Below are 105,035 nucleotides of genomic sequence, written 5' to 3'. Positions count from 1 at the left end.
TTTATAATCCAAATTGAATAAAATTTGATTGTACATGTTTATGAAATAATAATTAAGACAATAAAACTATATAAATAGTTTATATAATTTATTTAAAAAATTAATATTTTATATTTTTTAACTTATATAAATGATTTAAAATATCTATATATAATTTTTTCATTCCAATATTATTTTTAGATGATATTAAATAAAATTTTTTTATATATTGATATTTTATTAAAATTTTTTTGATACAAGATATTAAATAATTTGAATTATGTAATAAATCAATTTTATTAAAAATAATCCATTGTTCTTTTAATAAAAAATTTTTATTGTACTTGATGATTTCATTACTTATTATATCTAAAGTATTAGATATATTATATTTTATGTTAATAATTGATATATCTATAATATAAAAAATTAAATTACAATATTTAAAATATTTAATAAAATCTAAACCTAATCCCTTTCCTAAAAAAGAATTTTTGATAATTCCTGGTACATCTAATATAGAAATATTAGAATTATCTAATTTATTTTTAATAATTCCTAAAATAGGTTTTGTAGTAGTAAATATATAATTACCAATTTTAGTTTTAGCTGAAGATATATTTTTAATAAATGTTGATTTTCCAGAATTAGGCAATCCTAAAACACCTATATCTACTTTTAAAATTAATTCTAATTTAATTTTTTTTTTTTCTCCTAAGCTACCCATAGTTTTTTTATATGGAGTTCTATTTATAGAAGATTTAAAATTAATATTACCTAATCCATTTTTTCCACCTTTTGCAATTAAAAACATTTGATTTTCGTTTTTTAAAAATATCAAAACTATATTTTTTTCTACATCAATAATTTTTGTACCTAATGGTACTTGAATAATTAAATTTTTACCATTTTTTCCAGTACGTTGTCGATTTTGTCCATTTACACCATTACTAGCTATATAATTATTTTTGTAATGAAAATTTTTTAAATTATTAATATTATGATTAGCTACAATATATACATTACCTCCCTTACCTCCATTACCTCCATCTGGCCCTCCTTTAGGAAGGAATCTTGCACGATAAAAACTAATACATCCATCTCCTCCTTTGCCTGCTTTAACATATATAATTACTTTATCAAAAAATTTCATTATAACTCCATTTTATAAAAATATATCTATAGAGATAGATATCTAATTTATTTTAATAAATTAACATAGTTATTAATAAAGAATAATAAATAATTAAAATTATATATTATATAATATTAATATATAATTTTTTTCTTACTCCTTTATAAGTAAATTTTACAATACCATTTATTTTAGCAAATAAAGTATGATCTTTACCACATCCGACATTATGTCCTGCATGAAATTTAGTACCTCTTTGTCTTATTAGAATATAACCTGATTTTACTATTTCTCCTCCATAACATTTTATTCCTAATCTTTTTGCATGTGAATCTCTACCATTTCTAGATGATCCACCTGCTTTTTTATGTGCCATAAAATTTTTTTTCCTTTTATATCAGAGATATTATTTCAATAATTTTTATATTAGTAAATAATTGACGATGACCTTGTATTTTACGATAATGTTTCCTTCTACGAAATTTAATTATTCTAATTTTTTTGTTTTTTCCATGTGATATTATTTCTGCTATAATTTTCCCTCCAGGAACTAAAGGATTACCTATATTTAATTTATTTTTATTAAAAATTAATAAAACATTATTAAATTCAATTTGCTTTCCAATATTACCTTGTATTTTTTCTAATTTAATAATTTGTCCTTGTATAACTTTATATTGTTTTCCATAATTATCGAAAATAGCATACATTAACTATGATCCTTATAAAAAATTTATTAATATAAAATTACTATCAATTTAATATGTTTTATATTAATAATCTTAATTTTTTAATCTTATAATTTTAGCACCTAAATTAATTAATTTATTTTCTATATTTTCATAACCACGATCAATATAATTAATATTATTAATAATAGTTATACCTGTAGCAATACAGCCTGCTAAAACTAGACTTATTGAAGCTCTTAAATCAGTTGCTTTAATTTCAGAACCATAAAGTAAATTTACACCTTGACAAAATACTTTATTATTTTTAATAAAGATTTTAGCTCCCATTTTTATTAATTCGTATATATATAAAAAACGATTTTCAAATATAGTTTCTGTTATTACACTTTTACCTAATGCAATACAATTTAACAAAGTAAATTGAGGTTGTATATCAGTAGGAAAATTAGGATAAGGACCTGTTGTAATATTAATAGCTTTAGGTTTTTTATTATTCATATTAAGACTACACCAATTTTTACCTATTTTAATTTTTGCACCTATATTTTTTAATTTTTTTAATAAAATATCTAAATATTTAGGATTAGTATTTTTACATAAAATTTTACCTTGAGATATAGCAGCGGCTATTAAAAAAGTTCCAGTTTCAATTCTATCTGGCATTATAGTATAAATACCCCCTGTTAATTTTTTAACACCTTTAATTATAATTTTTTTAGTTCCTCCTCCTTTAATATTTGCACCTATCATATTTAAAAAATTAATTAAATCTTCTATTTCAGGTTCTTTAGCCGCATTTTCAATTATAGTTATATTACTAGCATAGATTGCAGCCAAAATACTATTAATAGTAGCTCCTACACTTATTTTTTTCATAAAAATATAAGCACCTTGAAATCTATTATTTATAGATGCTATAATAAATTCATTTTTAATATAAATATTAGCACCTAATTTTTTTAAATTTTTAATATGCAAATCAATTGGTCTTTGACCTATAGAACATCCACCAGGTAAATATATTTTTATTTTTTTAAAACGCATTAATAATGGACTTATTAGCCAAATAGAAGCTCTAATAGATTGAATTAATTTTTTAGGAAGAATATAATTTTTATATAAATTATTTGCATTTATTATTAATGATTTACCTTTTTTTATTTTTACCCCTAATGTTAAAAGCAATTTAATAGTTATATCTATATCTTTTAATTTAGGAATATTTTTAATTTCTATTAATTCATTTGTTAAAAGTGATGCAAATAAAATAGGTAAAGCAGAATTTTTTGATCCAGAAATATTAACTTTTCCTTTTAACTGTACTGGCCCTTGTATTAAAAATTTATCCATATCAAACTCTATAAATATTAATAAAATAATTAAAGTGATTAATTTTGTTTTAATATTAAATGTTTTAAAATAAGTAAAATTTTAACGTTTAGAAAATTGTGGACTACGTCTTGCTTTTTTAAAACCAAATTTTTTACGTTCTACTTTACGATCATCTCTAGTAACAAAACCGGCTTTTTTTAAATCTTTTCTAAAAAAATTATCATATTTTATTAAAGCTCTTGTAATACCATGTCTAATTGCCCCCGCTTGGCCTGAAATACCTCCTCCTTTAACTGTAATATATAAATCAAACTTATCACGCATTTCAATTAATTGTAAAGGTTTTAATATCATAATACGATGTGTATTTCTAGTAAAAAAAATATTTATTTTTTTTTTATTAATTAAAATACTACCGGTTCCTTTTTTCATAAAAACTCTAGAAGAAGAATTTTTTCTTCGTCCTGTTGTGTAATAATCATAATTCATTTTATTCATAAACTTATATTCCTAATAAAATTAAATATTTAAAATATTGTTTTTTTGTGCTATATGTTTATGTATTGATCCTATATAGATTTTTAATCTATTTAGCATTAATGTTCCTAATTTATTTTTAGGCAACATTCCTTTAACAGAATGTTGAATAACTTTACAAGGATTTTTTATCATTAATTTTTCTAATGATATTTTTTTTAATCCTCCTGAATAACCACTATGACTAAAATAAAATTTATTTTTTAATTTATTTCCTGTTATTTTAATTTTATTAGCATTTATAATTATAATATAATCACCTATATCAATATAGGGCGAATATAAGATTTTATGTTTTCCCATTAAATAATGAGCAATTGTACTAGATAATCTTCCTAAAATTTTATTTTTTGCATTTATCAGAAACCATTGACGATTAAGTTTTTTATTTAACAAAATATTCATTTTATATATCCAAAATATAAAAAATCTTATTTACATTATTTATTTTTAATTTTTTAATAAAAAAATATATATTCATATTAAAATATGATAATATATATATTTAGTAAATGCAATTAGTCTTTTTATTTTTGAATTTATTCTATTTAAATAGAATAAGTAATATAATCTATATTTAGATAAAAAATAATATAATAAATTTATTTTATAAATAAAATATTTTTTTTTATTTTTTTTGGTGAACTTTATGAATATAATTTCTGCAAAAAAAAAAGAAGCTAATTTAATTAAAATTTTTAAAAATTTAGTAAAACAAGAAAAATTTAGTACTCAAATTGAAATTGTTCGTGCTTTACAAGAAGAAGGATTTCATAGTATTAATCAATCTAAAGTCTCTAGACTGTTAACTAAATTTGGTGCAGTAAGGATTAGAAATACAAAAATGGAAATGGTATATTGTTTTCCTTTAGAATTAGGAATTCCTAATACAACAAGTCCATTGAAAAATTTAGTATTAGATATTGATTATAATGATATTTTAATTATTATTCATACAAGTCCAGGAGCTGCACAATTAATAGCAAGATTATTAGATTCTTTAGGTAAACCAGAAGGTATATTAGGTACTATTGCAGGTGATGATACTATTTTTGTAGTTCCTACTCGTATTTTTAAAACTATTAACTTATATAATTCTATTCAAAATTTGTTTAAACAAAAATTATAATTTTATTATTTAATTTTTATATATTTCATACCATTCATATATTGTTGAAGTACATTAGGTATTTTAATAGTTCCATTTTTAAGTTGATAATTTTCCATAATTGCAGCTAATGTTCTACCTATAGCTAAACCAGATCCATTTAAAGTATGTATAAATTTAATTTTTTTATCTTTTATCCTTCTATATCTAGCTTTTATTCTTCTAGATTGAAAATCACCCATATTAGAACAAGAAGATATTTCATAATATTTATTTTTTGAAGGGAACCATACTTCTAAATCATAAGTTTTATTTGATGCAAAACTCATATCTCCTGTACATAATAATACTTTTCTATATGGTAGATTTAATAATTGTAAAATTTTTTCTGCATGTATAGTGATTTGTTCTAAAGTTTTTATTGAATTTTTTGGTTTTACTAATTGTACTAATTCTACTTTATCAAATTGATGTGTACGTATTAATCCTTTATTATATTGACCATATGAACCTACTTCAGATCTAAAACAAGGAGTATGAGCAACATATTTTATAGGTAATTGGTTTTCTTCAATAATTTTATTATATACTAAATTAGTTAATGGTACTTCTGCTGTAGGAATTAAAAAATATTTATATGTATTATTTTTTTTAAAATTTTTTATATGAAAAAGATCTTTACTAAATTTAGGTAATTGTCCAGTACCATATAAAGTTTCTTGTTTAACTATATAAGGAACATAAACTTCTTGATAATTATGTTGATTTGTGTGGATATTTAACATAAATTGAATGAGTATTCTATATAAATAGGCTATTTCCCCTTTTAACACAAAAAATTTTGATCCACTTAAATTAATACCAGATTCAATATCAATTCCTTTGTGTAATAAACCTAATTCTAAATGATCTTTTATTGTAAAATCATAATTAGTTATTTTACCCCATTTTTTAATTTCTTTATTTTTTGTATTATTAATTCCTATAGGAACATCTTCATGAGGTAAATTAGGAATAGAAGAATAAATATATTCTATATTTTTTTTAATATTATCTAATATAGATTTATATTTTAATATATTATTATTAGTAATAATAGATTTTTGTTTTAAATCAAAAGTATTACTAATATTTTTTTTAGATAAAATATAGGATATTTTATTTTTTTCTATTTGTAATTTTTCTATTTTAATTTGAAAAAATTTTCTTTTTTTTTCTAATTTATTTATTAGATTAATATCTAAATGAAAATTTCTTTTTTTTAAAATTGTATATATATAATTAATATTATTACGTAATAATTTTACATCTAACATAATTTTTTCTTATAAAGAATAATGTAATATTTTATTATAAAATTAAAATTTATATAAATTTATTTTTTTAAAATAATTTTTTTAAATTATTAATTTAAATATTTAATATATTATATATAATATGAAAAATATTTTAAGTAATCAAATAATATGAAAAATATAAAAAAAACAAAACTACTTATTATAGGTTCTGGACCTGCTGGTTATACAGCTGCTATATATGCAGTAAGGGCAAATTTAAATCCTATTTTAGTAACAGGAAATAATATTGGAGGTCAATTAACAAAAACATTTAATATAGAAAATTGGCCAGGAAATTTTCCTAAAATAACAGGACAAAAATTAATGGATAATTTATATAATCATACAGTATTTTTAAATACTAATATTATTAATGATACAATTGTTAAAATTATTAATTTGGAAAAAACACCTTTTATTTTAGAAGGTAATTTAAATACATACATATGTAAAAGTATTATTATAGCTACTGGATCAAATCCAAAATCTTTAGGTTTATATTCAGAAAAAAAATTTATAGGCAAAGGAGTATCTTCATGTACTATTTGTGATGGATTTTTTTTTCGCAATAAAATAGTTTCAGTTATAGGAGGAGGTAATACTGCTATAGAAGAAACAATATACTTATCTAGTATTGCATCTAAAGTACATTTAATACATAGAAAAAATACTTTAAATGCTGAAAAAATATTACTTAATAAATTAAAAATTTTAATAAAAAAGAAAAAAGTAATTTTACATACTCCTTATGTACTAAAAGAAATTTTAGGAAATGAAACAGGAGTTAATAGTATTAAAATTAATTCTATATATGATAATAATATTTTAAACATTTTAACATTTGGTGTATTTATATTAATAGGTACTATTCCTAATAGTAACTTATTTAAAAATCGAATAAAATTAGATAAAGATGGTTATATTATTACAAATAATTATAAATTAAATAATTTAAATTTTACACAAACAAATATACCTGGTATTTTTGCAGCTGGTGATGTTACAGATAAAAATTATAGACAAGCAATTACATCAGCAGCTACAGGCTGTATGGCAGCATTAGATGCGCAAAAATTTTTAAATAAAATTAATAAAAAATAATTAATTTTATTTTATATATAAAATATAAATTTTAACGACTACGAAAAATTATTCTACCTTTTTTTAAATCATATGGAGTTAATTCTACGGTAACTTTATCTCCTGTAAGAATGCGAATATAATTTTTTCTCATTTTACCTGAAATATGTGCTGTTATAATATGTCCATTTTCTAATTTTACATGGAAAATAGTATTAGGTAATGTATTTAATACTATACCTTGCATTTCTATATTATCTTTTTTAGACATTATTATTCCTTATTAATATAATTATATAATCATAATATTATATTATTTTTGATATAATTCCAGTAATATTCTTTTTTATCTATTAAATTAGTATGTTTTCCTTTTTCAATTATAAATCCATTATTTATTAAATAAATAAAATCCATTTTTTTTAAAATATGAATATCATGTGTTATAATTATGACAGTTTTTTTTTGAAAAAATGATAAAATTAACTTTATTATTTTAATAGATGAATGTTTATCTAATCCTTCTGTAGGTTCATCTAATAATATTAGATTTCCATTATGGATAATAATTCTTGCAATACCTAATTTCTTTAATTCTCCTCCAGAAAGTAATCTGCCTCCATCACCCATCCATGTATTTAAACCTTCATTTTTTAGTAATTTTTCTAAACCTACTAATTTTAAAATTTTTATTAAATAAGTATCATCAATATTTTTGTTATTTTGATTATTTAATAAAATATTATTTTTTAATGTATCACTAAAAAGATATATTTTTTGAGTCATTACACTTATATTATTTCTTAATGAAGATAAATCCCAATTTTTTAAATTATATTCGTTTAAAAAAATTTTACCTTTTATAGGATCCCATGCTCTAGTTAATAACATAAATAATGTTGACTTTCCACTACCATTATGTCCAGTAATTGCTATCTTTTGATATTTATGTATACATAATGATATATTTTTTAATATATATAAATTTTTCTTATTAAAATAAAATGATAAGTTATCTATTTTTAATAAAATTGAATAATTATTATTTTTTAAATTATTTTTTGTAAATATTATGGTAGGTTTTTTTTCTATTAAATAAAAAATTTTTTTAATTGATAAAAATATTTCATGAATATTTTGAAAAACATTATTTAAAGGAAATAAAATTTTATAAAACGTAATAAAAAATAATAAAAATAATATGATCTGATATTTAAATTTATTGTTATAATAATACACTAATATTAGTAATAAATTAATATTAATTATTATATTTATTAATAATTTTGATTGAATATCATAATTATTTTTTATTAATTGTATTTTCTCTAATTTTGATTCTAAATTATTTATTTTATAGGATATATATTTTATTCCTTCAAATATTTTATATTCTGTATGTTGTAATATAAAATTATTTATGTAAAAAAAATATTTTTCTTTTAAAAAAATATATTTTTTTCCTATTATTTTTCCTTTTTTGTAAAAATAAAAAAAATAAAATAATATTAAAAATAATATAGTAATACATAATATTATAAAAAAAATAAAATTAATAATACTCAAATAAATTAAAACTATAATGGTTATTATACTAATAACTATTATAGGAATAAAAATTTTTATATATAAAAAATCTAAAATTTCAATATCTGAAATTAAAATATTTAATATTTCAGTATTAAACATCGATATCAAATCAGATGGATATAAAGGAAATATTTTCTTAAAAATTAATATTCTGAAATTATTTAATAAATATAAAGTATTATTATGTTGGATTATTTTTTCAAAATATTGTGTAATAGTTTTTATTATAGAAAATATTCTGATAATAATTGTTGGTATTATATAATTATAATACATATTATTATTTTTTATTCCAATTAAAAAAGTAGAAGTTAATAAAGATCCAGATATTACAGATAATAATAGATTTATTAAATTGTTAATTATTGATAGTAATATATCTAAAATAATTTTTTTAAAAAATTTATTATGATATTTAAAATAATATAATAAGTAAAACATATTAAAAAACTCTTTTAAAAAAAAATTTTTTTTTATATAAATTTTTATTAAATGATTTTGTTATAATTTGCCCATCTTCCATATACCAAATTTCATTATAGTAATTAATTTGATTAATTTTATGTGTAATAGTTATGCTTATTTTTGAAGTTGATAAATTTTTTTTTATTATTTGTATAATATCATATTGACTATTAATATCTATATTAGCTATAGGTTCATCTAATAATAATAATATATAATTTTTAATTAATGCTCTAGCAATTACTATTTTTTGAATTTGTCCTACTGATAAACATATATTTTCTTTATTAAGAATAGTATTTAATTTATTAGGTAATTTTAGTAAAAAATTTATTATATTAATTTTTTTTAAAATATTATTTATTTTAAATAAATCTGGTTTTTTAGAAAAAAATAAATTTTTTTTAATTGTTGTAGCAAATAATTGAGAATTTTGTTGAACACATGATATTTGTTCATACCAACTATATAAATTAATTTTATTAAATTCAATATCATTTATTTTTAAAGATCCTTCATATGGAATAATTCCAAGAAAAACATTAAATAATGTTGTTTTACCAGCTCCGTTAGGTCCAGTAATAACTATATTCTGTCCTGAAAATATTGTAAATGATATAGGACCTATTAATATATATCCTTTATTATTTCTAATTACTAAATTAGTAGCTTTAATTGTTAATTTTTTAATTTGTTTTAAAAAATAATTTCTTTTTATATCTAAAATAATAGATTTTTTATTTAATAATTTTACAATATTGTTTGCAGCTCCAATAGCTTTAGATTTTATATGATATAATTTACCTAAATTATTAAAATTTTGAAAATATTCAGAAACAATAATAATTATAAAAAAACTATGTAATATTTTAATATTTTTATTATAAAAACCAATATTTATTATATGTAAATATGAAAAACTAAAATACATAATCACAAAAGCTAAAGAAATAGAAGCAAAAAAATCTAGAATAGTAAAAGTTAAAAAAACAATTTTTAATATTTCAAAATTTTTTTTTCTAAATTCTTCAATAAATAATATCATTTTATTTATTTCAATTTTTTGAAGATTAAATATTCTAACAGTTTCTATTCCTTTTAATCTATCAAAAAATATTCCACTTAAAATAGATAAAATTTTAAAATTTTTTTTATTTTTTTTTATAGTTTTATCTCCAATTAATATTATAAAAAATATTATTAAAATACTTGTAATAATAATTACAATTCCAAATATCCAACTAACCAAAAATATAGTAATTAAAGTTACTAATGATGATATTTTGACTGTAAAATATTGAGGTATATATTGATGATAATAATCATGTAAATTTTCTATATTATTTATTATTAAAGATAATGCAGATCCTAAAGATTTATTTTTAAAATAATTAAAATATTGAGATGTTAATTTATGTAAAATTTTTTTTCTAATAAGAACTTTTATTTTTTGACTATATAAAAAATTATATTTATCTATTAAAAAAGATAGTAATAAATTTACTGTAAAACATACACATATTATTTTATAATAATAAAAAATATATTCCTTATTTTTTTCTAAAAAAAAAAATTCAACTTGTTTTGCTAACATCCAATTTTTTATTATTAATATAAGGATATTAATAATATTTAAAAAATAAGATATTATTAATGTATTTTTAGCTAACAAACTATTTTTTTTTAACCAAAAAATTATTTTTTTTTCTTTATATATATTCATTTTTAATAAATAATCTTATAAGTAATAAAACTATACTATGTTGATTTTATCAACATAGTCTATAACAATAATTTATAATTGTTCTTCAATTCTAATTAATTGATTATATTTAGCATTTCTATCAGAACGGCTCATAGAACCAGTTTTAATTTGATCTGCATTTGTACCAACAGCTAAATCTGCAATAAATGTATCCTCTGTTTCTCCAGATCTATGTGATATGATTACTTTATATCCTGATTTTTTAGCTGTTTTTATGGTTGATAATGTTTCTGTAAGAGATCCAATTTGATTTAATTTTATTAAAATAGAGTTAGCAATATTATTCTTAATACCTTTTTTTAAAAATTTAGTATTTGTAACGAATAAATCATCTCCTACTAATTGAATTTTATTACCTAATATTTTAGTTTGATATATAAAACCTTTCCAATCATTTTCATCTAAACCATCTTCTATAGAAGTAATAGGATATTTTTGAGTTAAATTATATAAAAAATGTGTAAATTCTTTAGAAGAAAGATTAAGATTTTCACTTGTTAAGTGATATTTATCATTAAAAAATAATTCAGATGCAGCACAATCAATAGCAAAAGTAATATCTTTACCAAGTACATAACCAGCATTTTTAACTGATTGTGATATTATATCAAATGCTTCAGTATTATTTTTTAAATTAGGAGCATATCCACCTTCATCTCCAACTGATGTAATTAATTTATTTTTTTTAAGTACAAATGATAAATGGTGAAAAATTTCTGAACCATAACGAATTGCTTCTTTAATATTTTTTGAACTAATAGGTTGAATCATAAATTCTTGTATATCTAAATTATTATTAGCATGTTTTCCTCCATTAATAACATTAATCATAGGCATAGGCATAAAAAAATTTTTTATACCATAAATATTACCAATATATTTGTATAATGGTATTTGATGAAATAAAGAAGATGCTCTTGCATTAGCTAATGAAACTGCTAAAATAGTGTTAGCTCCTAAATTAGATTTATTTTCAGTGTTGTCTAAATTAATCATAATTTCATCAATATATGATTGATGAGATGAATTTTGATTAACTAAATATTTATTTAACATAGTATTAATTATTTTTACTGATTTTAGAACTCCTTGTCCTAAAAATCTTTTTTTATTATTATCACGTAATTCTATTGCTTCTTTTGATCCTGTGGAAGCTCCAGAAGGAACAGAAGCAATCCCAATTATATTATTATTTAAATGAACTTCTGCTTCAATAGTAGGATTGCCTCTAGAATCAATAATTTCTCGACCTATTATTTTTTTTATTTTAGACATTTTATTTCCTTAATATACTTAATAAGTATTAATAATAAATTATTTGAAATATATATACTAAAAAAGCATTAGAATAAATATAAATTTTTAATTTTTTTATATAAATTTTATAATTAATTCATTTATTAAATAATGTTATTAATTAATCTTTTTTTGTTGAAATCTTTTGATAGAAGATAAAATTTCTGTTTGTGCTTGAGATAAATCTCCCCAGTTTTCTATTTTACACCATTTTTTATTTTCCAAATCTTTGTAATGTTGAAAAAAATATATAATTTGTTGTTGTAATAGTTTTGGTAAATCTTTAATATTTTTAATTAATAGATATTCTTGTGAAATTGTGTTATGTGGTACCGCAATAATTTTTTTATCATTTCCCGATTCATCTATCATATTTAATATTCCTATAGGACGACATCTTATTACAGTTCCTGGAATAATAGAATATTTAGTTATGACAATTACATCTAATGGATCATCATCTAATGATAATGTATTATTTATATATCCATAATTACAAGGATAAAACATAGGTGTAGTAATAAAACGATCTACAAATAATATTCCATATTTTTTATTTACCTCATATTTTATTGGATTTGAATGAGAAGAAATTTCGATAATTACATTAATATCATTAGGAATATTTTCTCCAGAAGAAATATTATTATAATTCATGTTATTTTATCCTTTAATTATATTAAAAATTTTTTATATATATATTTCTTATAAATTTAATAATTTATACATTTTAAATATATATGATATGATAACAAATATTATTAATAATATTTATTAAAGTTAGTTAATTTTTTGTAAGGAAGATAATATATTATGGCTAGAGTTACAGTAGAAAAAGCTGTTAAAAAAATAGGTAACAGGTTTGATTTAGTTATTTTAGCTGCTAAAAGAGCAAGACAAATACAAATAAGAGGTAAAATTCCATTATTATCAGAAAAAAATGATAAAACAACTATTTTAGCATTACGCGAAATTGAACAAGGTTTAATTAATAAAGAAATTATAAATAATTATGAAAAAAATAATATAGAAGAAAAATTTAAATCTATAGATTTAAATGATTACTGATTTTTATATATTTAAGTATTATTTATTAATTTATACTTCATACATTCAATTTAATTTTATATTTAAAAATCGATATTTAATGCTTTTAAAGCATTTTCTTTTATAAATAATTTTCTGGGTTCAACCTCATCACCCATTAAAGTTGAAAATAATTGATCAGCTGAAATTGCATCTTGAATTGTTACTTTTAACATATTACGAGTTAAAGGATTCATAGTAGTTTCCCATAATTGACTTGGATTCATTTCACCTAATCCCTTATATCTTTGTATAGAAAGACTTTTTTTAGATTCTTTTAACAACCATTCCATTCCTTCTTCAAAAGAATTAATATTTTTATTTTTTTCTCCTTTTTTTACATAAAAAATACCTTTTTTTTGTAAAGAACATAATTTATTTCCTAATAAACATATTTTATTGTATTCATTACTTATAAAAAAATCATTATTTAATAAATATTTATTTATATTTTCATATTTATTTTCATAAATTACTAATTCAAAAATATTTTTATCAATATTTTTGTTTATCTTACCTGAAAATTTCATATTTATATAATTTTTATTTAAAAACAAAAGTAAATTATTTAACCATATATCTACATTATAATTATTTGATTGATTTAATTTTGTATTATACAATAGTGCATGTAATATTTTACTATCAATATTATATTGAGAATTTTTTATAATTTTTTTTATAGAATAATATTCATTAATTAATATCATTAATTTTTTATCAATTAATTTTTCTTCAGATTTTTTAAAATAAAAAACAGCTTTTTCTATAGCTGAATTTAGTATAAATGTTTCCATTTCTTCATTGTTTCTAATATAAAATTTTTTATTACCTTTTTTAATTCTATAAAGTGGAGGTTGTGCTATATATATATAACCTTTTTCAATAATATTAGGTATTTGACGATAAAAAAATGTTAATAATAAAGTACGAATATGTGCCCCATCTACATCTGCATCTGTCATTATAATGATATTATGATATCTTAAATTATCTAAATGATATTTTTCTAAATTAACACCTAATGCTGTAACTAAAGTTATTATTTCTTGCGAAGTAATAATTTTACTAAATTTAGCTTTTTCTACATTAAGAATTTTACCTTTTAAAGGTAAAATTGCTTGTGTTTTTCTATTTCTACCTTGTTTAGCTGATCCTCCTGCTGAATCTCCCTCTACTAAATAAATTTCAGATAATTCAGGATTATTTTCTTGACAATCAGATAATTTTCCTGGTAATCTTGATATGTTATTTATGTTTTGATTTTTTATTATATTTTTGGTTTTTCTAGCAATATCTCTTATTTTAGCTATGCTAATAATTTTTTCTACAATATTTTTAGCATCACTTGGATTTTCTAATAAAAAAAACATTAATTGTTTATTTACATAACATTCTACTAATGATTTTACTTCTGATGATATTAATTTTTCTTTAGTTTGAGAAGAAAATTTTGGATTTAAAATTTTTATTGATATAATTGCAATTAAACCTTCTCTAGTATCTTCTCCTTTTAAATTAATATTCTTTTTTTTATTATATCCTTCTTTGTCTATATAAAGTTTTATTGTTTTTGTTATAGCTGATTTTAATCCGGATAAATGAGTACCTCCATTTTTTTGAGGTATATTATTAGTAAAACAATATATTTCTTCATTGAATGAATTATTCCACTGCATAGCAATTTCTATATTAATATTATTATTTTTGGTATAACAATAAAAAATTTTTTGATTAATCAAATTAATATCTTTATTTAAATATTTTATATATTCTTTTATACCTCCCTTATATTGAAAAATATCTTTTTTATTTCTTTTATCATCAATAATTGAAATAATTAATCCTGAATTTAAAAAAGATAATTCTTTTAGTCTATTAGATAGAATTTGATAATTAAATTTTTGAACTGTAGTAAAAATATTATAATCAGGCCAAAATCTAATATGTGTTCCGGTAGTATTACTAATACCAATAATTTTTAATTTTTCTTGAGGTATTCCATAATAATATAATTGTTTATATAATTTTCCATTTTTTTTAATAATTAATTCTAATTTTTTTGATAAAGCATTTACCACAGAAATTCCTACTCCATGTAAACCTCCTGATAATTTATAAAATTTATTATTAAATTTACTACCTGAATGTAATATAGTCATAATAACTTCAGCAGCTGATATTTGAGCTTCTTTATGTATATCTGTAGGTATACCTCTCCCATCATCAATAATAGAAACAGAATTATCCTTATGTATAATTACTTGTATATTTTTACAAAAACCAGACAAAGATTCATCTATTGAATTATCTATAACTTCAAATACCATATGATGTAATCCTGTACCATCATCAGTATTGCCAATATACATTCCTGGTCTTTTTTTAACAGCATCTAATCCTTTTAAGATTTGAATACTTGAAGAATCATAATATTTATTTATCAAATTTAACTCTCATTTTTTTTAAAATTAAATAAAATTTATATTTTCATTGGCATAATTAAGTAAATTTTATTTTTATCATAATTATCTTCTATTTTAATACTAGAAATACTATCAATAAAAGATAATTTAATAAAATTACTTTCTAATATATTAATAACATCAATTAAATAATTAATATTAAATGATATTTGAATATCATTTGTTTTTTTATTTTGAAATTTTTCTATTTTTAATACTTCTTCAGCTTTTTCATTATTAATATTATTAGTAAAAATTTTTAAGTTTTTATTATTTAATAATAAATTTACTCCTTTTGTTCTTTCATTTACTAAAATAGAAATTCTATTTAAAGCATTTTTAAATAAAACACGATCAATTTTAATTATTTGATAGAATGATTTAGGTATAATTTCTTTATAGTCAGGAAAATTACTTGTAATTAATTTAGATATAAATTTTAAATTTTTAAAAGTAAAACAAATATTATTATTATTAATTTTAATATTAACTAATTCATTAGTATTATTAATTAATTTAGATAATTCAAAAATACTTTTACGAGGAATTATAACACTATAATTTATAATATTTTTATCTAAAATATATTTATAAAAAGATAATCTATGTCCATCAGTTGATACAATATTTAAAACATTATTTTTAATTTGCAAAAATAATCCATTTAAATATTTTCTTACATCGTTATCTGCTATTGAAAAATAAGTAGCATATATAAAATTTTTTAATATTTTATTTGTTAAATTAAATTCTATATCATGTTTTAAAAAACTTATATTTGGAAAATTATTTGCAGGTAAAGTAGTTATTGTAAAATGACAATTTTTTGTAGAAATAATCATTTTATTTATATTAAATACTATTTTTATATCATTTTTTTTAGGAAAAGAACGACATATATTATAAAATTTTTTTCCTTGAATAATAACAGAATATTTTTTATTTAAATATTTATTTTTAATAAAAGATGTAATTTCTATTTCTAGATTAGTACTTTTAAATAATACAATTCCATTATCTAAAATTTTTATTAAAATATTACTAAGATTAGGATGTAAAGATTTATTACTAACAATATTAGTAACATATTGTAATGGTTTAATTATTAATTCTCTATTAATAATAATATTATTTTCCATAATTCTTATTTTAAAAAAAATACACAATATAAAATTATAATTTATATACAATAATATACTATATATTTTACGGTCAAACTTAAAATAAATATATAATTTTTTAATTTGAAATAATAAAAAAATATGTATAAAAAAATTATTTTATGTATATAATAATTATATATTATATAAGTATAGGTGTAAACTAAATGAAACGTACTTTTCAACCATCTATATTAAAAAGAAATAGATCCCATGGTTTTAGATGTAGAATGAAAACAAAAAATGGTAGAAAAATTATAAATCGTCGTCGTACTAAAAAACGTATTTATTTAAGTGTTTCAGATAAAAAATTTAAATAAAAATGTTTAATTTTAATTTTACAAAAAATAAACGTTTAACTTCATTAAATTTTAATTCAATTTTTAAAAAAAATAATAGATTAAATAATTTATATTTTATTATATTAAATAAAAAAAATAATATTCAATATTCTAGAATAGGTATAATTATTCCTAAAAAAATAGTTCGTAAAACATATATTAGAAATAAATTTAAAAGAATAATTCGTGAATATTTTCGTTTAAATCAATATTATTTTTTTAATAGAGATTATATTATTATTTTATATAATAAAAACATATTAAAAATTGATATTTTTTATTTTAAAAAATATTTAAAAAATATATGGTTAAATTTTAGAAAAATAATTTAATATAAAAATAGGCTAAACTTGTTGTTTTACGTTATAATTAAATTTATATTTTTAACAAAAAAAATGAGAATATGAATAATGAATTCAAAAAATAATATTTTTTTAATTATTTTTTGTTTGTTTTTTTTTATTATTTTAAATAATTGGAAAATAATATATAATTATACAAAAAATAATACAATAAAAAATACTATTAATATTGATAATGACACTCATCTAGATAAGCAATCTAAGATTTTCTTTAAAGACATAAAAAAAGATAATGTTTTGATTAAAACAGATAAATTTTTTATATCTATTAACCCTTATGGGGGTAATATTGAAAAAGTACAATTATTAGACTATTTTGAAAAATTACATTCTAAAAAATTTTTTACTTTATTAAGAAAAAATACTGATTTTGTTTATCAAGTAACAAGTGGTGTTATAAAAAATAATAAATTAGGAAAAGATATTAATTTTTATAAAAATTCTAAATTTTTTACAAGTTCAAACTTTTTTACATTTAAAAAAAATAAAAATATATTAAAAATACCTTTTTTTTTCATAAAAAATAATATTTTATATATAAAAACTTTTATTTTTACAAAAGGAAGTTATTTAATTAAAATTAATCATCAAATTTTTAATTTAAATAATAAACAACCTATTAGTATAGGTATTTTTGGCCAAATAGATAAATCAAGCGTTACTCCTCAAAAATATTTAGATAAAAAACATAATAATGTTACTATAAAAACATTTGATGGGGTAGCTTTTTCAACAAAAGAAACAAAATTTAAGAAATATAAATTTCCTTATATTTTAAAAAAAAAAAACATACAATTTAAAACTTATACTGGATGGATAGCTATGTTACAACAGTATTTTACTTCAGTTTGGATTTTACCTAATTTTTCTAAAGAAAATACTGTTTATATAAAAAAAATATTTAATAATATTATTAGTATTGGTTTTAAATCTCCATTTTATTTAATTTTACCAGGACAAAAACATAATTTTACATCTCAATTATGGATAGGACCTAAAATTCAAGCAACAATGTCTCAGATAGTACCTTTTTTAGATTTAACCATAGATTATGGTTTTTTAGGATTTTTATCAAAATTATTATTTCAATTATTAAATTTTATTTTTAGTATAGTAAAAAATTGGGGAATTTCAATTATTATAATTACTATTATAATAAGGGTATTAACATATCCTTTATCTAAAAAACAGTATATAACTATTACTAAAATAAATGATTTACAACCAGAAATACAAAAAATAAAAGAAAAATTTGCTAATAATAAGGAACGTCTTAGTAAAGAAATAATTTTATTATATAAAAGGGAAAATTTAAATCCTTTTGCTGGATTTTTTCCATTTATTATACAAATGCCTATTTTTTTAGCTTTATATTATATGTTAATTAGTTCAATTGAATTAAGACATGCTAAATTTCTTTTTTGGATACAAGATTTGTCATCAGAAGATCCATATTATATTTTACCAATAATAATGAGTATTACTATGTTAGTTATACAATATTTTTCTCAAACTAAATTTGATAAAAATAATTTTATACAAAATAAATTTACATATATAATGCCTATTATTTTTAGTTTCTTTTTTTTATGGCTTCCTTCTGGATTAGTTTTATATTATATAATAAATAATTTAATTACTATTTTGCAACAAAAATGGATTATGTATCAAATAAATAATAAAAATTATAAAATTTCATAATTAAATTTAAAAATTTATGGAAAAACAATATTATACAATAATCGCAAGAGCTACTCCTTTAGGACAAGGTAGTATAGGGGTTATTAGAATATCTGGTAATAAAGTTATTAATGTAATTAAACATACATTAAAATTGAAATATATAAAACCAAGATATGCATATTATTTACCATTTTTTTATAAAAATAAAATTATAGATAAAGGTATTGTATTATGGTTTCCTAAACCTGATTCTTTTACTGGAGAAGATATTTTAGAATTACAATGTCATGGTAATGCAATATTAATTGATTTATTAATCAATGATATAATAACACATATTAATGGTGTGAGGATTGCATATCCAGGAGAATTTTCTAAAAGAGCTTTTTTAAATAAAAAAATAGATTTGACTCAAGCTGAAGCAATTGCTGATATTATTTCTGCTAATTCTAAACAAGCTATTTTTTCTGCAATGAATTTAATGAATGGTAAATTTTCATTATTATTAAAAAATTTTAAAGATTTAATTATTGATATGAGAATAAAAATAGAATCTTTTTTAGAATTTAATCATGAAAATAATTTTTCTATTTTTTGTAAAAAAATTTTAATAAAAATAAAAAAATCATTAAAATTTTTAATAAAAATTATACAATATGTAAAAAATGGAATAAAAATTAAAGAAGGAATTAAAATAGTGTTAATTGGACCTCCTAATTCTGGAAAATCTAGTTTAATGAATTTGATTACTAATAAAAATGTTTCTATAGTAACTGATATTCCTGGTACTACTAGAGATATTTTACATGAAAAAATTTATGTTAATTCAGTACCAATAGAGATTATTGATACAGCAGGCATTAGAAATACTACAAATAAAATTGAAGTTATAGGTATAGAAAAAACATTTCAAGAGATAAAAAATGCAAATTATATATTTTTAGTAGTAGAAGATCAAATATCAGAAAATATTTTATCTCAAATAATTAAAAAATATTTAAAAAATTTTTTAAAAAAAATTCCTATTATTATTATACGTAATAAAATTGATATTACAAATAGTAATTCAGAAATCATTCATCAAAATTATTATGTAATTATAAAATTATCTGTAAAAAATAAAAAAGGAATATCTATTTTAGCAAATTTTATAAATAAAAATATTGTGAATACTAATAGTAATGAAGATCAATTTACCGCTAGAGCAAGATATATAGATTCTTTAAATTCTATTAATAAATTATTAATTAAAGGACAAAAAAACTTTTTAAAAACTTATTCATTAGAATTAATAGCTGAAGATTTAAGATTAATACAAAAAGATTTAGATTTAATTACCGGAGAATTTACTTCTAAAGATTTATTAGATAATATTTTTTCACAATTTTGTGTTGGTAAATAATTATTATGCCTGAATTACCTGAAGTAGAAGTTATTAAAAATATGATACAACCTTTGTTAAAAGGTAAAATAATTAATTATTCTATTATTAGAGTTAAAAAATTAAAATATATTATTCCTAATGAAATTATTGAAATAAATAATCAAAAAATTTTAAATATTAAAAGAAGAGGAAGATATATTTTATTAATTTTAATAAATAATACAATTATTATTCATTTAGGTATGACAGGAAAGTTATTTTTACTAAATAATATAAAAAATTCTTTTCAATATCATAAACATGATCATATTGATTTAATTATTGATAATAATTTAATTTTAAGATATACAGATATAAGAAAATTTGGATTTTGGTTGTGGGAAAAAAAAAATTATAAAACAAATATTTTTTTAAAAAAATTAGGTTTTGAACCATTAACTAATGAATTTAATAATTTATATTTATATAATATTAGTAAAAAAAAAAATCTTCCTATTAAAATATTAATAATGGATAATAAAATTGTAACAGGAATAGGTAATATATATGCAAATGAATCATTATTTATATCAAATATATTACCTACACGCAACTCTAGTACTTTAAGTTTTAAAGAAATTACATTTTTAGTAAAAAATATTAAATATATTTTAAGTCAATCTATAAAATATGGGGGTTCTACCATTATTGATTATAGATTACCTGATAATAATATTGGTACTTATTCTAAGTATTTATATGTTTATGGAAAAAAAAATAAATTATGTAAGATATGTTATACAAAAATTATTAAAATAAATCAAAGAAATAGAAGTACTTTTTTTTGTTATAAATGCCAAAAATAATGTACATATTAAATAATTAATCTAATAAAGAATTTATTTCATTAAATATTTTATATTTACCTAAAATAATTTTACTTATAATTACTAAGAATAAAGATACTACTATTAGTATAGTAGCTAAAACATTAATTTCAGGAGTAATACCTATTTTTGCCATTGAATAGATTTTTAATGGTAAAATTTCATATTCTGGTCCAGTTACAAATGTTGATATTGTTATATCATCCATAGATAAAACAAAACTTATTAACCAACTAGAGATAATAACAGGAAAAATTATAGGTAATATTATTTTTGTTAAAATAATAATTTCATTAGCACCTAAATCTTTTGCAGCTTCTATTATACGATTATCAAAATTTTGTAATCTAGAATAGATATTAATAACTACATATGGAAAACAAAAAGTAATATGAGCAAATAATAAAGACCAAAATCCTAAAGGAAAATCTAATAAAATAAATAATAATAACAAAGAAATTCCCATCACAATATCAGGAGAAATAATTACTATAAATAATAAAGTATTTATTAATGATTTGATATATACATTATAATAATGTAAAGATAGAGCTGTTAATAAACCAATTAAAGTTGTAAAAGTTGCTGTAATAATACTAATACATAAAGAATGATATGTAACTTCTAATAAAGAATTATTATTTATAGTTAATAAATACCATTTAGTACTAAATCCTTCCCATATAATTCCAAAGCGTGATGAATTAAAAGAATTTATAATTAGTAATATAATAGGTATATAAAACCATAAATAAATTACATTTATAAAAATTATTCTACATATATATTTAAACATTTTTTTTAAATTCCTTTTTACTTAAAAAATTTATAATTTTAAAATATAATATTAAAAAAATACCAGTAAATAATGTTATTATATTACTTGTTGCTGCTCCTAAAGGCCAATCTCTAATATATAAAAATTGATTTTTAATTATATTTCCAATTAATAAATTTTTAGAACCACCCATTAAATCAGAAATATAAAACATCCCCATGCTAGGTAAAAAAACTAATAAACAACCTGCAATAATTCCTGAAGTAGTTAAAGGAATAACTATATAAAAAAAAATTTTCCATGATTTAGCACCTAAATCTTTTGCTGCTTCTATATAAAATTTATCTAATTTTTCAAAACTAGAATATATTGGCACTATCATAAACGGTAATAAAATATATACTAATCCTAAAATAATAGCACTAGGAGTATAAATAATATGAATAGGATAATGAATAATTTTTAAATATAGTAAAATATTATTTAACCATCCATTAATTCCTAAAAAAATTTTTAAACAATATATTCTAATTAAAGAATTTACCCAAAAAGGTAAGAATAGAAAAAATAACATTAAAGATTTTTTTTTTGCAGATATTTTAGTTAAACACCATGCAAATGGATAACCTATTAAAAAACATATTACTGTTGTAATTAATGAAATAAATAAAGTATTTATAAATACTTTAATATATAAATCATTAAATAACTTTAAATAATTATTTAATGAAAAGTAAAGTATTATTGAATCATAATTATCTTTTTTTAAAAAACTAATAATAATTAGTATTATACTAGGTAAAAAAATAAATAATAATAACCAACTAATAATTAAAAAAATTATAATTTTTTTAATATGTTTTATAATTTTGATCATAAGGCAATACAATCTCCCATGTTTCAATCCAATTAATTAACATTTTTTGATTGAGTGGATGATCAACATAAGGATCATTTTCATTAAAAAATTCACTTACAGTAATAATTTTACCATTATTAAGTTTTAATATAGATTCTAAAGTCATACCTTTATAATTTTTTTCTTGTATATAACCTATTAAACCTGTATTTACATTAGTATTTTGGTTAATTTTTTTTATTTTTAAGTCTTCTGGTCTTAATAAGACATGTATTTTTTCTCCTGGAAAAATATTAAACGGTACTTTTATAGTACAAATAAAATTTTCTAAATTAGCTTTAAATTTATTATTATTAATTTTTTCTAAAATAGAAGCATTAAATATATTAATATCTCCTATAAATTTTGCAACAAATAAATTTTTAGGTTCTTCATATATTTCTCTAGGAGTACCATCTTGTTCTATTTTACCATTACGTAATAAAATAATTCTATCTGATATACTTAAAGCTTCTTCCTGATTATGTGTTACTAAAATAAAAGTAATACCTAATCTTCTTTGTAATGCTTTTAATTCATTTTGCATTTTTTTTCGTAATCTATAATCTAAAGCTGATAATGATTCATCAAGCAATAATAATTTTGGTTGATTTATTACTGCTCTTGCTATAGCTACTCTTTGTTGTTGTCCTCCAGACAATTCATGTGGTTTGCTATTCATAAAATTTTTTAATTGTACTATATCTAAAATTTTTTTTACTTTAGTAATTATTTCTTGATAGTTTTTTTTTTGCATTCTTAATCCAAAAGCTATATTATCAAATACAGACATATGAGGAAATAATGCATAACTTTGAAAAACAGTATTAATTTGTCTTTTTTCAGCTGGATATTTTGTTATTTCTGTATTATTTAAAATAATTGTACCACTATCTACTTTCTCTAAACCAGCTATTAAACGAATAATAGTTGTTTTACCACAACCTGAAGGACCTAATAAAGTAATAAATTCTCCATCATTTATACTTAAATTTAAATTAGAAATAATTTTTTTACCATAAAAAGATTTATTAACATTTATAAGATTAATTAATATTTTTTTAAAAATTTTTTTTTTCATAATAATACTCTAAAAAATATTATTTTTTATTTAACTTTAAAAAAGTTAAAATAATAACTTTAAATATTAAATTTTATTTTTCAATAAAAATTATTTTAAATATTTTTTTATAATTTTAAATTAATGGTATTCCTTTTTCAATAATTCCACCTCCTAAACAAATTTTATGATAGTAAAATACAGCTGATTGTCCTTGTGTAATACTAGAAATAGGAGTATAAAAATATACTTTAATTTTATTTTTATTTAAAGAAATAATTTTACAATTAATATCTTTTTGACGATATCTAGTTTTAATCATATATGTTTTTTCTATTATTTTAGAAACATTAGTAATCCAAGTAATTTTTTTTATTATTAATCCAATAAAATACAAATGTAAATTTTCTTTATTTTGTATAACAATTAAAATATTATTTTTAATATCTTTTTTATATACATACCATGGTTCATTTCCATAAAATATTGATCCACCTAATCCGATTCGTTTTCTTTGTCCTATGGTATAATGAATTAAACCTTTATGTTTTCCTATGATTTTGCCATTTATATCTGTTATATTACCTTCTTTAGAAGTTAAATATTTATTTAAAAAATTAGGAAAATTTTTTTTACCTATAAAACAAATTCCCATCGAATCTTTTTTAAATGCATTAACAAATTTAAATTTTTTTGCAAAATATCTTACTTCTTTTTTTTTTAAACCGCCTATAGGAAATAAAATTTTTTTTAATTGTTTTTCTTTTATTGTATATAAAAAATAACTTTGATCTTTATCATCATCTAAACCTTTTAGTAAAAAAATATGATTTTTAATTTTTTTACAACGGACATAATGTCCTGTACTGATAAAATCAGCTTTTAAATTTTTTATAGCAAAATTCATAAAATATTTAAATTTAATAATTTTATTACATAAAATATCTGGATTTGGTGTATTACCTTTTTGATATTCATCAAGAAAATTTTTAAAAACATAATTCCAATATTCAAATGAAAAATTAATTTTATGTAAAGGAATATTTAATTTTTTACATATAATTTCTGCATGATATAGATCTGTTTTACTATTACAAGTATTATTTATATCATCTTCTTCCCAATTTTTCATAAATAATCCTTCTACTTGATAATTTTGTTTTTTTAATAACCAAGCAGAAAAAGAAGAATCTATTCCTCCAGACATAGCAATTATAACTTTTTTTTTTAACATATTTTATGTAAAATAATACTTTTATATAAAATATATAATAATATTTTTTGTAAAAAAAAAATATATTTATTAATAATATTTTTATATTTTTTTTATAACATCTATACCTAGAAGGTATAATCCTTGTTTTAAAAACAAGGATGTTAAAAAAACAATTTTTAATCTACTAATTTTTAGTTTAATATCTTTTATATTTAAAATATTACAATTTTCATAAAAAGAAGAAAATAACACTGTAATTTTATATAACCAATTACATAATAAGTGAGGAATTCCCTTATTAACAATTTTAAAAATAATTTCTTCAAAATCTAAAAATGATATAGCAAGATCAAATTCATAACTAGATATAAAACTAATTTCTAAATTCAAAAAATTATTTAAATTAATATTAGCTTTTTTTAATAAAGATATAGCTCTTACATAAGCATATTGAATATATAAAGAAGTATTCCCATTCAATGATAACATTTTTTCCCAACTAAAAATATAATTATTAATTCTATTTTTAGATAGATCAGCATATTTAATAGCACCTATTCCAATTTTTTTAGATAAATCTTCTAATATTTTTGTTTTAATTAAAGGATTTTTTTTTAAAATTATATTTTTAGCTCTAATGATAGATTCATCAATTAAATAATTTAATTTAATATTTGTTCCTTCTCTTGTTTTAAAAGGCTTATTATTTTTATTTAAAATCATACCAAACATATGATGTTCTAATTGTAAATTATTAGGTACATATTTCGCATTTCTAACTATTTGGAAAATTTGATTAAGATATTGATTTTGACGTGAATCTACATAATAGATAATTCTATCTGCTTTAAAAATATCATAACGATATTTAATACATGCAATATCTATTGTAGCATAAAGATAGGCACCATCTTGTTTTTGAATAATTATTGCCATTAATTTTCCTTTTTTATTTTGTATTCCTTTAATAGGAATCATAATTGTTCCATTATTATTAACAGCAATTCCTTTTTTTTTTAAATCTTTAATAATATTAGGAATCATATCATGATATTTACTTTCACCCATAGTATCACGATGAGTAAGTTTAATATTTAATTTATTATATAATTGATAATTATAATTCATAGTAATATTAACTATTTTTTTCCATATTTTTAAACAAGAACTATCTTTTTGTTGTAATTTTACTACATAATATTTAGCTAATTTGGTAAAATTAATATCTTTAACATATTTTTTTTGTGCTTGTTTATATAATTTTTCTATATCAGAAAGTAAAAAATCAATTTTTTTATTTTTTAATTTTAAAAAAGCAATAAGCATTCCAAATTGAGTACCCCAATCACCAATATGATTTGATTTAATCACATTATGTCCAACAAAAGATAAAATACGTACCATTGAATCTCCTATAATTGTAGATCTTAGATGTCCTACATGCATTTCTTTTGCTATATTAGGACTAGAATAATCAACAACTATATTTTTAAATATAATATTTTCTGTTAATCCTAATTTTTTAGAAATCATTAATAAATTAATTTGATTAGATAACCATTTTTTTTTAAGAAAAAAATTAATATATCCTGTTTGCGATATTGTAATTTTAGATAAAATATTATTTAATTTTAAATTTTTTACTACTTTTTTAGCAAGATCATTAGGATTCATTTTTAAATGAATAGCAGCAGAAATAATACCATTTATTTGGTAATTCCCAAATATTTTTTTTTTACATGGACGTAAAATAACATTATATTTAGATGGTATGCCTGATTGAATCATTGATTTATGAATTTTTATTGAAAGAAATTTTTTTATGTTCATTTATTTTCTTTTTTTTTATATGAATAATTATAAATTTTAAATAAAAAATGTTTTAATATATTTATGTATATATAAAATATATAATAATATTACAATTTAATATATTTAAAAAATTAATTGGTAATTAAGATTAGTTTATTTTTTATATATAAATTTTTTAAAAAATATTGTTATATATAATATATAAATTATTATTAATATTTTAAAATTAAAAAAATATCAAATATATTAATAATATAAAATATCATAATATTTAATAAAATTATTTTTATTCTAATAAAAAAACAATATTATATATTTTAAATATATAAAATTTTTATTTATATAAATTATTATTTTAAATGAAATAAATTTCATATTAAAATAATTAATTATTTAATGAAATTTTTTATAAAAGGTTTTATAGATGATAAAAAAAATTTTTTGTGGTGAAATTAATAAAAATTTTCTTAATAAAGAAATAATTCTTTATGGATGGGTCCAAAATTATAGAAATTTAGGAAAATTAATTTTTATTAATTTAAAAGATAGAGAAGGTATAATTCAAGCAGTTTTTAAACCTGAATATAAAATAGCTTATAATATAGCAAATACATTACGTAATAATTTTTGTGTAAAAATTAAAGGAAAAATAGTAAAAAGAGCAAAAAATAATAACAATATAAAATTATCAACAGGAGAAATTGAGATTATTGTATTTGATATTTTTATTTTAAATAAATCTAAATCCTTACCTATAGATATTAATATGCATAATACAGAAGAAATTAGATTAAAATATAGGTATTTAGATCTAAGACAATTTAAAATGATTAAAAATTTAAAATTAAGATCAAATATAATGTTTTATATTAGAAATTTTTTAGAAAAAAATAAATTTTTAAATATTGAAACTCCTATATTAACAAATTCTACATTAGAAGGATCAAGAGATTATTTAGTACCTAGTAGAATTACTAAACATCATTTTTATGCTTTACCACAATCTCCTCAAATTTTTAAACAATTATTAATGATTTCTGGATTAGATCGTTATTATCAAATTGCTAAATGTTTTCGTGATGAAGATTTACGTTCAGATCGACAACCAGAATTTACACAAATTGATATAGAAATGTCTTTTATAAAATCAAATATATTTAGATTATTTATAGAAAAAATGATATTTTATATATGGAAAAAAATAAAAAATGTATCTTTAAATAAATTTAAAGTTTTTACTTTTCAAGAATCAATGGAAATTTTTGGAACAGATAAACCTGATTTAAGAAATAAATTAAAACTTGTAAATCTAAGTAATTTTTTTATTAAAACAAATAAAAAAAGAATTGTTTCTATTAATATTAAAAATAAATATATATCTAATATAAAATTAAAAGATTTAAATAAATATATATTATATATTAATAAGTATGGTACAAATGACTTAAATGTTTTTAAAGTATATAAAAATAAATTAATTAATTTATTTAATAAAAAAAATACATATTTTTTAAATTTAAACCAGTATGAAACACAAAATATTATTATTAAAAATAATGCCTATGATAATGATATTATTTTTATTGGAACAGAATATTTATATGATAATATATCTTCAATGGGATATTTAAGAGAAAAATTAGGAAAAGATTTAAATTTAATTAAAGATAAAATCTATTATCCATTATGGATAATTGATTATCCATTATTTAAAAAAGATAAAATAGGTAACTTAGTTTCAATGAATCATCCTTTTACATCTCCAAAAGATTATTCTGTAAATAATTTATATAATCTCTTGGAACAAAATCCTCAACAGATAATATCTAATTCATATGATTTAGTTATTAATGGCTATGAAATCGGTAGTGGTTCTATGAGAATAAATAATTATAAAATACAAAAAAAAATATTTAATATTCTTAAAATAAGTCAAATTAATCAACAAAAAAATTTTGGTTTTTTTTTAGAAGCTTTAAAATTTGGTACTCCCCCTCATATAGGAATTGCTTTAGGATTAGATAGATTAGTAATGTTACTAGCTAATACGAATAATATCCGTGATGTTATAGCATTTCCTAAAACAACATCTGCAAATTGTTTATTAACTCATGCTCCTAACAAAATTGATAATTATTTACTTAAAGATTATGGATTATCATATATATTTTAATATATAAAGGAATATTTTATGTCTGGACATAGTAAATGGTCTAATACACGTTATCGTAAAAAATTTCAAGATAATAAAAAAGATAAAATTTTTTCTAAAATTATTAAAGAATTAAACTCAGCTATTCAAACAGGAAAAGGAATAAATCCACAATATAATTCAAAATTACGTTTAGTTATAGGAAAAGCATTAACTTATAATATGAGTCGTATTACAATTAATAATATTTTGAAAAAAAATATAAATAAAGAAAATAAAAACCAATTAAAAGAAATTTATTATGAAGGTTATGGCCCTGAAAATATTGCATTATTAATAAAATGTTTAACAAATAATAATAATAGAACCGTATCTTTTATACGTAAAATTTTAAAGAAAATTGGAGGTAATTTAAAACAAAAAGGTGCAGTAGATTATATGTTTAATAAGCAAATCTTTATTACATATTTATATAAAAATAATGCAGATTATGTTATGGATATAGCAGAAAAGTTAAAAGCAAATGATATTATTTTAAATAAAAAAAATATTCAAATAATTTTTACAAAAAAAAAATATAAATTTCTTACAAAAGAAATAAAAAAATTTAAAATAAAACCAACTAAAATTGAATTAAAAATAGAACCATTTATAAAAAAAAAAATTAATATTTTCACAAAAGACAAATTAATTTATTTAGAATCTGTATGTAAAAAAAATAAAGATATTAAAAATTTTTATCATAATGCAGAATTTTAATATATTATTAATTATAATAATTTTATTTTTATTACAAAATAATAAATAATATTATATAAATATAATAAAATTATATTTGTATAATAAATATTAAAAATTTTTTTAATAATTTTAAATTTTTAAAAATAAATTATTTAAAATAATTAGATTAATATCATATAATAAATTATATATTAATATATAAATATTTTTTATATATAAATATTATAAAGTAGTGTTATTAGACATTTTTTAATAATTATTTTTTATTATTAAAAAATGTTTTCTATAAAAAATTTTTATTTATATATTTCTAATATAGGATCTATACCAGCAATAACATTTCCTGTATATTTTTTAATTTTATTAATTTTTTCAATATTAGAAATTACAATTGGTGTATATATAGATTTAGCCATTTTTTTTAAGAATTCTAAGTCTAGTTCGATAATTATTTCACCTTTTTTTACAATATTAGTTTTATTTAAATCAAATTTTCTTATGAATCCTTGACCTTTTAAATTTATCGTATCAATTCCAAAATGAATAAACAATTCAATGTTATTATTAGTTTTTATTGAAAAAGCATGATTAGTATCAAAAATTTTACCTATTATTCCATCAACAGGAGATACTATAATATTTCCGATTGGATCAATAGCAATACCATCTCCTACTATTTTATCTGAAAAAACCATGTCAGGAACTTTTTCTATATTAATAATTTTTCCTGAAATAGGAGCAAAAATTTTAGTAATCTCAATCTTTTTAGATTTTTTATTGAAAAAATTAGAAAAAATGTTCATATTTTACCTTTTTAAAAAATAATTTTTTTTATTAAATTCTAGTAATAAAGTTTGAATCTTTCTAATTGTAGGTTGTAATAAAATGTTATTGGCTAATTCTTTAGCTTTAGTTATTTTAATATTACGAATAATATTTTTAATTTTTGGAATAGAAATAGCATTCATACTTAATTCATCTAATCCCATACCTAATAATACAGGAATAAAAAATTCATCACTTGCTAATTCACCACACATTCCTGTCCATTTGCCTTCTGTATGAGAAGCATCTATTACTTGTTTAATAAGACATAAGATTGCTGGATGAATAGGATTATATAAATGTGAAATTAAATCATTTCCTCGATCTACAGCTAATGTATATTGTGTTAAATCATTTGTACCTATACTAAAAAAATCAATTTCTTTTATTAAAAAATGAGCTATTATAGCTGATGCTGGAGTTTCTATCATTATACCTATAGAAATATTTTTATTAAAATCATATTTTTGTTCTTGCAATTGTTTTTTTAAAAATTTTAATTCATCTTTTAAAAGAAGAACTTCATCTATTGAAATAATCATAGGAAACATTATACATAATTTACCAAAAGAAGAAGCTCTTAAAATAGCTCTTAATTGTGTATGTAAAATATCTTTTCTATCAATACTTATTCTAATTGCTCTATAACCTAAAAATGGATTTTCTTCTTGAGGTAAATTCATATATGATATTTTTTTATCGCCACCTATATCCATAGTCCTGATAATAACAGATTTTTTATTCATATTTATTGCTAATGTTTTATAAACAAAAAATTGTTCTTCTTCTGAAGGGAAAGAGTCACGATTCATAAATAAAAATTCTGTTCTATATAATCCGATACCATCAGCACCATTATTTTTAATATTTTGTAATTCTTTTAATGATCCTATATTACCACAAATTTTAATTTGATAATTATCTTTAGTTTTAGCAGGTAAATTACTAATTTTTTTTAATTTTTCTTTTTCTATCATATATTTATTAAATAATAGTTTTTTTTCTTTTATTATTTTTTGAGAAGGATTAATAAAAATATTATTATTAATACTATCTAAAATAATATAATCATTTGTTTTAACTTTTTTTGTAATATTACCAGTACCAACAATTGCTGGTATTTCTAATGAACGTGCTATTATAGCTGTATGAGATGTTTTACTTCCTAAATCAGTAATAAATCCTAAAATTTTTTTTAAATTTAATTGTGCTGTTTCTGATGGTGTAAGATCTTTTGCAATTAAAATTACTTTTTCATTTATATTATTTAAATTAATAGTATTTAAATTTAAAATATTTTTTATTAAACGATCACCTATATCTTTAATATCACTAGCTCTTTCCTTTAGATATTGATCATGTAAATTTTGTAATATTTTAATTTGAGATTTTACAACGGAATCTACTGCTGCATCTGCTGATATAAAATGATTTTTTATTAATAAAATAACTTCTTTTGTCATTTCTTCATCTTGAAGCAAGAGAATGTGTCCATCAAGAATTGATTTTTTTTCAGAATTATTATTTTTAAGTAATTTTATTTTTATATATTCTAATTGTTCTATAGATTTTTTTTGACTATTTAAAAATTTATTAATTTCTATATCTATTTGATTATCAGTAATTTTTTTACGATTAATAATAATATTATCTATTTTTAATAAAAATGCTTTACCAAATGAAATGCCAGGAGAAGCTAAAATTCCTGAAATCATATTTTTTACCTCTAATGTATTAAAATTACATATTGAATATCATTCAAATAATTTTATAAAATTAATGTAATATTTAAAATTAAATTATTTTATAAAATTTAATAATTTATTTATAAATTTTGAATAATATTAGATAAATGTTCAATAGCTTTTTTTTCATCTTTTCCAGAAGTTTTTAAAATAATTAAAGTTCCCTTAGTTAATCCTAAAGTTTGTATTTTAAATAAGCTTTTAGCATTTACTGTTCTACCATTAGATGTAATAGTAATGTCAGAGACAAAATTTTTGGCTTCTTTTACAAAAAGTGCTGCAGGACGAGTATGAAAACCATGAATATTATTAATAATAATTTCTTTTTGTAACATTATTTTTCCCTAAATTTTAATATATTTAAATAAATTTATATAATTTAAATAATACAATTTATTTTATTTATAATAAATTATAATAAATTATAATTATAAATTATATAAATAATTATGATATATTTTAAATATTTTATTTAATAAATAACATAGATCAACTATATTGGCTAGTAAATTAATTAATTAACATTTTAATAAAAATTTATTAAATAAATTTTATTCTATATAAAATATATATCATGTTTAAATATATTTATAAGGTCAATAAAATGAACATAAAAATTTTTGATAAAAAATTTAATAAAAATAATATTTCTATTCAAACTATTTTATTTCTGATAAAAAAATATAATACCCCATTTTGGTTATATTGTGCAGAAAATATAAAAAATAAAATTTTACAATTAAAAAAATTTGATATAATAAGATTTTCACAAAAATCTTGTTCTAATATAAATATTTTAAAATTAATGAGACATGAAGGAGTTAAAATAGATGCTATTTCATTAGGAGAAATAGAAAGAGCTTTAGTTGCTGGATATAATCCAAAAAATATAAATGATATTGTTTTTACATCAGATGTTTTTGAAAAATATACATTAAAACGTATTATTTCTTTGAATATCACTGTTAATATTGGATCAATAGATATGTTACATCAATTAGGTAAATTATCTAAAAATCATAATATATGGTTAAGAATTAACCCAGGTTTTGGACATGGTCATAATAAAAAAACAAATACAGGAGGAGAAAATAGTAAACATGGCATTTGGTATCAAGATTTAAAAAAATCTATTTTTTTAATAAAAAAATATAATTTAAATTTAATAGGTTTACATATGCATATAGGTTCAGGAGTAAATTATGAACATTTACAAAAAGTATGTGATTCAATGTTATATAATGTACTACGATCATATATGCCAACAATTAATATTATTTCTGCAGGGGGAGGTTTGCCAATACCTTATAAAAAAACTGATATTATAGTTGATACTAATCATTATTTTAATTTATGGGATAAAACAAGAAATATTCTTAATAATTTTTTTAAAAAAAATATAAAAATAGAAATTGAGCCAGGAAGGTTTTTAGTAGCTGAATCAGGTATATTAATTTGTCAAGTATGTGCTATAAAAATTATTAAAAATAAAAGATTTGTTTTAGTTAATGTTGGTTTTAATGATTTAATTAGACCTGTAATGTATGGTAGTTATCATTATATATCTGCAATTTCATTTAAAGGAAGAGATATGTCTGATGATCATAAAATTGCAACTATTGTTGCAGGTCCTTTATGTGAATCAGGAGATATATTTACTCAATTAGAAAGTGGAGAAATTAATTTTTTTATGTTACCACAAGTAAATATTAATGATTATTTAATTTTTCATGATACTGGAGCATATGGTGCATCAATGTCTTCTAATTATAATAGCAGACCTTTAATTCCAGAAATTTTAATTGAAAATAATATTCCTAAATTAATAAGAAGACGCCAAAAAATAGAAGAATTAATTAATTTAGAATTATGTTAAAATAATTTTATTTAAATTTTAAGTAAAGAACTTAAATATTTTTTTTTAAAATAAAAAGCTTTAGGAGAAATATATAAAAATTTTCCATTTTGATCAATTGTTTTAGTTAATTGTTTTTTATTACTTTTATTTTTAACTATTAACATATAACCATTATAATAATTAATGTTTTTTAATTGTCCCATAATTAATAATTTTATTAAATTATTCCAATCATTATTTAATTTTATTTTATCTTTAATAGAAGGTTCCCAAAAAAATGGATTACCTATTTTTTTTTTCAACATAGGAGTATTTATATTTTTAGTTATAATAGGTATCCATAAAATTTTAGATATTTTTTTATATAATTGATTTTTATAAAAAGATAAACTTTTTTTAATTAATAAAGGGAATGAACAAATAAAACAATCATTTAAGATTTTATTTTTTAAATTTACAGTAATTGTTTTAATTTCTATTCCAAGATATGGAATATCCTGATTTAATTTATTATTTTGTTTTTCCCCTGTTAAATAATATTCAATTAATTTTCCTATTATCCCCTTGTCTTTTATAGAGTTATAATTTATTGGATAATTTAACCATTTTATAATATCAATAATGTAATAACCAGTTATTAATTTTGCTCTTAAAAACAAAATATTTTCATTTGGTATAATTGTAGAAAAAATTTTTTTCATATATATAAAAATTTATTTATTAATTATAATATTATTTAATAATTTTAAAATTTAATTTTGATAACATAATTTATAAAAATTATAAAATTTTAAAAAATTTAAATATTAAATTATTAATTTACATATTTATTTATAGTTAAAATATAATAACTACTATACTAGTAATTAATATTTAAATATGTAATTATATTATATTTTAATATAAAATTTTAATTTTTTTATAAAAACATAAATATGTTTGCAATTTATTATTCAAATAATATTGATATTTTATTAAATTTAATAAAAATTCAAGTTAAAAAATATCCTTTAAAAAAGGTATTAGAACCGGAACTAATATTATACGAAAATTATGAAAATTTTTCTGAATTAATAAAAATTAAATTTTCAAATATATTAGGAATATATGGAAATATAAATTTTATTAATTTTGAAAAATTTATTTGGAATATATTTAAAACAATAATTCCTAACTTGGATAAAGGTGATTTTTTATATAAAGGAAATATTGTTTGGTTAATATTTTTATTAATTCCAGAATTAATATCTACGATAGAATTTAAAAATTTTAGAAAAAATTTTAAATTTAAAATTCAAGATACTAAATATTTATTTCAATTATCGGAACAAATATCTCATTTATATGATCATTATCAAAAATATAAACCAGAATTATTATTAATGTGGACAAAAAACAAAATTGAACCTTTATTGAAAAATAAACATCAAATATGGCAAGCAAAATTATGGAAAACATTATTAATTTATTATAAAAATATTTTACATAAAGAATTATGGCATTATGGTAAATTATATGATTTTTATCAAAAAAATAAAAAATCTAAACAATTTAGATATGATTTACTCCCACAAAGAATATTTATTTTAGATATACAAAGCATACCTTTAATATATTTAAAATTATTAAAAAAATTAGAAAAATATATGGAAATACATATTTTATTATGTACTCCTTCTAAACATTATTGGGATAATTTTATTTATAATCAAAATAATAAAAAAATTAATTTTAATAAATTATTATTTTTATGGGGAAATTATACTTTAAATAATATTAATAAATTAGTAGATTTACCATCTAGGTGTATTAAAACATTTATAAAATATAATAATATAAGTTTATTAAATCATATTAAAAATGATTTTTTATATATAAAAGAAAATAATATAAATTTAAAAAAGAAAATAAATTATTTGGATAAATCTATACAAATAAACATTTGTGAAGATTTTTATACAGAGATAACACTATTATACAATAATATAATATATACTTTAAAAAAAAATCAAAATTATTTTTTACATGATATAATTGTTATTTCCCCTAAATTAAAATTATATATTCCATTTATTAATTCTATTTTTAGAAATATTAATCTTCCTATTAATATATATTCTAATTTAGATAATATGAAAAATTTAGATATTTTAAATAAATTTTTATTTTTATTAGATTTATCTTATAAAGATTTAACTCCTCATGAAATTTTCTTTTTATTAGATAATAAATTTATATCTAAAAAATTTTCTTTAAGTAAAAAAGATATAAAATATTTATATTATTGGATAAAACATGTAGGTATTAAATATAATTTGAATATTAAAAATTTTAATAAAATTTCTTTACCCAAAGATCAATATACATGGAAATTAGGTTTATATCGTATATTTTTAGGTTTTACTTTAAATACAAATTTTGGTCAATGGAAAAATCTTATTCCATATAATATATCAATGGGATTATCTAAAGAATTATTAGGAAAATTTATTTATTTTTTATTAAAATTAGAAAAATGGAAAAAAAAATTAAAAAAAAATTTTTCTTTAGAAAAATGGAAAAAAAATTTATTAAATCTTTATTATGATTTTTTCCCAGAATCTAATTTAGTATCAAAAAATATATATTTTTTTTTAAAAAAAATTTTATTTTTCCTTAATCAAGGATTAAGTTTTAAATACAAAAAAAAAATTTCTATTAATATAATAAAAAAAAAAATTGATTATTTAATTAAAAAAAAATATAAAAATTTTTATTTTTGTATAAATAAAATAAATTTTTGTCCTTTTCATGTATTTCAAAATATGACTTTTAAAAAAGTTTTTATGATAGGTATGAATGATAAATATTTACCAAAAAAAATAAATCCTATAATTTTTGATTTAACTAATAAATTTTCTAATAAAAATGAAAAAAATTATTTAGACAAAGAAAAAAATATTTTATTAAAATTAATAATTTCTACAGAAAATAAATTATTTATTAGTTATACAAATAATAATTTAAATAATGATGATAATAATCTATCTACATTAATTAATGAATTAATATTATATATTTCAAAAAATTATTATTTAAAAAATAATTTTATTAAATATTTTTATAGAAATTATCAAAATAATTTTTTAATAAAAAAACAAAATATTTCATATTCTAACAATTCTCAAAAATTGAAAATAGTAAATATTACTAAATTATCAATTAATAATTTAATTAATTTTTGGAAACATCCTGTTAAAGGTTTTTTTAATCAAAGATTTAAAATATATTTAAAATATTTACATGATATAACAACACCTGATATAGAACTATTTAAAATCAATCCATTACAAGAATTTTTAATAAAAAAACAAATACTACATACACTTTTATCAAATAAAAATATTAATGATCTATATATTTATTATTTAAATAAAGGTATTTTACCTTATGGATATTATGGGAAAATATGGTGGGAAGAAAAAATTCATAAAATAAACCAAATATTAAATAAGCAATTTAAAAAATATCAATATGTAGAACAAATTAATAAAATTAATTTAAATATTTCTAATCTTATATTAGAAGGTAATATTAATTATTTTAGTTATCGAAATAATTATATTATATTAGAACCTAAAATAATAGATATTAAATCCATTATTAGTTTGTGGATCAATCATTTAATTTTATGTATTTATAATAATAAAAAATTTTTGTTATCTATTTATGGTATAGAAAATACAAAATTCAGTTTTCAATTTTTCGAAAAAAATCAAGCTTATTTTTTATTAGAAAAATATATTAATGGTTATTTACAAGGTATAAATAATCCTATTTTATTACCTATAAAAAGTTCTTGGATATGGATAAAAGATTGTTATGATAAAATTACAAAACATATTATTATGGATTCTTATGTGCAAAATAAATCAAAAAAAAAATTTTTTTACTATTGGAATAATAATAATATTATGAATGAATGTAATGATCCATATTTTCAAAAATTAAATTTTTATTTAAATAATAAAACTTGGTTAGATACTAAAAAATTAATAAAAAAATGGATGTTTGATTTACTTTACTATAGTATTTAATAAACAATATGACAAATAAACTAACAAATTTTAAAGAATTTAATCCTTTTAAAGAAAATCTTAAGGGTCAATTTTTGATTGAAGCATCAGCAGGTACTGGTAAAACATTTAATATTATTATTATATATTTAAGAATGCTTTTAGGATTACATCAAAAAAATACAAATATAAAACCACTAAATGTAGAACAAATTCTAGTGGTAACTTTTACTGATATTGCAATACAAAATTTATATAAAAAAATTAAAAATAGTATTTATCTTTTAAGAATTGGATGCATACAAAAAAAAAGTAAATATGATATTATAAATAATATTATTAGAGAAATAAAAGATTATAAAAATGCTAATATTTTATTATTAAAAGCTGAAAAAAATATAAATAATGCATCTATTTATACAATACATTCTTTTTGTCAAAAAATTTTAAATTTAAAAAATTATGAAATTCATAATTTTTTATTTAATAAAAAAATTATTAATGATGAATTATTTTTACAAAGAAAGGCTTCTATAATATTTTGGAAAACATATTTATATGATTTACCTAAAGAAATAATAAAAATAATTTTATTATATTGGAAAACTCCAGATGATTTATTAAAAACATTATTACCATTGTTATCACAACAAAAATTACCAATTATAAAATATCCTTTTAAAAATCGGAATCTTTGTGTACAATTTTATAAAAACAAAAAATATATTAAAAACATAAAAAAATATTGGATAAAATATAAAAATAATATAATTAATATTATTAATAATTCTAATGTTAATAAACATATTTATAATAAAAAATTTATAAAAAATTGGATAAGTATTATTAATAAATGGAGTTTAATAGAAACTAAAAATTATTTCTTTCCTAAAGAATTATCTAGATTTTCTCAAAAAATATTAATTAATAATACTATTAATAATATTAATCCACCTATATATATATTATTTCAATATATTGACATTTTTATAAATAAAATTATTAATTTAAAATATCTAATAATTACTAAAGCAATCAAATATATAAAAAAATATGTGTTACAAAAAAAAAGGAATAATAACGAAATAAGTTTTAATGATTTATTAAATATTTTAAATAAAAGTTTAAATACTAGATTTGGTATTCAAATTATAGAAGATATAAGAAAATTATTTCCTGTAATATTAATAGATGAATTTCAAGATACAGATATACAACAATATAATATTTTAAAAAAAATTTATTTCAATCAAAATAATGATTTAATGATCCTAATAGGAGACCCTAAACAAGCAATTTATTCTTTTAGAGGTGCTGATATTTTTACTTATTTAAAAGCTTCATTAGAAATTAAACAATGTTATACATTAACATATAATTGGCGTTCTTCAAGCACCATGATTAATGGTATTAATAAATTATTTTCTAATAGAACTTATCCTTTTGTATTTAAAAATATAATATTCAATCCTATTAAATATTCATCAAAAAAATTAAATGATCATTTTATTATTAATAATAAAATAAAATCTGGAATAACTTTTTGGTTTATTGATAAAATAATGGATATAAATTTATATAGACAAAAAATATCATATATTTGTGCATATGAAATATGTCAGTTAATAATTTTAGGAGAAAAAGGACAAGCTTTTTTACAAAAAAATAATGAAAAAAAAAATATTAATATTTCAGATATAACTGTTATAGTTCGCAATAGATTTGAAGCCATAATTTTACAAAAAGAATTTGTAAAATTTAATTTACCTTTTATTTATTTATCTAATTCTAATAATATTTTTGAAAAACAAGAAGCTAAAGAATTATTTTTTTTATTAAAAACCATTTTAAAACCAAATAAAAAACAAAAAATTATAAATGTTTTATCAAGTACATTATTTAATATTAATTTATCTTTTTTTGATGAAAATAATCAAAAAAATTATATAGAAAAAATAATGAATAAATTTAATAAATATAAATTAATTTGGGAAAAATATGGAATTTTAAGTATGTTAGAAGAAATTTTTATACAAGATAAATTTATTTCTCAAATAAATATTTCAAATCAGTTTATGAGAAAAAAAATAAAAAATATTTTATATTTAGGTGAAATAATACAAACATCATGTTTTGATATAACAGATCTTAAAAAGACAATAGTATGGTTATTACAACAGATTAAATATACAAATAAAAATTTATTAAATCAACAAATAAAATTAAATAATAAAATTAATAAAATTAAAATTATGACTATACATAAATCTAAAGGATTACAATTTCCTATTGTTTGGTTACCATTTATTTCTTCAAATATTATTGAATTTATAAATAAAGATGGAATTATTTATCATAATAGAAAAAATTTTAAAATAACTTTAGATTTTATAAAAGATGAAGAAAGTAAAAAATTATTTTTAGAAGAAACTCTTTCTGAAAATTTAAGATTATTATATGTTTCTTTAACTAGATCAATTTTTCATTGTAGTATTGGTATTACTAATTTAAAATTTTATAATTTTAAAAAAAAAAATTTATATTTATCTTATATAAATGCTTTAAATTTTCTATTAAAAAAAAAAAATAATATTTCAAATACTGATTTGAAAAAAATTTTATATAATTTAAAAGATAAAAATATTTCTATTAAAATTTTTAATAAAAAAAAAAAAATAAAATTAGATCATGATATTTATACAAGACTAGAAAATAAAAAATTATTTACATTACCAGTAAAAAACTTTTATTTTAAAAATAAAATAATATCTAGTTTTTCTAAAATAAAAAAACAACAAAATTTTAATTTAAATTATTTTAGTATTAATTATCAATATAATTTTTTAAATTTAACTAAAAATAGTGGGAAAAAAACACAATATAATTTTCCTATAGGGAAAAATATAGGAATTATTATTCATAAAATTTTAGAAAAATTAGATTTTACAAAAAATATTTCTAGAAGTTTTATTAAAAAAGAATTAATGGAAACAAATATTAATGTGACTTGGCATATTATGATAACTAATTGGTTTAATAATATTTTAAATATACCAATAGGTAAAAATAAAATTATTTTACATCAGATAAATAATCATGAAAAAAAAACAGAATTTAAATTTTATTTATCTATAAAAAAAGATTTTTCTTCTATAGAATATAATAATATTATAAATAAATATGACATTATTTCTAATAAATTAAATAAATTAAATTTTCAAACAATTAATGGATTTTTATCAGGAATTATAGATTTAATATTTTTATGGAAAAACAAATTTTACATTATAGATTATAAATCAAGTTGGTTAGGTAATAATAACAAAGATTATAAAACAAAAAATCTTGAAAAAGATATATATTTAAATCGTTATGATATACAATATCAATTTTATACATTAGCTTTACATAAATATTTAAAATATCGTATTAAAAATTATAATTATAATAAATGTTTTGGAGGTGTTATTTATTTCTATATTAGAGGTTTTGATCATAAAATAAAAAAATATAATGGTGTTTGGGAAACAAAACCATCAATCAAATTAATTGATAAATTAAATAAATTATTTTTATAAAATGATATTTAATAGATATTGAATAAAATAACATGTATTTATTTTTAAAAAAATTATGTAAAATTAAAATTATTCGTTTAATTGATTTATATTTAGCATCTATACTAACAAATAAAAAAAAAGATTTATTAATGTTTGCTATTGCTTTACTTAGCAATTATATTGGCAAAGGTAATATTTGTTTGCCCATATCTAAATTATATTTAGATATAAATATTAAAAATAATAAAAATAGTTTTTTATTAAAAAAAATAAAAGAAATTAATAAAATTAAAAATTGGAAAGAAATTTTATCTTCTTATAAAGATATTGTTAGTAATGGAGAAAAAAATACTCCTATTATTTTAATAAATAATTATTTGTATTTACATAAAATGTGGTATGAAGAAAATATAATAGTAAAAAATTTTCTTAATAATAATTTTTCTTTTATAGAACCAAAAAAAATAAAAAAAATTTTGAAATTATTATGTAATAAAACAGATGTTATACAACAAGAAGCTATTTGTTCAGCATTAACTCATAAAATTAGTATAATTACTGGATCTCCTGGTACAGGAAAAACTAGTATAATATCAAAAATAATTTTTGCATTTATAAAAATTTTTAATACAAATTTAAAAATAAAAATTGTAGCTACTACTGGTAAAGCTGCAGTTAGATTAACACAATCTATTAATCATTTTTTTAAAAATTTTTCTGATAAAATAATAGATAAAAAAAAAAGAGCAAATATTCCTAAAAAAGCAACTACTATACATCATTTATTAAAAATGGAAATTTATACTAAAGAAATTAAATTTAATGATTTAAATCAACTTAATATAGATTTGTTAATTATCGATGAATCATCGATGATTGATTTTAATTTAATGTCTATTATTTTAAATATTTTACCTAAAAAAACTAAATTAATTTTATTAGGAGATGAATATCAATTGCCTTCTATAGAATATGGAAATTTATTTAAAGATTTATGTTATTTTAAAAAATTTTGTTTTACAAAAAAGTATTTTTTATGGTTAAATTCTATAATTAAATATCAATATGAAAATAAAAATATACAAAAATTTTTTTTTCGTAATTTTATTACTGTTTTAAAATATAATTATAGATATGCAATAAATTCTGGTATTAATAAATTAGCTTTAAATATTAAGAATGGTAATCAAAAAAAAATTGAAAGAATTTTTTTATTAAAAAAATATAATGATATCGAATATTTTAATATGTTAAATATAAATAAATATAAATTAATGATATCTTTTTTTATTGAAGAATATAAGAAATATTTTATTTATTTACAAAAATATAAAAAATATGATATAAATATTTTGTATAAATTTAATAATTATCAAATTATATGTGCTATAAAATATGGATTGTTTGGTACAAAAAAAATTAATTCTATCATTGAAAAAGAATTATTAAGTAATAATATAATAAACATTAGTTCTCAGAAACACAATTGGTATGTAGGAAAACCTATAATTATTACCAAAAATGATAGCTATTTAAATTTATTTAATGGAGATATTGGCATTACTTTTTTAGATAAAAAAGATCAAAAATTAAAAATTAAGTTTTTTTTATTTAATGGGGAACAAAAAATTATATGCATTGAAAACTTACCGTCATATGAAATAGCATATGCAATAACAGCTCATAAATCACAAGGATCAGAATTTCAAAATATTGCATTAGTATTACCAAATAAATTTTATTCTGTATTAACTAGAGAATTAATTTATACTGCTATTACAAGAGCTAAAAAAAAAATTACTATCTACAGTAATAAAATTATTTTTTATAAAGCAATAAAATCTCAAATTAAAAGATTTTCTAATATTAAAAACAAAATCATTAATCACATATAAATATTTTATTTGTTTAAATAAATCCTCATATATTTTTATATAAAAATATTTAATTACATTAAACGTTCTTTAATACGTGCAGCTTTGCCTACTAATTTACGTAAATAATATAATTTTGCTTTTTTTACATAACCTTTTTTTTTTATTTTAATATCATTAATTATTTTAGAATATAAAGAAAAAACGCGTTCTATTCCAATACCATTTGATAATTTTCTAATGGTAAAAGAACAATTAAAACTATTTTTTTTAGAAATTGCAATTACAATACCTTCAAAAATTTGAACTCTTTTTTTTGAACCTTCTACAACCCAAATATGTATTTCTAATGTATCTCCTGATCTAAATAATGGAAATTTTTTATAATTTTTAATTTGTTCTTGTTCAATATAACTAATAATATTATTCATTATAATAACTCCAAAGTATTATCTTTTTTTTAAATAGGAATTTTTAAATTTATTAAATAAAAATTTTTCTTTTTTTGTTAATATTTTTTTTTTAAATAAATCTGGTCTTTTTAACCAGGTCATTCCTAATGATTGTTTTAATCTCCATTCTTTTATTTTTTTATGATTACCTGATATTAAAACTTTAGGAACATTATTATTTTTTAAAAATTTTAATATTTTAGGTTTAGTATAATTAGGAGATCCTAATAATCCATTATTAAAAAAAGAATCTGTAGTACATGACGAAATTGTATTTAACACACCAGGAATATTTCTTACTAAAACGTCTATTAAAACCATAGCTGGTAACTCTCCCCCACTAAGAATATAATCTCCTATTGAAATTTCTTCATCTACAAAATTATTAATTATACGTTCATCTATACCTTTATATCTACCACAAATAAATATCATTTTTTTATAAGATAATAATTTTTTAATACAAGATACATTTATTTTTTTACCTTGAGGAGATAAAAAAATAATTTTTACATGATGCTGCATTTGTAACTTTGCTTGATAAATAGTTCTTATTAAAGGTTTTGCTTTTAATATAACACCACCACCTCCTCCATAAATTAATGAATCTACTTTTTTATTTTTAGTAAAATCTCGAGGATTAAAAAAATTAATATTTAATAATTTTTTTTTTATACTTTTATTAATTAATCCATATTTTATAATTTCTTTAAACATTTCAGGAAATAAACTAATAACACTAATCCACATAAATATTTTATTATTTTATTTATTAAATAAATCATATATCCCAGTTTACTTTAATAAATTTATTAATTAAATCTATTTTAGTAATAATATTAGGTTCTATGAAAGGAATTAATATTTTTTTTTTATTAATTTTTAATAAATTAGATTTAATAATAAGAACATCATGTGTTTTCAAACTTATTAAATTAATAATTTTACCTAAAAAAAAATATTTATTAAATACATAACATCCAATTATTTCATACCAATAATATTCTTTTATATTTTTGTATTTTCTTAACTCATTTTTGAAAATAAAAATTTTTTTATTTTTTAAATTAGAAACATCATTAATATTATTTAAATTTTTAAATTTAACAATATAATTTTTTTTATAAACTTTATATTTATAAAATTTTATAAAACAAATATCTTTTATATTGTTTATTATAAATATTTTCTTATACAAAAAAATATTTTTTTTATTTTGAGTATAAGAATATAACTTAATCCATCCTTTTATTCCATACGTTTGACTAAATTGTCCTAAAATTATTTTTTTTTTTAAAATAGTCATAAATAAGTATATAAAATTATCTTATTAAACTATATACTCTTTTCGAAAGAATAGCTCCTTTAGATATCCAAAAATCTATTCTATTTTTATTAAAATGCAATCTTTTATTTAAATTTAAAGGATCAAAATAACCTAATTTTTCTATAAAACGTCCATCTCTAGAATTTCTACTATTTGTAACAATTATTTGATAAAAAGGTTTTTTCCTAATACCTTTTCTAGATAATCTAATTTTAACCATATATTATTCCTTAATTTTTAGAATTAAATATATTTTTTATATAACTAATTATTTTACTAAAATTATTATTTTTTTTCATTTTTTTAGTAACTAATTTCATTTGATTATATTGTTTTAGTATAACATTTATTCTAAAAATAGAAACTCCAGATCCTAATGATATTCTTTTTTTCCTAGAAAGATTTAATATACTAACATCATTTCTTTCAATTTTAGTCATAGAATTTATAATTGCTTTTGTATTTTTTATAATATTATCATCTATATTTAAAATATTCATAATTGGATTAGAAAAATTTTGAATATTATTCATTTTTATTTTACTTAAAAGATTGATAATATTTTTACTACCTACTGTTTTTATTTGTTTTATTTGTTCTAAAAAATCTTGTAAATTTAATTTATGTTTATTTTTTAATTTTTCTATTAATTTTTTATTTTTTTTTAAATTAATCTTTTTTTTTATATTATCAATAATAGATAATTCAGAAGACATACCTAATATTTTAGAAGCAATTATTTCTGGAGAAAATATTGACATATTATTTATTTTTTCTCCAGTACCAATAAATTTAATAGGTTTTTTTATTATATATTTAACAGACAAAATAGCTCCTCCTCTAGTATCACTATCAGTTTTAGTTAAAAAAATTCCAGTAATAGGTAAAGTAGTATTAAATTTTTTAGCACTATTAATAGAATCTTGACCTGTCATTGCATCAATAGTAAAAATAGTTTCTATAGGAGATAATATCTTATAAATATCTTTAATTTCATTCATCATAAAATGGTCTATATGAAGTCTACCTGCTGTATCAACTATTAATATATCATAAAAATTTTTTTTAGCATAATTAAGTGCCTTTTTAGAAATATCTATTGGATACAAATTTTTATTTACATTAAAATAATCAATTTTTATTTTTTCTGCTAAAATTTTTAATTGTTCCATAGCAGCAGGTCTATATACATCTGTTGATGTAACAATAATTTTTTTTTTGTATTTTTTCTTTAAAAAATACGCTAATTTTATTACACTCGTTGTTTTTCCAACTCCTTGTAATCCTGTAAATAAAATTACAGCAGGAGGTTGAATTGCCATATTAATATTTTTGTCAGGAGAATCCATAATTTTAATTAAATTTTTATATACTAATTTTATAAATTCTTGTCCTGGAGTAAAATTATTATTAATTTTTTTACCAATAGAATCTTTTTTAATATTTTTAATAAAATTTTTTATAACTTCTAAAGCAACATCTGCTTCTAATAAATTAATATAAATTTTATCTAAAATTTCTTGTATATTTTTTTCTGTTAAACGTCCATAATTTTTAATTTTTAATAATGTTTCAGATAATTTTTTACTTAGATTTTTAAACATAAAGTTTCCTTATATTTTATTTTATAAATATAAAATTAAATTTTATTTATTTATAATATATAATTTTTTTAAAATTAAAATAAATATATCTATTTTAAAAAAAATATTTAATTATATAAAATATAAAAAATTATATATATTAATTATATTAATAAAAAAAAATTAATTAATATGATAAAAAATATAATATTAGAAAAAATAATTAATAATAAGTTAAAAACTAATTTAAATATACAAGATTACATTCCTAATGGTCTACAAATAGAAGGGAAAAAACATATAAAAAATATTATACTTGGAGTAAGTGCTTGTCAACAATTATTAAATATTGCAATTAAACTTAAAGCTGATGCTATTATTGTTCATCATGGATATTTTTGGAATAATGAATCTCCAGTTATTAAAGGATTTAAAAAAAAAAGAATATATACCTTATTAAGGAAAAATATTAATTTATATAGTTGGCATCTACCTTTAGATATTAATGAAAAAATAGGAAATAATATTTATTTAGCTCAAATTTTAGATATAAAAATACAAGGTAAAATTAATCCTTTTATTTTTTACGGTTATTTAAAAAATAAAATTAGTATTAAAAAATTTCTTTTAAAAATAAAAAATAAATTAAATCGTATTCCATTACATTTCGGTAAAAATGCACCTAAAAAAATTTATAAAATTGCTTGGTGTAGTGGAGCAGGACAAAAATTTTTGGAAAAAGTTTTATATTTTAATGTAGACGTATTTTTAACAGGAGAAATATCAGAAATGAATTTACATATTGCAAATGAAAATAAAATTCATTTTATTAGTGCAGGACATCATGCAACAGAAAAAGGTGGTGTTATTATGTTAGGTAAATGGTTGAAAAAAAAATTAAAATTAAAAACTCATTTTATAGATATATATAATCCAATATAAAATTTTTAAAATTATATTTTTAATAAAATCTTATTTAAATAAATTAAAAAATTATTTATTAATATAATTAAAGGAATTATTTTGAATAAAAAATTAAATTTAATAGCACTTACATCATTAGTTCTTAATTCTATGTTAGGGGCTGGAGTATTTAGTTTACCCCAAAATATGGCTATGATTGCAAGTCCTTTAGCCTTAATAATAGGTTGGAGTATAACTGGTATAGGTATTATTTTTTTAGCTTTATCGTTATTATTACTTAATAAATTAGAACCTAATTTACAAGGAGGAATTTTTTCTTATGCTAAAAATGGATTTGGTAATTTAATTGGGTTTTATTCTACATGGGGATATTGGTTATGTGCTGTTATTGCTAATATTTCTTATTTAGTAATTGTATTTTCTGCAATAGGAATTCTAATTGACACTCCAAATCATATTATCTTTGGTTGTGGTAATACATGGATATCTATCTTAGGAGCTTCTATATTATTATGGATAATTCATTTTTTATTATTAAAAGGAACACAAACAGCTTCTAATATTAATATAATTACTACATTATGTAAATTAATTCCTTTAACTATTTTTATAGTTTTAACTTGTATAGTTTTTAATTTTAAATTATTTAGTATAGATTTATTAGGGTTACAAACCAAAATTTCTATTTTTAAACAAGTTAAAGATACTATGTTAATTACTTTATGGGTATTTATTGGTTTAGAAGGTGCTGTTATTCTTTCAAATAAAGCAAAAAATTCTAAAGATGTAGGTAAAGCAACATTATTAGCAGTTCTGATTGCTTTATTTATATATTTACTTATATCTTTATTACCCTTCGGTATTATGTCTAGATTAGATTTATCTAAGATAAAAAATCCTTCAATGGCTAGTATTATGACTGTTTTAATTGGGAAATGGGGAGATATTTTTATTTCTTTAGGATTAATTATATCAGTATGTGGTTCATACCTTAGTTGGACTATAATGGCTGCAGAAGTGCCTTGGATAGCTGCTAAAAATAAAATTTTTCCTAAAATATTATCTAAACAAAATGATTATCAAGCTCCATCATATGCTTTGTGGTTTACTAATATTAGTATGCAAATATGTTTAATATTAATTTGGATAACTAAAATAAATTATAATAAATTATTAACTATTGCATCTGAAATGATATTGGTACCATATTTTTTAGTTGGTGCTTATTTAGTAAATATATCTTGTAGAAAAAAAATTAACAAGTTTAATTTATTTATTGGCATAGGTTCATGTATTTACTCTATTTGGTTATTATATGCAGCTGGGTTTATAAATCTATTATTATCTTTAATATTATATACACCTGGATTAATATTTTTATTATTAATTAAAACTATAAATCCAAAAATTCTTTTTTTGAATAAAATAGAAAAATTATTATGTTTTATTTTATTTATTACGTTTTTTTATGCTTTATATTTTTTATTTAATTAAAATTTTAAAATAAAAAATATATCATGACTGTTATATATAATAGTCATGATATTACTAGAATTAAAGTTTAAAATTTTTAAATTCTTGAATATTTACAGAAGAATCTATTTGTCCTATTAAATAGGAACTTATTTCTACTTCTTGAGGAGCCATTTGTACATTATCAGATATTAACCAAGAATTAATCCATGGAAGAGGATTTTTTTTAATTTTAAAAGGTGATTTCAAACCTACTTTTTCCATACTAACATTAGTAATATATTTTATATATTGACATAATATATTTTTATTTAAACCTATCATTGATCCATTAGAAAATAAATATTCTGCCCATTGTTGTTCTTGTATAGAAGCATCAAGAAATAATTTATAACATTGTTTTTCACACTCAAGCGCAATTTTTGCTGTTTCTTTATCTTCTTCTCCTTTTCTCATACTATTAATTATATATTGTGTTCCAACTAAATGTAAATATTCATCACGTGCTATAAATCTAATAATTTTAGCATTACCTTCCATTAATTCTCTTTCAGCAAAAGCAAAAGAACAAGCAAAACTTACATAAAATCTTATTGCTTCTAAAATATTAACACTCATTAAACATAAATATAATTTTTTTTTTAAGTCATATAAATTAATTTTAATTTTTTTTTTTTTCAATAAAAAAGTACCTTCTCCAAATAAATGCCAGTAATTAGACATTTCAATAAGTTCGTCATAATATTTAATAATATCTTTTGTTCTAAGAAGAATATTATTATTAGTAATAATATCATCAAAAATTATTGATGGATCATTTACAATATTTCTAATAATATGAGTATAAGATCTTGAATGTATTGTTTCAAAAAATGACCAAGTTTCCACCCATGTTTCTAATTCTGGGATAGAAATTAAAGGAAGAAAAGCTATATTAGGACTGCGACCTTGAATTGAATCTAATAAAGTTTGATATTTTAAATTACTAATAAATATATGTTTTTCGTTTTTTGGTAAATTTTGATAATGGATACGGTCATATGATATATCTATTTCTTCAGGTCTCCAAAAAAAGCTTAATTGTTTTTCAATTAACTTTTCAAAAATTTGATGTTTTTGTTGATCATAACGTGCAATATTTACAGATTGTCCAAAAAACATAGGTTCTTTTAATTGATTATTTTTTTTTTTTGAAAAAGTAGTATAACTCATTTTATTATCCAAAGAAAAATTTAAAATTATTTAAAAACTAAATTATACAAGAACCATTTAAACATATATTATTTTTTTCTAAAATATTATTATTATAAATTTTCTGAGCTCCATCTCTAGTATTTTGATAATATAATGTTTTTATACCTAATTTATAAGAAATTAATAAATCATATAATAATTGTTTCATTGGTATTTTATTCTTTTTAAAACGAGTAGGATCATAATTAATATTTGAAGAAATAGATTGATCTATAAATTTTTGTATTATACCTATTAAATTTAAATATCCATTATTATTTGGAATATTCCATAATAATTCATATTTTTTTTTTAATTTTAAAAATTCAGGAACTACTTGTTTTAAAGTACCATTTTTAGATGCTTTTATACTAATAAATCCTCTAGGTGGTTCTATACCATTAGTAGCATTTGATATTTGAGAAGAAGTTTCAGAAGGCATTATAGCAGATAAAGTAGAATTACGTAATCCATATTTTTTTATATTTTTTCTTAATTTTTCCCAATTATGATGTAATTTTTCTGTATGGATATTATCCACATATTTTTTATATGTATCTATAGGTAAAATACCCATTGAATAATTTGTTTCTTTAAACAAAGGACAATAACCTTCAATTTTTGCTAAATTATTAGATGCTTGTAATAAATAATATTGTATTGTTTCAAATGTTCTATGTGTTAAATTATTTGCACTATTATCAGAATAACGTACATTATTTTTTGCTAAATAATAAGCAAAATTAATAACTCCTATACCTAAAGGTCTACGACCTAAAGCTGAATTTTTTGCTGCAGGAATTAAATATTTTTGATAATCTAATAAACAATTTAATGCTCTTACAATTAAATCTGATAAATTTTTAATTTCATTTAAATTCTTAATTTTTCCTAAATTAAATGCAGCTAAAGTACATAATCCTATTTCACCTTTAAAATCATTAATATTATCTAATATTTTAGTAGGTAAAGTAATTTCTAAACAAAGATTTGATTGTCTTATTGGAGCAATTTTAGGATTAAAAGCAGAATGTGTATTACAATGATCAACATTCTGAATATATATTCTTCCTGTTGAAGTACGTTCTTGCATCATTAATGTAAATAAATTAACAGCACTAATAGTTTTTTTTCTAATTTTGTTATTTTTTTCATATTTCTTATAAAGATTATTGAATTTTTTTTGATTTGAAAAAAAATATTCATATAAATCAGGAACATCTGAAGGACTAAATAAAGTAATTTTTTTTCCATTAATTAAACGTTGATATAATATTTTATTAATTTGTACACAATAATCTAGATGTCTTACTCTATTATCTTCTACACCTCTATTATTTTTTAATACTAATAAATTACTTATTTCTAAATGCCATAAAGGATAAAATAATGTACCTGCTCCTCCTCTTACACCTCCTTGTGAACATGATTTAATAGCAGTTTGAAAATGTTTATAAAAAGGAATACAACCAGTATGAAATGCTTCCCCATTTCTAATAGGACTACCTAAAGCACGTATACGTCCTCCATTAATACCAATTCCTGCTTTTTGAGATACATATTTTACTATGCTACTAGTTGTAGCATTAATAGAATCAATATTATCACCACATTCAATTAAAATACATGAACTAAATTGTTTAGTTAAAGTACGCACTCCAGACATTATAGGTGTAGGTAAAGAAATTTTAAAAGTAGAAATAGCATTATAAAAATTTTTAATATAATAAATTCTTTCATTTACAGGATATTGAGAAAATAAACAGGCTGCAATTAATATATATAAAAATTGAGCACTTTCATAAATTTTACCTGTTATTCTATCTTTTATTAAGTATTTACCTTCTAATTGTTTTACTGCTGCATATGAAAAATTCATATCACGATTATGATTAAGAAATTTTTCCATAATTAAAAAATCTTTTTCAGTATATTTTTTTAAAAGTAATGAATCATATTTTTTTAAAAAAATCATATTTTTTACATGATTATATAATTTTGGAGGAGTAAATGTTCCATATGCTTCTTTTCTAAAATATGATATAGCTAATCTAGCTGCCATATACTGATAATCAGGATTTTCTTCTGAAATAAGATCTGCTGTAATTTTAATTATAATATTATGAATTTTAACTGTACTAATTTTATTATATAATTGTAAACATAATTGTTTTTTTATTTGTAAAAAAGATATATTTTTTAAATTTTGAGCAGTACGAGATAATAAAACATTTATTTTTTTCATATCTATTAATTCTTTACATTTATTTCTTTTAATAACAAATAAATTTTTTTTCATATAAATACCTTTTAAAATAAAAAATATTCATAATATTTATTAAATAAATTTAAAATATAACTAATTAAAATTAAAAAAAATAATTTTATATAAAAATTTATTTTTGTTTAAAAATATAAATTACAAAAATAATTAATATTATACTTTATTTTAGTATCTTATCTTAATAAGAATATTATATGTAAAATAGGAGACAATATATCATTATAAATATAAAATATTTTTTTAAATAAAATTTTAATTAAATATATTTAACATTATATTCTATTTTAATTATTTTAATTTATATATTTATTTTTAAATATTACTGAAAATTTTTTATTAAAAATATATACGATATATAATTTTAATCATATTATTTAAATTTTTTAATAATATTCTAATAATATATTTATTTAATTAAATACTCTACTAAATATTATCTATTTTAGATAATTTTAAATTTATAGTTTTTTTTTAATTATTATCAAAAATAATAATATTAATAAATTTTATATTTTTAATTAAAAAATTATTTTTTACATATAAATAATAAAATTTTAAAAAATATATATTAGATTATCAATATAAATTTATTAAATAATAAATTTATGTTAATTACTTATTCTTTAACAAATAAATCATAAGTATTGAAATATCTGCTGGTGTTATTCCAGGTATTCTTGAAGCTTGTCCAAGAGTATAAGGTTTATAATGATTAAATTTATCTATTGCTTCATGAGATAAACTTTTAATATTATTAAATTTAATATTTATAGGTATAAATATATTTTCATTTTTTTTTTGTTTTTTTATATGTTCTTCTTGTCTTTTAATATATCCTTGATATTTTAATTGTGTTTCAATATATTCAAAAATTTCTGTTTTATTTTTATCAAAAGATAATATATTTAATTTTATTAAATCTTTATAAGATATTTCAGAACGTTTTAATAAATTAATACCATTAATATTTTTTATATTAGATGTTTTTAATAAATATTTAAATTTTTTCAATTTTTGTTTATCATTAAAATTAATAGAAAAATTTTTAATTTTTTGATATTCTTGTTCAATATTTTCTAATTTTTCATTAAATTTCTTCCAACGAAAATCATCTACTAAACCTAATTTACGTCCTATTTCTGTTAATCTTATATCAGCATTATTTTCTCTTAATAATAATCTATATTCTGCTCTTGATGTAAACATACGATATGGTTCTTTTGTACCTAATGTACATAAATCATCTAATAAAACTCCTATATATGCCTGATTTCTTAATGGATACCATTGTTTTTTATCATCTATTAAAAGAGAAGCATTTAATCCAGCTATTAATCCTTGTGCTGCAGCTTCTTCATAACCAGTAGTTCCATTAATTTGTCCTGCAAAAAATAATCTTTTTATAAATTTACTTTCCATTGTAAGTTTCAACCCTCTAGGATCATAAAAATCATATTCTACAGCATATCCTGGTCTAGTAATATATGCATTTTCTAAACCTTTAATTGATTTTATAATTAAAAATTGTATTTTAAATGGCAAACTAGTAGAAATTCCATTAGGATATATTTCATGATTAATAATACCTTCTGGTTCTAAAAAAATTTGATGTTTTTCTTTATTTGAAAATCTAATAATTTTATCTTCAATAGATGGACAATATCTAGGTCCTTTAGCTTTTATTAAGCCACTATATATAGGACTTTTAATTATATTATCTAATATAATTTGATGTGTATTTTTATTAGTATATGTAATATAACAAGGTAATTGTTTAGGATGTTGTTTTGCATTTCCAATATAAGAAAAAAATGGCAAAGGATTATCACTATTTTGTATTTCTAATTCAGAGAAATTAATACTTCTTTTATCAAGACGAGGAGGTGTTCCTGTTTTTAATCTTCCTTTATTAATTGGTAATTCATTTAAAAAACTAGCTAAATGAATAGATGAAATATCATTAATTCTTCCTCCTATATATTGATTATTTAATCCAATATAAATTTTTCCATTTAAAAAAGTACCAGTAGTTAAAATTACAACTCTTGCATTAATAATATCATTATTCATAGTTATAATGCCGGTTATTTTATAATTTTTAATTATAATTTTTTTTACTTCTTGTTGAAAAATAAACAAATTTTTTTCTTTTTGTAATAAATATTTTATTTGATTTTTATATAATTCTCTGTCTATTTGTACTCTTGTAGATCTAACAGCTGGACCTTTACTATAATTAAGTATTTTAAAATTAATACCGGAATAATCAATTGCAGTAGCCATAATACCATTTAATGCATCTATTTCTTTTACTAAATGACTTTTACCAACACCTCCTATTGCTGGATTACAAGACATTTGTCCAATTGTATCTATATTATTTGTAATTAAAAGAGTTTTTTTTTTCATTTTAGCACTAGCTAAAGCAGCTTCAGTACCTGCATGTCCACCACCTATTACTATTACATCAAATTTATTAAAATCACACATATATTATATACCAAAGTTTAAAATATCTAATTATTCTATATTAAAATTAATAATTAAATCGGATCAACATTAATAATAAATTTAATTTTATTAAAAAATACAATTTTTTTTATAATAGAAAAAATATATTTTATAATTAACTGTAATTGTTTTTTTGAAAAATGTTGTAAAATTAATTGTTTTCTAAAAAAACCTTTTCTTTTACATTGTTTTAATGATAAAGGTCCAATAATAATAAAATTTTTTTCATTTATATATTTTTTTTGTACTTTTTTTTTAAAAATATTTAAAAAATTTAATAAAATTTTTTTATTTTTAGATTCAAAAACTATAGAAATATGCTTAGTAAAAGGAGGTAATAACATTAATTTTCTTTCTTTTAAAAGAAAATTAGTTATATCATAATAATTTTTATATTCTTTAAAAATTTTTAAAAATATTTTATTTTGTGGATAATATGTTTGAATAATAACCGTTTTTTTTTTTTTATCTAAATGATTATTTAATATATTAAAAATATACTGTATAAAATATTCTGTAGCTTTAAAATTTTTAGAAAATAAAATATCATCTATATTAAAAAATATAATTAAACTATTTTTTAAAATAGAAAAATATTCTTTATATAAAATTTGAGATGAAATAATTATTAATGGTTTTTTATTATCAATAAGTAAAATTTTTTTAAAAAAATTATTATTATTAATATTTAAAATTAATATATTTGGAAAAACATTATTTAATAATTCAATTAATTGTTCTGTACCGATACCTATCGGTATAAAAAAATTTTTTTTACAAAATGGACACATAGTAAACATATTAATAGTTTTTTTACAACAATAACAATATAATTTCCAAAGTTTTTTATAAAAAATTAAATTACTATTACAATCTATACATTTTAAAATTTTTTGACAAAAATTACATAAAATATTAATTGAATATCCAATATATTTATTATAAATAATAATTTGTTCATTATTTTTAATACATTTTAATATCATTTGTATTAAAATATTAGAAAATAATTGAGATCTAAATGTTTTTTTATTTTTATCTATTATCAAAAATTTAAAAAAATTTTTATATAAAATTGTTGTATTATTTTTAAATAAAAATTTATATTTACCAATATTTATATTGTATATTGTTTCTATATTTAATGTATTAGAACTTAATATTATAGGAATATTTTCTGTTTTAGCTCTTAAAATAGCTATATTTCGTGTATTATATTTATATATATTTGTTTTTCTATATATAAAGTTATGTTCTTCTGTTAGGATTATTAATCCTAATTGTAAAAACTGTGTAAAAATAGAAAATTTAGTACCTATAATAATAGATATTATCCCGTTTTTAATATTTTCCCATATTGGCAATGTTTTTTTATTGGTAAAATTTGAATATAATAAACAGATATGTATATCTAATTTAGATAAAAAATATTCATATAATTGAAAAAAAAAATAATATTGAGGAACTATTATTAGTATTTGTTTTTTTTGTAATAAAACTTTTTTAATAATATTTAAATATATATTAATTTTTTCTAAAAAAATAATATTATTTTGTGTAATCCAAACAAAAAATTTATTTTTGTGATATTTTTCTTCAAAATTTTTTAGTATGTTTTGTATATTTTCTTTATAAAAACTATTATTTTTTTTTTTTTGAATAGAATTAAATTGATTTTTATATAAACAAGTACATTTTTTGTTATGAAATGTAAAATTAATTTTTTTAAAATTATAATAATTTATAACTTTAATATTATTTAGAAAATTATTTTTTTTTACTTTTAAAGTATCTGATAATTCTTCTAAAGAATTATTTTTTTTTCTAAAAAAAATAGGTAATATTTGAAATAAGATGCTTCCAATAGGATATTGATAATATTGAGAAATTTTTTTTGCAAAATCTAATATTAAAGAATTAAAAAGTGATTTTTTATCTAAAACTTTAGATATAAATTTTAATTTATCTATAGGTTTTTTAGAAGAAGAAGTAATTTTTATTACTATACCTATATAATTTTTTTTTTTAATCGATATTAAAACTCTACATCCAATTGAAATAATAGTATTTTTTGGTAATAAATAATCAAATTTATTATTTATAATAGAATTATTAATTACAACTTTAATAATTTTCATGATTTAAAATTTTTATTTTTTATAAAATTTACTTGTAATAAAATTTTTTATTTATAAAATATATAAATTACTTCTAATAAAAAATAATTATATATGAAAAAAAATATTCATCCTCAATGTAATAATATTACAGCTAAATGTTCATGTGGTAATTTAATTAATATTAAATCAACTTTAAAAAATAATAAAGAATTAAATTTAGATGTTTGTTATTTATGTCATCCTTTTTATACAGGTAAACAAAAGATTACAGACAACAAAGGACGTGTTGAAAAATTTAGAAAAAAATTTAAAAATTTTCAAATATTTAAATAAATATTTAATTTTAAATAATTATATTAAAATTAATCAATAATGATTAATAAAAAAAATCATTATTGATTAATAATTAATAAAAAAATTATTTTATTTTATTTTTTTTTCTTTATATAAAATATGTTTTCTTAATAAAGGATCAAATTTTTTTAAAAATAATTTTTTTGTATTTTTTTTATTTTTAGTAGTAGTATAAAAATGTCCAGTTTTAGCAGATGAAACTAATTTAATTATTACACGTTTTTTTTTTGCCATAAAATTATTATCCTTATTTTTTATTAAATTTTATATTTTCTATCCCTTTTTTATCAATTAATCTTATTCCTTTTGCAGACACTTTTAAAGTAATAAATTTTTTTTCTTTAATTAACCAAAATTTATGATAATGAATATTTGGTAAAAATTTTCTTTTAGTTGCATTCATCGCATGAGAACGATTATTACCTTTTATTGTTTTTTTATTAGTTATTTGACAAATTTTAGTCATTTATTAATTCCTTAATAATGTTTAATTATTAAAATAATAATATGTTCATTACTATATAATAGTAAATAAACATATTATTAATATTTATATTAATTATTTATATTTTCTTTTATTTTAGATACAATAACCATTGCAGGTCTTAATAATCTTTTATGAAGAAAATATCCTTTTTGTAAAATTTTTATTATATAATTTTCTTTTATTTTATCTGATTCAACTATTGACATTGCTTGATGTTTAGATGGATTAAAAGGTACATTAATTTCATTTATAATTGTTACACCAAATTTTTTAATTAATATTATTAATAATTGCAAAGTTAATTTAATACCTTCTATTATAGAAACTTTTAAAGAATTTTCTTCTTTATGTATTTTTAAATCTAAAGATCTTTCTAAATTATCTATAACAGGTAATAATTCATAAATAAATTTTTCTAAAGAAAATTTATAAGCATTTTCTATATCTAAAATTGATCTACGTCTCATATTTTCTATTTCAGATTGGGAATATAATTTTAAATCCAATATTTTTTGTCTTATCTTTTTAATTTTATTTTGTAATTCAAGAATTTTTATTTTTAATATGTCATTTTTTTCTTTAAAATATTCAATTGTATATTTTTTTTTATGTTTATTAATAGATAAACTATTATTTATATCATTTTTATCTAATTCTGTATTATTAACAGTGTTATCATTTTTATCTAATTCTGTATTATTAACAGTGTTGTCATTTTTATCTAATTCTGTATTATTAACAGTGTTGTCATTTTTATCTAATTCTGTATTATTAACAGTGTTGTCATTTTTTTTTTTTTCTATATTATTTTTCATATCTTATCCTTATAGGATTAATTTTTAATTATTTAAAACTATCTATTATAGATAGATAATAAATTTTATTTTGTATAAAAATAAAATTTTTGCAAGGTATTTAATTTTTATTAAATTAATTTTTTTATATAAAATAATTATTTTTTTTATACATTGTTTTTTATAAAAAAAAAAGTTATAATTTAAACATTCAAATAATAAAATTTCTTTATAATGGAAAAAAAATTTTTTATTTTTAATAAAAAAGTATATAATAATTTCTTTCTTAAAGAAAGAATTGATGCTGGTCTTATTTTAAAAGGTTGGGAAGTAAAATCTTTAAGATTAAATAAAGTGACTATTATAAATAGTTATGTAACTATTTATAATAAGAAAATTTATGTATATAATTTAAATATTAGTCCATTAAAAACAGTATGTAATCATATTAAATTTAATTCTAAAAGAATTAAAGAATTATTATTAAAAAAAAAAGAAATAGAATTTTTACAAAACTATATAAATAATAAAGGTTTTACAATTGTAGTAATTGGCTTATTTTGGAAAAAATCATGGTGCAAAATAAATCTTGCAGTTGTTAAAGGTAAAAAAAAATATGATAAAAGAAATATTTTAAAAAAAAAAATATGGAATATTAAAAAAGTACGTTTATTAAAAAAAAGTATTTAAATATGGGGCTGATTAGGATTTGACAAAGTTATAAAACTTAAAGAGCATGTCAAGGTACGGTAGGCCTTGTAAAAAAACCGTGTAAAGATAATTGCAGAAAATCAAAACTACGCTTTAGCAGCATAAAAAACTGTATAGGCTCTGTTTCTTATTATTTTCTTTTTAATAAAAAGTAAACAGTCATAAACAAAAAGATCGTATATAATTTGTCTGAAATTATATATTAAATTATTAAGACTAGATAATATTAAACTTTGTTTTATCAGTTTATATCATCGAATTTAAGATAAAACTAAACATGTAGTGCTGAGAGTGTAATAATTTTGGACGGGGGTTCGAATCCCCCCAGCTCCAGTAATATTTCATTGGATACTGTTTAATATTTAAATAATAAATTTAGTTAAATGTTTTTTTCTAATACGAATTGATTTAGGTGTAATTTCTATTAATTCATCATATTGAATAAAATCTATTGCTTCTTCTAAAGATATTTTTTTTATAGGTATTAAATTTATAGGATTATCACTACCTGATGCTCTCATATTTGAGAGTTTTTTATTAATTAGACAATTTACAAGAAGATTATTTGATTTATTATGTATTCCTATTATTTGTCCTCTATAAATTTTATCTCCAGGATTAATTAATAATTTACCTTTTGATTGTAAATTATATAGAGAAAATGCAACAGCATAACCTTCTTTATTTGAAATTAAAACACCATTATTTCTTTTATGTATTATATCATATTTATTTATATCATAATGACTAAAAAAAGAATTTATTATACCATTTCCTGATGTTATATTTATAAATTCATTACGAAAACCAATTAAACCTTTACTTGAAATAATTGCTTCAATTTTAACTCTATTATTAGAATTATTTAAAATAATATTATTTATTATAGCTTTTTTTTTATTTAATACTTGGATTATATTACCTTTTTTATTTTGCATAAAATCTAAAATTAATACTTCAAATGGTTCTTTTTTTTTACCATTAATAATTTTAGATATAATTTGTGGTTTTGATACTGATAATTCAAATCCTTCTTTTCTCATGTTTTCTATAAGCATAGCAAGATGTAATTCTCCTCTTCCAGAAACCATAAAAATATTATTATTTTTAGTTTTTTCTATATGTAAAGCTACATCATATAAACAAACTTTATTAATTTTATGAAATATTTTATTAGATGTTAAATGTTTTCCTTCCATTCCTGAAAATGGAGAATCATTTACCTGAAATAACATACTAATTTTTGGTTTTTCTATTTTTAATCTTGGAAGAGATTTATAATTATTTATATCACAAATTGTATCAGAAATATTAATATTTTCAAATCCTGTTCCTGCTATACCTACAATATCACCAGCTTGAGCATTATTTGCATATACATTTTTTAATCCTATATTAAATATTATATATAAAACTTTAATTTTTTTAATTTTATTATTTTTATTTATAAAAATTAGTTGTTGATTTATTGTAATTTTACCTCTTTTTATTAAACCGATACAAATATTACCAATATAATTGTTATATTCTATTTGGGATATTTGCATTTGAAATGGTTTGTTAATATTACATTTGGGATAAGGGACATAATCAATAATAGTTTTATATATAATATCCATATTATTATACATTTTATTTATATCATTTCCTGACATTCCTTTAAGGGCAGATGTATATATTATAGGAAAATTAAGTTGATCATCAGAAGCATTTAGATCTATAAATAAATCAAATATTTGGTCAATAACCCAATTTGTTCTAATAAATTTTCTATCTACTTTATTTATTATTACAATAGGTTTAAATTTATATAAAAATGCTTTTGATGTAACAAATCGTGTTTGAGGCATAGGACCTTCAATAGCATCTACTAATAATAAAACAGAATCTACCATTGACAAAATACGTTCTACTTCTGCACTAAAATCTGCATGTCCTGGAGTGTCAATAATATTGATTTTATAATCTTTCCAAAAAATAGATGTATTTTTTGAAAAAATAGTTATACCTTTTTCTTTTTCTAATTCACTAGAGTCCATTAATCTGTTGTTATTATTTTTATTATGTAATAAATTTTTAACGTTTTTAAAACTATCAGATTCTTGTAATAATTTATCTATTAATGTTGTTTTTCCATGATCTATATGTGCTACTATGGCTATATTACGTATTTTTTTCATAAAATCTCTGATAGAATAATAGTATTTTAAACTAATTAAAATTTTTTAATTTATAAAAAATAATTTTTATTATTATTTTAATTACTAAATTAAATAACCTTAATTATATTTATTATTAGAATAAAGATAACATATATTTTTGTAAAAAAATATGTATTGATATTTATCAATATTATATATTTAAAATATTTAAACAAATGTTAATTTTTAAATTTTATAAAATTTATTATAATAATATTAACTAAAATTATTATTTATTAATTAATTTATTAAATTCATACAATTTAAATAAATATTTTAAATAATTTTTTTTTGGTTTAATTTTAGTTTTAAAATTTAAATATTCTTGATCAAGAATAATGTTAGTTTTAATCGTTGTTAATTTATGATATAAAAATACTAATTTTTTATATTTTATTAATTTTTTTTTTATATTTTCTCCTCCTCTAAAACTAATATTATTAATTTTTTTTATATTATGATAAATATTTTTTAAATTTCCTAGTTTATTAATTAATTTTTGACTTGTTTTAGCCCCTATTCCTGGGACCCCAGGAATATTATCTATAGAATCTCCACTTAATGCTAAGAAATCACTAATAAATTTTGGGTATACTCCATATTTATTATATATTTCTTGTGGTCCAGAAATAGAGTAATTAATTGGATTTATTATTTTAATATTTTTTGTAACTAATTGAGATATATCTTTATCTAAACTAAAAATAAAAATTAAATAATTTTTTTTTTCTGCATATATTGATAAAGTACCAATAATATCATCAGCTTCTGTATTTTTTATAGATATAATATTATATCCCATAGCCTGTATAATTTTATACAAAGGTTTAATTTGTATAACTAAATTATTCGGCATATTAACTCTAGTTAATTTATATTTACTAAAAATCTTTTTTCTAAAAGATTCTCCTTTAGTATCAAATATAATTAAAAAATAACTATTAATATTCATGTTTACAATTTTATTAAAAATATTAATAAAACCATATACTGCACCAGTAGGATATCCTTTACTATTAATTAAATTAGGTAAAGCATAATATGCACGGTATAAACAAAATGTTCCATCTATTAAAATTATTTTTTTTTTCATATATTTATATTACTAAATTAAATCTTTTTTTAAAAAAAAATTTATTTTTTTAAAAGTTTTAATACTAAATCTATATAGTGTGAATAAAGATTATTTTCATAAGTATCATATAATGATGATAAATTAATTACATATTTATTATTAATATAAATATCTGGAACTAAATGTATATCAAGTTTTTCAACTAAATCGTATTCTTTTTCAAATAATGTTTTTGCTATATTACTATTCCATGCCGCATCAAATACATTACTAGTTATACCTGTAATTTTTATAAAAAGTTTTTTTATAGATTTATAATCATGAATGGTTTCAGTATTATGGATACCATCAAAAATAGGACCCATAACTTTATTTTCTACATTTAATATTTTAGCAACAACCCATGTATAACCTAATAAAGTAGCAAATCCATTTTCTTGCCCCATTTTACTATAATGAATTCTTATAATTTTAATATTTTTAGGAATTTTATTTATAAAAATTTTTTTATTAATATTTTTATAAAATTCATAACAATGAGGACATAAAAATGAAAAAAATTCAATTATAACTGGTTTATTACCAAATTCTTTTTTATATAATAATTGATTTTCTTTTGTTAATTTTTCGTAAAAAGGTTCTTTTGGTGGATTTCTATATGCAAAACAATTATTAGATGTAACTAATACTAAAAATAATATACTAAAAAATAATACACATTTTTTTTTTATATTTATCATAGTTTTATAACTCTTAATTAAAATATAAGATTAATATGATTTAATATCTATTTTACTAGATATTTAAAGTCAAACTATTTTTTAAAAAAATTTGTTAATTTTATATCAAAACTTTTAATATAAAAAATTAAAAGTTTTAAATTATATATTAACATTTTTTAAAAAATTAATCAAATTATTTATATCATTTGGTAAAATTGTATTTAATTTTATTAATATATTATAGAATGGGTGTATAAATTTAATACAACGTGCATGTAAAGCTTGTCTTTTAATTATTTTACTAATTTTTTTTTCATAAAATTTAATATTGTTAATATAATTTTTATAAATCTGATCACCAACAATACTATGTTTAATATATGATAAATGAACTCTAATTTGATGAGTTCTACCTGTTTTTAATTGAACTTTTAAATGAGTATGATTTTGAAAAATATTTTTTATAAAAATTTTTGTTATTGCTGATTTACCTAATGGATGTACATTCATGCAAATATTATTTTTTTTATATATACGTTTTATTGGGTAATCTATAATATTATTATTTTTAATAATCCCATTAACAATAGCTTCATAATTTCTAATTATATTATGTTTTTTTAATTCTTGTTTTAAAAAAAAATAAGAATAAATATTTTTTGCTATTATCATCAATCCAGTAGTATTTTTATCTAATCTATGTACAATACCTGCTCTAGGTATATCTCTTGCATGTGGATAATAATATATTATTGAATTAAATATAGTATTATCTATATTTTTATTACCAGGATGTACTACAATATTAGATTTTTTATTAATAACTAAAATATATCGATCTTCATAAATTATATCTAATGGTATATTTTGTGCTTTCCATATTATTTTTTTATTTAAAATAAAAGTATTAATTTTAATTATGTCTCCTAAAAAAATTTTTTTTTAGGTATATTAATAATTTTATAATTAATTTGAACTTTATTACAAAGTATTAATTTTTTTATTTGTGTTCTAGAACATTGTAATATTTTTTCTTTAAGGAAAAAATCTAATCTTTTTTTATTATATAAAAGATTAACTTTAAAAGTTAAATTAATATTTTTCATTTATTTAAGATTTATAAATTATAGATTATATTTAATATATAATATTATAATAAATTTAAAAAAATGAAAAATTTTATAAATAAAAAAATAGTTTTAATTAATATATTAATATTAATATTATTAATTACAGTTAATTGTAAATATGATAAATATACATATGAGCAAAGATATTTTGATATTCCTTTAAAAGAAGAATATATAAATGCTATAAAATTATTATCTGAAAAAAAATATGATCAAGCTTTATTAAAATTTAATAATTTATATATTAATTATCCAAATAATATATATACTGAAAAAATTTTAATTTCTTTAATTTATTTAAATTATTTAGAACATAATTTTTTGATTGTTTTAGAATTAATAGATGAATTTATACAATTATATGATCATTCTGCATTTATGAGTTATATTTTTTATATTAAAATAATAACAGAGATATCTTTAGATACAAATAGTAAAATACAAAATTTATTTAAAATTAATCGAAAAAATTGTAATCCATTTTATACTCAGTTGGCTATTAATGATACAAAAATATTTTTTAAAAAATATCCAAATAGTATTTATATTCCTTTTTTAAAAAAAAAATTAATTCACATGAACCAACGTATTAAAAATTTTGATTTAAATATTATTAAATTTCTTTATCAAAAAAAAAAATATATATCAACAATTAATAGATGTTTAATTTTTTTAAAAAATAGTCCGTATAATGATATTAATACTAATATAATAAAAAAAATTTTAAATAATTCTTTAAATAAATTAAAACTTAACAATTTTTAATACTATAATAAAAAAACTTAATATTTTTTAATATTAAGTTTTTAATATTTTTATCATTAATTTAAAATCTAATTTTTAATATTATTTTTTAATAAATTTTGTATTTTCTTAAAAATATTTTCTATTTTATTTATTTTATTATTTTTAATTAAAAAAAATAAGTTATTTATACAAATTAAATATTTTTTAATCTTTTCTTTATTATTTTTAAATTTTAAAATAAGATTTATATATAATTGTATATCATAAATAAAAAAATTTTTTAAAATAAATAAATTTAAATCATGTATAGGTTGTGATAAAATAGATATTTTACTTAATGAGATTTTATTTTCAGATAATAAAGTTATATATGTAAATACAAAAAAATATTTTAATGATTCTATAAAAAATAGATATTGATCATGTTTTATAACATCAATATTATAAATAGTTATTCCCCAAACTTTTATTTGCTTTAAAAACCAAAAATAAAGTTTTTTATTATGTCCATGACAATACATTATTGATTCTTTTAAAAAAAAATTCTTTTTTATATTAAATAATGGATATAAACCAAGAACAGGTCCTTTATATATTTTAAGTATTAGTTTAAAAGAAATTTGTTTAGTAGAAGATAAATCAACTAAAATACAATTTTTAGGTAAAATTAATAATTTTTTAATAATTTTTTTTAAAAAAGAAATAGATACATCAATAATAATCATACCTATATCCATAAATATGGAATCTATATTATTTATATTTAAATTTTTTTCTTCCATATAATTAATATTATATCCCGTTAATATTAACATTTTTTGAAAAAAAGAACCTATTTTATTATTACTAATAATAAGTATTGTAGGAAAATTAGGTTGTAAATTTTTAAATATTTTATTTTTTTCATGAAGGTATGATTCACTAATTATACGATATAATATATCTTCTATAAAATCAGGAGATATTCCTTTTTGTTTTGCTTCTTGTCTTCTTAATTTAATAATATTTTTTTCTCTTTCTGGGAAACAAATAGGTAATCCATTTTTATATTTTATTAATCCAATTTGTTTTACTAAATTTAATCTTTTTTTTAAAATATTTAATAATTGTATGTCTAAAGCATCAATTTGATTACGTAATAAATTTATTTTATTTAGCATATTATTTTAAATTTATATTTAATGATTATTTTTTTTTTTAAAAAAACGTGTTTTAAGTATTAAATCTAATTCATTATTTATTTGTAATAAAATCTTTTCTGTAGATTTAAAATCTAAACATCCATCTGTGATTGAAATTCCATATTTTAATTTTTTATTATTTTTAAGATTTAAAATTTGATTTCCTTGATTAATATAACTTTCTATCATTATTCCTATAATAGATATATTTCCTTCTTTAATTTGAGAAATTATTGATTTAATAACTAAAATTTGTTTTTTATAATCTTTATTAGAATTTCCATGATTACAATCTATCATTATTTTAGATTTTAATCCGATATTTAATAAAATTTTTTCACATTTTATTATATTATGTTTGTAATAATTAGGTTTTTTACCTCCTCTTAAGATAATATGACAATTTTTATTTCCTATAGTATTAACTATATATGATTTTCCATTTTGATTTAAACTAATAAAATGATGTTCTATAGCTGATGCTTGGATAGCATTAATAGCTGCATTAATATCACCATTTGTATTGTTTTTAAATCCTACAGGAATATTAATTAAAGAAGCTATTTCTCTATGAATTTGAGATTCTACTGTACGAGCTCCAATAGCCACCCAACTTAATAAATCATCTATATATTGAAATGTATTAGGATTTAATATTTCAGTTGCTAATAATATATTTTTTGTAGCTAATCTTATTAATAATTTACGGGCTAAATATAATCCTTTATTTATATTAAAAGTTTGATTCATGTATGGATCATTAATTAACCCTTTCCATCCTAAAATTGTTCTAGGTTTTTCAAAATATACTCGCATAACAAAATATATATTTTTTTTTAATTTTAAAGATAAATTTTTTAATAAATTTCCATATTCTATAGTTTCTTCAATATTATGTATAGAACATGGTCCACAAACAATTAAAAGTCTACAATCTTTGCCATTAATAATGTTTGATATAATTTTACGTGATATTAATATATTATTTTTAATATCTTGAGATATTGGTAATTTATTTTTTAATTCTTTTGGAGTAATTAAATTATTTTTATTATCAAAATTATTTTTTTGCATAATAAAATATCCATATATATAAAAATTTTATTGCATAAAAATAACATATTTATTCTATCAAATTCAATAAAATTCATATTTAAATTTTTTAAAATATAAATTAAAAATAAAAATAATTTTTTTATAATTAAAATATTATAAATATTATTTATAATTAAAATATTTTTTATATAAACATTTTTATTAGGAAATATCAAATGAATAAATTATTAAAAAAAAATATAATAGAATCTATACAATTAGATAAATTCGCAGAAAATGCATATTTAAATTATTCTATTTATGTAATATCTGATAGAGCATTACCACATATTGGAGATGGATTAAAACCAGTTCAAAGAAGAATTATATATTCTATGTCTGAATTAGGATTAAAATCTTCATCTAAATATAAAAAATCTGCTAGAACTATTGGTGATGTAATAGGTAAATATCATCCTCATGGAGATATAGCATGTTATGAAGCGATGGTTTTAATGGCACAAACTTTTTCTTATAGATATCCATTAATAGAAGGTCAAGGTAATTGGGGAGCTCAAGATGATCCAAAATCATTTGCAGCAATGAGGTATACAGAATCTCGTTTATCTAAATATTCTAATATTTTATTAAATGAAATAGAAAAAGGTACTGTTGATCTTATTCCTAATTTTGATGGTACATTATTAGAACCTAAAATATTACCTGCATGTTTACCTAATATTATTTTAAATGGATCAACAGGAATAGCAGTAGGTATGGCAACAGATATACCTCCACATAATATTAAAGAAATATCTAGTGCAATAATTCAACTTATTGATAATCCTCAAATTTCATTAAATGAACTTTTAAATACAATACAAGGTCCAGATTTTCCTACAGGAAGTGAAATTATAACATCTAAAGATGAAATATATAAAATATATGAAAAAGGTAAAGGTTCAATTAAATTGAGAGCAATATGGAAAATTAAAAATAATTCAATAATTATTACATCATTACCTTATCAAATTTCAGGAATACGTATTATTGAACAAATTACTACACAAATGAGAAATAAAAAATTACCAATGATTGAGGATATTAGAGATGAATCTGATTATGAAAATCCTACACGAATAGTTATTTTTATTCGTAATAATTTTAATTATTTAAAAATTGAACAAATTATGTTGCATTTATTTTTTATTACTGATTTAGAAAAAAGTTATCGTATTAATTTAAATATGATTGGTTTAAATAATAAACCAGCTGTAAAAAACTTGATAGAAATATTATCAGAATGGATTTTATTTAGAAAAATAATAGTAAAAAAACGTTTACATTTTTATTTAGAAAAAATAATTCAAAAATTACATATTATAGAAGGATTACTAATTGTATATTCAAATTTAGAAAAATTTATTAGAATTATTCGTCTAAATATAGATCCTAAACCTATTTTTCAAAAACAATTTAATTTAACTAATTTACAAATAGAAACTTTACTTAATTTTAAATTACGTTCTATTTCATTTATAGAAGAAAAAAATTTAAAAAATAAAAAAAGAAAATTAGAAATAGAATATAAAAATATTATACAAATATTATCTTCAGAAAAAAAAATTAATATTTTATTAAAAAAAGAAATATCATTATTATCTAATTATTATAATGATGATCGTCGTTCAATTTTAAAAAAAAGAAAAGAAGCAAAATTATTAAATGAATCAGAATTAATTTTAAGTGAACCTATAACAATTATTTTGTCTAAAATGGGATGGATTAGATGTGCAAAAGGACATACTATAGATCCATTAAACCTTAATTATAAATCTGGAGATTCATTTTTACTTTCTGTAAAAGGAAAAAAAAATCAAACTATAGTAGTTTTAGATTCTACTGGACGTAGTTATAGTATTGATACACATTCATTACCTGCAGCAAGAAGTCAAGGAGAACCTTTAAATGCTAAATTAAACATTTCTAAAGGATCTATAATTAAAAGTTTATTAATGGAATCTTCTAATAAAGAAATTATTTTATCTTCTAGTTCAGGTTACGGTTTTATATGTAAATTTCATGATTTAATTGCATGTAATAGAAATGGAAAATTATCTATGATTTTATCTAAAAATGCAGAAATATTATCACCTTTAGTCATTAAAAATAAAAATACTAAAATTTTAACTATATCTCTATTAAATAGATTTTTATTATTTTCAATTAATGAAATTCCTAAATTATCTAAAGGAAAAGGAAGTAGATTAATTTTTATTAATAAAAAAGATTTTATCCAAAATAAAGATAAATTAAAATGGATATTTTGTATTAATAAAAATTCTATGATTTATATAAAAACTAATAAAGAACAGTTTATATTAAATTATGAAGAAATAAAAAAATTTTATTCATTAAAAGGTAAAAAAGGTTTTTTTTATAAAAATATAAAAAATATTAAAGATATTTTTATCAAAAATAATTATTAAAATAATTTATTAATATTTAATTTCATGTAAATTTATTTTTTTTAAAAAATTATTTATTTTAAAAACAAATAATTAATATAATTAATCTATACATTAAAATATAAATTAGTTTTAACTAATAATTTATATAAAATAAATTTAATATTTTAATATTAATAATAATTGTATTAATGTATATTTATTTTATAAAAACCATAAATATTTAATTATTTATATTTTTATATTTTATGAATTGATATAGGTTTAATAATATGAAAGTATTAAAATTTGGTGGAACTTCATTAAAAAATGCAGAAAAATTTTTATTAGTGACAAATATAATTAATAATTATTTGAAAAAAGAAAAAATAGCTGTTGTTTTATCTGCTCCAGCAACTATTACTAATAGTCTAGAATTAATAATAAAAAAAAATTTAGAAAAAAAAAATTGTAAAAAATCTTTTATATATATAAAAGATTTTTTTATTAATTTAATTAATGATTTAAAAAAAAAAGTTAATAATATAGATATTATTATTTTACATAATAAAATAAATAAGATATTATCTAGAATAGAAGATCTATTACAAGGTATTCAATTAATAAATTATTGTCCGGATATAATTAAAGCAAAAATTTTATCGCAAGGTGAAAAATTTTCTATACTTTTATTAGAATCTTTATTAAATATAAAAAAATACAAAATATATATTATTTCTCCTAAAAAATACTTATTAGCTTATGGTAATTATTTAGAATCAACAGTAGATATTTCTATAACTTCTAAAAATCTTAAGAAAATTGATTTGTCAAATATTGATTTAATATTAATGCCTGGATTTTCTGCTGTTAATAAAAATAAGGAGACTGTTTTATTAGGTAGAAATGGTTCAGATTATTCTGCTACAGTATTGGCTGTTTGTTTTAAAGCTAGTTGTTGTGAAATTTGGACTGATGTTAATGGTATTTATACTGCAGATCCTAATATTATATCTAATGCACAATTATTAAAATTTATTAATTATCAAGAAGCAATTAATTTATCATATTTTGGTGCTAAGGTAATCCATTATAAAACATTATTACCTATGTTAAAAACAAACATACCTTGTGTTATAAAAAATATAATGAATTCTAAATTTAATGGAACTTTAATTAAAAATTTTGATATGACTAAATATTTATTACCTGAAATAAGAAGTATTACTAAATTAAAAAATATATCAATGTTAAATATTTTTGGTAATAAAAATAAATACATAAATAATATTATATCAAAAATATTATTTTTTATATTACAATCTAAAATATCTATTTATTTTATAACTCAATCTTCTGAAGATTGTAATATTAATGTATTTTTATTAGATAAAGATTTAAATAATTTAAAAAATTTGTTAGAAGAAGAATTTCATTTAGAATTTAAATATAATTTAATTAAATCTATAAAAATTATTCAAAAATTATCATTAGTTACTTTAATTATTAATCAAGTTAATTATTCTAAAAATATAATTTCCAATTTTTTAAAAATATTTAAAATAACAAAAACCAATATTTTTGGTATATCACAAAATATTTTCCAAAATTATATTACTGTTGCTATAAAAGAATGCTATGCAAAAAATATTATAAAAATAACACATGAAATTTTATTTCATAAAAATAAAATATTAGAAATTTTTATTATAGGTACTGGAGGTATTGGAAGTACTTTATTACAACAAATTCATCAAAATATAAATTATTTTAAAAAAAAAAATATTATTTTAAAAATTTGTAGTATTTTAAATACAAAATATTCATTAATAGATTTTAATGGAATTAATATTAAAAATTGGCAAAAAAAAATTAAATATCATCCTTTTAATAAAAATCAGATTAAATATTTATTACAACATATTGATAAATATAAATTAATTAATCCAGTTATTATTGATTGTACTTCCTCACAAAGAATTGCTGATCAATATATCAATTTTTTTAACTATGGTTTTAATATAATAGCTGTTAATAAAAAAGCAAATTCCTCTAGTATGGAATACTATAATCAAATACGTTTAACAGCAAGTAAATTAAATTTAAAATTTTATTATGAAACAAATGTTGGTGCTGGATTACCAGTTATTAGTACTTTAAAAAATTTATTACAAACAGGTAATAAAATTAATAAATTTATTGGAATTTTATCTGGTTCGCTATCATTTATTTTTGGCAAACTAGAAGAAGGAATTATTTTATCTGAATCTATAATAATGGCTCAAAAAATGGGTTTTACAGAACCAGATCCACGTATAGATCTTACAGGTATAGATGTAGCAAGAAAATTACTTATATTAGCTAGAGAAATTGGTTTTAATATAGAATTAAAAGATATTATCATTGAATCTGTTATACCTAATAAATTAAACAATAATCTTTCTATGAAAGATTTTTTTAATTCTCTATCAGATATAAATCAAATTTACATAAAAAAAATTGAATATGCAAAACAAAATAATAAAGTTCTACGTTATGTAGGAAGTATTGATGAAAAAGGTATATGTAAAGTAAAAATTATTCAAATTGATAATAATCATCCATTTTTTAATATCAAAAATGGAGAAAATTCTTTTGCTTTTTATACTAATTATTATCAACCTTATCCATTAGTATTAAGAGGATACGGAGCTGGTAATAATGTTACTGCAGCAGGAGCATTAACTGATTTATTGCATATAATTTTATAAAATAAATAAGGAATTATTATTTATGATAAAAATTTATTCTCCTGCTTCTATTGGTAATATTAATGTAGGTTTTGATTCATTAGGAATAGCATTATCTAGAATAGATGGAGGAATTTTAGGAGATTTTATAACAATTTCTACTTCTAAAAAATTTGAATTAATAAATAAAGGTTTATTTTTTAATGATTTACCAAAAAATAATTATGAAAATATTATTTTTAATTGTTGGATAAAATTTTGTGATAAAATTAGAAAAAAAATTCCTTTAAAAATAGTTTTAGAAAAAAATATTCCTGTTGCATCAGGATTAGGTTCAAGTGCATGTTCTATAGTTGCTTGTTTAAAAGCAATAAATTTATTTTGTAATAATCCATTAAATAATTTAACTCTATTAAAATTAATGGGAAAACTAGAAGGATTTTTATCTGGCAAAATACATTATGATAATATTGCACCATGTTTATTAGGTGGTATGAAATTAATATTAATTATAAACAAAAATGACTTAATTATTCAAAATTTACCAATTTTTCAAAATTGGTTTTGGGTAATAGCATATCCTGGAATAAAATTATCTACATTTTCTTCTAGAAAAATTTTACCAAAATTATATAAAAAAGAAATTTTTATTAAACAAAATCAATATTTAGCTGGATTTATTAATGCTATATATACAAAAAATGAACTACTAGCTGCAAAATTAATGAAGGATTTTATAGCCGAACCATATCGAAAATCACTTATACCTAATTTTGATAAAATTTCTTGTACAGCAAAAAAATTAGGAGCTTTAAGTTATGGTATTTCAGGGTCAGGACCTACTATATTTAGTATTTTTAATAATTTAAATATTGCATATAATATGGTTAATTGGTTACAAAAAAATTATTTAAAAAACAAAACAGGTTTTGTTCATATATGTAAAATAAATAATATAGGAACTAAAATTATGGAGAGTAAATGAAATTTTATAATATTAATTATCACAAAGAAAAAAAAACTTTTAGTCAAGCTTTACAACAAGGATTAGGTATAAATCAAGGTTTATTTTTTCCTGAATACATACCTAAATTAAATAATAAAACTATTGAAAATATATTAAATCTTAATTTTATAGATAAAAGTAGTTATATACTTTCACTTTTTTTAGAAAAAGAAATGGAATTAAATATTTTAAATAAAAAAATAAAAAAAGGATTTAATTTTCCCTTAATCTTTAATATTTTTGATAAAAATCTTGCTTGTTTAGAATTATTTCACGGTCCTACTTTAGCTTTTAAAGATTTTGGTGTTCGTTTTATGGCACAAATGCTAAAATTTTTTAATAAAGGAAAAAAAAATAAAATTATTATTTTAACTGCTACTTCTGGAGATACTGGAGCGGCTGTTGCTCATGCATTTTATAATATTAAAAATATTGAAATAGTAATATTATATCCTTATAAAAAAATTTCTATTTTACAAGAAAAATTATTTTGTACATTAGGAAATAATATAAAAACTATTGCTATTAAAGGTAATTTTGATGATTGTCAAAAACTTATTAAAAAATCTTTTAATGATCAAGAATTAAAACAAACTTTAAATTTAAATTCTGCTAATTCAATAAATATTAGTAGATTACTTGCACAAATATGTTATTATTTTGAAGCATTTAGTCAAATACCTTTAGATCAAAGAAAAAAAAAAATAATTATATCAGTTCCAAGTGGAAATTTTGGAAATTTAACTGCTGGATTAATAGCTAAAGTTATGGGTTTGCCTATACATAAATTTATAGCTGCAACTAATATAAATGATACAATTCCTAGATATTTAAATTTAAAACATTGGGAACCTAAGAAAACTATATCTACATTATCTAATGCTATGGATGTAAGTATACCTAATAACTGGCCTAGAATTAAAAAAATTTTTCAAACTAATAATTGGAATTTAAATTTATTAGAATCTAAATCTATAACAGATTTAGAAACAACACAAACAACAATAAATGTATTTAATAAATATAAATATATTTTAGAACCACATACAGCTGTAAGTTTTTGTGCATTAAAAAAATATATTTTAGAAAAAAATACTTTTAATATATTTCTTGGTACTGCTCATCCAGCAAAATTTAAAGAATATATCTATAATACTTTACATAAAAAAATAATGTTACCTAAAATTTTAACTAATTGTATAAAAAAAGAAAATTTATCTTATAAATTACCTAATAATTTTTTAGTTTTAAAAAATTTTTTAATAAAAAATTATATAATCTAAACTACATATATTTTTATATAAAGAATATTAATTATGTTAATACATAAATTGACTTATAATCATGAATATTTCATCTTATTTCAAATATTTGCCATTTTTACTAGTTGTATAATGATATTAATATCATTTTTTTTAGGGGGACGTTCATCTAATTTAGATAAACAAATACCATTTGAATCAGGTGTTATGTCTTATGGAAATTCACAAATAAAAATACATATTAAATTTTATTTAATAGCAATATTTTTTATTATTTTTGATGTCGAATCCTTATATTTATATTTATGGTCTCTTTCTATAAAAAAAATAGGATTAGAAGGTTTTATTGAAGGAATTTTATTTATTTTAACTATTTTAATTACTTTATTTTATTTATTTAAAACAAATATATTAAACTCGAAATATAGAAATATTTAATAATATTAAAATAATAAATATATAATACAATATGAAATATATTCTTAATAAATATAAAAATAAAAAAAAAAAATATCCTTTAGAAGAAAAAAAATATATTAGTACAGATCCATTAGATGAACAAGTTAATAAAAATATTTTTTTAGGTAGTTTAAAAAAAATTACTCATCAAATTATTAACTGGGGCAGAAAAAATTCTTTATGGCCTTATAATTTTGGATTATCATGTTGTTATGTTGAAATGACAACATCATTTACATCCATTAATGATATTTCTCGTTTTGGTTCTGAAGTTTTAAGAGCTTCTCCAAGACAAGCTGATTTTATCGTAATAGCAGGAACATGTTTTTTAAAAATGGCTCCTATAATACAAAGATTATACGATCAAATGTTAGAACCAAAATGGGTTATTTCGATGGGATCATGTGCTAATTCTGGAGGAATGTATGATATATATTCTGTAATACAAGGAGTAGATAAATTTTTACCTGTAGATATTTATATTCCAGGATGTCCTCCCCGACCAGAAGCATATATACAAGCATTATTATTATTACAAAAATCCATTAATTATGAAAGACGTCCTTTATCTTGGATAATAGGAGATCAAGGTATTTATAAAGCTAAAATAAAATCACCTAATAAAAAATTTTATAATAAAAATATTAAATTTAAATCACCAAAAAACATATAATATCTATAGGTATTTATTTATGAATAATATTTTTAATAAAATAGTTACTAAAATAGGAGATAAACATAATAAATCGTTTTCTAAAAAGAAAATAGAACCTATAATAGATGAATTAAATAAAAAATTTTCTTTTAAAGATTTTATTATACAAAATGGTTATAATAAAAAAATGCCATTAGTTATTTGGATTAAATCTGATGATCTGATAAAATTTATGAAATTTTTTTCACAAATTATTCATAATCCATATAATATGTTATATGATATGCATGGCATAGATGAAAGATTGCATTTAAATAAATTTTATCTAATGAAAAAAATAGATTTTTCTTTATTTTATCATTTAATTTCTATTAATAGAAATTCTGATATTATTATAAAAATTCCTTTTAAAAAAAAATCATTATCTATTGATAGTATCACAGGAATTTTTAAAAATTCAAATTGGTATGAAAGAGAAATTTGGGAAATGTTTGGAATTAATTTTATTAATCATCCTTGTTTATCACATATTCTATTACCAAAAAATTGGGATAATGGTTATCCATTACGTAAAGATTTCCCTTCTAGAGCTACTGATTTAACACCCTATATCTTAACAAAAGAAAAATATAAAACAGATATTGAAGCAACAAAATTTTTTCCACATGATTTTAATACATCAGAAAAAAACAAATATAATGATTATATGTATCTTAATTTAGGACCTAATCATCCTTCTGTACATGGTGTATTTAGAATTATTTTACAACTATCTGGAGAAGAAATTATACAATGTATACCAGAAATTGGTTACCATCATAGAGGCGCTGAAAAAATTGCTGAAAGACAAACATGGCATACTTATATCCCATATACAGATAGAATTGAATATTTAGGTGGATGTATAAATGAAATGCCTTATATTCTAGCAATAGAAAAATTAGCTAATATTGTTGTTACTGATAGAATTAAAGTAATTAGAATAATGTTATCTGAACTATTTCGTATTAATAGTCATTTATTATATTTTTCAACTTTTATACAAGATGTAGGAGCGATGACTCCTGTTTTTTTAGCTTTTACAGATAGACAAAAAATATATGATATCATTGAAGCAATTACTGGTGCTAGAATGCATCCTGCTTGGTTTAGAATAGGAGGATTAGCACAAGATTTACCTAAAAAATGGAATATTCTAATACAAAAATTATTAACATGGTTGCCTAAAAGATTAATTCTATATAAAAAAACAGCCTTACAAAATAGTATTTTAATATCTAGAACTAAAAATATAGCAGTTTATAATCAAAAAGAAGCAATATCTTGGGGCGTAACCGGTGCTGGTTTACGAGCTACCGGATTAGATTTTGATGTAAGAAAATGGCGTCCTTATTCAGGATATGAAAATTTTGATTTTGATATCCCTATTGGGAATAATATTAGTGATTGTTATTCTAGAGTATTATTAAAATTTGAAGAAATTTGGCAAAGTTTACATATTATAAAACAATGCTTAAGTTATATGCCTGAAGGAGAATATAAAGTTGATCATCCCTTAACAACTCCACCACTTAGAAAAAAAATGTTAAATAACATAGAAAATTTAATTAATCATTTTATACAAGTTTCATGGGGGCCTTTAATACCTGCTAATGAATCATTTCAAATGATTGAAGCTACTAAAGGTGTTAATAGTTATTATTTAATAAGTGATGGTAATACAACTAGTTATCGTACTAGAATAAGAACACCTAGTTTTCCTCATTTGCAACAAATACCATCTGTTATCTGTGGTAGTTTAGTATCTGATTTAGTTGCTTATTTAGGAAGTATTGATTTTGTTATGTCTGATGTAGATCGTTAAAATAATATTATGAAAAAAAAAAATAAAAATATTAGTTTATATTTAGATAAAAAAGATTTTAAAATTATAAATAAAATTTTAAATAATTATGAATGTAATAACGCAATGATTATTGAAACATTAATATTTTTTCAAAAAAAATATGGATGGATATCAGATAAAATTATTATTGATATTTCTAATATTTTAAATATAAATCCTTCTAAAATTGATAGTATAGCAACATTTTATAGTCAAATTTTTCGATCTCCAGTAGGTAAATATGTTATTAAATATTGTGATAGTATTGTTTGTTATATAACAAAATATAAAAAAATTTTAAAACATATTAAAAAAAAATTAAAAATTAAATCTGGAGAAACAACTTCTGATAAATTATTTACTTTAATACCTATATGTTGTTTAGGACATTGTGAAAATAGTCCTGTTATAATGATTAATGAAAAAATTTATACTTCATTATCTATTAATTATATAGATCAAATATTGGATAATTATATTAATGAAAATTATAAAACCAAATCCAGAAACACATCCTCTAACATGGCGTATTAATAAAAATAAAACATTATTTCTAAATAAATATATAAAAAAAGATGGTTATAAAATTTTAAGAAATAGTTTAATTAAAAATACACCACAAGATATAATTAATATTGTAAAAAAATCAAAATTAAAGGGTAGAGGTGGTGCTGGATTTTATACTGGATTAAAATGGAGTTTAATTCCTCCAAAAAAAAATGATGATGAAATTAGATATTTTTTATGTAATGCTGATGAAATGGAACCTGGAACATATAAAGATCGTTTTTTAATAGAACATATTCCACATCAATTAATAGAAGGAATAATTATAAGTGCTTTTGCTATACAAGCTAATAAAGGATATATTTTTTTAAGAGGAGAATATATAAAATGTATAAAAATTTTAAATATAGCGATAAAAGAAGCATATAATGCTAAATTTTTAGGAAAAAATATATTAGATAGTAATTTTGATTTTGATTTATACCTCCATACAGGAGCTGGAAGATATATATGTGGAGAAGAAACAGCTTTAATTAATTCTTTAGAAGGAAAACGTCCTAATCCTCGTTTTAAACCTCCATATCCAGCTACGATTGGTTTATGGGGTAAACCTACATGTATTAATAATGTTGAAACTATTTTTAATATACCTGGTATAATAAAATATGGACCTAAATGGTATCATAATATATCTAATAGTATATATGATACTGGTACAAAAATGTTAGGTTTTTCAGGAAATGTTAATACTCCAGGAGTATGGGAATTACCTTTTGGAACACCTGCTCGTTTAGTTTTAGAAAAATATGCAGGAGGAATGAAAAAAGGATTTTTTTTAAAAGCTTGGCAACCAGGTGGTGCAGGAACTGGTTTTTTAACAAAAAATCATTTAGATTTACCAATGGATTTTATAAATATTAGTAAAGCTGGTAGTAGATTAGGAACTGGTATATCTCTTGCGATAGACACAAGTATAAGTATTATATCTATATTAAAAAATTTAGAAATATTTTTTGCTAGAGAATCTTGTGGTTTTTGTACTCCTTGTAGGGAAGGTTTGCCTTGGATTGTTAAAATATTAAATAAACTAGAAAAAAAAAAAGGATTTAAAAAAGATATTTACCTTCTTAAGGATATAAGTAATCAATTAATTAATGGGGGAGCTTTTTGTGCTCATGCTCCGAGTGCGATGGAACCTTTAAATAGTGCATTGAAATATTTTTTAAATGAATTTAAATATGGAGTAATGAATTAAAAAATTTTTATATAAAAATTTTAACTTATATATTATAAATAATAAATTAAAATATTTTTTATACTACTAAATAGTAGTAAGGAATATATATTATGATTGATATTAATATAGAAGGTCAATTATATAAAGTTAGTGAAAAAGATAACTTATTAAAAATATGTTTATCTTTAGGTTTTGATATACCATATTTTTGTTGGCATCCTGTTTTAGGAAGTATAGGATCATGTCGCCAATGTGCAATAAAACAATCTGATGATCCAAAAAAAAAAAATGAATATATAATTATGTCTTGCATGTCTGCGCCTATCAATAATTCACATATTATTATTAATGATAGTGATTTAATTAATTTTCGTAAAAAAAATATTGAATTATTAATGTTAAATCATCCACATGATTGTCCTATTTGTGATGAAGGTGGTAGTTGTCATTTACAAGATATGACTGTCATGGCAGGACATAATAATCGTAGATATAATTTTCTTAAAAGAGAATATAAAAATCAATATTTAGGTCCTTTTATTTCTCATACAATGAATCGTTGTATTACATGTTATCGTTGTGTAAGATTTTATAAAGATTATGCAGATGGACAAGATTTTAATGTTTTTGGATCTAAAAATAATATTTATTTTGGTAGATATATACATGGTAGATTAAAAAATATATTTTCTGGTAATTTAATTGAATTATGTCCTACTGGAGTTTTTACAGATAAAGTTTATAATATAAATTATTCAAGAAAATGGGATTTACAATATGCTCCAAGTATTTGTCAAAATTGTTCATTAGGATGTAATATTTTTATTGGAGAACGTTACGGAAAACTGTCTAGCATACAAAATAGATTTCATGAAAAAATAAATCATTATTTTTTATGTGATAAAGGTTATTTTGGTTATGATTATACTTATTTAAAAAATAATCCTATTAAAATTATATATTATCAAGATAATAAAAAACTTATTTTTAATTATGATAAAATTTTAAAAAAAATTATCCATTTAATTTTAAATTCTAAAAATATAATTGGTATTGGCTCACCAAGAGCAAGTATAGAAAGTAATGTTATTTTAAAAAAATTAGTCGGAAAAAATAATTTTTATTTAGGTATTTTAAAAAATGAAAAAAAACAAATTAATTATATTATTGATATAATACAAAATACAGATATATATTTTCCTACATTATCTGAAATTGAAAATTATGATACGATTTTAATAATAGGAGAAGATCTAAGTAATACTAATCCTAGAGCTGCTTTAGCAGTTAGACAAGCTATAAAAAAATATTTTAATATTAAAAATAATAATTTAGATATTCCTTATTGGAAGGCTGATGCAATTTCAAATATGAGAAATAAAAAATTAAATCCGTTATTAATAACAAGTAATGATGAAACGTTATTAGATGATATTTCTTTATTGAATTATTATGCATCTACTTTAGATCAATCTATATTAATTTTTACATTAGCAGATTATATTAAAAATAATAATATCATTATAAATGATCCAATATTTAAAAAAAAAATTATAAAAATAAAAAAAATATTATTAAATTCTAAAAAACCTTTAATTATTTCTGGAACAAGTTCTAATTCTCTATCATTAATTTCAGCATCATATTCAATAGCCAAAGAATTATATAAAAAAAATAAAAATGTAGGATTATTTTATGTATTAAATGAAGTAAATAGTATGGGAACTGGTTTAATTAAAGGAAAATCTTTAAATAGTTTATTTCTAAAAAAAAAATCTATTACGCATATTAATTCTAATATAGATACTATTTTTATAATGGAAAATGATTTATATATTTATGAAGATAAAAATATACTTAATAATTTTTTTAAAAATATTCCTAATATAATTGTATTGGATCATATTGTTACTAGAACTATGAAAAAAGCTAATATAATATTACCAGTAACAAATTTTATGGAAAATAGTGGTACCGTTATTAATAACGAATGTAGAGCACAAAGATATTTTCAAGTTTATAATCCTTCTTTTTATAATAAAAATAATGATAGAAAATCTAGTTGGAAATGGATATATGAAATATATGCAAAATTAAATGGTTTCAATAAAAATATTACTTTAGATGAAATTATAAAAAAATGTGAAAAATATATCCCAATACTTAATGGTATTAATTTAGCAGCACCACCTGCTACTTATAAAGTATATAATAGAAAATTTGCAAGATCTTCTATTAGATATAGTGGGAGAACATCAATGTTTTCTAATATAAATATACATGAACCTCAACAACCTAAAGATAAAGATACTATTTTTAATTTTTCTATGGAAGGAAATTATGGTTCAGATATTAATTATACACATATACCATTTTTATGGGCTCCTGGATGGAATTCTTCCCAAGCATTACATAAATTTCAAAAAGAAATTGGCATTTCATCTAAATATGGTATTACAGGATTTAAAATTTGTAAAAAAAATAAATGTAAAATACATATTAAAAGAATATATCATAAAAATAATAATGTTAATCACAATAACCAATTAATAATTATTGCACATCAAAATTTATTTCAAAATAACAGTTTAATGCAAAAATCTAATTTAATAAAAAAATATTTTAAGAATTATTATGTAATTTTTAATAAAAATGATGCTAAACAATTAGGAATTTTAAATAATTATTTAGTTAAATTATATTGTTTAAATAATATTTTTATACTAAAAACACATATTTCAAAATTTTTAAATCAAGGCTTAATAAGCCTTCCATTAGGAGTTAAAAATATTCCATTATCTTTTTTAGGTAAAATTATTGAAAAAATAAAGGTATTAAAATGATATTTTTTTCTTTATTTAATTCTATAAAATTATTTTATGTATTACAAATATTATTTATATTATTATTATTATTAATAAGTAGTGCTTTTTTAAGTTTTATAGAAAGACGTATACTTGCTTTATTTCAAAACCGTTATGGTCCTAATAGAGTAGGATTATTTGGTTGTCTCCAAGTATTGGCTGATATGATAAAAATTATTTTTAAAGAAGATTGGAATCCAAATTTTTCAAATAAATTATTATTTAATTTAGCTCCTATTTTAGCATTTAATACATTATTATCTGTTTTTGCTATATTACCTATTACTCCATATATAATAATATCTAATTTAAATATTGGAATACTTTTTTTTTTTATGATGGCTAGTATTTCAGTATATTCGATATTATTTGCAGGATTAGCAAGTAATAATAAATATGCTTTATTGGGAGCAATAAGAGGAGTAGCACAAATTATTAGTTATGAAATTTTTTTAGGATTATCATTAATGGGTATTGTTTGTCAAACAGAATCTTTTAATTTGTTAGATATAATTTATTATCAGTATAAACATTATTGGAATATTATTCCTCAATTTTTTGGTTTTATACCATTTTTAATTGCTTCTATAGCATTATGTCATAGACATCCTTTTGATCAACCAGAAACAGAACAAGAACTTATTGATGGTTATCATATTGAATATTCTGGAATGAAATTTGGACTTTTTTTTATAGGAGAATATATTAATATAATAGTATTATCTTCTTTAATTGTTATTTTATTTTTTGGGGGATGGTTAGGACCATTTTTTACACCAATAATATGGTTTTTAATTAAAACTATTATATTTATAATATTATTTTTCTTAATAAGAGCATCATTGCCTAGACCTCGTTATGATAAAGTAATATATTTTGGATGGTTCATATGTTTACCATTAACATTAATTAATCTTATACTTACTGCATGTTTAACAAAATTTAAATAACTTTTTAAAATTAAATAATGAACATTAAAAAATTTTTTATTAATATAATAAGTCAAATAAGAAGTATTTTTTTTATTTTATTAAATCTCTTTAGTAAAAGAGAAACAATAATGTATCCAGAAGAAAAAATTTATTTACCACCAAGATATAGAGGTAGAATAGTATTAACATCTGATTTAGATAATAATGAACGTTGTGTTGCTTGTAATCTTTGTGCAGTTGTTTGTCCAGTTAGTTGTATAACTTTAAAAAAATCTATAAATAAAGATAAACGATCATATGCTAAATTTTTTAGAATAAATCTTTCTAGATGTATTTTCTGTGGATTTTGTGAAGAAGCTTGTCCTACATCAGCTATACAATTAATTCCAGATTTTGAATTATGTGAATTTAATAGAAAAAATTTAATATATGAAAAAGAAAATTTATTAATTAACAATCCCGGAAAAGATTTAAAATATAATTTTTATAATATTTCAGGAGTTAAAATTAAAAATAATAAAAAAAATAATATAGAAAATTCAAGTATAGAAGTAGATATAAAAAATATTTTACCATAATTTTAATTATAGAGGTATTTTATATGGAAATAATATTATATTTATTAGGATTTGTATCAATAATTTTTACATTTTTAATTATTATTAGTGTTAATCCTATTTATACATTGTTATATTTTTTAATTTCATTAATTTCAATATCATGTATATTTTTTTTATTAGGTAATTATTTTGCTGGAGCACTAGAAATTATTATATATACTGGATCTATTATTATATTATATATATTTGTTTTAATGTTTTTAAATTATAAAAATATTGAGTTAGAAGAAAAGTTTTTTTTTTACAAAAAAAAATTATTTTTAATTAATATTTTAATTATAAATTTCTTTTTTTTAATATTAATATTTTATATTTTAAAACATTTGTATACAAAAAAATTAATTATTCATAATTTTATTAATATACAAAATATTGGTATAAATTTATTTACACAATATAAAATTATTGTAGAATTAATATCTATACTTTTATTATCAGGTATAATTATTGTTTTACATATAGGAAATAAAAGAAAAAATTAAAATTTTATTTATTTCTATACAATAAAGAAGAATATAAAATGATACCTTTATATCATATTTTAATATTTATTATTATAATATTTATTATTGGATTAACAGGAATATTAATTAGAAATAATATGTTGTATATTTTAATTTGTACTGAATTAATGGTTAATGCTTCTGCTTTGTCATGTATAATTTCTGGTAATTATTGGAAACAAACAGAAGGAGAAATTATGTACATTATATCTATTAGTATATCAGCTATAGAAACTTGTATAGGTTTAATTTTATTAATAAAATTATATTTTTATAAAAATAATATTAATATTGATTCAATTAGTGAGATGAATGGATGAAATTACTTTTTTTAATTATTTTAATGCCATTAACTAGTTTCTTAATACTATCATTATTTTCTAATTATTTAAATAAAACTCAAATTTCAATAATAGGAGTTATTTGTATAGGTATAAGTGCAATATTAACATTAATAATAGGATATATTTTTTTAAAAAGTAAATTATTGTTTTATAAACAATTTTTATGGGAAATATTAAGTATTAATTCTCTACATATTAATTTCAATTTATATTTAGATATGTTATCTCTAACTATGTTATTTATTACTACATGGGTAGGATTTTTTATCCATATATTTTCTATTTGGTATATGAAAAATAAAGAAGGATATTCTAGATTTTTTGCATATACTAATTTATTTATTGCTAATATGACATTACTTATTTTAGCTGATAATTTTATTTTAATGTTTTTTGGATGGGAAGGAGTAGGAGTGTGTTCCTATTTATTAATAGGATTCTTTTATAAGAAATCATTAAATGGATTATCTGCTATAAAAGCATTTTTAATAACTCGTTTTAGTGATATTTTTTTAATTATTGGAATATTTTTTATATTTAAAATATTTAATACTTTTAATTTTTCAGAAATATTTAATATTTCAACATCATCCTTTATTTATTATAAAGCATATTATTTAAAAATAATATCTATAATGATTATTATAGGATCTTTAAGTAAATCAGCTCAATTTCCATTAAATACTTGGTTAATAGATGCGATGGTTGGACCTACTCCTGTATCTGCACTTATTCATGCATCTACTATGGTTACTGCTGGTATTTATTTAATTTTGCGTAATAATATTTTATTTTTAATGAATACCCGCATCTTGTTTTTATGTAGTATTATTGGTGCTATAACAATATTATTATCTGGTTATTCTGCGTTAATACAAAATAATATTAAACGTATTTTGGCATACTCTACAATGAGCCAAATTGGTTATATGTTTGTAGCATTAGGTATTAATTCATGGAAAGCTTCTTTATTTCATGTAATATCACATGCTTTTTTTAAAGCATTACTTTTTTTATGTGTTGCTTCTATTATTTCTTTATGTAGGAATGAACAAAATATATTAAAAATGGGAGGAATAAAAAAATATTTCCCATTTATATACTATATTTTTTTATTTGGTTCAATATCTTTAATTTCATTACCTTTTATTACTATGAGTGGTTTTACAAAAGAAAAGATACTATATGAAATTTTTGTAAATAAATATAATTTTCTACTTATTATTAGCTTTATAGGTAGTATTTTTACTGCTTTATATACTATTCGTATGATTTATAAAATTTTTTATGGTAAAAGTAATATTTATTTTAATAAAATTAAAAATAATACATTTATACATAATATTCCATTAATAATATTAACAATATTATCTAGTTATGTTGGTGTAACATTATTACCAATAAAACAAAAATTTTTATTTCCTAATAAATTATTAATTCTAAATCATAGAAATTATTTTGTTTTAGAAATAATATCTGTATTAATTTTAATTAATAGTTGTTTATTATATATTTTTTATATAAAAAATAATTTTTTAGTAAAAAAAATTATTAAAAATTATTATTATTATTTTTATTTTATAAATGATTTTTTTTTAAATGGTTATTATATAGATAATATTTATAAAAATTTATTTACAAATATTTTTAAACGATTTTTATCGTTAATAAAAAATGATCCTATTTCAAAAATAATAGATTATTTATTTATAAATTTATTAAATAAAATAGGATATTTATTATTAATAAGTGAAAATGGATATATTCGTTGGTATATATTATCTATATATATAGGAACAATACTAATTTTAGTATATTTAACAATATTTATTAATAATCAATATTATTTTATATAATAAATTTAATTTTTATATATTAAATAATAACAAATATAATTAGGAAATTTTATGTTATTACCTTGGTTTATATTAATCCCTTTTTTTAGTGGTTTAATTTGTTGGCAAAGTGAAAAAATAAATTCTAAATTTCCTCGTTGGATATCTTTAATTTCTATTAGTTTTATTTTTATAATATCAATTATTAAATTAATTTTATATACGTATTTTTTTAAAAATGATATATTTTTTATATATCCTACATGGATATCAGAATTCCAATTAAATTGGATTTCAAGATTTGGAATAAATTTTCATTTAGCTATAGATGGATTATCATTAATAATGATAAATCTAACTGGATTATTAGGTATCATGGCTGTAATATGTTCTTGGAATGAAATAAAAAAACTTCATGGTTTTTTTCATTTAAATTTATTATGGATTTTAAGTGGAGTTATTGGTGTATTTTTATCTGTAGATATGTTTTTATTTTTTTTATTTTGGGAAATAATGTTATTACCTATGTATTTTTTAATATCTTTGTGGGGACATAAAAATATTCAAGGAAATAGTCGTATTAAAGCAGCAACTAAATTTTTTATTTATACTCAATCTAGTGGTTTATTAATGTTATGCGGAATTTTAACTTTAGTTTTTTCTTATTATAAATCTACTGGCATATTAACTTTTGAATATGATGCTTTATTAAATAATCATTTAAATTTAAAAACAGAATTTTTTTTAATGTTATCTTTTTTTATTGCATTTGCGGTTAAAATGCCTATTATTCCATTTCATGGATGGTTGCCTGATGCACATAGTCAAGCTCCAACCGCAGGATCTGTTGATTTAGCTGGTATTTTATTAAAAACAGCTGCTTATGGTTTATTGAGATTTACATTACCATTATTTCCTATATCATCTTTAAAATTTTCATTTATTGCAATATTATTAGGAATATGTGGTATTTTTTACGGTTTATGGATGGCGTATATACAAAAAGATATAAAAAAAATTATAGCATATACGTCCATATCTCATATGGGATATATTTTAATAGGAATCTATAGTTTTAACAAATTAGCCTATCAAGGTGTAATTATACAAATGATATCACATGGTATTTCCGCTTCTGCACAATTTATTCTTTGTGGACAAATATATGAAAAATTAAAAACACGTAATATTCAATTAATGGGAGGGATATGGAATCATATAAATACATTACCGGGTTTATTTATTTTTTTTACTTTAGCTAGTATTGGCATTCCTGGAACAGGAAATTTTATAGGAGAATTTTTAATTCTATTAGGTGTTTTTTATAAAAATCCTATTTGTGCATGTATTTCTACTTTTAGTTTATTATTTTCTAGTATTTATGCATTAAATATGATACAAAAAATTTTTTATGGTTCTAAAACTAGAATAAATATTTTAGAAAAAAATATGTTTTTAAGAGAAAAAATTATTTTATTTATATTATTAATTTTATTAATAATTTTAGGTTTTTATCCACAATTTATTTTGAATATATCAAATAATACTATTAATAGTATATATAATAGAATTATAATGATTAATTATTAATTAAATTTATATATTATTTTTGATAAATTTTTAGATAAAATAGAAAATTTTATGACTAAATCATTAATACCATTAATACCTTTAACTATTATTATTATATCATTAATATTTTTATTAATTAAGATAATAATAAAACGTGATAATATTATAAGCTTAAGTATTACAATTATTGGATTTATATTTACAATAATATCTCTTTTTTATATACAAAATGATAATTTTTTTATAAATAATTTATTTTTACAAGATAAATATTCTATTTTTTATAAAATTATATTATTATTTCATAATATGCTAATATGTTTATTAGCTTATAAATGGTTATCTGTTATTAAATATAATAAAGATGAATTTTATTTATTGATTATAATTTCAACTATAGGAAGTTTAGTATTATTAGATTCAAACAATTTAATTTCAATGTTAATCGGTATTGAACTAATATCTATACCTATTTTTGGTCTTATATTTTATAACTTAAAATTAAAATATGCATTAGAAGCTAGTATTAAATATACAATAATTTCTACGTTAGTTTCATCATTCCTAATATTAGGAATATCTTTTATTTATTTAGATAATGGTAGTTTACATTTTATTAATTTATTAAATAATGATATAATTCATAGTTTTTTTTCTATAAATTATTTAACAATTATTGGTTTATTATTAATAATCATAAGTTTAGGATTTAAACTATCAATAGTTCCATTTCATTTATGGACTCCAGATGTTTATCAAGGATCACCAACTATTATTACATTATTTTTATCTACATTTAGTAAATTATCAATTTTTATATTTTTATTTAAATTTTTAATTAATTTTAGATATATTCATTATATGCAATCTTTTATATTGCAAATAATAATTTTATTATCAATATTATCAATATTATTTGGTAATATTATGGGCATTACAACTAAAAATAATATTAAACGTGTATTAGCATATTCATCTATAGCTCATATGGGATATATGTTTATAATATTAATTTATAATCAAAAATACGAAACGTATATTTTTTCATTAGAAATTATGGTAATATATGTTATTGGATATTTGATAAATAATTTAGGTATTTTAGGAGTAATGAGTATTTTTGCTAGTTTCAATGTTAATGAAATTAATATAGATAAATTATATTATTATCGTGGTTTATTTTGGTATGATCCTATTTTAACTTTTATTTTAACTATAATGTTATTATCTCTAGCTGGTATTCCTCTTACTATAGGATTTATCTCAAAATTTTATTTAATAGCTTTAAGTATAAAAATGAAAATGTGGTATTTAACATATATAATTATATTTGGAAGTTCTATAGGAATATATTATTATTTAAATATAATTATTAGTTTATATTTAAAACCATCTAAAATAAATAAAAAATTTTATCTTACTAAAACAAAAAATAATAATTATTATTTTTTTATAAAAAATTTATTATTATTATTTGCAATAATAACAATTATATTAGGACTATATCCTGAATTTTTAATAAAGTTTATTTTAAATTAAATTTTATAAAAAATAATTATTTAAAATATTTAAACTTTTTTTTTATAATTTTAAATAAAAAAAGACTTATTATTAATAATAAAAAAATAAATAAAAAGTATTGAATAATTTTAGTAGTATCCTTTATCCACTTAGATATAATTTCACCAAAAAAATATCCAGAAATAGTAAAAAAAATAGTCCAAATAAAAGCTCCAATAATATTTAAGAAAAAAAATTTTATACTAGAAATTTTAGTAATACCCATTGTTATAGGACTTATTAATCTAAATCCATAAATAAATCTTGTAATAATAATAAAAAAATAAGGATATTTTTTAAATAAAACACGATATTTTTGAATTTTTAAATTATAATTTTTAAAAAAAGATAAAAAATTTTTACTATATTTTTTACCTATAAAAAATAGTATTTGATTACTTAAGATAGAACCTACTATAGTAATAATTATAATATTATTTAAATTTAAAATTTTTTTATGAGCTAACATGCCAGCAATAATAATAAATGTTTCCCATTCAATTAAAGAACTTAATAATATTATAAAATAACCATATTTATACATTATTTTTGTTAAATTTATATCAAACATATTTGATATCATATTTTAAAATAGTTAATATATATAGTTTATTTCGGTGAGAAGGGGATTCGAACCCCTGATATGTTCCCATATACATACTTTCCAGGCATGCGCCTTCAACCACTCGGCCATCTCACCATAATTAATTAATAATTATTGTAAAAATATCAACAATATATTAGTATTACATACTATGTTAAAGAAAAAAAGATTAAAATTTAATTTTTTATTTTATGATTATGAAACCTTTGGTTTAAATCCTAAAAAAGATAGAATTGCCCAGTTTGCTTGTATACGTACTGATATTAATTTTAATATTATTAATAAACCTATAGTTCTTTATTGTAAATTATCTAGTGATTATTTACCTGATCCTCAATCAATTATTGTACATAATATAAACCCATATATGGTAAATTTGAAAGGATTACAAGAAAATAAATTTGCAAATTATATTAATAATATATTTCTATATCCAAATACTTGTATTGTTGGATATAATAACCTTTATTTCGATGATGAATTTAGTAAATTTTTATTTTATCGAAATTTTTATGATCCATATAGTTGGTTTTGGAAAAATAATAATAGTAGATGGGATATACTTAGTTTAGTTATAGCATGTTATATATTAAGACCTAATGGAATTTTTTGGCCTAAAATTAATAATATACCCATTTTTAATCTTGAAAAAATAGCAAAATTAAATAATCTGATACCATATAAGATTCATGATGCATTATCTGATGTATATACTACAATATCTATTACAAAATTAATTAAAAATAAACAACCATTGTTATATAAATATTTTTTTAAAAATAGAAATAAAGAAGAATTATTAAAAATCATAAATTTATCAAAAATTCAAATTTTAATTCATATTAGTAATCTTTACAAAAATAAAGATAATAATATAAATTGTATAACTCCATTATTTTGGCATCCACAAAATAAAAATATATTAGTTACTTTTAATTTAATAAAAGATGTAAATTATTTTTTACAAATTTTAAAAAAAAATAATCAATTATATCAAAAATGTATTTTTTCATATATAAAATTTATTAATTTAAATAAAGTTCCTTTATTATTACCATTTAATTTTTTAAAACAAATTGATATTAATCGTTTAAAATTTAATAATCTATTTTACATAAATAATTTTATTTTATTACAAAAAAATTTTTTAAAGATAAAAAATATTATAAAGTATTCTCTAATTAATTTTACTGTAAAATATATTAAAACTAATATTTATAATGTTGATGAACAATTATATAATAATTTTTTTTCTAATGAAGATTTATTAAAATTCAAACAAGTACATAATAAAAAATTTATTTTTTTAAATAAATTATCTTTTAAAGATCAAAGAGCTAATATTTTATTATTTAAATATAAAGCAAGAAATTTTCCTATAAAATTAAATGTGATAGAACAAAAAAAATGGAATATATATCAAAAAAATATATTTAATCGAAAATTTCTTCAAAAGTATATATGTAAAATTAAAAAACTTTTAAAAAAAAATTTTTGTAACAAAAAAAATCTAACTTTAAAAAAATTACTCAAATATGTTAAAAATTATTTTTATATAATATAATAAAATATTATGAAAATAATAAATGTTTTAATTTTAAATATTTAGTGTTTAAATATTTAAAATTATAAATATTGTAATTTACAATTAATGGTATTCTGTCAATAATATTTATTCCATATTTTTTTAAAATTTTAATTTTATAAGGATTATTTGTTAATAATTTAATATTCTTAATACCTAAAATTTTTAATATATTAATACAAGAAAGAAAATTTCTTTCATCTGCATGAAATCCTAATTTATAATTAGCTTCTACAGTATCTAATCCTTTATCTTGTAAATTATAAGCTTTAATCTTATTTAAGATTCCAATATTTCTTCCTTCTTGTCTGTGGTATATTAATATACCACAAGTTTCTTTAGCAATTCTATCTAAAGATAATTGTAATTGTAAACCACAATCACAACGTAAACTATAAAATGCATCTCCAGTTAAACATTCTGAATGTATTCTTGTTAAAATAGTTAAATTTTTGTTAATATTTTTTAAACCTTTTACTAAAGCAATATGATTATTACCTGTATTTATTTCTTCAAAACCTATAATAATAAATTTACCCCATTTTGTAGGTAATTTTGCTCTAGATATTTCTTTTATATTCATAAATATTTTCCTTTTTTTTAAAATTAAAATTTATAAAAAATAAATATTTATTTAATGTTTTAATAAAAAAATAATATTTTAAAAATTATTTTTATAAAAGAAAATAATTTATTATATTGAATTTTTTATTAAAATAATTTATTTATATAATAAACTATTATTTTTAGGAATTATATGAATTTATTAAAGTCATTAACGACAGTTAGTATAATTACATTGCTTTCTAGATTATTAGGTTTTATTAGAGATAGTCTTATTGCAAAAGTTTTTGGTGCTGGCATTTATAGTGATTCTTTTTTTATAGCATTTAAATTACCTAATTTATTAAGACGTATATTTGCAGAAGGAGCTTTTTCTCAAGCTTTTACTCCTATATTAGCTGAATATAAAAATAAAAGAAGTAATAAAAAAACAAAAAAATTTATTGCTTCTACATTAGGTATATTAATTATTATACTTTCTATAATAGTAATATTAGGTATATTATTTTCTTCCTTTATTATCTCTATAATTGCACCAGGTTTTGTAAATACAGATTTTAAATTAAAACTTACATCAAAAATTTTAAAAATGACTTTCCCGTATATTTTATTAATATCATTATCATCATTAGCAAGTTCTATTTTAAATATTTGGAAAAATTTTTTTGTACCAGCCATAACTCCTATTTTATTAAATGTAAGTATGATATTATTAATTATCATATTTCCTAATCTTTTGGAGCCATCAATATTAATTTTAGCTTGGGCTGTATTAATTGGTGGATTATCACAAATTTTTTATCAATTAATTTATTTAAAAAAAATAAATATGTTAATATTTCCAAGTTTTAAAAATTTTGATAAAGGAGTATTAAGAGTCTTAAAAAAGATGTGTACTGCAATTATTGGCGTAGCAGCAACACAAATATCTTTATTAATTAATTCTGCCTTTTCTTCTTTTTTAATTACAGGATCAATTACTTGGATTTATTATTCTGATCGCCTTATGGAATTACCTGTTGGTATGTTTGGTATTGCATTAACAATTGTATTATTACCTGCTTTAACTGATGCTTATACTCAAAACAAAGAAAATGAATATAATCAATTAATGGATATAGGTTTGCGTTTATGTTTTTTATTAATAGTACCTAGTTCATTAATTTTAGGATTTTTATCAAAATTATTATTAATTTCATTATTCCAATATGGAGCATTTACTTATTTTGATGTATTAATGACTCAAGTTAATATTATTATATATTCTATTGGAATATTATTTTTAATAATTGCTAAAGTTTTAGCAATAGGATTTTATGCTAGACAAGATGTAAAAACACCTGTTCAAATTAATATATTAATTTTAGTTATTACTCAATTTATGAGTCCTATATTTATTTTTTTTCTACATCATATAGGATTTCCTATATCAATATGTATTGCTGCTTTTTTAAATGTAATTTTATTATATAAAATATTAATTAAAAGAAAATTATATAAACCAGAACATGGTTGGTTATATTTTTTATTTCGAATTTTAATAGTTACAGTAATTTTAAGTATTATTTTATTATTGATTGCTAATCAAGTTCCTGAAAAATGGTTAATTTTATCTTCTTTTAAAATACGTATTATTTATTTATTAAGTATTTGTTCTATAATTTTTATGTTATATATTTTTATATTATTTTTATTAGGTTTTCGTATAAAAGAATTTTCTTTAAAAAATATAATAAAATAATTATATTTATAATTATAAATTATAAATTTTAATTTAAATATTATATGAAATATATTTTTTATATTAGTTTCAGTATTAATATTTTTTTATTAAAAAAAATTTTTTATATTTTTATTTTATTAAACTTATTTAAATTTTCAGAATTAAAATAAATAATATTTATAGGTTTTTATTATGAGAAAACAAAAAAATTTAATTCATTTAACATGTACAAAAAATAATTATAAAGGTTTATATATAACACAAACAGCATTTTTACAAATAAATAAAATAATTAAAAAAAATAATAGTAAAGGAATAAAATTATTTTTAAAAAAATCTGGCTGTTTTGGATTTAAATATAATATTTTATTATTAGATAATTTATTAAATAATGAAATTATATTTCAAAAAGATACAATATGTATTTTTATTAATAATAAAGATCTTATTTTTATAGATGGTACTATTATTAATTTTACAAAAAATAATTTTCATCAATCTTTCCAATTTTATAATAGTAAAATTAAACAATTTTGTGGATGTAAAAAAAGTTTTACTTTTAAATAAAAAAAAAGAATAAATAAAATGAATATTAATTCTAAATATTTAAAAAAAAAAAATATATATAAAGAAGGATTTTTTACTAAATTAAAAAATAAAAAATTTGTTCCAGGTATTAATATGGATATTATATATAAAATTTCTAAAATGCGTAATGAACCAAAATGGATGTTAGAATTTAGATTAAAAGGATATAATTCTTGGATAAAAAAAATAGAACCTCATTGGTTAAATGGAAATTATAAAGAATTAAATTATCAAAAATATATTTATTATTCAGCTCCCTTATCTACTAAATTAAATAGTGATAAAAACAAATATTTTACATCTGAAGTTAAAAAGACTTTTCATAAATTAAAACTTCCTATTAAAGATAACTCAGATATAGCAATTGATGCTATTTTTGATTCAGTTTCAGTTATTACAACTAATCAAAAAAAACTTTTAGATAAAGGAATTATTTTTTGTTCATTAAATTATGCAATTAAACATTATCCTAAATTAGTTCAAAAATATTTAGGTTTTGTAGTTCCTGCTGATGATAATTTTTTTGCATCATTAAATGCAGCTGTAATTTCTGATGGTACATTTATTTACATTCCAAAAAATACAAAATGTCCTATAGATTTATCTACTTATTTTAGAATTAATCAAAAAAATATTGGTCAATTTGAACGTACTATTTTAATTGCAGATGAAAACAGTTATCTAAATTATATAGAAGGTTGCTCTGCTCCAATTAGAAATAATTCTCAATTACATGCTGCTGTAGTTGAGGTAATTTTACATAAAAATGCACAAGTAAATTATTCAACTGTACAAAATTGGTTTTCAGGTACTAAAAAAAATAAAGGAGGTATCTTAAATTTCGTAACTAAAAGAGCAATATGTTATGGAAAAAATAGTAAAATGTCTTGGACACAATCAGAAACAGGAGCAGCTATTACTTGGAAATATCCTAGTGTTATTTTAAAAGGAGATAATTCTGTTGGAGAGTTTTTTTCTGTGTCATTAACTAACGGCAATCAACAAGCTGATACTGGTACTAAAATGATTCATATAGGTAAAAATACAAAGTCAACAATTATTTCTAAAAGTATTTCTACAGAAAAAAGTAAAAATACTTATCGTGGATTAGTTTATATTAATAAACATGCTGAATATTCTCGTAATTTTACTCAATGTGATTCAATTTTAATTGGTTCTAAATGTAGTACACATACATATCCTAATTTAAAAATATTAAATAATACTGCACAAATTGAACATGAAGCTTCCACTTCTAAAATAGAAGAAGATCAAATTTTTTTTTGTTTACAAAGAGGATTAAATATGGAAGATGCTGTTTCTCTTATTATTAATGGATTTTGTAGAGAAATTTTTGTAAAATTTCCTTTAGAATTTGCAGTTGAGGCACAAAAATTATTATCTATTCATTTAGATAATAGTATAGGATAAAATAATATATTTAGTAAATAATAATTTAAAAAAATTATGTTAAAAATTAAAAATTTACGTGTTAATATAAATAATAAAATTATTTTAAATGAATTTAATTTATCTATAAATTCAGGAGAAATTCATGCTATTATGGGACCTAATGGATCTGGGAAAAGTACTTTATCATATGTAATATCTGGTAAAAAAGAATATATTGTTACTAAAGGAGAAATATTTTTTAAAAAAAAAAAATTATTAAATTTAACACCAGAAATTAGAGCAAGAGAAGGTATTTTTGTTTCTTTTCAGTATCCTATAGAAATACCTGGAGTTACTAATAATATATTTTTATATAATGCTTTAAAAGCAATAAAAAAATATAGGAATAATAATATATTGGATAGATTTACTTATAATAAAATTATAAATGAAAAAATAAAATTTTTAGGGAAAACAAAAGATTTTTTACAACGATTTGTAAATGTTGGATTTTCTGGAGGAGAAAAAAAAATTAATGATATATTACAAATGTTTGTATTAGAACCAAATTTTTGTATTTTAGATGAAATTGATTCTGGATTAGATATAGATGCTTTAAAGTTAGTATCTAAAATAATTAATTTTATGAAAAATAAAAATAGATCATTTTTAATTATTACACATTATCGTCGTATTCTTGATTATATTAATCCTGATTATATCCATATATTATATAATAAAAATATTATAAAATCAGGAAATATGAGCATTCTTTCTGATTTAGATCAATATGGATATGGGTATATTAATGAAAGATAATATCTATAAAAAATTAAAAAATCTTTATAAATTAAATAAAAAATATTTTTATTCTAATAAATCAAAAATGGATTTATATAAATTAAAAAATTTTTTAAAAAAAGAATTATTATATGATAATCAAAAATTATTATTTAAATATTTAAATAATAATTTATTAATTAACTCGAAATCATTACCTATTAATAATAATAAATTATTTAAACTATTATTTCCAATAGATGCAATTATATTATTTTTTATTAATGGTAAAATTGATAAAATTATTAGTAATATAGATAATAAATATTATAAAATCCATATTAACTCATATAATGATATTCATAATAGTAATTTTTTAAAAAAAGATATTTATCATTATTTATCTGAATCTTTTACTAAAGAAAATATAATAATTAATATTAATCATATAAAAAATATTAAGGGTAAAAAACCATTATATATAGTATATTTTAATGATAAAAATAAAAAAAATGAAATTGCTATATTTAATTATAGAAATTTTATTTATATAAAAAATACTTTTTCTACTATAATAGAACATCATATAAATACAGATAAATCATATATTAATAATATTTATAATACTTTTATTATAAATGATAATTCTAAATTAGAACATTATACTTTTATTACTAATTATAATAATAAAAATAATAATAATTTTTGTTCTATTAGTAATGAATTTCTTTTATATAACAATGTTTTTTATAAAAAATATGATGTATTAATGTCAAATCAATATATTCATCAAAATAATAATTTTCAATTTTTAGGAGAAAAAACAAAATTAATATATAACAGTCTATTATTTTCCAAAAATTCTAATATAATAAATGTAAATAATCATTTAGAACATAATAAAAAAAATTCTTGTAGTGTACAATTACATAAAGCAATTGCTCTAGATCAATCATTAATAAATTTAATAGGATTATTAAAAATTAATAAACACGCTATAAAAACTAATGGACAACTAAATTATAGTAGTTTATTATTAAATAAGTTATCTAGAATAAATATTCAACCTGGTTTAGATATCTTAAATGATAATGTAAAATGTACACATAGTGTTTTTACAGGTAAAATAGATTATAATCAAATTTTTTTTCTAAAAACTAGAGGTATAAGTTTTAAAAAGGCATATAATATTTTACTTATATCTTTTATATTAGATTCTTTAAATGAAATTAATAATATTATTATAAAAAATGAAATTTTACAAAAAATATCGTTTTATTTATCAGTAGAGAATTTTATAAATGAGTTTTAATATAAAAAATATTAGGAAACAATTTCCTATTTTTTCAAAAAAAATAAATGGAAATAAACTTGTTTATTTGGATAATGCAGCTACTGTACATAAACCAAAAAAAGTAATTTCTTCGTTAAATAATTTTTATAAAAATGAATATTCTTCAGTAAATAGAAGTATTTATAGTTTAAGTATAAATGCAACAAAAAAAATGGAACAAGTACGCACCCAAATAGCTTGTTTTATTAATGCAAAATATACAGAAGAAATAATTTTTACTAAAGGCACTACAGAAAGTATTAATTTAATTGCTAATACTTGGGGTGTAAAGAATATTTCATCACATGAAAATATTATTATATCTGAAATGGAACATCATTCCAACATTATTCCGTGGAAAATATTATCTCAAAAAATAGGATTTAATATTCGTGTTATACCATTAAATAAAAATGGAAATTTAGAATTATATAAAATTAATGAATTAATTGATCAAAACACTCGTTTAATTTCAATCACATATATTTCTAATGTTTTAGGAACTATTAATCCAGTTAGAACTATAATAAAATTAGCTAAGAAAAAAAATATTATTACTTTAATTGACGGTGCTCAAGCAATTTCAATTCAAAAAATTGATGTTCAAGAATTAGATTGTGATTTTTTTGTATTTTCAGGTCATAAAATTTTTGGTCCTACTGGTATTGGTGTATTATATGGTATAAAAAAAATACTAAAATCTATTCCTCCATGGCAAGGAGGAGGTGGAATGATTATAGATATATATCAAAATAATCCTATCTGGGAAAGAATACCTTGGAAATTTGAAGCAGGTTCTCCTAATATATCTGGCATAATAGGGTTAGGTGCGGCTTTATCATGGTTTATGTCATTTAATATAAATGATATTATTAAACATAATCAATATTTAACAGAATATGCTTTAAAAAAATTTAGTTCTATTACAAATATTAAAATTTTTGGACAAAAATATTCTAATATTAATAGAATTGGTATAATTGCATTTAATTTAGTTAATTATCATTCCTACGATATAGGTAATTTTTTAGATCAATATGGTATTGCTATACGTACTGGTCATCATTGTTCTATTCCTGTTATGAAATTTTATAAAGTAGAATCTATGTGTAGAATTTCTTTTTCTATTTATAATAATAAAAGTGATATTGATTATTTTATAGATAGACTAATATATATAAAAAATTTATTAAATCGATAATAATATATGTCATGTAATTTACCTAGTCAAAATGAAATTGAAAATAATTTTTTAAATTGTAGTAATTGGGAAGAAAGATATCTTTATTTAATAGAATTAGGCAATCAAATTCCTATCTTATCAAAAAAAAAACATTCTTTAAAAAACTTTGTTCCAGGATGTCAAAGTAGAGTTTGGATTTTAATAGAAATTGATTTAAATAATAATATAAAATTTAAAGGTGATAGTGATTCTTCTATTATTAGAGGACTATTAACAATGATTTTTATTTTTTATAATAAAAAAAATTATAACGAAATTATTAATTTTAATATTAAAACTTATTTCAAAAATTTATCTTTTGATAAATATTTAACAACTTCTAGATTAGAAGGAATAGATATTATTATAAAAACTATTAGAAACAAATTAAAAAAATTAATTCATAAATAAATTTAAATAAGATTATTTGATAAAAAAAATATAATAAATTTTATTAAAATTTATAGTTTTTAATTAAATATATTCAGGAAATATAAATTTTATGAAAAAAACAAAAATAGTATGCACTATAGGGCCTAGTTCAGAATCTAAATATATTTTAACTCAATTTTTAAAATTAGGCATGAATGTTGCTAGATTAAATTTTTCACATGGTAATCATGATAATCATCAAAGAAGAATAAATACCTTAAAAAATGTGATTAAGGAAACAGGAATACATGCAGCAATTTTATTAGATACAAAAGGTCCTGAAATACGTACTATGAAGTTATATAAAGGAAAAGATGTAGATTTACAATCTGGAAAAATTTTTACATTAACAACAAACCAAACAATTATTGGTAATAATAAATGTGTTGCAATCACATATCCTTATTTAATTCAAGATTTAAAAATTGGAAATAAAATATTAATAGATGATGGTTTAATCGCTATGGAAGTAATGAAAATAATTGATAACGATATTATTTGTAAAATATTAAATAATGGAAAATTATCAGAAAATAAAAGTATTAATTTACCTGGTATATCTATTAATCTGCCTTCTTTATCTGAAAAGGATAAACATGATTTAATTTTTGCATGTCAAAATAAAATAGATTATATTGCAGCTTCTTTTATTCGTAAAAAACAAGATATTTTAGAAATAAGAAAATTTTTAAAAAAACATAACGGTAGTAATATTCAAATTATAGCTAAAATTGAAAATCAAGAAGGATTAAATAATTTTAATGAAATATTAAATGTATCTGATGGAATAATGGTTGCAAGAGGGGATTTAGGAGTAGAAATTCCTGTAGAAAATGTAATTTTTGCTCAAAAAATGATTATAAAAAAATGTAATTTTTTAGGTAAAATAGTTATAACAGCAACACAGATGTTAGATTCTATGATTAAAAATCCTAGACCAACTAGAGCAGAAGCAGGTGATGTAGCTAATGCTATTTTAGATGGAACTGATGCTGTAATGTTGTCTGGAGAAAGTGCTAAAGGAGAATATCCATTAGAATCTGTATCTATTATGTCTACAATTTGTGAAAGAACAGATATTACTATGGATAATAGAATTAATTATTATCGTAATGATGACATGAGTATTACAGATGCTGTATGTCGTAGTGCAGTTGAAATAGCAGAAAAATTAAAAGCTCCTTTAATAATTGTAGCTACTCAATTAGGTAAATCAGCTAAAGCTATTAGAAAATATTTTCCTAGATCAATAATTTTAGCTTTAACTACAAATAAAAAAACAGTAAAACATTTAATTTTAAGTAAAGGAATAATACCTAAATTAGTTAATAAAATATCATCTACAGATGATTTTTATATAATAGGTAAAAAAGTAGCATTATTTAGTAAATATGCAACAAAAGGAGATGTTATTGTAATGGTTTCTGGTGCTTTAGTACCTAGTGGGACTACAAATACAACTTCTGTACATATTATTTAAAATTTTTAAAAATAAAAAAATTATAGTTATAATTTATATTTACAAATAATTTTTTTTAATTTTTTTTACAATAAGATTTAATTTTTTAACTGTATAATCTATTTCTTTTTCAGTTGTAAATTTACCAAAAGAAATGCGAATAGAACTTTGGATTAATTTAGGATTTAATCCTAAAGATTTTAATACATAAGATAAATAATATTTATTTGAATTACATGCAGAAGAAGTAGATATTGCAATATTTTTCATTTCTAATATAAGTATTTTATTAAAAATATTTTTAAAACCTATATTTATTATATAGGGAGAACTATTTTTAAAACTACCATTTAAATATACACCTGAAATATTTTTTATTCCATTCCATAATTTTTGTTTTAACAATGTTATTCTTTTTTTTTCTTTTTCCATTATAGAATTAGCAATTCTTAATGCTGTAGACATACCAATTATCTGGTGTACAGCTAAGGTTCCTGATCTTAGACCGTTTTCTTGTTCACCACCATGTATTAATGGTAACAAATTTATTTTTTTTTTATTATCTTTTATGTATAAAACACCTACACCTTTAGGTCCATAAAATTTATGAGCTGAAAATGATAATAAATCAATATTCATATTTTTTAAATTAAATAAATATTTACCTACACTTTGTGTAGCATCTACATGAAAAAATATATTTTTTTTTTTACAAATACAACCAATTTGATTTATATCATTAATGGTACCTATTTCATTATTAATATGCATTATAGATACTAATATAGTTTTATTTGTGATTTTTTTTTTTAATATATTTAAATTAATTTTTCCTATACAAGAGTTTTTAATATATATGATTTTTATACCTAATTTTTTTACAAAATTACAAGTTTCTAATACAGCTTTATGTTCTATTAAACTTGTAATAATATTTTTATTTTTATAATTTATATAATTAAATGCAATTCCTTTAATTGCTAAGTTAATAGATTCTGTTGCACTAGAAGTAAAAATTATTTCTTCTTTTTTACTCCCGATAATATCGGATATATTTACTCTAGCATTTTCAATAGCATTTTTTGCATTTATTCCAAATGAATGTAAATAAGAAGAAGGATTGCCAAATATTCCTTTTATAGTAAAATAATTTTTCATATCTTTTAATACTTGTTTATCAACTGGTGTTGTAGAAGCATAGTCTAAATAAATTAATTTTTTCATAATTTTATAATATAAATTTAATTTGAATATTTTTTAAAAAAAATTTTTGTTAAAATAAATATTATATATTGTGTAAATTAAAAATTAAATATTTTAATATATAAAATATAATTAATTAGGTTTTTTTATGAAAAAAGAATTTTTAACATCACAAACTACTGTTTTTATTTTTGATTCTGGATTAGGTGGAATTACAATATATAATTATATTAAAAATATTTTTTTGAATATAAATTTTATTTATTTATTAGATAATAAATATTTTCCATATGGGAATAAATCAAAAAATTTTATTTTACAACGTTTAATTAAAATTTTACAAAAAATTTCATTACATCATGATATTACATTAGTAATTATAGCATGTAATACAGCTAGCATTACAAGTTTACCTGAATTAAAAAAATACTTTAGTTTTCCTATTATTGGTGTAACTCCTGTTATTGATTTAGCTATTACAAAAACAAAAAATAAAATAATTGGTTTTTTAGCTACAAATACTACACTACAAAATTATAAAATACAAAATAAAATACATTTATTAAAAGGAAAATATATAATAAAAATTATATCATCTCCTAAATTAGTTTTTTTAGCAGAACAAAAGTTATTAGGAGATAAAATTATATTAAATGAGATAAAAAAAATTTTTTTCTCTTGGTATAAATTAAAAATATTTCCTGATACTATCATATTAGGTTGTACTCATTTCCCATTAATTAAAAATGAATTAAAAATTATTTTTCCTAAAAATATAAAATTTTTGGATGCTAAAAAATATATTATTTATAAATTTAAACAACTAATTAAATATAATAAAAATTTATCAAATACAAAAAAAAATATTGTTTATTTTACAAAAATAGATAAAAATATAAACAAAATAAAGAATATTTTTTTGAAAATAAATTTTCATATGTTTAAAAAATTTAGAACATAAAATATCTTTTATAAAAATTAAAATAAAATACTTGACTATTTATTTAATAGATGTAATATGATTATTACTAATTTTATAGTTCTTTAAAAATTTATAAAAAACTTTTGAGGACACTCTCTTTAAAGAGAGTATTAAATTTATAAGTTTATTTTAAATAAAATTTATGAATTTATTTTGTTAAATTGTTTATA

General features: G+C 18.4%; 91 protein-coding genes, 1 tRNA gene and 1 other RNA gene. 47 read left to right on the top strand and 46 right to left on the bottom strand.

The features are described 5' to 3' along the window. Positions 1–100: 100 nt before the first annotated feature. The 6 genes from cgtA to rplM form a co-directional block, all read right to left on the bottom strand. Complete coding sequence (gene cgtA, locus GJT95_RS02215) at positions 101–1,132, bottom strand: Obg family GTPase CgtA (protein WP_169786135.1); 1,032 nt, start codon at positions 1,130–1,132, stop codon at positions 101–103. A 106-nt stretch (positions 1,133–1,238) separates the two neighbouring features. Further along, positions 1,239–1,490: a 50S ribosomal protein L27 gene (gene rpmA, locus GJT95_RS02210; protein WP_169786134.1), complete on the bottom strand. Its 252-nt coding sequence runs from the start codon at positions 1,488–1,490 to the stop codon at positions 1,239–1,241. A gap of 16 nt (positions 1,491–1,506) precedes the next feature. After that, positions 1,507–1,824, bottom strand: a complete 318-nt coding sequence (gene rplU, locus GJT95_RS02205; protein ID WP_169786133.1) for a 50S ribosomal protein L21 — start codon at positions 1,822–1,824, stop codon at positions 1,507–1,509. A 72-nt stretch (positions 1,825–1,896) separates the two neighbouring features. Further along, positions 1,897–3,156 (bottom strand): UDP-N-acetylglucosamine 1-carboxyvinyltransferase, encoded by a 1,260-nt coding sequence (murA, locus tag GJT95_RS02200; RefSeq protein WP_169786132.1) that lies wholly within the window; start codon positions 3,154–3,156, stop codon positions 1,897–1,899. An 81-nt stretch (positions 3,157–3,237) separates the two neighbouring features. Next, positions 3,238–3,627, bottom strand: coding sequence for a 30S ribosomal protein S9 (rpsI, locus tag GJT95_RS02195; protein WP_169786154.1), 390 nt, complete (start codon positions 3,625–3,627; stop codon positions 3,238–3,240). Between the two features lie 30 nt (positions 3,628–3,657). Continuing rightward, on the bottom strand, positions 3,658–4,080 hold the full coding sequence (gene rplM / locus GJT95_RS02190; protein ID WP_169786131.1) for a 50S ribosomal protein L13: 423 nt from the start codon (positions 4,078–4,080) through the stop codon (positions 3,658–3,660). Positions 4,081–4,324: 244 nt separating this feature from the next. Here rplM and argR point away from each other — a divergent pair, with 244 nt between their 5' ends. Further along, the gene (argR, locus tag GJT95_RS02185) at positions 4,325–4,804 is read left to right on the top strand and encodes a transcriptional regulator ArgR (protein WP_425482518.1); all 480 of its coding nucleotides are present in this window, start codon (positions 4,325–4,327) and stop codon (positions 4,802–4,804) included. 5 nt (positions 4,805–4,809) lie between these two features. Here the strand turns inward: argR and serS are convergent, their stop codons facing one another. Further along, complete coding sequence (serS, locus tag GJT95_RS02180) at positions 4,810–6,099, bottom strand: serine--tRNA ligase (protein WP_169786130.1); 1,290 nt, start codon at positions 6,097–6,099, stop codon at positions 4,810–4,812. Between the two features lie 150 nt (positions 6,100–6,249). Here serS and trxB point away from each other — a divergent pair, with 150 nt between their 5' ends. Next, the gene (trxB, locus tag GJT95_RS02175; RefSeq protein WP_169786129.1) at positions 6,250–7,221 is read left to right on the top strand and encodes a thioredoxin-disulfide reductase; all 972 of its coding nucleotides are present in this window, start codon (positions 6,250–6,252) and stop codon (positions 7,219–7,221) included. Between the two features lie 31 nt (positions 7,222–7,252). On the opposite strand, the gene infA is transcribed toward trxB, so the two are convergent. From infA to ppa, 5 genes are all read right to left on the bottom strand, one after another. Next, complete coding sequence (gene infA, locus GJT95_RS02170; RefSeq protein WP_169786128.1) at positions 7,253–7,471, bottom strand: translation initiation factor IF-1; 219 nt, start codon at positions 7,469–7,471, stop codon at positions 7,253–7,255. A gap of 29 nt (positions 7,472–7,500) precedes the next feature. Next, entirely contained in the window at positions 7,501–9,231 is a 1,731-nt protein-coding gene (locus GJT95_RS02165) for an ATP-binding cassette domain-containing protein (RefSeq protein ID WP_169786127.1), read from the bottom strand. Between the two features lies 1 nt (position 9,232). Beyond that, positions 9,233–10,978: an ATP-binding cassette domain-containing protein gene (locus GJT95_RS02160; RefSeq protein ID WP_169786126.1), complete on the bottom strand. Its 1,746-nt coding sequence runs from the start codon at positions 10,976–10,978 to the stop codon at positions 9,233–9,235. A gap of 72 nt (positions 10,979–11,050) precedes the next feature. After that, the gene (eno, locus tag GJT95_RS02155; protein ID WP_169786125.1) at positions 11,051–12,295 is read right to left on the bottom strand and encodes a phosphopyruvate hydratase; all 1,245 of its coding nucleotides are present in this window, start codon (positions 12,293–12,295) and stop codon (positions 11,051–11,053) included. A 138-nt stretch (positions 12,296–12,433) separates the two neighbouring features. After that, positions 12,434–12,973: an inorganic diphosphatase gene (gene ppa / locus GJT95_RS02150; protein WP_169786124.1), complete on the bottom strand. Its 540-nt coding sequence runs from the start codon at positions 12,971–12,973 to the stop codon at positions 12,434–12,436. A 156-nt stretch (positions 12,974–13,129) separates the two neighbouring features. Here ppa and rpoZ point away from each other — a divergent pair, with 156 nt between their 5' ends. After that, positions 13,130–13,384: a DNA-directed RNA polymerase subunit omega gene (rpoZ, locus tag GJT95_RS02145; protein WP_169786123.1), complete on the top strand. Its 255-nt coding sequence runs from the start codon at positions 13,130–13,132 to the stop codon at positions 13,382–13,384. Between the two features lie 62 nt (positions 13,385–13,446). On the opposite strand, the gene gyrB is transcribed toward rpoZ, so the two are convergent. Further along, a complete protein-coding gene (gene gyrB, locus GJT95_RS02140; protein ID WP_169786152.1) occupies positions 13,447–15,846 on the bottom strand; it encodes a DNA topoisomerase (ATP-hydrolyzing) subunit B in 2,400 nt (799 codons plus the stop codon). A gap of 38 nt (positions 15,847–15,884) precedes the next feature. Continuing rightward, the gene (dnaN, locus tag GJT95_RS02135; protein WP_169786122.1) at positions 15,885–17,006 is read right to left on the bottom strand and encodes a DNA polymerase III subunit beta; all 1,122 of its coding nucleotides are present in this window, start codon (positions 17,004–17,006) and stop codon (positions 15,885–15,887) included. A gap of 188 nt (positions 17,007–17,194) precedes the next feature. On the opposite strand from dnaN, the gene rpmH reads away from it, so the two are divergent. The 5 genes from rpmH to mutM all read left to right on the top strand — a co-directional run bounded on the left by rpmH (position 17,195) and on the right by mutM (position 21,642). Next, positions 17,195–17,347 carry a 50S ribosomal protein L34 gene (rpmH, locus tag GJT95_RS02130; RefSeq protein WP_169786121.1) on the top strand — a complete coding sequence of 51 codons (153 nt, stop codon included), beginning with the start codon at positions 17,195–17,197 and terminating at the stop codon, positions 17,345–17,347. A gap of 2 nt (positions 17,348–17,349) precedes the next feature. Beyond that, positions 17,350–17,700 carry a ribonuclease P protein component gene (gene rnpA, locus GJT95_RS02125; protein WP_169786120.1) on the top strand — a complete coding sequence of 117 codons (351 nt, stop codon included), beginning with the start codon at positions 17,350–17,352 and terminating at the stop codon, positions 17,698–17,700. A gap of 78 nt (positions 17,701–17,778) precedes the next feature. Next, entirely contained in the window at positions 17,779–19,431 is a 1,653-nt protein-coding gene (gene yidC / locus GJT95_RS02120) for a membrane protein insertase YidC (protein WP_169786119.1), read from the top strand. 16 nt (positions 19,432–19,447) lie between these two features. Further along, the gene (gene mnmE / locus GJT95_RS02115; protein WP_169786118.1) at positions 19,448–20,815 is read left to right on the top strand and encodes a tRNA uridine-5-carboxymethylaminomethyl(34) synthesis GTPase MnmE; all 1,368 of its coding nucleotides are present in this window, start codon (positions 19,448–19,450) and stop codon (positions 20,813–20,815) included. 5 nt (positions 20,816–20,820) lie between these two features. Further along, on the top strand, positions 20,821–21,642 hold the full coding sequence (mutM, locus tag GJT95_RS02110; RefSeq protein ID WP_169786117.1) for a bifunctional DNA-formamidopyrimidine glycosylase/DNA-(apurinic or apyrimidinic site) lyase: 822 nt from the start codon (positions 20,821–20,823) through the stop codon (positions 21,640–21,642). 16 nt (positions 21,643–21,658) lie between these two features. Here mutM and potC read toward each other — a convergent pair whose 3' ends face one another. The 5 genes from potC to argS form a co-directional block, all read right to left on the bottom strand. Further along, on the bottom strand, positions 21,659–22,459 hold the full coding sequence (gene potC / locus GJT95_RS02105) for a spermidine/putrescine ABC transporter permease PotC (RefSeq protein WP_169786116.1): 801 nt from the start codon (positions 22,457–22,459) through the stop codon (positions 21,659–21,661). Beyond that, a complete protein-coding gene (potB, locus tag GJT95_RS02100) occupies positions 22,452–23,315 on the bottom strand; it encodes a spermidine/putrescine ABC transporter permease PotB (protein WP_425482522.1) in 864 nt (287 codons plus the stop codon). Before potB ends, potC begins: the two co-directional genes overlap by 8 nt. Next, positions 23,293–24,420, bottom strand: a complete 1,128-nt coding sequence (gene potA, locus GJT95_RS02095) for a spermidine/putrescine ABC transporter ATP-binding protein PotA (protein ID WP_169786114.1) — start codon at positions 24,418–24,420, stop codon at positions 23,293–23,295. Before potA ends, potB begins: the two co-directional genes overlap by 23 nt. Positions 24,421–24,535: 115 nt before the next feature. Further along, positions 24,536–25,633 carry a tRNA 2-thiouridine(34) synthase MnmA gene (mnmA, locus tag GJT95_RS02090; RefSeq protein WP_169786113.1) on the bottom strand — a complete coding sequence of 366 codons (1,098 nt, stop codon included), beginning with the start codon at positions 25,631–25,633 and terminating at the stop codon, positions 24,536–24,538. A gap of 81 nt (positions 25,634–25,714) precedes the next feature. Beyond that, positions 25,715–27,445, bottom strand: coding sequence for an arginine--tRNA ligase (gene argS / locus GJT95_RS02085; protein ID WP_169786112.1), 1,731 nt, complete (start codon positions 27,443–27,445; stop codon positions 25,715–25,717). Positions 27,446–27,851: 406 nt separating this feature from the next. Between argS and aspS the strand changes: the two genes are divergently transcribed. After that, positions 27,852–29,600 carry an aspartate--tRNA ligase gene (gene aspS, locus GJT95_RS02080; protein ID WP_246225720.1) on the top strand — a complete coding sequence of 583 codons (1,749 nt, stop codon included), beginning with the start codon at positions 27,852–27,854 and terminating at the stop codon, positions 29,598–29,600. An 18-nt stretch (positions 29,601–29,618) separates the two neighbouring features. Continuing rightward, a complete protein-coding gene (locus tag GJT95_RS02075) occupies positions 29,619–30,338 on the top strand; it encodes a YebC/PmpR family DNA-binding transcriptional regulator (RefSeq protein ID WP_169786111.1) in 720 nt (239 codons plus the stop codon). 278 nt (positions 30,339–30,616) lie between these two features. Here GJT95_RS02075 and crr read toward each other — a convergent pair whose 3' ends face one another. The 3 genes from crr to GJT95_RS02060 form a co-directional block, all read right to left on the bottom strand. Further along, the gene (gene crr / locus GJT95_RS02070) at positions 30,617–31,123 is read right to left on the bottom strand and encodes a PTS glucose transporter subunit IIA (RefSeq protein ID WP_169786110.1); all 507 of its coding nucleotides are present in this window, start codon (positions 31,121–31,123) and stop codon (positions 30,617–30,619) included. Positions 31,124–31,126: 3 nt separating this feature from the next. Beyond that, the gene (gene ptsI / locus GJT95_RS02065; RefSeq protein WP_169786109.1) at positions 31,127–32,860 is read right to left on the bottom strand and encodes a phosphoenolpyruvate-protein phosphotransferase PtsI; all 1,734 of its coding nucleotides are present in this window, start codon (positions 32,858–32,860) and stop codon (positions 31,127–31,129) included. 110 nt (positions 32,861–32,970) lie between these two features. Beyond that, positions 32,971–33,225, bottom strand: a complete 255-nt coding sequence (locus tag GJT95_RS02060) for an HPr family phosphocarrier protein (RefSeq protein WP_169786108.1) — start codon at positions 33,223–33,225, stop codon at positions 32,971–32,973. A gap of 269 nt (positions 33,226–33,494) precedes the next feature. Between GJT95_RS02060 and lysA the strand changes: the two genes are divergently transcribed. Then, positions 33,495–34,766 (top strand): diaminopimelate decarboxylase, encoded by a 1,272-nt coding sequence (lysA, locus tag GJT95_RS02055; RefSeq protein WP_169786107.1) that lies wholly within the window; start codon positions 33,495–33,497, stop codon positions 34,764–34,766. A gap of 11 nt (positions 34,767–34,777) precedes the next feature. Here lysA and GJT95_RS02050 read toward each other — a convergent pair whose 3' ends face one another. Beyond that, complete coding sequence (locus GJT95_RS02050; RefSeq protein WP_169786106.1) at positions 34,778–35,449, bottom strand: MutH/Sau3AI family endonuclease; 672 nt, start codon at positions 35,447–35,449, stop codon at positions 34,778–34,780. A gap of 234 nt (positions 35,450–35,683) precedes the next feature. Between GJT95_RS02050 and GJT95_RS02045 the strand changes: the two genes are divergently transcribed. From GJT95_RS02045 to recD, 3 genes are read left to right on the top strand one after another with little or no spacing between them, the layout of a single operon-like run. Next, positions 35,684–38,824 carry an exodeoxyribonuclease V subunit gamma gene (locus GJT95_RS02045; protein WP_169786105.1) on the top strand — a complete coding sequence of 1,047 codons (3,141 nt, stop codon included), beginning with the start codon at positions 35,684–35,686 and terminating at the stop codon, positions 38,822–38,824. 8 nt (positions 38,825–38,832) lie between these two features. Continuing rightward, the gene (gene recB / locus GJT95_RS02040; RefSeq protein WP_169786104.1) at positions 38,833–42,381 is read left to right on the top strand and encodes an exodeoxyribonuclease V subunit beta; all 3,549 of its coding nucleotides are present in this window, start codon (positions 38,833–38,835) and stop codon (positions 42,379–42,381) included. Between the two features lie 32 nt (positions 42,382–42,413). Continuing rightward, positions 42,414–44,258 carry an exodeoxyribonuclease V subunit alpha gene (gene recD / locus GJT95_RS02035; RefSeq protein WP_169786103.1) on the top strand — a complete coding sequence of 615 codons (1,845 nt, stop codon included), beginning with the start codon at positions 42,414–42,416 and terminating at the stop codon, positions 44,256–44,258. 53 nt (positions 44,259–44,311) lie between these two features. Here the strand turns inward: recD and rplS are convergent, their stop codons facing one another. The 5 genes from rplS to GJT95_RS02010 are packed head-to-tail and all read right to left on the bottom strand — an operon-like array spanning position 44,312 to position 47,620. Further along, positions 44,312–44,668 (bottom strand): 50S ribosomal protein L19, encoded by a 357-nt coding sequence (rplS, locus tag GJT95_RS02030; RefSeq protein ID WP_169786102.1) that lies wholly within the window; start codon positions 44,666–44,668, stop codon positions 44,312–44,314. A gap of 18 nt (positions 44,669–44,686) precedes the next feature. Further along, on the bottom strand, positions 44,687–45,439 hold the full coding sequence (gene trmD / locus GJT95_RS02025; protein WP_169786101.1) for a tRNA (guanosine(37)-N1)-methyltransferase TrmD: 753 nt from the start codon (positions 45,437–45,439) through the stop codon (positions 44,687–44,689). Positions 45,440–45,470: 31 nt separating this feature from the next. Continuing rightward, positions 45,471–45,995: a ribosome maturation factor RimM gene (rimM, locus tag GJT95_RS02020; protein ID WP_169786100.1), complete on the bottom strand. Its 525-nt coding sequence runs from the start codon at positions 45,993–45,995 to the stop codon at positions 45,471–45,473. Positions 45,996–46,011: 16 nt separating this feature from the next. After that, the gene (gene rpsP, locus GJT95_RS02015; RefSeq protein WP_169786099.1) at positions 46,012–46,236 is read right to left on the bottom strand and encodes a 30S ribosomal protein S16; all 225 of its coding nucleotides are present in this window, start codon (positions 46,234–46,236) and stop codon (positions 46,012–46,014) included. 10 nt (positions 46,237–46,246) lie between these two features. Continuing rightward, entirely contained in the window at positions 46,247–47,620 is a 1,374-nt protein-coding gene (locus GJT95_RS02010; protein ID WP_169786098.1) for a signal recognition particle protein, read from the bottom strand. Between the two features lie 174 nt (positions 47,621–47,794). Here GJT95_RS02010 and GJT95_RS02005 point away from each other — a divergent pair, with 174 nt between their 5' ends. Beyond that, a complete protein-coding gene (locus GJT95_RS02005; protein WP_169786150.1) occupies positions 47,795–48,541 on the top strand; it encodes a Nif3-like dinuclear metal center hexameric protein in 747 nt (248 codons plus the stop codon). Positions 48,542–48,622: 81 nt separating this feature from the next. Next, complete coding sequence (locus GJT95_RS02000) at positions 48,623–50,017, top strand: basic amino acid/polyamine antiporter (RefSeq protein ID WP_169786097.1); 1,395 nt, start codon at positions 48,623–48,625, stop codon at positions 50,015–50,017. A gap of 60 nt (positions 50,018–50,077) precedes the next feature. Here GJT95_RS02000 and nrdB read toward each other — a convergent pair whose 3' ends face one another. The 4 genes from nrdB to priA form a co-directional block, all read right to left on the bottom strand. Beyond that, positions 50,078–51,208 (bottom strand): class Ia ribonucleoside-diphosphate reductase subunit beta, encoded by a 1,131-nt coding sequence (gene nrdB, locus GJT95_RS01995; RefSeq protein WP_169786096.1) that lies wholly within the window; start codon positions 51,206–51,208, stop codon positions 50,078–50,080. A gap of 37 nt (positions 51,209–51,245) precedes the next feature. Further along, on the bottom strand, positions 51,246–53,528 hold the full coding sequence (gene nrdA / locus GJT95_RS01990; RefSeq protein WP_169786095.1) for a class 1a ribonucleoside-diphosphate reductase subunit alpha: 2,283 nt from the start codon (positions 53,526–53,528) through the stop codon (positions 51,246–51,248). Between the two features lie 597 nt (positions 53,529–54,125). Then, on the bottom strand, positions 54,126–56,003 hold the full coding sequence (mnmG, locus tag GJT95_RS01985; protein WP_169786094.1) for a tRNA uridine-5-carboxymethylaminomethyl(34) synthesis enzyme MnmG: 1,878 nt from the start codon (positions 56,001–56,003) through the stop codon (positions 54,126–54,128). 53 nt (positions 56,004–56,056) lie between these two features. Further along, entirely contained in the window at positions 56,057–58,162 is a 2,106-nt protein-coding gene (gene priA / locus GJT95_RS01980; RefSeq protein ID WP_169786093.1) for a replication restart helicase PriA, read from the bottom strand. A gap of 93 nt (positions 58,163–58,255) precedes the next feature. On the opposite strand from priA, the gene rpmE reads away from it, so the two are divergent. Further along, positions 58,256–58,477, top strand: a complete 222-nt coding sequence (gene rpmE / locus GJT95_RS01975; RefSeq protein WP_169767806.1) for a 50S ribosomal protein L31 — start codon at positions 58,256–58,258, stop codon at positions 58,475–58,477. A gap of 90 nt (positions 58,478–58,567) precedes the next feature. Here rpmE and rpmG read toward each other — a convergent pair whose 3' ends face one another. The 3 genes from rpmG to grpE form a co-directional block, all read right to left on the bottom strand. Beyond that, positions 58,568–58,732, bottom strand: a complete 165-nt coding sequence (gene rpmG, locus GJT95_RS01970) for a 50S ribosomal protein L33 (protein ID WP_169786092.1) — start codon at positions 58,730–58,732, stop codon at positions 58,568–58,570. Positions 58,733–58,745: 13 nt separating this feature from the next. Then, positions 58,746–58,964: a 50S ribosomal protein L28 gene (gene rpmB, locus GJT95_RS01965; RefSeq protein WP_169786091.1), complete on the bottom strand. Its 219-nt coding sequence runs from the start codon at positions 58,962–58,964 to the stop codon at positions 58,746–58,748. Positions 58,965–59,053: 89 nt separating this feature from the next. Continuing rightward, entirely contained in the window at positions 59,054–59,800 is a 747-nt protein-coding gene (gene grpE / locus GJT95_RS01960; protein ID WP_169786090.1) for a nucleotide exchange factor GrpE, read from the bottom strand. Positions 59,801–60,013: 213 nt separating this feature from the next. Between grpE and smpB the strand changes: the two genes are divergently transcribed. Further along, entirely contained in the window at positions 60,014–60,469 is a 456-nt protein-coding gene (smpB, locus tag GJT95_RS01955) for an SsrA-binding protein SmpB (protein WP_169786089.1), read from the top strand. A gap of 4 nt (positions 60,470–60,473) precedes the next feature. Then, positions 60,474–60,826, top strand: a transfer-messenger RNA (tmRNA) gene (ssrA, locus tag GJT95_RS01950). 26 nt (positions 60,827–60,852) lie between these two features. On the opposite strand, the gene GJT95_RS01945 is transcribed toward ssrA, so the two are convergent. The 5 genes from GJT95_RS01945 to GJT95_RS01925 form a co-directional block, all read right to left on the bottom strand. Continuing rightward, positions 60,853–62,670: a GTP-binding protein gene (locus tag GJT95_RS01945; RefSeq protein ID WP_169786088.1), complete on the bottom strand. Its 1,818-nt coding sequence runs from the start codon at positions 62,668–62,670 to the stop codon at positions 60,853–60,855. Between the two features lie 250 nt (positions 62,671–62,920). Further along, on the bottom strand, positions 62,921–63,784 hold the full coding sequence (locus tag GJT95_RS01940) for a 5'-3' exonuclease (RefSeq protein WP_169786087.1): 864 nt from the start codon (positions 63,782–63,784) through the stop codon (positions 62,921–62,923). A gap of 41 nt (positions 63,785–63,825) precedes the next feature. Then, positions 63,826–64,506: a DsbA family protein gene (locus GJT95_RS01935; protein ID WP_169786086.1), complete on the bottom strand. Its 681-nt coding sequence runs from the start codon at positions 64,504–64,506 to the stop codon at positions 63,826–63,828. Positions 64,507–64,647: 141 nt separating this feature from the next. Then, entirely contained in the window at positions 64,648–65,406 is a 759-nt protein-coding gene (locus tag GJT95_RS01930; RefSeq protein ID WP_281352184.1) for an RluA family pseudouridine synthase, read from the bottom strand. Between the two features lie 8 nt (positions 65,407–65,414). After that, a complete protein-coding gene (locus GJT95_RS01925; RefSeq protein WP_169786085.1) occupies positions 65,415–65,594 on the bottom strand; it encodes a S4 domain-containing protein in 180 nt (59 codons plus the stop codon). Between the two features lie 63 nt (positions 65,595–65,657). Between GJT95_RS01925 and bamD the strand changes: the two genes are divergently transcribed. Then, positions 65,658–66,383, top strand: coding sequence for an outer membrane protein assembly factor BamD (gene bamD / locus GJT95_RS01920; RefSeq protein ID WP_169786084.1), 726 nt, complete (start codon positions 65,658–65,660; stop codon positions 66,381–66,383). A 68-nt stretch (positions 66,384–66,451) separates the two neighbouring features. On the opposite strand, the gene tyrA is transcribed toward bamD, so the two are convergent. After that, entirely contained in the window at positions 66,452–67,525 is a 1,074-nt protein-coding gene (gene tyrA / locus GJT95_RS01915; protein ID WP_169786083.1) for a bifunctional chorismate mutase/prephenate dehydrogenase, read from the bottom strand. An 18-nt stretch (positions 67,526–67,543) separates the two neighbouring features. Next, a complete protein-coding gene (locus GJT95_RS01910; protein ID WP_169786082.1) occupies positions 67,544–68,620 on the bottom strand; it encodes a 3-deoxy-7-phosphoheptulonate synthase in 1,077 nt (358 codons plus the stop codon). Between the two features lie 197 nt (positions 68,621–68,817). Here GJT95_RS01910 and parC point away from each other — a divergent pair, with 197 nt between their 5' ends. The 17 genes from parC to GJT95_RS01825 all read left to right on the top strand — a co-directional run bounded on the left by parC (position 68,818) and on the right by GJT95_RS01825 (position 90,977). Next, entirely contained in the window at positions 68,818–71,070 is a 2,253-nt protein-coding gene (parC, locus tag GJT95_RS01905) for a DNA topoisomerase IV subunit A (RefSeq protein WP_169786081.1), read from the top strand. A gap of 251 nt (positions 71,071–71,321) precedes the next feature. Continuing rightward, positions 71,322–73,778, top strand: a complete 2,457-nt coding sequence (gene thrA / locus GJT95_RS01900) for a bifunctional aspartate kinase/homoserine dehydrogenase I (protein ID WP_169786080.1) — start codon at positions 71,322–71,324, stop codon at positions 73,776–73,778. Between the two features lie 22 nt (positions 73,779–73,800). After that, complete coding sequence (thrB, locus tag GJT95_RS01895; RefSeq protein WP_169786079.1) at positions 73,801–74,742, top strand: homoserine kinase; 942 nt, start codon at positions 73,801–73,803, stop codon at positions 74,740–74,742. Then, positions 74,739–76,046, top strand: a complete 1,308-nt coding sequence (gene thrC, locus GJT95_RS01890) for a threonine synthase (protein WP_169786078.1) — start codon at positions 74,739–74,741, stop codon at positions 76,044–76,046. Before thrB ends, thrC begins: the two co-directional genes overlap by 4 nt. Before the next feature lie 111 nt (positions 76,047–76,157). Next, the gene (gene ndhC, locus GJT95_RS01885; protein ID WP_246225718.1) at positions 76,158–76,463 is read left to right on the top strand and encodes an NADH-quinone oxidoreductase subunit A; all 306 of its coding nucleotides are present in this window, start codon (positions 76,158–76,160) and stop codon (positions 76,461–76,463) included. A 31-nt stretch (positions 76,464–76,494) separates the two neighbouring features. After that, on the top strand, positions 76,495–77,157 hold the full coding sequence (locus tag GJT95_RS01880; protein WP_169786076.1) for a NuoB/complex I 20 kDa subunit family protein: 663 nt from the start codon (positions 76,495–76,497) through the stop codon (positions 77,155–77,157). A 19-nt stretch (positions 77,158–77,176) separates the two neighbouring features. After that, positions 77,177–79,003: an NADH-quinone oxidoreductase subunit C/D gene (nuoC, locus tag GJT95_RS01875; protein ID WP_169786075.1), complete on the top strand. Its 1,827-nt coding sequence runs from the start codon at positions 77,177–77,179 to the stop codon at positions 79,001–79,003. A gap of 9 nt (positions 79,004–79,012) precedes the next feature. Continuing rightward, positions 79,013–79,558 carry an NADH-quinone oxidoreductase subunit NuoE gene (nuoE, locus tag GJT95_RS01870; protein WP_169786074.1) on the top strand — a complete coding sequence of 182 codons (546 nt, stop codon included), beginning with the start codon at positions 79,013–79,015 and terminating at the stop codon, positions 79,556–79,558. Beyond that, positions 79,506–80,786: an NADH-quinone oxidoreductase subunit NuoF gene (gene nuoF / locus GJT95_RS01865; RefSeq protein WP_169786073.1), complete on the top strand. Its 1,281-nt coding sequence runs from the start codon at positions 79,506–79,508 to the stop codon at positions 80,784–80,786. The genes nuoE and nuoF overlap by 53 nt, the downstream gene beginning before the upstream one ends. A 92-nt stretch (positions 80,787–80,878) precedes the next feature. Then, the gene (nuoG, locus tag GJT95_RS01860; protein WP_169786072.1) at positions 80,879–83,611 is read left to right on the top strand and encodes an NADH-quinone oxidoreductase subunit NuoG; all 2,733 of its coding nucleotides are present in this window, start codon (positions 80,879–80,881) and stop codon (positions 83,609–83,611) included. Beyond that, entirely contained in the window at positions 83,608–84,582 is a 975-nt protein-coding gene (nuoH, locus tag GJT95_RS01855; protein ID WP_169786071.1) for an NADH-quinone oxidoreductase subunit NuoH, read from the top strand. Before nuoG ends, nuoH begins: the two co-directional genes overlap by 4 nt. Positions 84,583–84,599: 17 nt before the next feature. Then, entirely contained in the window at positions 84,600–85,142 is a 543-nt protein-coding gene (nuoI, locus tag GJT95_RS01850; protein WP_169786070.1) for an NADH-quinone oxidoreductase subunit NuoI, read from the top strand. Between the two features lie 23 nt (positions 85,143–85,165). Further along, positions 85,166–85,666 carry an NADH-quinone oxidoreductase subunit J gene (locus GJT95_RS01845; RefSeq protein WP_169786069.1) on the top strand — a complete coding sequence of 167 codons (501 nt, stop codon included), beginning with the start codon at positions 85,166–85,168 and terminating at the stop codon, positions 85,664–85,666. Between the two features lie 38 nt (positions 85,667–85,704). After that, on the top strand, positions 85,705–86,007 hold the full coding sequence (gene nuoK, locus GJT95_RS01840; protein ID WP_169786068.1) for an NADH-quinone oxidoreductase subunit NuoK: 303 nt from the start codon (positions 85,705–85,707) through the stop codon (positions 86,005–86,007). Next, entirely contained in the window at positions 86,004–87,887 is a 1,884-nt protein-coding gene (gene nuoL, locus GJT95_RS01835) for an NADH-quinone oxidoreductase subunit L (RefSeq protein ID WP_169786067.1), read from the top strand. The genes nuoK and nuoL overlap by 4 nt, the downstream gene beginning before the upstream one ends. A 51-nt stretch (positions 87,888–87,938) precedes the next feature. After that, positions 87,939–89,456: an NADH-quinone oxidoreductase subunit M gene (gene nuoM, locus GJT95_RS01830; protein WP_169786066.1), complete on the top strand. Its 1,518-nt coding sequence runs from the start codon at positions 87,939–87,941 to the stop codon at positions 89,454–89,456. A gap of 51 nt (positions 89,457–89,507) precedes the next feature. Next, positions 89,508–90,977: an NADH-quinone oxidoreductase subunit N gene (locus GJT95_RS01825; protein WP_169786065.1), complete on the top strand. Its 1,470-nt coding sequence runs from the start codon at positions 89,508–89,510 to the stop codon at positions 90,975–90,977. Positions 90,978–90,993: 16 nt separating this feature from the next. Here the strand turns inward: GJT95_RS01825 and GJT95_RS01820 are convergent, their stop codons facing one another. Together GJT95_RS01820 and GJT95_RS01815 are read right to left on the bottom strand one after the other, a co-directional pair. After that, complete coding sequence (locus GJT95_RS01820; RefSeq protein WP_169786064.1) at positions 90,994–91,569, bottom strand: DedA family protein; 576 nt, start codon at positions 91,567–91,569, stop codon at positions 90,994–90,996. Between the two features lie 44 nt (positions 91,570–91,613). Next, positions 91,614–91,698: transfer RNA gene (locus GJT95_RS01815), tRNA-Ser, on the bottom strand. A gap of 55 nt (positions 91,699–91,753) precedes the next feature. Here GJT95_RS01815 and sbcB point away from each other — a divergent pair. Next, the gene (gene sbcB / locus GJT95_RS01810; protein WP_169786063.1) at positions 91,754–93,166 is read left to right on the top strand and encodes an exodeoxyribonuclease I; all 1,413 of its coding nucleotides are present in this window, start codon (positions 91,754–91,756) and stop codon (positions 93,164–93,166) included. Between the two features lie 7 nt (positions 93,167–93,173). On the opposite strand, the gene ribA is transcribed toward sbcB, so the two are convergent. Then, a complete protein-coding gene (ribA, locus tag GJT95_RS01805; RefSeq protein ID WP_169786062.1) occupies positions 93,174–93,770 on the bottom strand; it encodes a GTP cyclohydrolase II in 597 nt (198 codons plus the stop codon). Between the two features lie 174 nt (positions 93,771–93,944). On the opposite strand from ribA, the gene murJ reads away from it, so the two are divergent. From murJ to pykF, 8 genes are all read left to right on the top strand, one after another. Further along, complete coding sequence (gene murJ, locus GJT95_RS01800; protein ID WP_169786061.1) at positions 93,945–95,492, top strand: murein biosynthesis integral membrane protein MurJ; 1,548 nt, start codon at positions 93,945–93,947, stop codon at positions 95,490–95,492. A 174-nt stretch (positions 95,493–95,666) separates the two neighbouring features. Beyond that, entirely contained in the window at positions 95,667–96,041 is a 375-nt protein-coding gene (locus GJT95_RS01795; protein ID WP_169786060.1) for an iron-sulfur cluster assembly accessory protein, read from the top strand. An 18-nt stretch (positions 96,042–96,059) separates the two neighbouring features. Next, positions 96,060–97,493 (top strand): Fe-S cluster assembly protein SufB, encoded by a 1,434-nt coding sequence (gene sufB, locus GJT95_RS01790; protein WP_169786059.1) that lies wholly within the window; start codon positions 96,060–96,062, stop codon positions 97,491–97,493. Between the two features lie 36 nt (positions 97,494–97,529). Next, positions 97,530–98,273 carry a Fe-S cluster assembly ATPase SufC gene (sufC, locus tag GJT95_RS01785; RefSeq protein WP_169786058.1) on the top strand — a complete coding sequence of 248 codons (744 nt, stop codon included), beginning with the start codon at positions 97,530–97,532 and terminating at the stop codon, positions 98,271–98,273. Next, positions 98,245–99,546 carry a SufD family Fe-S cluster assembly protein gene (locus tag GJT95_RS01780; RefSeq protein WP_169786057.1) on the top strand — a complete coding sequence of 434 codons (1,302 nt, stop codon included), beginning with the start codon at positions 98,245–98,247 and terminating at the stop codon, positions 99,544–99,546. Before sufC ends, GJT95_RS01780 begins: the two co-directional genes overlap by 29 nt. Next, positions 99,536–100,768 carry a SufS family cysteine desulfurase gene (locus GJT95_RS01775; protein ID WP_169786056.1) on the top strand — a complete coding sequence of 411 codons (1,233 nt, stop codon included), beginning with the start codon at positions 99,536–99,538 and terminating at the stop codon, positions 100,766–100,768. Before GJT95_RS01780 ends, GJT95_RS01775 begins: the two co-directional genes overlap by 11 nt. 6 nt (positions 100,769–100,774) lie before the next feature. Continuing rightward, positions 100,775–101,200, top strand: coding sequence for a SufE family protein (locus GJT95_RS01770; RefSeq protein ID WP_169786055.1), 426 nt, complete (start codon positions 100,775–100,777; stop codon positions 101,198–101,200). A gap of 91 nt (positions 101,201–101,291) precedes the next feature. Beyond that, positions 101,292–102,701, top strand: coding sequence for a pyruvate kinase PykF (pykF, locus tag GJT95_RS01765; RefSeq protein ID WP_169786054.1), 1,410 nt, complete (start codon positions 101,292–101,294; stop codon positions 102,699–102,701). Positions 102,702–102,740: 39 nt separating this feature from the next. On the opposite strand, the gene GJT95_RS01760 is transcribed toward pykF, so the two are convergent. Then, complete coding sequence (locus GJT95_RS01760) at positions 102,741–103,904, bottom strand: cysteine desulfurase family protein (protein WP_169786053.1); 1,164 nt, start codon at positions 103,902–103,904, stop codon at positions 102,741–102,743. A gap of 127 nt (positions 103,905–104,031) precedes the next feature. Here GJT95_RS01760 and murI point away from each other — a divergent pair, with 127 nt between their 5' ends. Further along, the gene (gene murI / locus GJT95_RS01755; RefSeq protein ID WP_169786052.1) at positions 104,032–104,844 is read left to right on the top strand and encodes a glutamate racemase; all 813 of its coding nucleotides are present in this window, start codon (positions 104,032–104,034) and stop codon (positions 104,842–104,844) included. Positions 104,845–105,035 lie beyond the last annotated feature (191 nt).

The sequence above is a fragment of the Enterobacteriaceae endosymbiont of Donacia crassipes genome, from assembly GCF_012569785.1.
Taxonomy (GTDB): Bacteria; Pseudomonadota; Gammaproteobacteria; order Enterobacterales; family Enterobacteriaceae.
This window is presented reverse-complemented; position numbering and strand designations above follow the sequence as displayed.

Coding starts and splice junctions, on each gene's coding strand:
- nuoH (WP_169786071.1), top strand. CDS start 83,608: ATGATATTTTTTTCTTTATTTAATTCTATAAAATTATTTTATGTATTA.
- ptsI (WP_169786109.1), bottom strand. CDS start 32,860: ATGATTTCAGGAATTTTAGCTTCTCCTGGCATTTCATTTGGTAAAGCA.
- GJT95_RS01760 (WP_169786053.1), bottom strand. CDS start 103,904: ATGAAAAAATTAATTTATTTAGACTATGCTTCTACAACACCAGTTGAT.
- mnmG (WP_169786094.1), bottom strand. CDS start 56,003: ATGTGTGATTTTAATAAATTTGATGTAATAGTAATAGGTGGTGGACAT.
- recD (WP_169786103.1), top strand. CDS start 42,414: ATGTATTTATTTTTAAAAAAATTATGTAAAATTAAAATTATTCGTTTA.
- GJT95_RS01775 (WP_169786056.1), top strand. CDS start 99,536: ATGAGTTTTAATATAAAAAATATTAGGAAACAATTTCCTATTTTTTCA.
- serS (WP_169786130.1), bottom strand. CDS start 6,099: ATGTTAGATGTAAAATTATTACGTAATAATATTAATTATATATATACA.
- GJT95_RS01770 (WP_169786055.1), top strand. CDS start 100,775: ATGTCATGTAATTTACCTAGTCAAAATGAAATTGAAAATAATTTTTTA.
- rpmB (WP_169786091.1), bottom strand. CDS start 58,964: ATGACTAAAATTTGTCAAATAACTAATAAAAAAACAATAAAAGGTAAT.
- parC (WP_169786081.1), top strand. CDS start 68,818: ATGAATAAATTATTAAAAAAAAATATAATAGAATCTATACAATTAGAT.
- GJT95_RS02075 (WP_169786111.1), top strand. CDS start 29,619: ATGTCTGGACATAGTAAATGGTCTAATACACGTTATCGTAAAAAATTT.
- GJT95_RS01910 (WP_169786082.1), bottom strand. CDS start 68,620: ATGCAAAAAAATAATTTTGATAATAAAAATAATTTAATTACTCCAAAA.
- sbcB (WP_169786063.1), top strand. CDS start 91,754: ATGTTAAAGAAAAAAAGATTAAAATTTAATTTTTTATTTTATGATTAT.
- nuoF (WP_169786073.1), top strand. CDS start 79,506: ATGAAAATTATAAAACCAAATCCAGAAACACATCCTCTAACATGGCGT.
- GJT95_RS02010 (WP_169786098.1), bottom strand. CDS start 47,620: ATGTTTAAAAATCTAAGTAAAAAATTATCTGAAACATTATTAAAAATT.
- rpmG (WP_169786092.1), bottom strand. CDS start 58,732: ATGGCAAAAAAAAAACGTGTAATAATTAAATTAGTTTCATCTGCTAAA.
- murJ (WP_169786061.1), top strand. CDS start 93,945: ATGAATTTATTAAAGTCATTAACGACAGTTAGTATAATTACATTGCTT.
- thrB (WP_169786079.1), top strand. CDS start 73,801: ATGATAAAAATTTATTCTCCTGCTTCTATTGGTAATATTAATGTAGGT.
- nrdA (WP_169786095.1), bottom strand. CDS start 53,528: ATGAAAAAAAATTTATTTGTTATTAAAAGAAATAAATGTAAAGAATTA.
- cgtA (WP_169786135.1), bottom strand. CDS start 1,132: ATGAAATTTTTTGATAAAGTAATTATATATGTTAAAGCAGGCAAAGGA.
- GJT95_RS01780 (WP_169786057.1), top strand. CDS start 98,245: ATGGATATGGGTATATTAATGAAAGATAATATCTATAAAAAATTAAAA.
- GJT95_RS01880 (WP_169786076.1), top strand. CDS start 76,495: ATGAAATATATTCTTAATAAATATAAAAATAAAAAAAAAAAATATCCT.
- nuoL (WP_169786067.1), top strand. CDS start 86,004: ATGAAATTACTTTTTTTAATTATTTTAATGCCATTAACTAGTTTCTTA.
- mnmE (WP_169786118.1), top strand. CDS start 19,448: ATGGAAAAACAATATTATACAATAATCGCAAGAGCTACTCCTTTAGGA.
- GJT95_RS01935 (WP_169786086.1), bottom strand. CDS start 64,506: ATGATAAATATAAAAAAAAAATGTGTATTATTTTTTAGTATATTATTT.
- rpsP (WP_169786099.1), bottom strand. CDS start 46,236: ATGGTTAAAATTAGATTATCTAGAAAAGGTATTAGGAAAAAACCTTTT.
- murA (WP_169786132.1), bottom strand. CDS start 3,156: ATGGATAAATTTTTAATACAAGGGCCAGTACAGTTAAAAGGAAAAGTT.
- rplM (WP_169786131.1), bottom strand. CDS start 4,080: ATGAATATTTTGTTAAATAAAAAACTTAATCGTCAATGGTTTCTGATA.
- GJT95_RS01795 (WP_169786060.1), top strand. CDS start 95,667: ATGAGAAAACAAAAAAATTTAATTCATTTAACATGTACAAAAAATAAT.
- rpmE (WP_169767806.1), top strand. CDS start 58,256: ATGAAAAAAAATATTCATCCTCAATGTAATAATATTACAGCTAAATGT.
- ribA (WP_169786062.1), bottom strand. CDS start 93,770: ATGAATATAAAAGAAATATCTAGAGCAAAATTACCTACAAAATGGGGT.
- GJT95_RS01825 (WP_169786065.1), top strand. CDS start 89,508: ATGACTAAATCATTAATACCATTAATACCTTTAACTATTATTATTATA.
- rpoZ (WP_169786123.1), top strand. CDS start 13,130: ATGGCTAGAGTTACAGTAGAAAAAGCTGTTAAAAAAATAGGTAACAGG.
- murI (WP_169786052.1), top strand. CDS start 104,032: ATGAAAAAAGAATTTTTAACATCACAAACTACTGTTTTTATTTTTGAT.
- thrC (WP_169786078.1), top strand. CDS start 74,739: ATGAAATTTTATAATATTAATTATCACAAAGAAAAAAAAACTTTTAGT.
- recB (WP_169786104.1), top strand. CDS start 38,833: ATGACAAATAAACTAACAAATTTTAAAGAATTTAATCCTTTTAAAGAA.
- GJT95_RS01820 (WP_169786064.1), bottom strand. CDS start 91,569: ATGTTTGATATAAATTTAACAAAAATAATGTATAAATATGGTTATTTT.
- lysA (WP_169786107.1), top strand. CDS start 33,495: ATGAACATAAAAATTTTTGATAAAAAATTTAATAAAAATAATATTTCT.
- GJT95_RS02160 (WP_169786126.1), bottom strand. CDS start 10,978: ATGAATATATATAAAGAAAAAAAAATAATTTTTTGGTTAAAAAAAAAT.
- rpmA (WP_169786134.1), bottom strand. CDS start 1,490: ATGGCACATAAAAAAGCAGGTGGATCATCTAGAAATGGTAGAGATTCA.
- GJT95_RS02165 (WP_169786127.1), bottom strand. CDS start 9,231: ATGTTTTACTTATTATATTATTTTAAATATCATAATAAATTTTTTAAA.
- GJT95_RS02060 (WP_169786108.1), bottom strand. CDS start 33,225: ATGTTACAAAAAGAAATTATTATTAATAATATTCATGGTTTTCATACT.
- potC (WP_169786116.1), bottom strand. CDS start 22,459: ATGTTTAAATATATATGTAGAATAATTTTTATAAATGTAATTTATTTA.
- ndhC (WP_246225718.1), top strand. CDS start 76,158: ATGATATTAATATCATTTTTTTTAGGGGGACGTTCATCTAATTTAGAT.
- mnmA (WP_169786113.1), bottom strand. CDS start 25,633: ATGTTAAAAAAAAAAGTTATAATTGCTATGTCTGGAGGAATAGATTCT.
- rpmH (WP_169786121.1), top strand. CDS start 17,195: ATGAAACGTACTTTTCAACCATCTATATTAAAAAGAAATAGATCCCAT.
- pykF (WP_169786054.1), top strand. CDS start 101,292: ATGAAAAAAACAAAAATAGTATGCACTATAGGGCCTAGTTCAGAATCT.
- rimM (WP_169786100.1), bottom strand. CDS start 45,995: ATGACTATTTTAAAAAAAAAAATAATTTTAGGACAATTTAGTCAAACG.
- argR (WP_425482518.1), top strand. CDS start 4,325: ATGAATATAATTTCTGCAAAAAAAAAAGAAGCTAATTTAATTAAAATT.
- smpB (WP_169786089.1), top strand. CDS start 60,014: ATGGAAAAAAAATTTTTTATTTTTAATAAAAAAGTATATAATAATTTC.
- dnaN (WP_169786122.1), bottom strand. CDS start 17,006: ATGGAAAATAATATTATTATTAATAGAGAATTAATAATTAAACCATTA.
- bamD (WP_169786084.1), top strand. CDS start 65,658: ATGAAAAATTTTATAAATAAAAAAATAGTTTTAATTAATATATTAATA.
- tyrA (WP_169786083.1), bottom strand. CDS start 67,525: ATGCTAAATAAAATAAATTTATTACGTAATCAAATTGATGCTTTAGAC.
- argS (WP_169786112.1), bottom strand. CDS start 27,445: ATGAACATAAAAAAATTTCTTTCAATAAAAATTCATAAATCAATGATT.
- potA (WP_169786114.1), bottom strand. CDS start 24,420: ATGAAAAAAAAAATTTTTAAAAAAATATTAATTAATCTTATAAATGTT.
- GJT95_RS02050 (WP_169786106.1), bottom strand. CDS start 35,449: ATGAAAAAAATTTTTTCTACAATTATACCAAATGAAAATATTTTGTTT.
- rplU (WP_169786133.1), bottom strand. CDS start 1,824: ATGTATGCTATTTTCGATAATTATGGAAAACAATATAAAGTTATACAA.
- GJT95_RS01845 (WP_169786069.1), top strand. CDS start 85,166: ATGGAAATAATATTATATTTATTAGGATTTGTATCAATAATTTTTACA.
- nuoC (WP_169786075.1), top strand. CDS start 77,177: ATGAATAATATTTTTAATAAAATAGTTACTAAAATAGGAGATAAACAT.
- sufB (WP_169786059.1), top strand. CDS start 96,060: ATGAATATTAATTCTAAATATTTAAAAAAAAAAAATATATATAAAGAA.
- trmD (WP_169786101.1), bottom strand. CDS start 45,439: ATGTGGATTAGTGTTATTAGTTTATTTCCTGAAATGTTTAAAGAAATT.
- crr (WP_169786110.1), bottom strand. CDS start 31,123: ATGAACATTTTTTCTAATTTTTTCAATAAAAAATCTAAAAAGATTGAG.
- thrA (WP_169786080.1), top strand. CDS start 71,322: ATGAAAGTATTAAAATTTGGTGGAACTTCATTAAAAAATGCAGAAAAA.
- nuoE (WP_169786074.1), top strand. CDS start 79,013: ATGAAAAAAAAAAATAAAAATATTAGTTTATATTTAGATAAAAAAGAT.
- nuoI (WP_169786070.1), top strand. CDS start 84,600: ATGAACATTAAAAAATTTTTTATTAATATAATAAGTCAAATAAGAAGT.
- sufC (WP_169786058.1), top strand. CDS start 97,530: ATGTTAAAAATTAAAAATTTACGTGTTAATATAAATAATAAAATTATT.
- priA (WP_169786093.1), bottom strand. CDS start 58,162: ATGAAAATTATTAAAGTTGTAATTAATAATTCTATTATAAATAATAAA.
- nrdB (WP_169786096.1), bottom strand. CDS start 51,208: ATGAGTTATACTACTTTTTCAAAAAAAAAAAATAATCAATTAAAAGAA.
- nuoM (WP_169786066.1), top strand. CDS start 87,939: ATGTTATTACCTTGGTTTATATTAATCCCTTTTTTTAGTGGTTTAATT.
- GJT95_RS01925 (WP_169786085.1), bottom strand. CDS start 65,594: ATGAAAAATATTAATTTAACTTTTAAAGTTAATCTTTTATATAATAAA.
- infA (WP_169786128.1), bottom strand. CDS start 7,471: ATGTCTAAAAAAGATAATATAGAAATGCAAGGTATAGTATTAAATACA.
- rpsI (WP_169786154.1), bottom strand. CDS start 3,627: ATGAATTATGATTATTACACAACAGGACGAAGAAAAAATTCTTCTTCT.
- rplS (WP_169786102.1), bottom strand. CDS start 44,668: ATGAATAATATTATTAGTTATATTGAACAAGAACAAATTAAAAATTAT.
- ppa (WP_169786124.1), bottom strand. CDS start 12,973: ATGAATTATAATAATATTTCTTCTGGAGAAAATATTCCTAATGATATT.
- aspS (WP_246225720.1), top strand. CDS start 27,852: ATGATAAAAAAAATTTTTTGTGGTGAAATTAATAAAAATTTTCTTAAT.
- yidC (WP_169786119.1), top strand. CDS start 17,779: ATGAATTCAAAAAATAATATTTTTTTAATTATTTTTTGTTTGTTTTTT.
- eno (WP_169786125.1), bottom strand. CDS start 12,295: ATGTCTAAAATAAAAAAAATAATAGGTCGAGAAATTATTGATTCTAGA.
- GJT95_RS01945 (WP_169786088.1), bottom strand. CDS start 62,670: ATGAAAAAAATACGTAATATAGCCATAGTAGCACATATAGATCATGGA.
- nuoK (WP_169786068.1), top strand. CDS start 85,705: ATGATACCTTTATATCATATTTTAATATTTATTATTATAATATTTATT.
- nuoG (WP_169786072.1), top strand. CDS start 80,879: ATGATTGATATTAATATAGAAGGTCAATTATATAAAGTTAGTGAAAAA.
- grpE (WP_169786090.1), bottom strand. CDS start 59,800: ATGAAAAATAATATAGAAAAAAAAAAAAATGACAACACTGTTAATAAT.
- GJT95_RS02045 (WP_169786105.1), top strand. CDS start 35,684: ATGTTTGCAATTTATTATTCAAATAATATTGATATTTTATTAAATTTA.
- mutM (WP_169786117.1), top strand. CDS start 20,821: ATGCCTGAATTACCTGAAGTAGAAGTTATTAAAAATATGATACAACCT.
- rnpA (WP_169786120.1), top strand. CDS start 17,350: ATGTTTAATTTTAATTTTACAAAAAATAAACGTTTAACTTCATTAAAT.
- trxB (WP_169786129.1), top strand. CDS start 6,250: ATGAAAAATATAAAAAAAACAAAACTACTTATTATAGGTTCTGGACCT.
- GJT95_RS01940 (WP_169786087.1), bottom strand. CDS start 63,784: ATGAAAAAAAAAATAATTTTAATAGATGGAACATTTTGTTTATACCGT.